The organism is Novosphingobium indicum, assembly GCF_014645195.1.
Classification (GTDB): domain Bacteria; phylum Pseudomonadota; class Alphaproteobacteria; order Sphingomonadales; family Sphingomonadaceae; genus Novosphingobium; species Novosphingobium indicum.
In genome coordinates, this window is sequence record NZ_BMLK01000012.1 from 1 (window position 1) to 115343 (window position 115343).

Here is a 115343-nt window from a genome sequence, read left to right on the forward strand (position 1 = left end):
TATTACGCATCGTGTGCGATTACATCTAGCATCGTCTTGGTGCGTTTGCTACATAATGCCGGGAATGACCAAACAAGTGTTTGCTGCCCTCGGCGGTTTGACGCTTACTTCTACGCCTGGCCCTTCTTACCATTTCACAAACTCCCCGCACCCAGATAGGCTTCGCATGCGAACCGCGCCCCTGATCCGCCCCGGGCGGACAGCTGCGGTTCCCCTTAGAAGAACCCAAATCGGTTAGGAGCAATCAATGTCGAGCGAAGGTCTCCACGCACCCCGCGAACGTCTGAGCGACAAGACGCTCACCATGCATCATGCGATCGTGTCCCTCATGGAAGAGCTGGAAGCCACCGACTGGTACCGCCAGCGCGCTGACGATTGCGAGGACGAGGGTCTCAAGGCGATCCTGCTGCACAACATGCGCGAAGAGATCGAGCATGCCTGCATGGTGCTGGAATGGCTGCGCCGCAACAGCGAGGACTTCGACCGCGAAATGCGCGAATACCTCTTCAAGGATGGGGACATCGCCGCCCACGAAGAAGAAGCCACCGGCAAATAACCAGCGCTACCAGATCGTGCGCTGAAGCCGCCCTCGGCGCAATGCGCACCACTTCCACTTAAACCGGCTGGCGTGCAACGAAGGTGCTCCAGCCGGTTTATCGTTTCATGCGGCCTTTCCTGGATCGTCTCGCCATAAGTCTGCTGCTTGTCGCCTGCGCGTTTTTCGCCGGCCGGGCATGGCTGCGCGATCACCCCGAACACAACCCGTGGGCACCGTTGCGCCTGAGCGATCCGCCGGGCTGGGCGACCGACCGCAAGTTCTCCGCCCTGCGCGACGACACGGCCGAATGCCGTGCCTTTCTCGAACGCAGCGGGATCGCGTTCGAGCCCCTGGAGCCGGTCGGGTCGGGTGCCTGCAGGCGCGAGGACCGCCAGTTTCTCGCTGGCCCGCAGAAAGCCGAGGTAACGCTGGGACCGCGCAATCCCGAGGCGACCTGCTCGGTCGACGCAGGCTTGGTGTGGTGGCTGCGCCACGGCGTGCAGCCCGCCGCGATGGCCACACTCGGTTCCGAAGTCGTGCGGATCGAGCATCTCGGGACGGTGAATTGCCGCCGCATCGGTGGCGGCGACAAGGGAAACTGGAGCGAACATGCGACCGGCAACGCGATAGACATCAGCGCCTTCGTGCTTGCCGACGGCAGGCGGATAACTGTGCAAAAGGACTGGGATGGGACGGATGAGGCATCCCGGTTTCTCCACGACGTCCGTGACGGCGCCTGCCGGAGCTTTGCCACGGTGCTGTCACCGGACTACAACGCAGCCCACGCGGACCACCTTCATCTCGATCAGGCCATTCGAGGATCGGGCTGGAATGCCTGCCGCTAATCCTTTGGTTGCCATCGCTGCCGCGCCGTTCTCGGGCGAAGCGGGTTTCCTACCGAGGCAAGCTATGCTCCAATGGCCCGGCATGATCCGGCGTTCACCCCTCCTCGCACCCTTCCCTGCCCTCTTTGAAAAACCACGGGCCACCCGGCCGGCTGGTTTTGTTCTGGACCGTGTAAACCGTGTCAACTCTGTCACCTTGCACCACATGACATCGGAGGCTTCGGCGTGAACGGACGGCCTGCGATGCTCGTGACCGGCGGCGCCAAGCGAATCGGTGCGGCCATCGCCCGCGCCTTTGCAGAAGCGGGCTGGCACGTCGTGATCCACTACGGCCGGTCGCGCGAGCAGGCCGAGGCCTTGGCCGCCGAACTGCCGTCTGCCGAAGTGTTCAGCTGCGACCTCGACGACTGGAACGCCGGGCCGGCCATGGTCGCGGAACTGGCAGAACGGCTCGAAGACTGGCGTGTGCTGGTCAATTGCGCGGGCGTGTTCGACCTCGATACGGCGCAGGACCTGCAACCGTCGGTGTTTGAGACCGCCATGCGGGTCAACGCCGCCACGCCCGCCCGGATCGGCCAGGCCTTTCTTGCGCAGGCACGCAGCACGACAGGACGGCGCCTGATCCACGTGACCGACCAGAAGCTGGAAAACCCCAACCCCGACTTCTTTTCCTACACGATGAGCAAGCACGCGCTTTCGAGCACGATCCCGATGCTCTCCATGGCGCGTACCGATCCACGCGACCGCATCTACGGCCTCGCCCCCGGCGCGATCCTCGCCAGCCATGACCAGACCGAGGAGGAAACCGAAGTCTCGCACCGCATGAACCTGCTACAGCGCAAGACCACGCCGCAAGACATCGCCGGAACAGCGCTGTTTCTTGCCAGCGGCTGGCTCGCCAGCGGCAAAACCGTTTTCGTCGATTCCGGGCAGCATCTGCTGTCGCAAGAGCGCGACGTGCTGTTCCTCGCGCGCCAATGAGGGAAGTCTGTCCATCGGCCACTGGCCATTGCCGGAGATAACGTTAGACTTCGCCGCCTGTCCCCCCATAGCAAGTCCGCAAGGCATTCATTATCATGGCAATTCTCGATCGGTTTCTCGAACGCGGAGTCAAACAGGGCGTGCTGGAAGTCGCGCGCCCCGATGGTGGCGTAAAGCGCTTCGGCACCCCCACGGAGGGCTTCCCCGAAGTCCGCATCCGCTTTGCCAGTGCCAAGGCCGAACGTGGTATTCTCGCCGACCCCCGGCTCGGTGCCGCAGAGGCCTTCATGGACGGAAACATGATCGTCGAACAGGGCGACATCATGGAGCTCGTCCAGCTGCTGCGCGCAAACAAGCGCTGGGACAAGGGCGGTGAAGTGCGGGAAACCTCGGCGCTGAAGTCCGTCCGTGCGAAGCTGATTACCCTCTACGACGGGATCAACAAGTCCTCGAAGGCCAAGGCCAACGTCGCGCATCACTACGACATCGGCAACGACCTCTACCGCCTGTTCCTCGATGCCGATCACATGCAGTACAGCTGCGCCTACTGGCCGCGCGAAGGCATGAGCCTGGAGGAGGCGCAGGAAGCAAAGCTGGCCCACATCGCCGCCAAGCTGGCGCTGGAACCGGGCCAGAAGGTGCTCGACATCGGTTGTGGTTGGGGCGGCATGGCGATCTTCCTCGCCAAGCACGCCGATGTGGCGGTGAAGGGCATCACCCTCAGCGAAGAGCAGCTCGCGCTCGCCCGGGAACGCGCCGTGGCAGCGGGCGTCGCGGGCCGGATCGAGTTCGAACTGGTCGACTACCGCGACCTTGCCGACCGCGGAGAGACCTTCGACCGGATAGTGTCTGTCGGCATGTTCGAGCATGTCGGGCAGGCCCAGTACGACCGCTATTTCCGCGACTGCGCCCGCATGCTGGCCGATGACGGGGTGATGCTGCTTCACACCATCGGCCGCATGGGCACGCCCGGCGCGACCGATGCCTTCACTCGCAAGTACATCTTCCCCGGCGGCTATATCCCCGCGCTCAGCGAGACCGTCGCCTCCAGCGAAAAGGTCCGCCTGATCGCCTCCGACGTCGAGAATCTGCGCTTGCACTATGCCCTCACCCTGCGCGAGTGGTACAAGCGCTGCGTCGCCGCCAGGGATGCCATTATCGACCTCTACGACGAGCGCTTCTACCGCATGTGGACCTTCTACCTCGCCGGGGCGACCGCCGCTTTCGAGAGCGGATCGATGTGCAACTACCAGATCCAGTACATCCGCAACCGCCGCACGCTGCCCCTCTCCCGTGACTACATGGCCGAGAACGAGAAGACGCTTATGTCTCCCTGCGTACAACCCGCCATTGCGCCTTAGGGCCAGCGCTGATAGGCGCGCGTCGCAAATATAGCGTCGATTTCAGCGGAGCCGCAGAGCCCATGTCCGGTACCAAGATGTCCGATATCAAGAAGGTCGTCCTCGCCTATTCGGGCGGCCTCGACACCAGCGTCATCCTAAAGTGGCTGCAGGTCACCTACAACTGCGAGGTGGTGACCTTCACGGCCGACCTCGGCCAAGGCGAGGAGCTCGAACCGGCGCGCGCCAAGGCGCAGCTCATGGGCGTGCCAGACAAGCACATCTACATCGACGACCTGCGCGAGGAATTCGTGCGCGATTTCGTGTTCCCGATGTTCCGCGCCAATGCTCGCTACGAGGGCGACTACCTGCTCGGCACCTCGATCGCGCGGCCGCTGATTTCCAAGCGCCTGATCGAGATCGCCCGCGAAACCGGTGCCGACGCGATTGCCCACGGCGCCACCGGCAAGGGCAACGACCAGGTCCGCTTCGAACTCAGCGCCTACGCGCTCGACCCGAACATCAAGGTCATCGCCCCCTGGCGCGAGTGGGACCTCAATTCCCGCACCGCCCTCATCGAGTGGGCCGAGCAGCACCAGATCCCGGTCCCCAGGGACAAGCGCGGCGAGAGCCCCTTCTCCACCGACGCCAACCTCCTGCACACCTCCTCGGAGGGCAAGGTTCTGGAGGATCCGTGGGAAGAGACCCCCGACTACGTCTACTCGCGCACCGTCAATCCCGAGGATGCGCCCGACCAGCCCGAATACATCACCATCGACTTCGCCAAGGGCGACGGCGTGGCCCTCAACGGCGAGGCGATGAGCCCGGCGACCCTGCTCACCGCGCTCAACGAGCTCGGCCGCAAGCACGGCATCGGTCGGCTGGACCTCGTCGAGAACCGCTTCGTCGGCATGAAGTCGCGCGGCATGTACGAGACGCCGGGCGGCACCATCTACGCCGCCGCCCACCGCGGCATCGAGCAGATCACGCTCGACCGGGGCGCCGCCCACCTCAAGGACGAGCTCATGCCCAAGTATGCCGAGCTCATCTACAACGGCTTCTGGTTCGCGCCGGAGCGCGAGATGCTGCAGGCGGCGATCGACCACTCGCAGGGCTGCGTCAACGGCACCGTCCGGCTCAAGCTCTACAAGGGCAGCGCCTCGGTCGTCGGCCGCAAGAGCCCCGATTCGCTCTACTCCGAACGCCACGTCACCTTCGAGGACGACGCCGGCGCCTACGACCAGAAGGACGCTCAGGGCTTCATCAAGCTCAATGCCCTGCGCCTGCGCCTGCTCGCCCAGCGCGGCCAGTAAGGTCTGCGGTAGCGTTCATCGCAAATAGTTCCCGCTTTCAGGCGGCCCGTTGCCAAAGCGCGACGGGCCGCTTTCGCATGGGTAAACATCGCAAGCATTACCCCCTAGATGGCAAACCCTCGGCAACGACGAAGCGGGGCAGGTTTTGATTATCAAGCGCAGCGGATTTCTGGCACCCATGGCTCTGGCCATTGCGACTCTTCCGCTGTCCGGGCCGATTCACGCCGATGTCGAGACCGTCGACGTGACCATCAACGACAACGATGCCCTCTCCACCGCGCCCGTCGCCAAGGCCCCGGCCTACGTGGCGATCGGCCAGGGCATGGCCAGCTACTACGGCAACGAGTTCGCCGGCCGCCCCACCGCCAGCGGCGAGACGTTCGATCCGGGCCTGATGACCGCGGCACACCGCACGCTGCCCTTCGGCACCCAGGTCGAAGTGACCAACCAGCGTAACGGCGAGTCGGTCATCGTCACCATCAACGACCGCGGCCCGTTTCACGGCAACCGCGTGATCGACCTGTCCGAAGCCGCCGCGCGCCAGATCGGTCTGGTGCGCCGGGGCCGCGGCATGGTCGAACTCGCCGTACTGACGCCCGACACCTGATCTTCCAGACCGGATCTCTGACCGTAACGAGCTGTCTTTTCTGAGGAAAAAGGCCGGCCGACGCGGTTGTGGGAGGGGGTGGGGGGAGGAACCGCGCCGGCCTTCACACCCCAAAAGCCCGAACACGCCATTGCGTTCCCGGCGCGCTCCACGTTTCGTTCAGCCGTGCCCTGCGCTCGACGAGTCGACAGGTTGACACGATTTACACGGTCCAGAGGGAAATACGGCGCCGGCCCCTCGTCCTTGCGAGCGGTGAAACCGCGCGGCAATCCAGAGCCGCGCAAACCGCCCTGGATTGCTTCACCTTCGGCTCGCAATGACGAGGCTGGGGACGAGTTCGGCGCATAGAGCGACTTGTACTCCATCGGGGGCATGTCGGCGCCGTCGTCGTCCCCCTCCCGCAGGCGGGAGGGGGTGTCGGGAGGCAAGTGACTCCCGGCACGGGTGGGCAGTCCGGACGCGGCCGTGGCGTTTTCCCCGTCGGTGGCTGCGCGAGAGACCTTCTCTGAACCGCACGCAGCGTGCTCAAGCCCACCCCCGGCCCCTCCCGCCTGCGGGAGGGGAGTATCAGCGCTCCCCTTCACCGTCCCGCCAGCATCCCCCAGCAACCCGTCCACACGCCCGAAGGCATGGCCCTGCCACCCGTCCCACCGCGCGCCGCTTTCGGCGTAGAAGTCCGCATAGTCCGGCGCGGGGGGATAGGCCGGGTCGGGCACACCCTCGGGCCGGTCCGGATCGTCGACGCCGAACCCGTGCTCCGCTTCGAAAGCCGCCTCTGCCTTTTCGGCAGCATCGATCCACGCCTCGTTCGCCGCGACGAAGGCCGGCTCGGCCCGCTCGCGCACGAACTCGGCACGGTCGGGCGGCAGCGGCAGGGGATCGGCCTTGCGGTCCTCCTCCGCGTGGCGCTCCTCCACCGGGCGCGGCGGCAGGCCCTCCTCGCCGCCGAGATGCGCCGCCGCATCCTCGCCCGCGATCACCGCGAGCGCCTCGTCGAAACGGCCCGCCAGCGCCTGCACCGCGCTCTCGTCGTCCCCGGCCAGCCGGTCGAGCCGTCCGAGGTGCGCCAGCAGCAGCCGCGTGTCGTAGCGCTGGCGCTTGCCGACCAGCTCGCCGCGGAACCAGACCGCCTCCTCCACCCCGTCGAGCGCGCGCGTCGCCAGCACTTCCTCGGCATGGCCGCGCGCGAGCACCAGCGCCGCCTGCCACCCCCGCGCAAAGGCCGCATCGCGCCGCCGCAGCACATAGGCCGACTGCCGGCTCATCCCGACCCGCGCGCAGGCTGCGCGCACATCGCCCTTTTCGGAGAGGTGATGGAGAAACCGCACCTTGCGCCCCGCATCCCAGGCATGGTGCGAGACGAAAGCCCCGTCCTCGACCACCGCCGCCTCCGCCGACGGCTTGCGGCAGATCCCGCCCGTCGCCGGACAGACCCACGCGCTGACCACCCCCGTATCCGAGGGCAAGGGCCGGGGCGGCTCATCGTCCGGATCGTGCGGCGCCCACCCCGCAAAGCCCGCCTCGTCCGACGGCAACCCGATATCGCGCTCCAGAGGAATCCACCCCCGCCCGAACCGCACAGGCGGACCATCCAATTCCTCCCCGAGCTCGTCTCGGGGAGGGGGACCATGCGAAGCATGGTGGAGGGGGAAATCCTCCCCCGCCGGGGGAGGGGGACCATCGGAACGATGGTGAAGGGGCACACGCGGCAAGTCCCGCCCTCCCCCTTCAAACTCAAGGGCAGCGGACGGACGCGGATCGGCAGGCTGGGACATGGTTCACCCCCAAGGCTGGAGCAACAGGACCGGCGCCCTCACGCGCGCCGGGGTGAACCGGGATATTTAAGGCAGATGGGGGTGTGTAGGAAAATGGTTTGAAGGGAAGAAGGACGGTGCAGTCGAGAGTTGAACGTATGGTTAAGGCAATTTCTTCTATCTTATCAACAAACCTCCGCTGAACTATTGCCGCCTTCCTTGAGAACGATTATTTGCATAGTCGGTGGGCGGAGTGACTTCTGTCACTAGCCTCGTCAGAGGTTGTCCTTGCAGTTGAGTTCGTCTGAGCTATGCTGTCTTCATTGAGGAACCAGTGTTACATTGTATGCGCCCACCACCCCATGACTGAAGCGAAACAATCCAATAGAATTTACCTCACATACAAGGCTCGAATTAAGGCTGAAGACAGGTATCGCGTTTATTCGAGATTGGCGAATGTAATTATCATCTGGTACTCATTTTTGATGATTGTCGCTTCACTCGCGGTCTCATCCAAAGCAATCATGATTTCATATTATGAGATAATTTTCGCCTCAGGTTCGATCGCAATATTTGCGTCCTCCACGTTCTTAGCGACAGGAGTTCTCGAAAAGAGGGCCGCCGAATACCGCGCTTGTTATCTTGAAATGCAGAGCATTTGGAACTCGCAGGTCCAAGATGGCGAGAAGATGAAGCGCTATAGCGAAGCCCTTCATCGATACCCAAATCATGGCTCACAAGACGACTCCGAGGTCATCTTTAGTACGTGGCGTCGCGGTGGAGAGCTTTTTGACTCTAGCGGCAAGGTGCCGTTTTCTTTCCTAACGCTCGCCTCTGTGGTTGTTAGAAGACTGTTATTTTGGTCGGTCGCAGCCCTGTTTTTTTTCGGACCGATCCTGTTCGCTCCATATTACGTCACCGTTGTGTCTTAGCGTGGCGACCGTCCTAACCTTTCACGACCTACTTGATTTTCCGCTCCGACTTACGCCCGAGCAGCACTTCACCTCGGACCATCTCCGACGCCTTTACGCCACCAAGATAGCCAGATCGCGCGCTACCGGTAGGGATGGGATCCGAGTAGCAGCTTTTGAACAAAATCTTGCCGACAATTTAGCGACGATTAATCGCAAAGTACTTAATGGCACTTATAATTTCACTACATTTAAGGAACGGCTACTCCTGAAGGGCGCAGGAAAGCCTCCGCGTCAGATTTGCATTCCCACTGTCCGCGACCGCCTGACTCTACGGGCGGTGTGCCAAATTCTGCATCAAAACATTCCCCAATCAGCCGGCTTTTCTCCACACGGAGTCATCGACCGAGTCGCGACGCAACTCCGCTCTAGCCCGCCTGACCGTTCGTTTATCCGGATTGATGTAAAAGAATTTTTTCCTAGCATTAGACACGCATTGCTTGAAACTGAACTCAGAACTTTTGGCTTGGATGACTTGACATTGTCCCTCTGCATGAAAGCTGTTCGGACGAAAATTGGCAATGAAGAGACCCCACCAGATAAAGGAATCGCGCAAGGATTGAGTATCTCGGGCGCACTCGCCTGTATCTATCTGCTCCGCTTTGATGATCGTCAGACAAATCGGTTCCAAAGCTACTTTCGATACGTCGACGACATATTGATGATCGCACCCACCGACGCTGCCGAAAGCACATTAGAAAGTGTGAGGCGAGCGCTGGGACGTCTCGGCCTAAAAATTCACGCGCTAGGCACATCTGGAAAGACGGAGATACATGATGTTGCACAGGGGGTAGATTATCTGGGATATCATATCAGTCGCGAACAAATATCGGTCAGGGAAACCTCGTTTCGCCGAATGTTCAATAATATCCTGAAGGTCGTCACCGACTACCGATATCGTAGGGATTTAGAGAGAACCATTTTTCGCCTGAACCTGAAAATCAGCGGATGCTTGGCAGATGGCAAAAGGCGAGGTTGGATGATGTTTTTTTCGCGCACCGAAAATCTTCAGCAACTTTCGCACCTAGACGCTTTCGTGCAGCAGCAGCTTCAGCGCGTGGGATTTCCTAACGACCATAGACCGAGGATAAAGCGGTTTATCAAAAGCTATCATGAGATCTGCTACAATCTCAATGAAACTGCGTACGTTCCAAAATTTGATCAATACGATTTAGAAGAGAAAACTCAGGTAGTTGCAATTCTGCTTGGTAGAACACTTGAAGAGATCCAAACTTTCAGCGCAGAGTCCATCGAAGCTCATTTCAACCGTCTTATAGGCCAAGAAGTACACGAGTTAGAGAACGACGTCGGCAGCCCTTCCTAGTGCACTTACCCCAACCCTCTTCGAGCGTGGTCAGGAATAGTGCGAGACATTGCCTCTGATGGGCCGGAGCCCGGCGCTGGACATCGGGGTCGAAAGCATGAACCGCGAGCATCGCGAGATCCCGGCGACGCGGGCGACCTGAGCACTCCCACCAAACATTCGTCATTGCGAGCGGAGCGAAGCAATCCAGGGCGGTTGACGCTCGCTCTGGATGGCCGCGGCCCTGCGGGCCTCGCAATGACGATGGAGGTGAGGCGTCTTTCACTCCCGCTTCGTCGCCCCCGCGCAAGCGGGGGTCCCGCTTGTGGCGTTTGGCACCGGGCAAGGAAGCGGGATACCCGCCTTCGCGGGGATGACGGGTGGGAGCGGGAAAGCCGCGTGGGAAAAGGTCCGGCGTTACGGTGGCGGATTACCCGGCCTCCAATTCCTCGCCCCAATCCTGCCCGGCGTGAACCAGCCGCAATATCTCCACCACCGCGTCCATCACGCGGTAGGCGATCACCGTCCGCTGCCGGTACACCGTGGTGCGCAGGCCCGGCACCAGATCGTCTCGCGGCGTGCCGCGATCCGGGTATGTGGCAAGCTCGTGTCCATGCGCCTCGATCCCGCTGGTATAGGCGAAAGCCACCTCCGCACCGGCGCGCTCGGCAATCCAGTCGTAGAGTGCGAGAAGATCGTCCCGCGCGCGGGGGTGCCAGACGACCGTGTAGCGCTTCACCCGGCGGTGCGGGCTTCGTGCCGGGCACGCAGCTCGGCGAACACGTCTTCCTGCGGCAGCGGCGGCGCGGGATCGGCCAGCGCCTCCTCGACGCGGGCCTTGAGCACGGCATCGAGCGCCGCCTCCTCCCGCTCCAGCGCGCGCAATCCGGCTCGCACCACTTCGCTGACCGACGCGTAACGCCCCGAAGCCACCCGCTCCTGCGCCATTTCGGTGAGCGGGCCGAGCGTGACGGTGACGGGCTTGGCGGTACGTGTGGTCATGGCGGAAGTGTATGACATTGTCATAGTTTCAGCAACGGCAGCGGGTCGAGTCCAGTGAAATGGCGTTCATCGCGCGCGGCTTGCACGAATTGATGCCTCCGCCTTCGTCATTGCGAGCGGAGCGAAGCAATCCAGGGCGCTTGACGCTCGCTCTGGATGGCCGCGGCCCTGCGGGCCTCGCCATGACGATCAAGGTGAGGCGTCTTTCCCCCGCTTCGTCGCCCCCGCGCAGGCGGGGGTCCCGCTTGTGGCGTTGGGCGCCGGGCAAGGAAGCGGGATCCCCGCCTGCGCGGGGATGACGGGTGAGGGGTGGCTGAAATGAGGGATGGGGAAACGGTGCGGCAGAGCCGAAGACGCGCCCTCTCCGTTCGTGTCGCGCCCCTCGACATGGTCGGGGTGCACTTCGGCCGAAAGGGCGAAGTCGGGACACGGGTGGCGCTGGCGTGTCTCGACTTCGCTCGACACGAACGGAGTGTGGGGGCGAACGGGACATGGGGGCGCGAACGGGGCCGGAGACGTATTGCCGGGGAGCCCACCCCGCTGCGACTAGCGCCAGAGGCGCAAGTCTCGCGGCCCTCCCGCTTGCGGGAGGGCGGACCTTGCGCGGTCTTTCGGCGGGGCGCTGGCACTCCCCTCCCGCAAGCGGGAGGGGTTGGGGGTGGGCTTCCTGGCACGACGTTCGCGTTGTGGCGGCTGTGCCCCTCCACCGCCCTTCGGGCGGTCCCCCTCCCCGAGACAAGCTCGGGGAGGAATTATCAGGCCCCCAGCAGCGGTTTCAGATAGTGCCCGGTGAAGCTGCGCGGGTTCTGCACCACCTGCTCGGGCGTGCCTTCCGCGACGATCTCGCCGCCGCGCACGCCGCCTTCGGGGCCGAGGTCGATGATCCAGTCGGCCACCTTGATCACGTCGAGGTTGTGTTCGATCACCACCACCGAATTGCCCTGGTCGACCAGCCGCTGCAGCACTTCGAGCAGTTTGCGCACGTCCTCGAAGTGGAGGCCGGTGGTCGGCTCGTCGAGGATGTAGAGCGTCTGCCCGGTCGAGCGGCGGGCGAGTTCCTTGGCGAGTTTCACGCGCTGCGCCTCGCCGCCTGACAGCGTCGTCGCCTGCTGGCCGACCTTGACGTAACCGAGGCCCACTTCGTTCAGCATGTGCATCTTGTCGCGGATCGGCGGCACCGCCTTGAAGAACTCTTCCGCGTCCTCGATCGTCATGTCGAGCACGTCGGCGATCGAGTGGCCCTTGAACTTCACTTCCAGCGTCTCGCGGTTGTAGCGCTTGCCGTGGCATTCCTCGCACGTCACGTAGACGTCGGGCAGGAAGTGCATCTCGATCTTGATCAGGCCGTCGCCCTGGCACGCCTCGCACCGGCCGCCCTTGACGTTGAAGCTGAAGCGCCCGGGCTTGTAGCCGCGCGCTTCGGATTCCGGCAGCCCGGCGAACCAGTCGCGGATCTGGGTGAAGGCGCCGGTGTAGGTGGCCGGGTTGGAGCGCGGGGTGCGGCCGATCGGGGACTGGTCGATCTCGATCACCTTGTCGCACATTTCAAGCCCGGTCACGCGGTCGTGCGGCCCGGCGATCACCCGCGCCCCGTTGAGCGTGCGCGCGGCGGCGGCGTGGAGCGTGTCGAGCGTGAGGCTGGACTTGCCCGAGCCGGAAACCCCGGTGACGCAGCAGAAGGTGCCGAGCGGGAACTTCGCGGTGACGCCGGTCAGGTTGTTGGCGCGCGCGTTCTCCACGGTGACGAAGTGGCCGTTGCCCTTGCGGCGCGTGGCGGGCACCTCGATCCTGCGCGCGCCGGTGAGGTACTGCGCGGTGAGGCTGGTCTTGCTCTTGAGCACCTGCTTCAGCGTGCCTTCGGCCACCACCTCGCCCCCATGGACGCCCGCGCCGGGGCCGAGGTCCACCACGTGGTCGGCGGCGCGGATCGCGTCCTCGTCATGCTCGACGACGATCACCGTGTTGCCGAGGTCGCGCAGGCGTTTGAGCGTCTCCAGCAGCCGGTCGTTGTCGCGCTGGTGGAGGCCGATCGAGGGCTCGTCGAGCACGTAGAGCACGCCCGAGAGCCCCGAGCCGATCTGGCTGGCGAGCCGGATGCGCTGGCTCTCCCCGCCCGAAAGCGTGCCCGAAGTACGGTCGAGGTTGAGGTAGTCGAGCCCGACGTTGTTGAGGAAGCCGAGCCGCTCGTTGATCTCCTTGAGGATGGCCTTCGCGATCTGCTGCTGCTGGCTGGTGAGCTTGCCCTCCAGCGCGCCGAACCACTGGAACGCATCGGCCACCGACAGCCGCGCGGCATCGGCGATGTCGCTCTCGGCGATCTTCACGCTGAGCGCCTCGGGCTTGAGGCGCTTGCCCTCGCACGTCTCGCAGGGCTGCGCGGTCTGGAACTTGGACAGCTCCTCGCGCATCCAGGCGCTGTCGGTCTGGATCATGCGGCGGTTGAGATTGCCGATCACGCCCTCGAACGGCTTGGTGACGGTATATTCCTTGCGCCCGTCCTTGAACGTCAGCGGCACCGGCGCGCCCGCGGTGCCATAGAGCACGACGATGCGCACTTCCTTGGGCAGGTCCTGCCAGGGCGTGGTCAGGTCGAACCCGAAGTGCTTGGCGAGGCTGGAGAGCACCTGCATGTAATAGGGGCTGGGCGGGTTGGACTTGGCCCACGGCGCCACCGCGCCCTGCTTGAGCGTCAGCCCCTCGTTCGGGACCACCAGCTGCGGATCGAACAGCAGCTTCTCGCCCAGCCCGTCGCAGGCCGGGCACGCCCCCTGCGGCGCGTTGAACGAGAACAGGCGCGGCTCGATCTCCTCGATGGTGAAGCCGGAGACCGGGCAGGCGAACTTTTCGCTGAACACGATGCGGTTGGGGGGGAGGCCGGCACCCTTGAGGTTCTTGCCCTGCGCGCGGCCTTCGACAGGCTCAGGCTGAGCGGGGTTTGTTTCAGAACCACCCTCCGCTCGCCCTGAGCTTGTCGAAGGGCCGGCAAGCTCCGCCACCGTCTTGTCCGCAAGGTCCACATAAGCCAGCCCTTCGGCCAGCTTCAGCGCCTGCTCGAAGCTGTCGGCGAGGCGCGTCTGGATGCCGTCCTTCACCGCGATGCGGTCGACCACCACTTCGATGTCGTGCTTGTACTTCTTGTCGAGCGCCGGGGCGTCCTCGATCTGGTACATCTCGCCGTCGATGCGCACGCGGGTGTAGCCCGCCTTCTGCCACTCGGCGAGTTCCTTGCGGTATTCCCCCTTGCGCCCGCGTACCACCGGGGCGAGCAGGTAGAGCCGCGTCCCCTCGGGCAGCGCCATTACCCGGTCGACCATATTGGACACCGTCTGCGCCTCGATCGGCAGGCCCGTGGCGGGCGAATAGGGAATGCCCACGCGCGCCCACAGCAGGCGCATGTAGTCCCAGATCTCGGTGACGGTGGCAACCGTCGAGCGCGGGTTGCGGCTGGTGGTCTTCTGCTCGATCGAGATCGCGGGAGAAAGCCCGTCAATATGCTCGACATCGGGCTTCTGCATCATCTCGAGGAACTGGCGCGCATAGGCGGAGAGGCTCTCCACATAGCGGCGCTGCCCCTCGGCATAGATCGTGTCGAACGCCAGGCTCGACTTGCCCGAACCCGACAGGCCGGTGATCACGATCAGCTTCTCGCGCGGGAGCGCGATGTCGAAGCCCTTGAGGTTGTGCTCGCGCGCGCCGCGCACGGTGATGTGGGTGAGACTCATGGGGAGCGTATGTTCCAGATTTGTTCGCGCCAATCAAGCGGGCGCCGGGAGGTTACCCTCTAGATATGCGCCAGCGCCCTCAAGACAATGCCCGAGCAGCCCGAAGGTGCCCTGCTTCCATTCCTACCGCGACTTTAACGCTTCGTCGCAAGGCCTTTGCAAAGGTTTCGCGAATACGTTTCAGGTCGCGCCGAAGGGACAAAGGGACCGGGAAAACATGAGGGTATCGCATTTCACGCCCGCGCTTTGCGCGCTGGCTTTTGCTGTAACAATGGGGTCAGCACCCGCACGTGCAGACGATCCCAGGGATCCGTCGATGCGCTCGGCGGAGGCCCGCGCGCGCGACAAGGCCATCATCAAGCGGCTCAACGAAGACCAGCTCGCCCACGTCCGCGAACGCGATGCGGAATATGCCCGTGGCTGGGAAGCCCATCGCGCCGCCAGGGCCGACAACCGCCACGAAGCCGACCAGCAGGCCTACAACGATGCCCGCAGCGACTACGAAGCCGCCATGGCCGACTGGCACCGCGACGTCGCCGCCTGCCGCGCGGGCTATTACGAGCGGTGCGCGCGCTAACCAATCCACGCTTGCCGCCACGACCCGCAATGGCCTACTCTACAGACGGTAATTCTGTGGAGGTGCCGTCATGCTCCGGATACGCCGACCTTTCCTCGCTACCGCGCTTTGCGGCGCCGTTCTGGCCTGTGCCGGGCTGCCGGCAATTGTACCTGCTTCGGCTCGTACGCAGGCCCAGCCGATCGATGCCGGACCTGAACCGGGCGATCCGGTTGCGCGGCGCAAGGAACTCAATCTGGAGCAGGCCCGGCTTGCTCAGGAACAGCTTGCCGCCAATGAAGCCAGTCAGGCCGCGCATGACCAGGCAGTGCAGTCAGCGCAGATGCAGGCGCAACGCGACAAGGCCGCTTACGAGACCGCGATGGAGAAGCATCGCGAGGTGGTCGCCAAATACCGCGCCGACTATGCCGCGTGGGAGCAAGTTGTCGCCGCCTGCAAGCGGGGCGACCGCACTCTTTGCCCTCCGCGGTAGCGCTGCCGAGCGCCGGACTCAGTCCAGCAGCGCCGCCCAGGTCCTGGCGCCGACGATGCCGTCGGCGACCAGTCCCTTGCTTTGCTGAAAGGCGATGACCGCCGCCTTCGTTGCAGGGCCGAAATCGCCGTCCGCGGTGATCTCCAGGCATTCCTGCAGGTACTTCACGTCCTCGCCCTCATCGCCATAGCGCAAGGGCGGGCGGGCACGGGCGGGTTCGGGCTCCTGGTTGTCGCTTTGCGCGAGCAACACGGCCCAGGTCTGCTGGCCGACGATGCCGTCGCCATAGAGGCCGTTCTCCTGCTGGAAGGCGACGACGGCAGCCTTGGTCGCCGGACCGAAATCGCCGTCGGTGACGATGCCGAGCAGTTCCTGCAGATGCATAACCGCCTGCCCCCGGTCGCCGATCCGCAGCAGCGGGGTGGGATTGTCGGTCCGCGAACCGCCGCCCGAATAGAGCGCATAGGCTTCCGCCATTTTCGTGTGGTATTTGAAGCGGCGGAAACTGGGCCCGTTGTAGCCGCGCGCGAAGCCTTCCCAGTCCAGCCGCACCAGTTCGTCCGCCAGACCGTTCCTCTTGATGAAGGCGCAGAAGGCCTTCAACTGCGCCGGCTCGCCCGAGACCATTGCGGCCACGAAGCTTTCGACATCGCCAAAGCCCACGACTTCGTGGTTGAAGCCCATGATCTGGAACTTGCCCCAGCTCGCGGACTTGAGCGCGCCTTCCCGGTCGAGGGCGATGGCGCGTGTCAGCCGGTCGTATTCGCGCGTGCCGCCGATATAGCCGCCGCCCGATGCCCAAGAGATATCCGAATGCTGCGCGCTGAAGCGCCCGCCCGTCTGCCGGTGGAAGATATGCCGTTCGAACAGGATTTTCGGGCGCCCGTCTGAGAAGAAACCGTCGCCCGCGCTTTCGACGAAGGCCACAGCTTTGACGGCGGCGACGCTGCATCCCAGCTCACGCGCGGCATCTTCGAAATCGGTCTGGGATAAGGGTGTAGGATCGCCGGTGAATTCATTCGGCATAGGGGCCTCCTCTCGCCTGTGGTCAGACAATGTGCGGCCCGTATGTGATTGCAGCGCAGTTTAGGTCATCGCCGGGTGCCGTCAACGCCAACCTTGTCCCTGACGCCTTGCTTCCGGCGGCTCGGCGCCTAGGATACGGGCATGACACGCAAATTATCTTTTCGGTTCGCACCCGCTTTCATCGCCCCAGCCCTGCTCGCGGTCGCGGCAGCCCCCGTTTCGGCAAAGGTTTCGGTAGATCCCGACCGTATCGTCGAGGACGTGAAGACGCTCGCGTCGGATACCTTCGAAGGCCGCGCGCCGGGTACTACGGGCGAGGAACGCACCATCGGCTACCTGATTGCCCGCATGCAGGACACCGGGCTCGAACCGGCAGGCCCGGACGGGCAATGGGTGCAGACCGTGCCGCTGCTTCACACCGCGCTGCAGCCCGCCAGGACGATGGCCTTTGCCACGCCCAAGGGCGCCATGCCGGTCGAGCAGACCAAGGACATCTATGTTTCGACCGTGCGCCCGGACGACGAGGCGGTAATCAGCAAGGCGCCGGTAGTCTTCGTCGGCTACGGCGTCGATGCGCCCGAGCGCGGATGGGACGATTTCAAGGGCGCGGACCTGAAGGGCAAGGTCGTCGTCTTTCTCGTCAACGATCCCGATTTCGCCGCGGCCAAGGGCGAAGCGCCCTATGGCAAGTTCGGCGGGCGGACGATGACCTATTACGGCCGCTGGACCTACAAGTTCGAGGAAGCCGCCCGGCAGGGCGCGGTCGGCGCGCTGATCGTCCATGAAACCGAAGCCGCAGGCTATGGCTGGAACGTCGTGAAGAGCCCGGGCGGCGAGAACTACGACATCGTCCGCAAGCCCGACGAGCTGACGACGCTCAAGCTGCAGGGCTGGATTTCGGGCGATGCGGCCAAGACGCTCTTCGCCGATGCCGGGCTGGATCTGTCCAGACTACGCAAGGAGGCGCGCAAGGCGAGCTTCAGGCCGGTGCCGCTCGAGGGCGTGACGTTCGATGCCGATGTGCCGGTGAAGCACGAGGAAATCGCCAGCCACAACGTGCTCGGCCGCATTCCCGGCACCTCGCACCCCGATGAAGTGGTGATGTTCGGCGCGCACTGGGATGCCTACGGCAAGGGCGAGCCCGACGCGCAGGGCCGCATCTACCGCGCCAGCGCGAACGACGACGCGCTGGGCATTGCCGGCATCCTCGATATCGCACGGGTCATGAAGGCCGGTCCGCCGCCGCAGCGCAGCGTCGTATTCGCGGCATGGACCGCCGAGGAGCGCGGGCTGCTGGGCTCGGAATACTATGCCTCCAACCCGGTCTATCCGCTCGACAAGACCGTCGCCAACCTCGCCATCGACATCCTGCAGACCGCGGGCGCGGCCAACGACGTGGTGCTCGTCGGCAAGGGGCAGGACACGCTGGAGGACGACATGGCGCGCGTCGCAGCGACGCAGGGGCGCACCGTAACGCCCGAGAGCCTGCCCGAGCGCGGGCTGTTCTACCGCGCCGACCACTTCTCCTTCGCCAAGCGCGGGGTGCCGGTGATGCTGCTGATGGGCATCGCGGGTGCGGCCGACCTGAAAGAGGGCGGAACGAAGGCCGGACAGGCGTGGATTGATGCCTATACCGGCAACTGTTACCACCAGGCCTGCGATGCCTGGTCGGAAGACTGGGACATGGCAGGCGCGGTGCAGGACATCGACCTGATCGGCACCATCGGCGACGAACTGGCGAACTCACGCCGCTGGCCCGAATGGAAGGCCGGCTCCGAGTTCAAGGCGATCCGCGACAAGAGCGCGGACGTGCGGGACTAACCACCTATGTCTGCGGTCGCTTCACCCAGTGTCTCGCCGTTCGTGTCGAGCGAAGTCGAGACACTTCAATACCGCGCACCCGTGTCTCGACTTCGCTCGACACGAACGGGATTGGGGAGGCTGACGACCATCGCGGTGCTCGCCCTCGCCCTCTCCGCTTGCGGGGGCGGCACGAGGTACCGGCCGGTCAGCGATATTCCGGTGCGGATCGGCCCGCCCTACACCGTGCGCGGGGTGACTTATACGCCGGCGGCCGATCCGCACTACGACATGCTGGGCTACGCGACGTGGTACGGCAACGAGTCCGGCAACCAGGTCGCCAATGGCGAGAAGTTCCGGCCCGACTGGATCACCGCCGCGCACCGCACGCTGCCGCTGCCTTCCTATGTCGAGGTGACCGCGCTCGATACCGGGGAGCGCATTCTGGTGCGGGTCAACGACCGCGGGCCCTTTGCCAGCAGTTCGCGGATCATCGATCTGTCCAAGGGCGCGGCCGAGCTGCTCGGCGTGCGGGCGAAGGGCAAGGCGGCGGTGCGGGTGCGCGTGGTCCAGCCTTCGGAGCAAGATCGCAAGCGGCTGCGCAAGGGCGATGCCGCGAAAAAGCTGTCGCCGGTCAAGGGCCGGACGCTGGCCAACCTTCAGGCGCAATTCGCGCGCGGCGTGGGCCCGCGCTGACAGCGCGGCCCGACAATGTCGTGAATACGACATTGCCTGCGGAGAGGTTTTCAGAAGTTGCTGAGATGCCCTTCCCGCTTCGCCTGCGCCCGCGCCGATGCCATGATGCTCTTGGACTTACCGGGCGGAGAAACCCGCGAAATCAGGCGGTTGACGGCAGTGCTGCCACACGTCGGGCAGACCGGCGTGTCGTCGGACCGCATCAGCAGTTCGAAATCGGCAACGCAGTCCGGGCAATGGAATTCATAGAACGGCATCGGGCCTCCCTGTCGCAAGCGGACGGACAGGGAGGACGATGCGAGAAGCGTGCCAGTATGCGGCGCGGTGCTCAGGCGGCCTGCTCTTCGTAGAGCGCGGCTTCCTTGGCGATCAGGATATCGGCGAGGAACCAGTAGGCTTCGCCCCAGGCCGCAAGCACTTCGTCGGTGGCGGCATCGCCGAGCACGTCGCGGATGGCAGGCAGCAGGGCATTGGCGACATAGGGGTAGTGCTCCGCTTTCACCCCGGTCTCGACGTGCCGTTCGACCATGCGGCGCACCGGTGCGTCGAGGTTCTGCAGCTTGTCGACGTTCTGGGCATAGGCGAGGATCGCGGCGGCCAGACGGCGCGGCTGTTCGCCCGATTCCTGCGCGGCCTGATCGAACAGCGCCTTGATGTCCTCGTCCACGAAAAGGCGCTCGTACATGCGCGTGGTGATGGCGACGCCATGCTCCTGCAAGGCGGGCGCGGTCGCCTTGACGATGGCAACGGTCTGTTCGGAAAGCGGTGCGGCCATTCGGTAGTCCTCCCATTAAAGATGCGATTCGAATGCATCTATACACACACCCTTAAACATGTAAACTGAATGCATCATAAAGCCGGTCCAATGCGGACCACACAGGAGACCTGCCTTGCGCCTCACCGCGCACACCGATTACGCGCTGCGCATCCTGCTGCACGCCGCCCTGCTCGCGCAGAAGAACCCGCAAGGCCTGCTGTCGATCGCGGAGGTGGCGCAGGCCCACGCGATCTCGCGCAATCACGCGATGAAAGTGGTCAACCTGCTAGCCAATGCCGGGCTGCTGGAGACCGTGCGCGGGCGCGGCGGCGGGTTTCGGCTGGGCCAGCCGGCAGACAGTATCCGGCTGGGCGACGTCGTGCGGCTGACCGAGCCTTGCCTTGCTCCCGCAGATTGCGCCAACTGCCTGCTGCGCAGCACTTGCGGCCTGACCGCCATTCTCGGCGACGCGATGGATGCCTTTCTGGCCCGGCTAGATGCGAGAACGCTGGCCGATGCCGCCGCGACCTCCCGCCTGCCGATGCTCCCGGCCTGACCGGGAACTTTGCACCGTCTTTCGCGTTTTCCTCCCGTGAGAGGAGGAATCCCATGAATATCGGAGCAGAAATCCCCTTCCGCCGCAGCCGTGCCGGACGCCACTCGACCGGTTCGCTGATCTTCGATCGCGAGCGCAAGGAATATGTGCGCGAACACGCGGACTCGGCGCAGGAGGACATGCGCATCTGGGATCACGGACATTTCCGCAAGCCTTGACGCTGCATCTCCAGCAAGACGGCCGTTGGCGCTGCGTAATTTGTTTGCGCGGCGGCTGGCGGCCGCTTTTCGTTTTTAACGCAGACCGGCGGCCCCGGGAAACCCTCTGGCAAAGCGCGTTCCATCCCTTGCAATGAGCGAACTTCTCGGTTTCAAACAGCGCCAATGATCACCCCGGCAGCCTTTCATGTCGCAAGCACGAATGCCCCGTTCGCGCCCCCAGGCTGCCGCAGCCCTGGAGAACATAATGATGAAAACCCGGCTCCTGGCCGCAGCCGCCCCTCTGGTCGTCGCGGCAACCCTGGCGAGTGGATGCGCAAGCGTGGCTGCTGAAGCGGAAACGCCTGCCAGCACGGCGGCAACCCCGGCCTATTCGGGCCCCTTCGCGCAGGAAAGCACCCTGCCCTTCCACGCACCCGACTTCTCGACGATCAAGGACAGCGACTACCAGCCCGCGCTTGAAGCCGGAATTGCCGCCAAGCAGGCCGAGATCGAAGCCATTGCCGAGAACGCCGAGCCGCCGACGTTCGAGAATACCGTGGTTGCCATGGAACGCGCCGGCAGCCTGCTTTCCCGCGTCGAGAACGTGTTCAGCCAGCTTGTGAGCGCCAACACCAACGACACGCTCGATGCGGTCGATACGGCGATGGCGCCCAAGCTCGAAGCGCTCAAGGACCGGATCTACCTGAACGACAAGCTGTTCCAGCGCGTGAAGGCCGTCCACGACAGCGCCGAAGGCAAGGCGCTGACCGGCGAGGACGCGATGCTCCTCAAGACGACCTATGCCAAGTTCGTCCACCGCGGCGCCGAGCTGAACCCGGCCCAGAAGACCCAGCTCAAGGACATGAACCAGAGCATCGCCGCACTGGAAACCGAGTTCTCGCAGAAGCTGACCGCCGGCACCGATGCCGCCGCCGTCGTCTTTGACAGCAAGGACCAGCTCGCGGGTCTTTCCGATGCGGACATCACCGCTGCCGCCAAGCGCGCCGCCGACCGTGGCATGGCGGGCAAGTATGTGCTGGCGCTGAGCAACACCACGCAGCAGCCCGCGCTCTCGCAGCTTTCCAACCGCGACAGCCGCAAGAAGCTGTTCGAAGCGAGCGTGAACCGCACCTCGCACGGCGGCGAGTTCGACACGACCGCGATCGTCAACGAGCTTTCGACGCTGCGCGCCAACAAGGCCAAGCTCCTCGGCCTGCCCGACTTCGCCACGTTCCAGATGTACGACCGCATGGTCACCTCGCCCAAGCAGGCGCAGGAGTTCATGAACGGCTTCGTCCCGGCGCTCGGCTCCACCCAGTCGCGCGAAGCCGGTATCCTGGCCGAAGCGGCCAAGGCCGACGGCATCGACAAGCTGGAGCCCTGGGACTGGGGCTACTATGCCGAGAAGGTGCGCAAGGCGAAGTACGATCTGGATGACGCCCAGATCAAGCCATACTTCAACGTTTGGAACACGCTGGAAAACGGCGTTTTCTACGCCGCAACCCAGACTTACGGCATCACTTTCAAGCGCCGCACCGACATCCCCGTCTACCACCCGACGCAGCGCGTCTACGAGGTGTTCGACAAGGACGGCAGCGAACTGGCGCTGTTCTACTTCGACCCCTATGCCCGCCCCAACAAGCAGGGCGGTGCCTGGATGGGCAACTTCGTCGAACAGTCGAACCTGACGGGCGACAAGCCAGTGATCCACAACACGCTCAACGTCGCCCCGCCGGTCGACGGCCAGGAGCCGCTCGCCACCTGGGACGACGTGACGACGATGTTCCACGAGTTCGGCCACGCGCTGCACGGCATCTTTGCCAGCCAGAAGTACCCCTCGCTTTCGGGCACGGAGACGGCGCGCGACTTCGTGGAGTTCCCCAGCCAGTTCAACGAGAACTTCGCGACGGTTCCCCCGGTGCTCCAGCACTTCGCCAAGAATGCTGAAGGCGAGACCATCCCCGACGCGCTGATGAAGAAGATCGAGGCTGCGGCGAAGTGGAACCAGGGCCTGTCCTTCGGCGAGACGCTGCAGGCCGCCATGCTCGACATGGACTGGCACACGCTCGATCCCGAGCAGGCCAGCCAGGCGCCGATGGCCTTTGAAGCCAAGGTGCTGGACGGCATGAAGGCCAACGGCCTCGAAACCGGGCTGATCCCGCCGCGCTATCGCACGCCCTACTTCCGGCACATCTGGAGCAACGGCTATCAGGCCGGCTACTACTCCTACATCTGGACCGAAATGCTGGCGCACGACGGCTGGGCCTGGGTGGAAGCAAACGGCGGCATGACCCGCGCCAACGGCGACCACATTCGCTCGACCTTCCTCGGCCAGGGCCACAGCAAGGATTACTCGGTGATGTACCATAACTTCACCGGCCACGATCCCGAACTGGAGCCGATGCTCGAAGCGCGCGGCCTGGCCGGCGGCAAGTAAGGCCAAAGTATCCCCTCCTGCCCGCATCAAGGGCAGGAGGGGAACTCCTCAGGGGCGTTTGCGTGCGGCTACATTGGCACAGTTCAGCGCAATAGCTGCCGTTCCGGATGCGCCGACTTTGCTGCCGTTTTGCTTAGTGGCAGCACACGCCCCTTTTCGGACATTATGAGGGACGTAAAAGCCCGTCACATGCTTCATACTCTTACCTTCGAAATCGAGCGCAATAATGGAGGTGGGGCGATTTTGATGCCCTGTATCGATAGGCTGCGGCTCGCCGATCTTGTCGCCGATTTCGAACGTGAGAATGGACACAACGACCCTGCTGGCGGATACGGAGGAATCGTGCCTTGGCACTTCAATTTAGGTCCGCTGCCCTCCTACTTTCTGGGAAAAGAAGGCCCCATTGAGGGCGAGGAAAAAGGTGAAATCTACGCCTTGTTCTGCGAGTGTGGGGACGCGGGCTGCTGGCCACTCATCGCTCACGTGCAGGCAGACAATGAAGTGGTCATCTGGGATCGCTTCGCCCAACCACATCGCCCGAAGCGGGACTACACAGGCTTTGGCCCATTCATGTTTGCTCGATCCCAATACGACGCAACAGTGGCGGCTGCGGCCCTCGCCGAAGGGATCAGCTAGGTCTGCTTCCCACCCAAATCAGCCCCTTCAGTTCCGCTCAGCCTGAGCCTGTCGAAGGCCCCAAGGCTTGGCGCTGCGGCTGCCATGCTTCGCCAAGCTCAGCATGAGCGGAGTGTATGTGGATATGTCAGCTCGCCACCCCTAATTGCCGTCCGCACCCGGAAGGCGAATGGCCGCTTCCTCCGACTTTCCCGCCGCTGCGCCCCCGCTAGCAGCCTTCCACGGGCGGCCATTCATTCATATATCAATGCGCACTTGAGCTAACCCACCGACAGGGCCCGTGCGCCCGGCTCTCCCAGCCAGCGCGCGGGGCAGCCCCACACGCGGGCGATCACGTCTTCGGACAGCGCCTGTACGGGCGGACCATCGGCGGCAAGACGGCCGCGATCGAGCACCACCACCCGGTCGGCATGGTTCATCGCCATCGACAGGTCGTGCAGCACCAGCACGACACCCCTGCCTGCAGCGGCCTGCTCGCGAAAGCGGTGCACCAGCGCGGCGGCATGGCCGAGGTCGAGATTGGCCAGCGGCTCGTCCGCCAGCAGCCATCCGGGCCGCGTCGCCAGCACCCGCGCCATCAGCGCCCGCGCGCGCTCGCCGCCGGAGAGCTGCGAGACCGGGCGGTGGCGGAAGTCTTCCAGATCCATCGCGGCAATGGCCGCGTCGATGGCGGCCTGCGCCTCCGTGGCGGGCGCGCCGCGCCAGGGCAAGCGGCCCAGCGAGATCAGCACTTCGACAGACACGTCCCAGGCGACTTCGGGCGATTGCGGCAGGTAGCCCAAAGCGCGGGCGCGCTCCTGAGGACGCAGGCGCCCCAACCATTCCCCATCGAGCGCCACGTGCCCCGTATCCGCCTTCAGCAATCCCGCAAGACACGAGAGCAGCGTGGATTTCCCTGCGCCGTTGGGGCCGCAGATCGCGGTGATCTCGCCCAGGTTCAGTGCGAGCGTCAGTTCTTCCAGCCGTCCCTTTACGCCGAGATCGCAGGCCTGCAGGCTCATGCCAGCCCCCTGCGCATCTTGAGCAGCAAGTGCAGGAAGAACGGCGCGCCGAGAAGGCTGAGCGCGATGCCGAGCCGCAGTTCACCGCCCGCGAGCGGCAGGATGCGGCAAAGGCAGTCGGCGACCAGCAGCAGCAGCGCCCCGGCCAGCGCACTCGGGATAATCAGGGAGCTTGGCCGCCGGTCGGTCAGCGGGCGCACGAGATGCGGCACGACCAGCCCGACGAAACCGATGATCCCCGCGACTGCGACACCCGCGCCGACAGTGAGGCCGATCCCGGCGATCATCAGCGCCTGCAGGCGGCGCGGGTCGACGCCGAGCGAACGCGCCGCCGCCTCGCCCAGCGTCAGCGCATCGAGACTGCGCCCGGCCAGCACCAGCACGCCGATGCCCGCGAGCGTGAACGGCGTGGCGATCCAGACCTCGCGCCATGAACGGTCCGCCAGCGTGCCCATCAGCCAGGTGACGATCTCGCTCATGGCAAAGGGCGTGGGCGAAAGGCTGATGGCAAGGCTCATCAGCGCACCCGCAAGGCTCGAGATCATCAGGCCGGCAAGCGTGAACAGCGCCACCCCGCCTTCGCGCCCGGCGATCAGCGCCAGCAGCGCCATCGCGCCGCCTGCCCCGACCAGCGCGAAGACAGGCAGCAGGTAGGCGGAAGCGGCATAGCCGGTCCAGAAGCTGAGCACCGCACCCAGCGCCGCGCCCGGCGCAATGCCGAACAGGCCCGGATCGGCGAGCGGATTGCGCAGGAACCCCTGCATGGCCGCCCCGGCGGCGCCCAGCCCGGCACCGAGCACCAGCGCCAGCACCGCGCGCGGCAGGCGAAGCTGCATGAGGATCACCGAGGCATTGCGCGTTTCGGGTACCAGCGGATCGATCCAGACCCTGCCCGCCAGCAGCGAGAGCGGCACGGCCACGGCGATGGCCAGCAGCAGGATCAGGATGAGACGCTGGTTCACCGCTGCTGCCCCGTGGCGCCGACACCCTGCGACAGGCTCAGGGTGAGCGGGGGAGGTTCGGTCGCGGATTCCGCTCGGGCAGATCTTGTCGAAGCACGCTTGGCCAGCCCGCGCTGGACCCCGCTCAGCCTTTCGAGCGCGCGCGGAATGGTCGGACCGCCGCACCATAGCAGCGAACTGTCGAGCGGCCTGCGCACGGTGCCGTCCAGCGCCGAGAGCGCGGGATGGCGCAACATGCGGTCTTCCTGCGACTGCGGATTGCCCACCGCGAAGATCACCCGGGGCGGCTGGGCCAGCACGCGCTCGAGCGGCAGGAAGTCCGCCTGCGACAGCCCGCGCGCCGCCGCGCCATTGGCAAAGCCCGCGTGCTTGAGAAGATCGGCGATCAGCGTGCCGTCGCCGGCTACGATCCCGCCCGATTCCCACACCAGCGCAGGCACCGGCGCATGACCGGCAGGCGCAGCGCTCTGCGCCATGGCGCTTTCGATACGACCGATCATCGCCATGCCCGCCTGCGGATTGCCCGCGAGATCCGCCAGTGCGCGCACTTGCGCTTCGGAGGTTGCGATATCGGCCGGCATCGTCATGGTCACCACCCGGATACCCAGGTCGTCGAGCGCCTGGCGCGTGGCGGGGGCGAGGAAGCTGCCCGCCACCACCACGTCCGGGTCCAGCGCGGCCACTTCCTCCACCGATCCCGAAGTGGCCGGGAAGCGCCGGGCGAGATCGACGTCCATCGAGGCGGAAGCGCGGTCGTGGCTGTAGTGCGAGACCGCCAGCAGCTGGCCGGGGGCCGCCACTTCAGCCAGCACCGCGTCGCTGCACGGATTGAGCGAGACGATCGTCGGCCGCTTCACCTCGCGCGCCGGGGTGTCCGCTTCCACGGCACACCCCGCCAACGCCATCCCCGCGAGCACAAGGAGCCCGATCCACAGCACAGTGCCGAGATCCGGCCCCTTCCGCTTGCGCGGGGACGGCGAAGGACGGCGCAAGGTCACATCTTCACCCGCACCCCGGCATAGGCCGAGCGGCCGGGGGTGCCATAGGTCCGCACCACTTCGTAGTGCTCGTCGAACAGGTTCTCGACCCGGCCATAGACCTCGATGTTATCGGTCACGGCAAAGGCACTGCGCAGGCCGACGACGAGGTGACCATCGACATACTGGCTGTTGGCCATGTCGTCATAGCGCCCGCCGCCCACGCGCAGGTCCGCGCCGAGCCGCAGACCGAGATCCCAGGCCTTGTCGAGACTGGCGTAGAAGTTCGACTTGGGCCGCCGCGCCAGCCGTGCGCCGGTGGTCTCGTCCGTCGCGTCGAGATAGGTGTAGGACAGGTTCACGTCGAAGCCGTTCCAGTTCGCCACCTGCATGCCCAGTTCCACGCCCTGCGCGCGGGCGCGCCCGACGTTGTAGTAGTTCCAGTTAGCAAAGTCGTAGTCGATGAGGTTCTTCGTCTTGCGGTCGAAGTAGGTCAGCGTGAAGCGGCCGGTGCCTTCGGCGAAGGGCTGCTCGATGCCGACATCCCACCCCTTGGAGGTTTCCGGATCGAGTGCGCGGAAACCGGCATTGGTGTAGAGCTGATAGAGCGACGGTGCCTTGAAGCCCTCGCCATAGCTGGCGCGCAGCACCGGGGCATCGACGCCCGATCCGATCACCCAGGCGCCGTTGGCCGCGAAAGTGGTCTTGTCGCCGAAGTCCGAATTGTCGTCATAGCGCAGGCCGCCGTTGAGGGTCAGCCCCGCCAGCGGGTGCAGCGTGAGGTTGCCGTAGACGCTGTCGATCGAGGTCGAATCCTGCGATCCGTAGTTGTCATCGAACGTCTGCTTCTCGGTCTCCGCACCGACCAGCACGGAAATCAGCTCGACCGGCGCGAACGAGGCCTGCCCTTCGAAGCGCTCGACCTTGCCGTTGGTCTCATAGGGCCCCCAAACCGCATCGTCGGAGATACGGCGAGTGTCTGTCAGGCCATAGCCGAGGCGCGCGGAAAGGCGCCCGTCGAGGCCATTATAGCGCACATTGGCATAGCCCAGCGTATCACGCTTGAGACCGACATTGAGCGCATCGGCACCGAAACCGTCGTAATCGTAGTTAGCCTTGGTCCAGTAGCCGCCGGCATCGACCGAAAGGCCCGGCGTCAGTTCCACTTCGGCGCGGGCATTGGCGCTCCTGCTTTCGAAACCGTCCTTCTCGGTGCCGCCACGGCGCTCGTTGAAGGCCGAGTAGCCGTCGCCCTTCAGCCAGTTGCCGCCAAACGTCAGGCCGACGGGGCCAAGCATCCCGGCGGCCGATGCGCCGACCTGCTTGCGGTCGCGCCAGCCGTATTCGGCCTGCGCCTGCCCGTGCCACTGCTCGGTGGGGCGCTTGGTGATGAAGTTGATGACGCCGCCGATGGCGCGGCTGCCCCAGATCACGCCGGCCGAACCGCGCACCACTTCCACCCGGTCGAACTGACCTATGGTGAGCGCGCCGAAATCGAAACCGCCGCCGACATCGCCCGGATCGTTGATGCGCACGCCGTCGATCAGCACGAGGCTCTGCGCGTTGTCCGCACCCCGGATGAAGACGCTGGAAGGCTGGCCGAAGCCGCCCGAGTTGGTCACCGATACTCCGGGCACACGCGAAAGCACGTCGGTGGCGGTGGTCGCCTGCGTGCGTTCGATCTCGTCGCGGGTGATGATGCTGATCGACTGGCCGATCCGGGTGACGGGCGTCGGCTCGCGCGTTGCAGTCACGACGATAGGGTCTTTGTCCGCCGCCATGGCGGGCGTACCGACCACAAGCGCGGCACCAAGCAGATACAGGTATTTCATAAGCAGACTCCGAACCTTGAACGAAATGCCGTTCATGGCGGAGGACGCGCGTCTTCGACGCGTGTCTCGCTGCATTCCGGTACACCCCGCCCGGCGCGGAACGACCGTCTCGGGCAGGTCTCCTGGCTCCCGGATCGATGCCCGCGCTCGCCTTCCCAGCCCATTCGCGGCCAGTGGCATGTGGAGTGCGGACTCCCCGGTCACAGTTGCGGGGGCAGCGCCGGAATTTAGCCGACTTCCCTCTTCGGCCCGGCCCCTCTTGCGAAGCGCCGGACAACCCATGACGTGGCCGCGCCGATAATGCGCCGTTGCGGGTTTGGCAAGTAACGCCCCCCGCATGGCTAAAGCGAATTCTTAAGTGATTAAGCCTATCCGGCCACCCTGTCCCACACAGGGACGGCGCGGAATGCCGGGATGCAGCGGCTTTCGAGTCGGGTTAGCTAAATGCCTGCGTCCATGCGCCTCGACGCTGCGAAAGGAAGCGAGTGCCCTCTGCCATCCTCACATCTGACCCGGTCTGGGCCGATTGGAGCGAAGAGCGCCCGTGCGATTTCACTGCCCGTTTCGAACGCAAGGCCCTGCGCATGGACCACGCGCCGCGCCAGGCCCGGGCCAAGAAGCGCTGGACGCTGGGCGCCACCGCGCTTGCAGCTGTCGCCCTCCCCGCTTTCGCCGCACCGCAAGGCTGGGATCGTTTCCAGATCGCCGATGCCGTGGCCACCGAAACGCCGGTGGAACCGATGCCCTTCGAAAAGGCCGGCGCGAGCTTCCCCGGTTCGGCCTTCTATTACCTGGAAATCGAAAAGCCGGTTCTGCAAGTAGGCGAAGGCATCCACTCCGATGCCGAAGACAAGCCCTCCGGCCCGACGCTCGGCGACGGCCCTGTCGCCAAGCCGATGCAAATCGACAATTCCGGCGTCGACCGCACCCGCGCGCAGCAGTGTCTGACCGCCGCCATCTACTATGAAGCCGCCAGCGAGTCCGAAGCCGGCCAGCGCGCGGTCGCCCAGGTCGTGCTCAACCGCGTGGCGCACCCCGCCTATCCGAACACGGTTTGCGGCGTCGTCTACGAAGGGTCCGAGCGGTCCACCGGCTGCCAGTTCTCGTTCACCTGCGACGGCTCGCTCGCCCGCAGGCCCTCGCAGCTGTTCTGGGACCGCGCCAAGACCGTGGCCCGGCAGGCGCTGACAGGCGCCGTCTATGCCCCCGTCGGCCTCGCGACTCACTATCATACGGTTCAGGTCCGCCCCTACTGGGCGCCGAGCCTGCACTATCTCGGCACGATCGGCGAACACCGTTTCTACAGCTTCAACGGCCCGGCCGGTAAGCCCGCCGCGTTCCGCTTCGCCTATGTCGGCGGCGAGCCCGCCGCCCGCCCGCACGCCCGCAGCCTGATCAGCGAACCGGACCCCTCGCTCGATCCGGTGACCGTGCAACGCGCTTTCGATTCGGTCGAGCAGCTCAAGGCCCAGCCCGAGGGCACGATTGCCGCTGCCGCTTCGATCGGAACGCCCGCCTACACCAGCGCCCTGCGCGAGCGTGGCGGCGATGCGATGTATCAGGGCAGGAACCTGCCCCCTGCCCATGGCATCAAGCCCGAGTTCGCCAACTCGGGACGCTGGATTGCGCAGCCGGGCAGCTGAATCGGCTGCGCGAATTTCAAACGATTACAGCGCCCCGGCCACGTAGAACCCCGCATTGAAGTGATGAACGATCAGGCAACCAAAGCCGATCATCAATGCTTAGCGCCTTGCCGGCTACCTACAGGTCACGATGCAGCGACATACGATTGGAGCCCCCCGACCATGACAATCCGTTTTGCGGCTGCCTGGGGTGGCGCAACACCCGCGATCACCCGGGCGCTATGCCCTTCCGCCCCCCTGGGTGCGGCCAACGACAACCGGCGCACGATGGCCCTGCACGATGCGGCCTGCGCGCGGACCCGTATTCGTGCCACCCCGCAGCACGATCCCCATCTGCTGTCCGAAGCCCTGCGCCATTTCGGCCGCTTCGGCCTCGGCGCTGCGGCGCAAGCCCGAAGCGAGGCAGAACAGGCCGATAGGCGCGGCGATAGGGAAGCACGCGAGCACTGGCTAGCGATCTGCCGCCATCTCGACCGCCGCATGGCCACTGCCTGCGCCCGCGCCTTCTCGCGCGAAGGGTAACGGGCTACCCCACACCCGAGACGTGGCTTGCTCCGGCCTTTGCCGGGGCAGCCGCGCCATGCGTGCGACGAATCGCGTGCCACAGCCTTGTGCGCATAGCGAATTCATTGGAAAAAGCAGTCCACCACGAGGCCTGGCACCAGCCGGACAAGGCTTCTACTGGCCAGAAAAGGCCTATCTCGCACGCTTTACTTGCAATTGCGAACTATTATCATTTAAATACGTCGTACTAGCGGGTAAATGCGGCGTTTGGCGGTTGCAATGTCGGTTTGAGGGGCGTAGGGCCCGCTCTGCAACATCGGCGCCTGCCTTTGCGGGATGGAGCAGGCCGCCTTGAAGTCCGGCAATCCCGCCCTGGGAAGGACACGCACGCATCATGGCTCGTAAGAAGATTGCCCTTATCGGCGCAGGCAACATCGGCGGTACGCTCGCGCACCTCGCCGCGCAGAAGGAACTGGGCGACGTCGTTCTGTTCGACATCGCCGAAGGCATTCCCCAGGGCAAGGCACTCGACCTGTCGCAGTGCGGCCCGGTCGAAGGCTTCGACGCCTTCATCACCGGCACCAACGATTACAAGGACATCGCAGGCGCCGACGTCGTGATCGTCACCGCCGGCGTGCCCCGCAAGCCGGGCATGAGCCGCGACGACCTGCTCGGCATCAACCTGAAGGTGATGAAGTCGGTCGGCGAAGGCATCCGCGACAACTGCCCCGACGCTTTCGTGATCTGCATCACCAACCCGCTCGATGCGATGGTCTGGGCGCTGCGCGAATTCTCGGGCCTGCCCCACAACAAGGTCGTCGGCATGGCCGGCGTGCTCGACTCGGCCCGCTTCTCGACCTTCCTCGCCTGGGAATTCGGCGTTTCGGTCCGCGACGTAACCTCGTTCGTTCTCGGCGGCCACGGCGACACCATGGTGCCGATCGTCGAGTACTCGACCGTCAAGGGCATCCCCGTTCCCGACCTCATCAAGATGGGCCGTTCGACGCAGGAGCGCATCGACGCCATCGTCAAGCGCACCGCAAGCGGTGGCGGCGAAATCGTCGGCCTGCTCAAGACCGGTTCGGCCTTCTACGCTCCGGCCGCCTCGGCGATCAGCATGGCTGAAAGCTACCTCGGCGACCAGAAGCGCATCCTGCCCTGCGCCGCGCACCTCACCGGCCAGTACGGCGTCGACGGCCTCTACGTCGGCGTGCCCGTCATGATCGGCGCCGAGGGCGTCGAGCAGGTCATCGAAATCGACCTCGACGAGAAGGCCAAGGCCGGCCTTCAGGTCTCGATCGATGCGGTCAAGGAACTGCTGGTTGCCTGCAAGGGCATCGACAGCTCGCTGGCCTGAGGCCAATCTGATCCCGCGATGCCGGCCTCCTCGTAAGGCCAGTGTCGCGGGAAGCGAATAGTTGCTTGGTGCCTCCCCAGCCTTCACCGGCTGTTTCCAAGATCAGGAACAGGAAAATCCCATGTCCATTCTCGTCGACAAGAATACCAAGGTCATCACGCAGGGCATGACCGGTTCGACCGGCATGTTCCACACGCAGGCCGCACTCGATTACGGCACGCAGATGGTTGCCGGCGTCACCCCCGGAAAGGGCGGAACCGAGTGCATCGGCCTGCCCGTGTACGACACCGTCACCGAAGCCAAGGCCAAGACCGGCGCGACCGCTTCGTGCATCTACGTTCCGCCGCCGTTCGCCGCGGACTCGATCCTCGAGGCGATCGATGCCGAGATGGAACTGATCGTCTGCATCACCGAAGGCATTCCGGTGCTCGACATGGTTCGCGTCAAGCGCGCCCTCACCGGCTCGAAGTCGCGCCTCATCGGCCCGAACTGCCCCGGCGTGCTCACCCCCGGTGAGTGCAAGATCGGCATCATGCCCGGCAACATCTTCTCGAAGGGTTCGGTCGGCGTCGTCTCGCGCTCGGGCACCCTCACCTACGAAGCCGTGTTCCAGACCACCAACGCGGGCCTGGGCCAGACCACGGCCGTCGGCATCGGCGGCGACCCGGTCAACGGCACGAACTTCATCGACGTGCTCGAGCTGTTCCTCGCCGACGACGAGACCAAGTCGATCATCATGATCGGCGAAATCGGCGGCTCGGCCGAAGAGGAAGCCGCGCAGTTCCTCAAGGACGAAGCCAAGCGTGGCCGCAAGAAGCCGATGGTCGGCTTCATCGCGGGCCGTACGGCTCCTCCGGGACGCCGCATGGGTCACGCCGGCGCTATCGTCCAGGGCGGCTCCGGCGGCGCCGAAGACAAGATCGCGGCGATGGAAGAGGCCGGCATCCGTGTCAGCCCCTCGCCCTCGCTGCTGGGCGAAACCCTTGTGGACGTCCTCAAGGAAACCGTCTGATTTCCTCCGGCGGGGCGCGGACCTAGGGGAAATGCCCCATCCGCGCCCCACCGGACAATAACCATAAGGTGCAACGACACCACTTCCCCTGCGGGCTTGCGGTCCTTCCTCCCTGGGAACCCGAAGTCCGAAACTAGATTGCTCAAATGCGGCGGACGCATGGCTCCGACGCGCGAAAGGTAATTCCTATGGGCAACGAGAATATGGATTTCACGCCGGACGTGGGCCTCGACGAAGTACAGGCCGGACCCAGCTGGCAGCGTAGCAACTGGCCCCGCGTCGGCGCCGAGTTCGAGGACGACTGGACCCAGGGCCTCGATCCCACCGCGCTCAAGACGGAAATCGCCAAGGCAGCCGCGAAGGGCGGCGGCAAAGTCGATCAGTCCCGCATCGACGAAGCGGCCGCCGATGCCATCCGCGCGATGATGCTGATCCGCACCTACCGTGTGCGCGGTCACCTCGCTGCCGATCTCGACCCGCTCGGCCTTTCGCAGCGCAAGCTTCCCGCCGACCTCACGCCCGAATACCACGGCTTTACCGGTGCCGCGCAGGACCGCCCCGTCTATGTCGGCGGTAACCTCGGCCTCGAATGGACGACCGTGCGCGAGCTGGTGCAGATCCTGCACGCGAACTACTGCGGCAAGGTCGGCCTCGAGTACATGCATCTCGCCGATGTCGAGGAGCGCCGCTTCCTGCAGGATCGCATGGAAGGCGCCGACAAGGAGATCGAGTTCACCCCCGAAGGCAAGAAGGCGATCCTTCAGGCCGTCGTGCGCGGCGAACAGTACGAGAAGTTCCTCGGCAAGAAGTACGTCGGCACCAAGCGTTTCGGCCTTGATGGCGGGGAATCGATGATCCCCGCACTCGAAGCCGTGATCAAGTACGGCGGCCAGCTCGGCGTGCGCGAGATCGTTTACGGCATGGCCCACCGCGGCCGCCTCAACGTGCTCGCCAACGTGATGGGCAAGCCCTACAAGGTGATCTTCCACGAGTTCTCGGGCGGCACCGCCAACCCCGAGGACGTGGGCGGTTCGGGCGACGTGAAGTACCACCTCGGCACCTCCACCGACCGCGAGTTCAACGGCATCAAGGTTCACATGAGCCTGATGCCCAACCCCAGCCACCTCGAAACCGTGAACCCGGTGGTGCTCGGCAAGGTCCGCGCCTACCAGACGATCCACGACGATATCGGCGACGACATCGGCCCCGGCGCCAAGCACAAGCAGGTGCTGCCGGTGCTGATCCACGGTGACGCCGCTTTCGCCGGACAGGGCGTGGTCTGGGAGTGCTTCGGCCTTTCGGGCGTGGCCGGGTACAATACCGGCGGCTGCCTGCACTTCGTCATCAACAACCAGATCGGCTTCACCACCTCGCCGGCCTTCGCGCGCAACTCGCCCTATCCGACCGACGTTGCCAAGGGCGTTCAGGCGCCGATCCTGCATATCAACGGCGACGACCCGGCAGCCGTGACTTTCGCCTGCAAGCTGGCGATCGACTATCGCCAGACCTTCGGCCGCGACATCGTCATCGACATGTGGTGCTATCGCCGCTTCGGCCACAACGAAGGCGACGAACCCAGCTTCACGCAGCCGCTGATGTACGCGCAGATCAAGAAGCATCCGCCGGTCAGCAAGATCTACGCCGAACGCCTCAAGGCCGAAGGCGTGATCGACGACACGTTCCTGCCGGAGACGGAAAAGGCCTTCAACGACTACCTCGAAATGGAATTCGAGGCTGCGAAGACCTACAAGTCCAACCATGCCGACTGGTTCGGCGGGCAGTGGAGCGGCTTCAACAAGCCGGCCGATCCCGAGAGCGCGCGCCGCAACGTGCACACCGGCATCGAGGCCAAGCTGTTCGACAGCCTCGGCCGCACGCTGACCACGGTCCCCGACGACCTGACCGTCCACAAGACGCTCAGCCGCGTGCTCGATGCCAAGCGCGAGATGTTCTCGTCGGGCGAAGGCTTCGACTGGGCGACCGCCGAAGCGCTCGCCTTCGGCAGCCTCGTTTCCGAGGGCTACGGCGTGCGCCTGTCCGGCCAGGACTGCGAACGCGGTACTTTCTCGCAGCGGCACGCCGTCTGGGTCGACCAAAAGGACGAGCGCAAGTACACGCCGATCGATACCCTGCCCCACGGCACTTTCGAAGTCCTGAACTCGACGCTGTCCGAATACGGCGTGCTCGGCTTCGAATACGGCTACGCCAGTGCCGATCCTAAGACGCTGGTTCTGTGGGAAGCGCAATTCGGCGACTTCGCCAACGGCGCGCAGATCATCATCGATCAGTACATCGCCGCGTCCGAAGCCAAGTGGCTGCGCGCCAACGGCCTCGTGCTGCTGCTGCCGCACGGCTACGAAGGACAGGGCCCCGAGCACTCCTCGGCCCGTCTGGAGCGGTTCCTGCAGCTCTGCGCGCAGGACAACATCCAGGTCTGCAACATCACCACGCCGTCGAACTACTTCCACGTGCTTCGCCGGCAGATGCACCGCCCGTTCCGCAAGCCGCTCGTCATCATGACGCCGAAGTCGCTGCTGCGCCATCCGATGGCGAAGTCCAAGACCGACGACTTCGTGGGCGAAGGCCACTTCTTCCGCATTCTCTCGGACCCCAAGGCGCCGGAGGACAAGGATACCAAGAAGGTCATCCTGTGCTCGGGCAAGGTCGCCTACGACCTGTTCGAGGCGCGCGACCAGAACGAGATCGACGATACCCAGATCATCCGCCTCGAGCAGCTCTACCCGTTCCCGGGCGAACCGCTGGCCCTGCGCCTTTCGCGCATGAAGAACCTCGAGGAAATCGTCTGGTGCCAGGAAGAGCCGCGCAACAACGGTGCCTGGTTCTTCGTCGAATCGCAGATCGAGGAAGCCGCCAAGGAAGCCGGAGTGAAAGCCCCGCGTCCGCGCTATGCCGGCCGTCAGGGCTCGGCATCGCCGGCTACCGGCCTCGCCAAGCGGCACGTTTCCGAACAGGCCGCGCTCGTGGCCGACGCGCTGCACCTTTCCGTTCGTTCCGAACTCCGTCGCAAGCAGAAGGCTTGAGATAAATCATGTCCACCGAAGTCAAGGTCCCCACGCTCGGCGAATCCGTCTCCGAGGCCACCATCGGCCAGTGGCTCAAGCAGCCCGGCGAAGCCGTCGCTGCCGACGAACCCATCGCCAGCCTCGAGACCGACAAGGTCGCCATCGACGTCATGGCCCCCCATGACGGCGTGATGGGCGAGCAGATCGCCGCCGAAGGCGACACCGTCACCGTCGGCGCGCTGATCGCCACGATCGAGGAAGGTTCGGGCTCCGCCCCGGCGCCCAAGAAGGAAGCCGCGGCGAAGTCCGATGCTCCGGCTCCGGCTCCGGCCCCCGCGCCTGCCCCGGCCGCGAGCAGCGACGATGCGCCCGGTGGCGCCGCCGTTCTCTCGCCCGCGGTGCGCCGCGCCGTGCTCGAATACGGAATCGATCCCTCGACCATCAAGGGCACCGGCAAGGATGGTCGCATCACCAAGGACGACGTGATCGCGGCGGCCAAGAACAAGTCGGCCTCGCCGGCTCCGGCAGCAAGCGCCGTAGCTGCCGCCCCGGCGGCGGGCCGCAACGAGGAACGCGTCAAGATGACGCGCCTGCGCCAGACGATCGCCAAGCGCCTCAAGTCCGCGCAGGACAACGCCGCGCTGCTCACCACCTTCAACGACGTCGACATGTCCGCCGTCATCGAAGCGCGTGAGAAGTACAAGGATGTCTTCGCCAAGAAGCACGGCATCAAGCTCGGCTTCATGTCCTTCTTCGCCAAGGCCTCGGTGCTGGCGCTCAAGGACATCCCGGCGGTCAACGCGCAGATCGACGGCGAGGAAATCGTCTATCACGACTACATCGACATCTCGATCGCGGTTTCGGCCCCTAACGGCCTCGTCGTTCCCGTCGTGCGCGACTGCGACAAGCTGGGCTTCGCCGGCATCGAGAAGGCCATTGCCGACTTCGGCAAGAAGGCCAAGGAAGGCACACTGACCATGGAAGACATGAAGGGCGGCACCTTCACGATTTCCAACGGCGGCGTCTTCGGCGGCCTGATGTCGACCCCGATCATCAACCCGCCGCAGAGCGCCGTGCTCGGCCTGCACCGCATCGAGGACCGCCCGGTCGTGCGCAACGGCGAGATCGTGATCAAGCCGATGATGTACATCGCGCTCAGCTACGACCACCGCCTGATCGACGGCCGCGAAGCCGTGACCGCGCTCAAGACCATCAAGGAAGCGATCGAGGATCCCACGCGCCTGCTGATCGACCTTTGATTTACGTTCCGCTCTGCCCACCCTTCGACAAGCTCAGGGTGAGCGGGGTGGGATTTGTTGCTTGAATACCCAAATCCGCTCGTGCTGAGCTTGTCGAAGCACGTTGGAACGGAGGCCTAGAATGGCTGATTACGATTACGACGTCCTTGTCATCGGTGCCGGCCCCGGCGGCTATGTCGCGGCGATCCGCGCCGCGCAGCTTGGTCTCAAGACCGCCTGCGCCGAAGGGCGCGCGACGCTCGGCGGCACCTGCCTCAACGTGGGCTGCATCCCCTCGAAGGCGCTGCTCCACGCTTCGGAGTACTTCGACGCGGCCGCCAATGGCGCGATGGCGAGCATGGGCATCAAGGTGAAGCCCGAGCTCGACCTCGACACCATGCAGGGCCAGCGCAAGGACGCGGTGAAGGGCCTGACCGGCGGCATCGAGTTCCTGTTCAAGAAGAACAAGGTCGACTGGCTCAAGGGCTATGCCCAGTTCCAGGATGCCCATACCGTCGAGGTCGACGGCAAGACTTACTCGGCCAAGAACATCGTGATCGCCACCGGCTCCTCGGTCACCCCCCTGCCCGGCGTAGAGATCGACAATGCCAAGGGCGTGGTGGTGGATTCCACCGGCGCGCTGGAGCTGTCCTCGGTTCCCAAGAAGATGGTCGTCATCGGCGGCGGCGTGATCGGTCTGGAACTCGGCTCGGTCTGGCGCCGTCTGGGTGCTGAAGTCACCGTCGTCGAATTCCTTGACCAGCTCCTGCCCGGCATGGACATGGATGTGCGCAAGGAAGCGGCCAAGATCTTCAAGAAGCAGGGCATGACGCTCAAGCTCGGCACCAAGGTCACCGGCGTCGAGGTCAAGGGCAAGAAGGCCAAGGTCTCGGTCGAGCCTGCCAAGGGCGGCGACGCGGAAACCATCGATGCCGATGTCGTACTCGTCGCGATCGGCCGCCGTCCCGATGTCGATGGTCTCGGCCTCGACAAGATCGGGCTTGAGCTGAACCAGCGCGGGCAGATCGAAACCGACCACGATTTCGCCACCAAGGTGGACGGCGTCTGGGCCATCGGCGACGTCATCCCCGGCCCGATGCTCGCGCACAAGGCCGAGGACGAAGGCCTCGCCGTCGCCGAGAACATCGCCGGCATGACCGGCATCGTGAACCACGACGTGATCCCGGGCGTGGTCTATACCCAGCCCGAGTTCGCCGGCGTGGGCCTCACCGAGGAAGCCGCCAAGGAACGCGGCGCGGTGAAAGTCGGCAAGTTCCCGATGCTCGCCAACTCGCGCGCCAAGACCAACCACGAGCCCGACGGCTTCGTGAAGGTGATCGCCGATGCCGAAACCGACCGCGTGCTCGGCGTATGGTGCATCGCCTCGGTCGCCGGCACGATGATCGCCCAGGCAGCCCAGGCCATGGAATTCGGCGCCACCAGCGAAGACATCGCCTACACCTGCCACGCCCACCCGACGCACTCCGAGGCGATCAAGGAAGCGGCGATGGCGGTAACGGGCAAGCCGATCCACATCTGAGGCTCCTGATGCTTCGACAAGCTCAGCATGAGCGGGGTTTGGGGATGAGCGGGCGGTCCTGTGCAAACACGACCTCCGCTCATCCTGAGCCTGCCGAAGCATGACCCTGCGCCCCTTCCACCTCGCCTTCCCGGTCCATGATCTGGACGCCGCGCGCGCGTTCTGGGGCGGGCTGATGGGGTGCGCGGAAGGGCGCAGCAGCGCGCAGTGGGTCGACTTCGACTTCTACGGCCACCAGATCGTCGCGCATCTGGTGCCGGGAATGAGTGGCGCCGATGCGGCGGTCAATCCGGTCGACGGCCACGGCGTTCCCGTGCCGCATTTCGGGATCGTGCTGGACATGGCCGACTGGCAAGCGCTGGCGGAACGGCTCAAGGCCGCGGGCGTAGCCTTCGGGATAGCACCCTATATCCGCTTCAAGGGACAGCCGGGCGAACAGGCAACGATGTTCTTCCGCGATCCTTCGGGCAACGCCATCGAGATGAAGGCCTTTGCGGACCTTGGTCAGCTGTTCGCGCAGGATTAACGAGGCGGCGGCCCAAAAGCCTCCGCTCGTCCTGAGCCTGTCGAAGGACGCTGGCGCAGCGCTGGAACCTACCCTTCGACAAGCTCAGGGTGAGCGGAGTTTGATACCGGCCTGCACTTGCTTGCGGCAGCCTTACCCGCTCACTTCACCACGTCGGCCTCGTGCCAGACGACGGCCTGCGCCGCCTTCATGCAGTTGTTCTCGACATCCCAGCTGATGGTGGGCGAGCCATAGAGCCGCCAGCCCTGCTCCAGCGCCTCGGACACACGATCGCAGAAGGCGCGGTCGTCCTTGCCGGTCAACAGGCGGTAGATGGGGCGGTCTTCGGGGGTCTGGTACATGGCGAAGTCTTATACCCATTGTTTCATCATTGCGAGACGCAGGCAAAGCATTCCAAAAAAGGGGGCGTATACCGCTGCTGGGTGCCACGCGACTTTGGTCGCTCGCAATAACGAACAGGGTGACGAAGATTTAACCTCCTTCGTCATTGCGAGAAGCGCAGCGACGAAGCAATCCAGAGCGATGCGGCGCGACTTTCAACCGGCTGTCTACATTATGGCGAGTGCAAGAAACGGGACGTTGTATGTCGGCGTCACGTCTTGGTTGCCCGAGCGGGCATGGGAGCATCGCGAAGGCGTGGTGGCCGGGTTCACCAAGCGCTACGAGTGCAAACGACTGGTATGGTTCGAACTGCACGCGACGATGGAACATGCCATTACGCGCGAGAAGCAGATCAAGGGCGGATCCCGCAAGAAGAAGCTTGCGTTGATCGAGACCGCCAACCCGCAATGGCACGATCTGTTCGAGGAATTGTGCCAGCCGTAGTGCCCACTTTCGCTATTATGAAAGGTACGCGAACGCCCCAAAGGTGGTTTGCGCCCACTCTGGATTGCTTCGTCGTCTTTGCCTCCTCGCAATGACGAACAGTGGCAGTGTCACGCTTTTTCGCTCTGCAACCGCTTCAGCACACCGAGCGCCCGGTCCGCATCGCCCTGCGGCACGAAGACATGATCGTGGTGATAGGCCGCGACCATGTTGCACGCGATGCCTGCCCGGTCGAGCGCCCTTGATACTGCAGCGGTAAGGCCGGCGCCCTCGAGCGCCGAGTGGACTTCGAGCACGATGCGCGACATCGGCAACGACACGTCGTACCCCGCCTCGTGCGCGGCATCGAAGGGCAGGATCTGGCTGAGCCCCTCGTCCTCGCGAAAGCTGGCCAGCGCCTCGGCATGGGGCGTACCGCCGGTACAGAAGACGTAGGGCTGCAGATCGAGCCGGGGATTCATCCCCGCGATCATCGCCGCACCGTCTCTGACCGGCTCGCCCATGCTAGAGGATGTACTTTGACAGGTCGGCGTTGCTGGCCAGGCCTTCCAGCTTGTCGCGCACATAGGCCTCGTCCACGGTGACGGTTTCGCCGACGCGGTCCTCGGCCTCGAAGCTCAATTCCTCGAGCAGCTTTTCCATCACCGTCTGCAGGCGGCGGGCGCCGATGTTCTCTACGCTGTCGTTCACCTGTGCGGCGATCCTGGCCACTTCGGCGATGGCGTCGGGCGTCACCTCAACGGTCACCTTTTCGGTGCCGAGCAGCGCCTTGTACTGCGACACGAGGTTGGCGCGCGTCTCGGAGAGGATGCGCACGAAGTCTTCCTCGGTCAGCGCGGTCAGTTCGACGCGGATCGGCAGGCGGCCCTGCAGTTCGGGCAACATGTCGGAAGGCTTGGACACATGGAAAGCGCCGCTGGCGATGAAGAGCACGTGATCGGTCTTCATCGGGCCGTACTTCGTGGCCACCGTCGTTCCCTCGATCAGCGGCAGCAGGTCACGCTGCACGCCCTCGCGCGAAACCGAGCCGCCGCGCACATCGGAGACGGCAATCTTGTCGATCTCGTCGAGGAAGACGATGCCGTTGGTCTCGGCCTGCTGCAGGGCGACGCGGGCGACATCGTCCTGATCGAGGCGCTTTTCCGATTCCTCGTCGACCAGTTTGTCCCAGGCATCGGGGACCTTCATCTTGCGGCGGCCCATTTTCTGGCCGCCGAAGGCCTTGCCCATGATGTCGGACAGGTTGATCATGCCGACCGAGCCGCCCATGCCGGGGATCTCCATCGGAGCGGAGGGACTGTCCTCCACCTCGATCTCGACCTCGGTATCGTTCATCGCGTTCTCGACGATGCGCTGCTGGAAAGCGGCCCGGGTCGCCTCGGAGGCGCCCTCCCCGACAAGCGCGTTGAGCAGCCGTTCCATCGCCGCCTTCGAGGCCGCTTCGCGCACGCTTTCGCGGCGGCGGTCCTTCTCCAGCCGGATCGCTTCCTCGACGAGATCGCGGGCGATCTGTTCGACGTCGCGGCCGACATAGCCGACTTCGGTGAACTTGGTGGCTTCCACCTTCACGAAGGGCGCATCGGCGAGCCTGGCGAGGCGGCGGCTGATCTCGGTCTTGCCGCAGCCCGTGGGGCCGATCATCAGGATGTTCTTGGGCGTCACCTCGTCACGCAGGTCGTCGGGCAGGCGCTGACGGCGCCAGCGGTTGCGCAGCGCGACGGCTACCGCCTTCTTTGCCTCCGACTGGCCGACGATGTGCTCGTCGAGCGCGCGGACAATGGCTTTGGGGGTCAGGTTGTCGATCATTTCAATTCCAAACATCCGTTCGTGTCGAACGGCCTCATTCCTGGGCTCAAACCGTTTCCACGGTCACGCGGTCGTTGGTGAAGACGCAGATATCGGCTGCGACCTGCATGGCCTTGCGCGCCATGTTCTCGGCATCGGCTTCGTAGGCGTCGAGAGCGCGGGCGGCGGCCAGCGCGTAGTTCCCGCCCGATCCGATCGCGGCGATACCGCCCTCGGGCTCCAGCACGTCGCCGTTGCCGGTGAGCACCAGCAGCGTTTCGGCATCGGCCACGATCATCAGTGCTTCCAGATTGCGCAGGTATTTATCGGTGCGCCAGTCCTTGGCGAGTTCCACCGCCGCGCGCATGAGCTGGCCGCGATACTGCTCCAGCTTGCGTTCCAGCCGCTCGAAAAGGGTGAAAGCGTCGGCGGTGGCGCCAGCAAAACCGGCGATAACCTTTTCGCCTTCGCCGATGCGGCGCACCTTGCGCGCATTGGGCTTCATCACCGTATTGCCCATGGAGACCTGGCCGTCACCGGCGATGACGGTCTTGCCGCCCTTCCTCACGCCGATAATGGTCGTTCCGTGCCACTCGATCAGGCCGTGGCTCGCCCCGCTATTTGTCATACCGGGGCATATATGCCGCCCCCGCCGAGGTTCAAGCGACGGGCGCTTCGCACGGGCGGATCGTCAGCTTCCGTTCGGCCCCGGACCGCTGGGGGCTGCCGTGCCGCCCATGCCGCCAGCACCGACCGCGCCGATGTTGCCGAACAGGTCTTCCAGCAGCGAACGGTGGCGACCCAGCGTATCGGTCTTGTCGCCTTCGGGGCTGATCCGCGCGACCTGCTCCATCCCGCGCTTGTCGACCGCGACGACGTTGCCCGCGGGATCGAAACGCACGCGCAGGATCGTTTCCTCAGACGTGCGCGGACGGCCGAACGGCGGCGTCTTCACGATCTGCGAAACGTAGTAGTAGTCCTCATTACCGAACTGGCTGACGAAAGTGGGACGGCCAAGGCTCCTCTCCACAGACAGGCGATTATCGACGCCCGGCTGAATCGAATCGAGCAGGGTCTGGTCGACGAGATAGCCGCGGTGATCGCGGATCGACGCACAGCCTCCCACCAGCGCAACCAGCGCCAGCGCCATGCCTGCCGTCCTGATCTTGGGACCAACCTCACGCATTTTCATACTCCAAACCCGGCAGATACCGTTGCTGTGCCCATCACAGGCATTGCCAGCAGCCATCCGCCCCATATATCGCCTCTGGCCTTAAGGCCCCGAAAGCGCCCGCGCAATGGGCGTCGGCTTGGGGACGCTTGAATTGCCACGATTGAATTGCCGCTGAACGAAAGGCCGAACGCCCGTGTCCCTGATCTCCCGCATCCTCGGCAAGCGCGCCGACTCCCGCGAAATGGTTCGCCCGCTCTGGCACCGCGTGGTCGAGATCGCGCGCGAGAAACAGTGGTATGCGCAATATGGCGTGGCCGACTCCGTGCCCGGCCGATTCGATGCCGTGACCATGGTGCTGGCGCTGGTGATGCTGCGCATGGAGCGCGACAAGGAAACCGACGATACACTGATCGGCCCGTCGGTGCGGCTGACCGAGCTGTTCGTGGACGACATGGACGGGCAACTGCGCCAGTCGGGCGTGGGCGACCTCGTCGTCGGCAAGCGCATGGGCAAGCTGATGAGCGTGCTGGGTGGCCGCATCGGCGCCTTTCGCGACGCGCTGGGCAAGGACGACGCGGTTCTGGTCGAAACGCTGGAGCGAAACGTCACGCTGAACGAGGGCGCCGACAAGCAACGCCTCGCCAGCGAGGTGCGCGCGCTCCACGCCCAGATCGACGCGCTTTCGAAGGAAGAGCTTCTCGCGGCGAGGATCGAGCGGTGAACACGCCTGAAAATACCGCCCCCGAAAACAGGGAAAGCGAGTTCTCCCGCCCCTTCGACGTGCGGCAGGTGGAAGGCAAGGCGCCGCATCTGGAAGCGACCGAGGCCGAGCGCGAAGCGCTTAGCCGGCGGTTCGATCTCGTGCGCATAGACAGCCTTTCCGCCGAACTGGAACTCCACCGCGAGGACCGCATAGTGGAGGCCCGCGGCCGGCTCAGGGCCGAAATCGTCCAGTCATGCGCCGTCTCGGCGGAGGACCTGCCCGTCTCCGTGGATGAAGAGCTGTTCTTCCGCTTCGTCCCCCAGCGCACCGATCTCGTGCCCGACGAGGAACTGGAGATCGACGCCGACGACTGCGACGAGATCGAATATACCGGCACGCACGTCGATCTGGGCGAAGCCGTGGCGCAGAGCCTTGCCCTCGCCATCGACCCGTTCCTCACCGGCCCCGAAGCCGAAGCGGCGCGCAGGGCCGCCGGTATCGGCAGCCCCGAGGATCAGGGCCCGTTCGCCGCGCTCAAGGGACTGAACCTCGGCAAGGCGTAGCAGGCATGGGAAGAAGCCTGACAGGCGCGACCTGCCTGATGGCCGCCATCGCAGGCTGTTCGCCGCAAGTCACCCTGCCGTCCTAACCGCAGCCACTGCCCTATATCGCCATCCTGCAACCGCCTCCGCCGGGGCAGAAGCAGATCCTGCTGCTGGCACGAATCGAAGGCCGGTTTGCCATTGATGACGACTGCGTGCGCATCAGGGCCGGGAAGGCGCTGATGACACCTGTCTTCTACGATGAACGATCATGGACCGAGATGCCGATGGGGTCTTCGTAGAAGACGCCGAGACCGGCATGCACTTTCACAATGGCGACCATTTCGTGGGCGGAGGCGGTGAATTGCCTTCTCACCACATTAAGACAATGAGTCTCGCCGCCGGCTCGATCCCTCAAGCCTGCCAGGGCGAACTGCGAACGCTCAATCCGGGCCTGAAACGCCGCTGAGCCGCCGGAACCGGGCAAGCGACCTGCCAGGCAAGGACTGGCCGGAACTGGCCCCGGGAGACAATACGCCCGCCATTGTCGAACAGGCGGAAGCCGAGGGCCAGGCTGGCCCCAACCGCGAGACCGCCGTTCGATCAGAACGGGATATCGTCGTCCAGATCATCGCCGAAGCTGCCGCCGCTGCTGCCGCCCGATGAACCACCGGTGCGTCCCCAGTCGCTGCCGCCCGACGAACCGCCGCCGCTGCCCCAGTCGCTGCCGCCCCCCGTACGGCCACCACCGCTCATGCCGCCGCCCGAGGCTCCGCCCTCGTTCCAGCCGCCACCACCGCCGCCGCCGCCACGCTGGCCGCCACCGGCACTGTCGAGCATGGTGAGCACGCCGCCCATGCCGCCGACGGAGATCTCGGTGGTGTAGCGGTCGTTACCGTTCTGGTCCTGCCATTTACGCGTGCGCAGCTGGCCTTCGATGTAGACCTTCGAGCCCTTGCGCAGGAAGCGCTCGGCGACGCCGACCAGACCATCCGACTGGAGCACGACGCTGTGCCACTCGGTGCGCTCCTTGCGTTCGCCGGTCTGGCGGTCCTTCCACGTTTCCGACGTGGCGATGCGCAGGTTGCAGATGCGCCCGCCGTTCTGGAACGACTTGACCTCGGGATCGGCCCCCAGGTTGCCGACGAGAATGACCTTGTTGACGCTGCCTGCCATGATGGAATCGCTTTCCTTTGAATTTCGAAGGACGGGGTAGCGAATGGGACCAGCCGGCGCGAGTCCGCCGGAGGCCGTTTTTCACAATGCTAATGGGTTCACGCGGAAGCGCGGAGGCGCGAAACGATTCTCCGCGTCTTCGCGGCTCCGCGTGAACCGCTACAGACCCGCCGCGGTCGCCACCCAGAACGTCGCACCCGCTGCGAGGTAGGCGAGGGTGAACAGGTACGTCAGCATGAACACCGGCCACTTCCAGCCGTTGGTCTCGCGGCGGGTCACGGCGATGGTCGACATGCACTGCGGCGCGAAGACGAACCACGCGAGGAACGCCAGCGCCATCGGCAGGGTCCACGAATTCTTCAGCCGATTGCCGAGATCCACGGCCTGCCGCTCTTCGTCTTCCTCATCGACGGCATAAGTCGTGGCGAGCGAACTCACCGCCACTTCGCGCGCGGCCATCGCCGGGATCAGCGAGAGCGCCATGTCGCGATTGAAGCCGATGGGCTCCACCACCACGGCAAGACCATTGGCAAGATGGCCTGCGATGGATGCATCGACCTGGCTTTCGCCCGGCGCGGCCTTGGGGAAATTGAGCATGACCCACAGCACCACCGTCACCGTGAAGATGATCGTGCCGGCGCGGCGCAGGAAGATCCAGCCGCGCTGCCACAGGCCGATGGCCATGTCCTTGAGACGGGGCAGCTGGTATTTCGGCAGCTCCATGATGAAGCCAGAGGCCTCACCCTGCGTGATCGAGCGGCGCAGCACCAGCGCGACGAGGAACGCGCCGATGATGCCGGAGATGTAGAGCGCGAAGAGCACTAGGCCCTGCAGGCCGATGCCCCAGCCCACCGTGCGTTCGGGAATGAAGGCGCCGATGATGACGGCATAGACCGGCAGGCGCGCCGAGCAGGTCATCAGCGGGGCGATCAGGATCGTCGTCAGCCGGTCCTTGGGATCGGAAATCGAGCGGGTCGCCATGATGCCGGGAATGGCGCAGGCGAAGCTGGAAAGCAGCGGAATGAAGCTGCGCCCGGACAGGCCGACATAGGACATCAGCCGGTCCATGAGGAACGCCGCGCGGGCCATGTAGCCCGAGGCTTCCATCGCGAGGATGAAGGCGAAGAGGATCACGATCTGCGGCAGGAAGACCAGTACCGAGCCCACGCCGGCAATGATGCCGTCGGTCAGCAGGTCGCGCAGCAGCCCGGCGGGGAGGACCGACGTTACATAGTCGGACAGCGCCGACATCGCGCCTTCCAGCCCGTCGATCAGCGGATTGGCCCAGGCAAAAACGGCCTGAAACACCACAAACAGCAGCGCCAGCAGGATCACGGGGCCGATCCAGGGATTGAGCAGCAGACGGTCGAGCCGGGCATGCAGCCGGTGCCGCTTCGATTCGGAGAGGATCGCCGCTTCGGCCATGGCGTGCGCGGCAACGCGGCGCTCGGTCGGGCCGAGATCGGTGAGCCCTGGCCCCGCATGACGGCTTTCGGCGGCGGCGATGGCCTCACCCAAGTCGGCAAGACCTCGGCGGCGAACGGCGACGGTCGGGATGACAGGCACGCCGAGTTCCTGCTGGAGCACCAGCGGATCGAGTACCAGCCCGTCGCGCTCGGCCAGATCGACCATGTTGAGCGCGATCACCGTCGGCTTGCCGAGGCTCAGCAACTCCTGCGCGAAAACGAGGTGCTGTTCGAGGTTCGAGGCATCGAGGACGATGACGAGCACATCCGGCTCGGCCTCGCCCGGAAACTGGCCGCGCACGACCTTGGAGGTCACTTCCTCGTCCGGGCTGGTCGGATCGAGGCCGTAGGCGCCGGGAAGGTCGGTCATTTCCACCGGCTCGCCGGTGGGCAGCACGAATCGGCCGAACTTGCGTTCCACCGTCACGCCCGGATAGTTCGCGATCTTCTGGCGCGCGCCGGTCAGCGCATTGAACAGCGCGCTCTTGCCTGCGTTGGGATTGCCGACGAGTGCGATCTTGCGGGATCGGCTCACGCGCTCACCTCTGACAGCAGCTCGACCGACATCGCCGCGGCATGCGCGCGGCGCAGCGCCACGATCATGCGGCCCACGGCAATCGCCAGCGGATCCTTGCCGCCGAACACGCCGCGATGCGCGAGCGAGACTTTCGCGCCTTCCTCCAGCCCCAGCGCGCGAAGACGGCGTGCCTCTTCGGGAACGAGAACCGACCAGTCGACCGCAACGATGCGTGCGGTCTTGCCGAGAGGAAGCAGATCGAGAGTCATGCGGGTTGCGCTGCCAGATAACGAAATCAATTGCAACTGGTTCGCAATAACTTCGTGATGCTGTCTTTGTTTCGGATCAAATCCGAGCGCATTCGCCGAAAATTTTTCGGCAGTGCGATACCTCTACCTACCGCGCCGGATAGCGAATCCGCCCGAGCAGGCGCGTCATGCTGAAACGCTCCTCCGGCTTGCGGATGAACTGCGCCTTGGTCTTTTCGAAGCGGATGATCCCCTCGATACGGCGGTCGAGGAAAGCGCGGGTCTCGGCCTTGTTCTCGCTCTTATCGCGAGCGAAGACATTGAGCGTGGCGGCATAGATGCCGGCCAGGATCGCGCGCTTGGTATAGTGGTTGTAGTCGGTCGCGGTGTCTCCCGCGAGCCGCCACATGGCATCGGCACTGCGCCAGCCCAGCTTTGCCGAAGCGGCAAGGTTCTGCGGCAAAGCCATGATCGCCAGCGCCCGCGACAGCGCTTCCTCGCGGCCGGCGACGGCATCGAGCCGCGCCATGACCAGCCGGCGAATGCGCTCGCGGATCGACAGCGTCTTGAGGGTTTCGGCAGGCTCTGCCTGCGCCATCTGGGCATCGTCATGGTGAACCCAGGCGGTGATCATCGCCATCGGCCCGTCACGGAACGCGAAGGCGGCGAGTTCACGATCGACACCAGTCATGTCGGCGGCCTGAAGGACGGCTTCCTTGCTCCAGCCGTCGAACACGGCGGCATCGGCAATGGCCGGGGCGAGTTGCAGGCGCAGGGCCTCAAGCGTTGCGGGATCTTCCATCGTCTGCCTCAGAATACGGGGCCATAGACCGGCTTGGCGCCTTTCGAGGCGTCCGGCTTGGCGTATTTCTCGATCGTCGAGAGCAGGTTCTTGCTTTCCGCCCCTTCGAGCTTGGCATAGTCGCGCGCGCTGCGGCCGGAATTGTCCGCGCGGTCGGGATTGGCACCGGCTTCCAGCAGGTACTTCATCATCTGCGTATCGTGCCGGTGCACCGCCGAGATCAGCGGCGTCTCGCCGGCATCGTTCGAAACGTCGGTATGCGCGCCATGCTCGACGAGGAATTCCACGCCTTCGCGCCAGCCGAGGCCGACCGCGAGCTGCAGCGGGGTGACACCATGATCGTCAGCCTGGTTCGGATTGGCCCCCTTGCCGATGAGATAGCTCAGCCAGGTGGGATCGCGGCGCTTGGTCACGATGTGCAGCGCGGTTTCACCGCTGGTGATATCGCGCGCGTTGACGATCGAGGGCGAATCCATCACCGCCTGCTCGACCTTGGCGCCTTCCTTCTTCTTCACCGCCTCGAGGAACTTGTAGCCGTCCGAGAAATCGGCGAGTGCGGGCGTCGAAACCAGAACACTTGCGGCAAGGGCAGGAACCGCGGCTTTCAGGACTGCCCGCGACAGAGCCATCCCGTATCCGATCTTGAACTTCGACACTTTGAAATTCCTCCGAACTTGTCTTCGTTTGCCGGGCGCTCCCGCCTTCTGCGCCTTGCATGGAAGCGTTTAGCAGAGCATGAACCGCCACGCCATGACATACCTGAATGATCGGATCGCATCGCGCAGTCGCAGCCTCCTGCGCTGGATCGCGCCTCTCGCCCTGGGCCTCTCGCTCGCGGCCTGCCAGCAGCAGGGAGCGGCCACCGAGGAACCGCCGCTGGCCGGCGCTGCGATCGGCGGGGCGTTCACGCTGGTGAACAAGGACGGCAAGAAAGTTACCTGGGCGCAGTTCAAGGGTCAGTGGCGCATCGTCTATTTCGGTTATACCTTCTGCCCCGATGCCTGCCCGCTCGATGTGCAGGCGATGATGCGCGGCTTCAACCAGTTCTCCGAAGCCCATCCGGAACTGGCCAGGAAAGTGCAGCCGATCTTCATTTCCATCGACCCGGCGCGTGACACGCCCGAGGTTGTCGGCCAGTGGACCGCCGCCTTCGGCCCCCGCCTGATCGGCCTGACCGGGACGCCCGAACAGGTGAAGAAGGCCGCCGATGCCTTCGCCGTCTATTACAAGCGCGGCGATGACACGGCAGGCGGCTACCTGATGGACCACAGCCGCATCTCCTACCTCATGGATCCCGACGGCAAGCCGATCGCCATGCTCCCGACCGACAAGGGCCCCGACGCCGTCGCGGCCGAAATCGCAAAATGGGTGAAGTGAGCGGCGACAAGCCCTTCTGGGAACGCTCGCTGGCCTCGCTCACCCGCGAGGAATGGGAAGCGCTGTGCGACGGCTGCGGGCAGTGTTGCCTGCACAAGGTCGAGGATGCCGATACCGGCGAGATCTACCACACCAACGTCGCCTGCAAGCTGCTCGACCTCAAGACCGCGCGCTGCTCGGACTATCCGGGCCGGCGCAAGTTCGTGCCCGACTGCCTGCAGCTGACACCGGACAAGGCCGGCTCGCTGGACTGGCTGCCGCCAAGCTGCGCCTACCGCCTGCGTGCCGATGGCGATCCGCTGCCCGAATGGCACTACCTCGTATGCGGAGACCGCGAGGCGGTACACCGGGCTGGCATGTCGGTGGCGGGCAAGGTCATCAGCGAAACCATGGCCGGGCCGCTCGAGCATCACATCGTCTGGCCCTATGGCGACGAAGAAGACGAAGAGGATGACGACGGCTCCAATCCGTGGGATATTCTCGAGGATCCCGAGGAGGACTGACTCGCGTGCTCGATTGGTTGCGGCGCGATCCGCGTGAGGAACCGGCAATAGACGTGGCCGGGCGCACGCTGCCGGTGGTGATCCGGCGGCTCGAACGGGCGCGCCGGCTGACCATGCGCCTCGCGCCCGACGGCAGCGAAGTGCGCATCTCGATCCCGCGCTGGACCCGCACCGCCGAGGCGCTGGCTTTCGCGCAGTCGCGCCGCGAATGGCTGGCCAGACAGATTGCCGCCCTGCCCGTCACCGCGCCGCTGGCCCATGGCGCCACGCTGTCCTTTCGCGGCGAGAGCCTCATCCTGCACCATGCGCCCGACGCGCCGCGCCGTCCGGTTGTTGCGGACGGGCTCCTCCGCGTCGGCGGCCCCGAGACTTCGCTCACGCCGCGCCTCATGCGCTGGCTGCGCGCCGAAGCGACCGAAGCAATGGCTGCGGACCTGAACGAGTATTGCGCCCGCGCCGGCCAGACCACACCGCGCCTGGCCCTTTCCAATGCGCAGCGCCGCTGGGGTTCCTGTGCCCCCGACGGCGCGATCCGCATCAACTGGCGCCTGATCATGGCGCCCGACATGGTCCGCCGCTCGGTGGTGGCGCATGAAGTGGCGCATCTGGTGCATTTCGACCATTCGCCCGCCTTCCACCACTGCCTGAAGGAGCTGTTCGAAGGCTCGATCCACGAGGCAAACCGCTGGCTCAAGGGTCATGGCCGGTCACTCTACGTTCCCTTCGGCTAGGTTCCGGACTGCCACTGGCGCTGCGCGAAGATAGCGCCTACATAGCGGCCATGGCTCTCCTGAAGCGCTCCGGATACTGGCAAGACGTAAACCCCACGGGCATGATCGCCGACTTCCGCCTCGTGTGGAAGCAGGCGGGGAGTAACCGCTGGCGCATTGCCGCGCTGTCTGGCGCGTGCACTTTTGCGGTGTTCTACCTGATGTCGACCCAGCACGGCGAAGCGCCGCATCCGCCGCCCAAGGTGACCTACATCTCCACCCTGCCCGCGCACCGCACCGACGAGCAGATCATGGCCGAGAACCTTGCCAACCAGAAGCGCAAGGAAGTCTGGGAAGCCGAGCAGGCCAAGCGCGACGCGGAAGCGCGCGACATCTATCGGACCATCGGACGGGCATCGGGAATGGACGTGGACAAGATCGAACGCGAAGCGGCAGCCGAACGCGCTGCCGAGGAAAAGGCCGCCGACGAACGCGCCCGCAAGCTGATCGAAGAAGGCCGTGAAGCGGCTGCGCGCCAGAAAGCCGAACAGCAGCAAAGCCAGCAGCAGCAGTGACCGACGATGCGCGCTGGCTAGCGGCGACCGCCGCGCTCGCCGCGCGTGCCCGGCCGCTGAGTCGCCCCAACCCCGCCGTCGGCGCCATTCTGGTCAAGGAAGGCCGCGTGATCGCGCGCGGGTGGACCCAGCCCGGCGGACGCCCGCACGCCGAGGCCGTGGCACTGGAAGCAGCGGGTGATGCCGCGCACGGCGCTACGCTCTACGTCACGCTGGAACCCTGCGCCCATCGCTCCGGGCGCGGCCCCGCCTGCGCCGACCTCGTCGGCGCCTCGGGCGTGGCACGGGTCGTCATCGGCTGCATGGACCCCGATCCGCGCACGGCCGGTGCGGGACTGGCCCGCATCCGCGATGCCGGAATAGCCGCCGAACATCTGCCCTCCCCGGCCTGCGAAGCGAGCCTGTCGGGCTATCTCATGGTCCGGCGCCATGCCCACCCCGAAGTCACGCTCAAGCTGGCGCTGTCGCTCGATGGCTGCATTGCGCTCACCAATGGCGAGAGCCAGTGGATCACCGGCCCCGAAGCCCGCGCGCATACCCATGCGATGCGCGCGAAAGCCGATGCGATCCTCGTCGGCGGCGGCACGCTGCGGGCCGACAATCCCCGCCTCGACGTGCGCCTGCCCGGCCTTGCCGAGCGTAGCCCGCAGCGCTGGGTCCTCACGCATGGCAAGGCCCCGGAAGGCTGGAGCGCCCTGCCCTCGCCCGACGCGATCACCGGCATGGACGGCGTGCAGTACCTCTTCGTCGAAGGCGGCGCGCAGGCGGCCACGGCCTTTCTCGCTGCGGGTCTCGTCGATCGCCTGCTGATCTATCGCGCGCCGATCCTCGTCGGTGGCCGCCCTGCGCTGGGGGACTTCGGCCTTGCGGCGCTTGCCGGTGCGCATGGAAAATGGCGCATGAGCGAACGGCGGCAGCTTGGCAGCGACACGCTTGAAGTCTACGAGGCCTCTCCATGTTCACCGGAATAGTCACCGCCGTCGGCACCATCCGCGAAACCCGCAAGGGCGGGGACCTGCGCCTCGTGGTTGCCTGCCCCTTCGACCCCGCCGGCATCGCCATGGGCGCCTCGATCGCCTGCTCGGGCGTCTGCCTCACCGTCGTCGACAGGGGCGGCGAAGCGGGCAACGCGTGGTTCGCCGTCGATCTCTCGGGAGAATCGGTGGCCCGCACTGTCGCGGGACGCTGGGAAGTAGGCAATCGGCTCAACCTCGAACCCGCGCTCAAGCTGGGTGACGAACTGGGCGGCCACATCGTCACCGGCCACGTCGACGGTGTCGGCAAGGTCGTGAGCGTGACCCCCGACGGCGATTCCAAACGCTTCGTGATCGCCGCGCCCAAGGACCTGGCGCCCTACCTCGCCCCCAAGGGATCGATCACCGTCGATGGCGTATCGCTGACCGTGAACGAGGTTGCCGACCAGCCGGACGGCACCTGCCACTTCACGCTCAACATCATCCCGCACACCGCCGAGGTCACCACTATCGGCGCCCTGCAGGCCGGTGACGGCGTGAATCTGGAGATCGACGTGCTGGCGCGGTATCTGCAGCGGATGCAATCGCTGCGGGGATAAGGCCTGCGCCCTTCGACAAGCTCAGGACGAGCGGGGTCGGATCAAAACTCGGTAAGAAGAAGCGCTGTCATGGCCAACAACACCCACTCATCCTGAGCCTGTCGAAGGATGGTGAGTTCAGCACGCGCCCCAACTCTTCGCAAACCCCTCGCGCGTGATTTCGTAAACCACGTGCCGCACCATCACCCCGCCGCCGCGTTCGAAAGTGCGGGTGCGTTCGGTCAGAACACCGCCGATGTTTTCCATCGCCCTGCGGGAGATCACATTGTCTTCGCCCACCTGGAAGATGGCGCGCTCGTAGTGCTCCAGCGCGTGGGCAAGCATCAGCCGCTTGAATTCGGCGTTGTAGCCCTTGCCCCAATAGCTGTGCGCGAGGAACGACCAGCCGATCTCGATTTCGCCCGGGCCTTCCAGCTCGGGCTCGTCGAACTGGCTGGAACCGATGATCTCGCCAGTGACGTTATCGATGATTGCGAGCGCGCCACCGCGCGTCATGGCATCGGCGAAGAACTGGCGGAAGACGGGCTCCTGCCAGCGGTCGAACGAGGGGTGCCCCGCCCAGATCTGCGGATCCGAGGCGACGGCGTAGAGCGCGTTCCAGTCTTCGGGAAGCAGAGGGCGCAGCGTCAGCCGATCCCCTTCCAGAACCGGCTGACGATCGATCATCAGCCGGTCACGGCCGCAACGGCGGCAATGAACTTGTCGATGTTGCCCATCGTCAGGCCGGCGACGTTGATGCGGCCCGAACCGGCGAAATAGATGCCGTGTTCCGAACGCATCGCCTGAACCTGCTCGGGCGTGAACGGAATGATCGAGAACAGGCCGTTCTGGATGCCGATAGCCGTGAGATCGACGCCGCCGGTCTTGCCGGCCTCGGCCAGCTTGGCCCGGACCTGGCGCATGCGCTCGCGCATCTGGTCGAGCTCGTCGAGCCACTGCGCGGTCAGCGCCTCGTCTTCCAGAATCAGACGAACGGCAGCGCCGCCGTGGTCCGGCGGCTGCGACCAGTTGGCGCGGGCCAGCGCGTGTGCGTTCGACATGACCTTGGTGAGATCGGCGGGATCGGCGACCATGGCGTAGAGTGCGCCGACGCGGTCACGGTAGAGGCCGAAGTTCTTGTCGCACGAATAGCAGACCAGCGCTTCGGGCACGGCCACCATCACGCGGCGCACGCCATAGGCGTCTTCTTCCATGCCGCGGCCGAGGCCCTGATAGGCAAGGTCGATCACCGGCAGGACCTTGCGCTCGGCCAAGAGGCCGGCGATCTCGTCCCATTCTGCCTTTGAATAGTCGATGCCCGTGGGGTTGTGGCAGCAGCCGTGCAGCAGGACGGCGTCGCTGGCATCGGCATTGGCCAGAGCGGCGCGCAACGCATCCATGTCGGTGGTGCCGTCCGCCTTGGCGTGATTGAACTCGAGGACTTCGAGGCCGAGGTCGGCGCAGATCTGGTTGTGGTTCGGCCAGCTCGGCTTGCCGACGATCAGGCGCTTGTAGCCGGCGCGCTTCACCATCGCGAGCGCAAGGCGCAGCGAGCCGGTGCCGCCGGGCGTCTGCATGCCTTCGATGCGGCCGCCCATGGTCGGGCTGTCCTTGCCGAAGACATAGGGCATCAGCGCTTCGACGAAGCCCATGTCGCCCTCGGGGCCGAGGTAGGCTTTCGAATCCTGCGTTTCGACGAGCTTCTTCTCGGCGGCCTTGATCGCGCCGAAGACCGGGGTTTCCCCCTGCCCGGTGCGATAGACGCCCACGCCGAGGTCGATCTTGTCGGCGCGCGGGTCTGCATTGTGGAGCTTGATGAGCGCGAGAAGCGCGTCGGCGGGCTGTTGTTCTAGGTCGATAAGCATGGCGGCGCGGGCTTACTCCGGCGCGCGCAAGCGTGCAACAGGGGACTGCGCGCGCCCGTGATTATGCGCAGTCGCCCCTGTCATTCGCCCGGGCGGCCTCAGAACGGCAGCCAGCGCTGCTTGTGCGAGAACTTCATGTACCCGATGTTCGCACCCAGCCGCAGGCCGGCACCGGCGCGCACCGGAATCAGCACGACATCGCCCCGGCGCAGATAGCTGACGGTAAAGCCGCCGATGAGATAGGCCTGCCCCTCACCCGCACCGAAGCGGTGGTACAGGTCCCCGGTATCGTAGAGGTTGTAGACCAGCACGAAGGCATTGCCCGCGTTGGCACCGGCATCAAAGCCGATCGACGGGCCGGTCCAGTACACCGGCTGCGTGCCTTCGATCTTGTGGTGCAGCGTGCCCGAGCCATAGCGCACGCCCAGAGCAAAGGCGCCGCCAGCTTCACGGCCGACGATATAGCCATTGGGTTCGCCCTGCTTGGCCAGCAGGTCCTTGATGACATCGGCCAGCCCCTTGGCGCCCTTGCCGAACACACCCTCGGCCGCGCCGATCAGGTCGTCCTCGCGGTAGGTTGCGGTGCTGTCCTGCGCCTGCGGCGTTCCCGAGGCGGTGGGCGCCGGGGCTCCGATGTTATCGGCATCCCAGCCGGACACGCCGCTGCCCGATTCCATCGGCGTGCCGTTTCCCGTGGCAGGCGCGGCCGGTTCGGTGGAAGGCAGCTCACCGCTGGGCGTCGGGGTATAGGTTGGCGCCGGGCTCGGCGTGGTTGTGCCGCCCGGATTGAGATCCGCGTCGATCGCGGCATCGGGATCGACAGTCGTGACTTGCGCCATCGCCGGGGCCAGCGGCGCCAGTACGGCCAGCGAGGCCGCGGTCAGCGCAACGAGCGACCGGCGAATGCGACCGCGCACCGTACCCGGTTCGTGATTGGCGGCTGACATAGTGGATTCCCCTCGCACAACTGTTTCGTAACACCTAAAGACGGCGCCGCCCCGCACCCCGCGCGGGACAGGCGGCGACAGCCCAAAAGAATCCACCGCACCTTAGCCCGCAATGAATGGGCGGCAGGGCGAGTCGGTTTTGCGGTGGACCGAATCCGCAAACCCCCGTTTTCCGCGCCTTGCCGGCAAATCGGCAGAAACGTCACTTCGCCCCCTTGCCGCCCCCCCGGGGCATCGCTATAGGGGCCCGCCTGAGCCGGCACCGGAGACGTGGGTGAGTGGCTGAAACCAGTTCCCTGCTAAGGAACCGTACTCTATCAGGGTACCGAGGGTTCGAATCCCTCCGTCTCCGCCACCGCCCCCTTGAAAGGGGTTCTCAGACTTCCGGCATTGCAGACGGTCCGTCCACGCAATCTGCCGGGTCTGTATGAGAGCGCAACGGTCGCGCCCCGTCGCTTCGGCACATCAAGGGCAGTCTAAGCGACAACCGGCACCTAGCGCGAGAGCCGGCCCATTCATGCGCGCCGCCGTGAATGGCGACAACTTTGATTTGCGAGATCCATGCCCTTTTCCAAACTTCCGCCGCTTCTTGGCGATGCCTTGTCCGAACGCGGTTACGCCGCTCCCACACCCGTCCAGGCTGCCGTGCTCGAAGCCGACGCCCATGGCCGCGACCTGATCGTTTCCGCCCAGACCGGGTCGGGCAAGACCGTGGCCTTCGGCCTCGCGATGTCCGCCGACCTGCTGGATGGCGACGGGCACCTGCCAGCCTCGCCCACGCCGCTGGCGCTGATTGTCGCACCGACGCGCGAACTGGCGCTGCAGGTAAGCCGCGAACTCACCTGGCTCTATGACAAGTACGGCGCGCGCATGGCGACCTGCGTCGGCGGCATGGACGCCAGCAAGGAGCGCCGTGCACTGAGCCGCGGCGCGCATATCGTGGTGGGCACACCCGGACGCCTGCGCGACCATCTGGAACGCGGCGCGCTGGACCTTTCCGCGCTGCGCACCATCGTCCTCGATGAAGCCGACGAAATGCTCGACATGGGCTTTCGCGAGGATCTCGAGGAAATCCTCGACGCCACGCCGTCGGGACGGCGCACCCTGCTGTTTTCGGCGACGATGCCCAAGCCGATCGCCACGCTCGCTCGCCGCTATCAGCGCGATGCCCTGCGTATCTCGACCGTCGGTGAAGACCGCGGACACGGCGACATCAGCTATCAGGCGATGGCCGTCGCACCGGCCGACACCGAAAATGCGGTGGTCAACCTGCTCCGCCTGCACGAGGCCGAGACGGCGATGCTGTTCTGCGCGACGCGCGACAATGTCCGCCGTCTGCACGCCAGCCTCGTCGAGCGCGGGTTCGCTGCCGTCGCGCTTTCGGGCGAGCACAGCCAGAACGAGCGCAACCAGGCGCTTCAGGCGCTTCGCGACCGCCGTGCGCGGGTCTGCGTGGCGACCGACGTCGCCGCGCGCGGCATCGACCTGCCCACCCTCAGCCTCGTCGTCCATGTCGAGATCCCCCGCGATGCGGAAACGCTGCAGCACCGCTCGGGCCGCACCGGTCGCGCCGGCAAGAAGGGTACGGCGGTCCTGATCGTCCCCTACCCCCGCCGCCGCCGCGTCGAATCCATGCTGCGCGGTGCCAAGATCCCGGCGGAATGGATCGCTGCGCCTTCGGCCGAGGACATCCGCAAGGCCGACAGCGAAAGGCTGCTGACCGCCCTGCTGGCACCGGTGGAGTTTTCCGACGAAGACCGCACTCTGGCCGAACGCCTGCTGGCCGAACGCAGCCCCGAGGACATTGCCGCCGCGCTGGTCAACGTCCACCGCTCGCGCCTGCCGCAACCCGAGGAACTGCTGGGCAACGATGCCCCGCGCGAGAACCGTGGGCCGCGCCCAGGCTTCGAGGACAGCGTCTGGTTCAAGGTCAATATCGGGCGCAACCAGAATGCCGATCCGCGCTGGATCCTGCCGCTGCTGTGCCGCAGGGGCCATGTCGGCCGCGGCGAGATCGGTGCCATCCGCATCGACACGCGCGAAACCCATTTCGAGGTTCCGGGTGCCATCGCGGATCGCTTTCTGGACGCTGTTCAGCGGACGGCAGGCGGCGATGACGAAGTCGAAATCGAGCGGTCGAACGGCGCGCCGCCGCCGAACACATCACGCCCCCGTCACAGGGATGGCGGCCGCTCCAATGCGCCGCGCAAGCCTTTCAAGGGTGCGGGCAAGGGTCCCGGCAAGGGGCCTGGCACGGGTGGGCCCAGCAAGCCGTTCCACAGGAAGGGACCGCCCCGGAAAAAGCCGGGACGCGAGGGCTGAAGGGGCCCGCGGCCTTCAGCGCATCGCGCTGAGGTCGCGTTCTACCCGGCTCAATCCCTCGGCCGATGCGGTGGCAATGTCGAGGGGTCTGCCGCCCAGCGATGCGCTGTCGATGTTGAGATAGGCGATGGCAGCATCCTTGCCGCCGAATGCGTCGAGGGCGAGCTTGGTGACCCGTCCCTGTCGCATCGCAGCATCGGGTGCCAGCTTGGGCTGGTTCGAGCGACGGAAATAGGTCTTGCGCGGCGCCGTTGCAGTGGCGGTATCGTCTTCGGATGACATGCAGTGCTCCTAGTCCCGGGGGAATGATGGCCGGGTGGCAGTCTTGCGGATAAGATGGCTTACCTGAAGTTGCCCCATGGACGATGCCATGGCGGCATCGAACAGTGACTGCCCCTTGCTCGGAACGAACTTGTCCAGAAAAGCACGCGCCGCAGTGGGGCCCCCCAAAGCGGTAAAGGCCAGACGCCAGATTTCATCGCGCCGCCGCCATTGCTCCGCATCGCGTGGAGATCTCGTCCACGTCTGCCAGCGAAGTTCCGGGACGCCGCGCCTGCCGCGAAGCAGGGGCATCCCGTTTGCCGGTATATGCCTCACAACCATGCCGGGTAGCAAGAAACGCCCATCTCGTGGCGCAACCGTGCAATGCGTCGTTCGTAATATCGCACCAGATCGAAATGCGAGCGACGTTCGTCGCCGCCATCGAAAGTTCCATGACGGATAATCGCCAGTTGATGCTGAAAAAGTAGTTGATTGAGATCCATTCCGTCTCTCCATTTTGCGGGAGCACGGTGAGTCTCTCTGTTACCGATACGCGAGAAAAGCCGGCAATATTCTCTCGATACACGATTTTTCTGCAAATTGCCAGAATATTGCAAAATCGAGATGACGCGATTTTCAAAGCGTCTGAAATCTTGAATTTTTTCGGATTGCCCCTACATATCGGGTCGCTACGTCGTCTGCGACGGGAAATCGACGGCCACGTTCAGTGGCCTTCCCCTTTTCAGCTTTCCGGCTCTTGTGCTTGCTTTCCCGCCAGCACGGCCGGTTATGCTCACGCATTTATGGATATAGATTTTGGCCAAGGAAGAACTGCTGACAATGGAAGGTCATATCGAGGAAATCCTCCCCGATGGCCGCTTTGCCGTAATGCTCGACAACGAGCACAAGATCATTGCCTATACCGCTGGCAAGATGCGCAAGTTTCGCATCCGCTCGGTGGTAGGCGACCGCGTCCACGTTGAAATGACACCATACGACCTTTCCAAAGGCCGGATCGTCTTTCGCGAGCGCACCCCCGGACAGCCGGGCGGCCCACCGCGCCGACGCGGCAACTTCAAACGATAAGACTACGCGGCAAACTGCCGTGAATTACAGGAAATTATGCACTTACTTACCAAGGGCACCTCGAAGCGCCCCAAGAACATTATTCAGACCTATCCCCATACCGCCGGAACAATGGCTCCGGCACTCCAGCGCCCCGCGGGGCTGCTGACACGGGAGCACCTGCGGCGCATCGTCGCCGCCATGGTCGACTGACCAGCCAGGATCCGGGGCCGCAAGGCCCCGGAATGCTGTCAGGGCTTGCGTGCGAACCAGATAACGTGCCGGAAGCTCTTGCTGTTCGGCCGTGCCCGGACATTCACCGCAGAAACCTCGAACCCCGTTTCTTCCAGCCGTACGGTAAATTCCGGATCGGGCCACGCCGACCAGATCGCCAGAATGCCGCCCGGCCGCAACGCGCGCATGGCGTTTTTCAGGCCTTCCCTCGAGTAAAGCCTGTCATTTTCCCACCGGGTCAGACCCTCGGGACCATTATCGACATCAAGCAGAATGGCGTCGTAGCCTTCGCGGGCCGCGCCGATCAGCATCGCCACGTCATCATCGACGAGCATGACTCGCGGATCGTCGAGGCAGCCGCTGGTAACCTTGCGCATCGGGCCCAGCGCCCACTGGACGATTTCCGGCACGATCTCCGCCACGAACACCCCGGCATCGCTACCCAGCGCCTTGAGTGCAGCCCGCAGCGTGAAGCCCATGCCATAGCCGCCAATCAGCATCTGTACCGCTTCGCGATCGCCAAGCCGCTCGCATGTCATCGTGGCAAGGGCTTCCTCCGAAGCGTTCGCCAGCGTGCTCATGAGTTCGGTTTCTTCCAGCAGGATCGTGAAATCGTCCCCGTGCTGCACCAGCCGCATTTCCACGCCTCCGGGCACGTAGGCCACGCCCAGCAATACTTCTTCGTCGATCATGAATACTCCCGGCGCTCTGCGCCCGTGGGAGCTTTGCGCAAGGCAAAGCACTGGGCGCAGCGCCCGGACATGCGGAAACAGAGGTTCAATGGAAAATTGAGCCGCAAGTTCGTCCGCCCCTTGTAAGCGGGAGCACAATGCGTCTCTCAGGCGGGCCCTGCCTACGGAATGATGCGCCCGATCAGCAAGCGATGCGCAACTTATGCGCTGCGATCAAGAGCCTTTTTGGCGTCGCGAAAGAACCTTGTGGATGGGAACGGCGAGAGCCACAGCCCGCCCACCGGAATGAATGCTGTTCGTGAGGCGTACCATATGCTACAGGGTCAGCGCTGACGTCGAATTTTGCGACGGTTCTCGACAATCTTGGCTCTGGCGGCGAATTCGCGGCGCCTTTACCGCTTGCGACGATTTCCTTTCAATTGACGATTTGACGCACGACCGGCGTCCGCAATTTTGCGGGCCGGAAACCCGTTTCTTGAAAGGAAACAAATATGCCCATCGGCACCGTAAAATTCTTCAATACCGACAAAGGCTATGGCTTCATCTCGCCCGAGGATGGCGGCCAGGACAGCTTCGTGCACATTTCCGCAGTGCAGAATGCCGGAATGGCGACCCTCGAGCGCGACCAGCGCGTCTCCTACGAGGTTGAAGTCGGTCGTAACGGCAAGGCCTCGGCGGTAAACCTGCAGGCTGCCTGACCTGACAAGGCCGGGACGCGAACTTCCGCGTTCCGGCCACACTCTGATTTTGGAATTACATCTATGGCCTTTACGCGCGACTTTTGCGAGGCCCGTGCCCGCGAAGCAGGCGAAGCAGCCTCCAACGCCCCACTTACAAACGTCCGCGACCGCGAACTGAGGTCCGAGGCAGCATGGCGCGCGATGGCCGACCAGCTGCTGCAAGTCGAAAACAAGCGGCGCGAACGCGAAAATGAACGTTCGGAAGCAAGCGACTAGCCAAGAGCCCCTGCACGGGCTGGATGTCCTGAACCGCGATCAATCACGAAACTTCTCATTCCAGATCGTGTAGGCAAAGCTGGCGGACCATGTGATCAGCATGAATCCGGCCAATGCCTGCAGCATGATCAGGAGCCGGATCGCCCCCGCCGTGTCCACCTGTGTGTAGCCCAGCGTGGCGAAATTGATCCCGGCAAAGAACAGGGCATCGCCGAAAGCGCCGTCGAAGTTGCGCAAGGCGCCCACACCCGGGAAGGTATGCGCTCCCATGATCGCGACAGCGCACAGCACGATCTCGCTGATGTGCAGAACCAGCAGTCCGATAAACGCGGACAGCACCGCCAGATAGCTGCGGCGCGCGGGATGCAGCCTCTTCACGAGCAGGATTCCGGCAAGATGCCAGGCGCCCAGCAGGGAAACGAATAGCGTTCCGCCGAGCAACATTGCCCATTCGACACCGGTCATGCCGGAGCGACCATCTGTTTGTCTTTCATGTGCATTGCCTGGGCAAACGCTGTTCGAGGTTAGCAGTTCCAACCCTGCGGGTCCGCAAGGCAAGCTGCTGCTGAATTCGGTCGCCAACTGTCATAAAGCCCTCTATGCATGCGTAATATTCCGCAGCAGGCGCAAACGTGGGGGCAGCGCAATCCATGAGAAGGCTGGCCAACCACGACGTGGCCCGACGATTTCGCCGCGGGCCGGTGCGCCTTGGTGTCCAGGTCCTGTTCGGGCTGGCACTGGCACTGGTGATGATCGCCCTGCGCAGTACGGTCGATCTCGTATCCCCGACCTCAGGGCCCTTTGCCCTGGTCTATCCCACGGTCATGCTCGCCACACTCTATGGCCGGTGGCCTGCGGGCGTGGTTGCCTATAGCGTCAGTTTCATCTGGGCGTGGTATTTCGTGCTGCCGGCGCCGCATTCTTTCGAATTCGTGGTCGCGACCGATCCCTCGCGCGTGGTGATCAACGGCGCCGCCGCTCTGGTGGTCCTCTTTTTCGCGGAGATGTTTCGCCGGGCCGTCCAGACCGCGATTTTCGAGCGCGACAGCGAGATCGACCGGCGCATCCTGCTCCAGCAGGAACTCGAGCATCGCACGAAGAACAACTTCGCGCTCGTGGCCAGCCTGCTGGAACACCAGAAGCAGCGCGAAGTGCACCAGTCGGTCGATCAGGCAATTGACCAGGCGATTACCCGCATTCACTCCTTCGCGCGGGCCTACGCCAATCTGGCCGAAAGCCAGGGGGAAGGTTCCGCCGTCGCGATGCAGCCCTATCTTGAAGATGTCGTCGAGAAAGTCGCCATCGGCATGTTCAGCGACAACGTCACGGTCTCGCTGGAGGCCACGCCGCATGTTCTCCCCCGGCAAGTGGCAGTCGCCATTGGCCTGTTCACCAACGAAGCGCTCACGAACTGTGCGAAATACGCCTTTCCCGATGGCCGCGACGGCCGGGTGGCGGTCCGCTTCGATGCCGGTGAAGACGGCTGGGCGCTCGAGATCCATGATGATGGCATGGGCCAGCTTGCCGCCGGTCAAAGCGGATCGTCGGGCATCGGCACCCGGCTTCTCAACGCCTTCGCCAATCAGGCAGAAGCGCGCTACGAGATGGAGACGGGCGACGCCGGCGTGCGGGTGCGGCTCAGCAACCGCTAGGCCCTTTACCCCACCTTTGGGTCAGGGGAGGCCGATTTGCGCGTCGTCCGAACGCATGGACACGGCCTTAGCCGCGGCAGGGCGTATCGACACTGTATCCTGAAGATCACTGCACTGCCTGCATGTAGACACCGGCAGCGGTTCGCCCCTACCGGTGTGTGCCAGTTCCGCATCGACATCGATCATGCGGGCGGAAACGCGCGGCCTCTCCATCCGCTCGCCAATCTGGCGTGCAGACCTTGCATTGCTGGGGGTTAGTGCCGCCGCAGCGGGCACCGATTGATAATTCGCATTGCGCAGGCGCGCGTCCTCCACAGGCACTTCGGCATAGGGTTCGGGCTGCGGAGGCGGCTCGGGCTCGTAAGTATCGTAACGGGCGAAACGCCGGTTGCGCATCAGGCCATGGTCCCACAGCTCTTCCACCTCGACCCGGCCATGCGGCGTACTCAGGGGATAGTGGTCGCGTGCGCCCGATGGCGCTTGCTGATTATCGTAGTAGGCGATCTCGTGCTGCGGAATCGCCGCGAAGACGTCGTCGCTGCGGTCAACGGGATGTGTGTTGACGGCCTGGCTGGCAATCGCGCCCATGGCAGGGCCGACCATCAGGGCGCCTGCAAAAAGGGTCACGCGTTTCACGTTGCAAGCTCCGATACAAACTCGGGATACCTACTTGCAATGCACAACCGGCCTTGGCGTTCCCCGTGGCAGGTTCAGCCGGGCGCCAGGAAAGGCGACCTGTCCTCAGTCGGCAGACTGTTCCGCAACGTGTTCCATGACCGCGTCGACACCGTCCGGCCGCGCCATGGCGGCACCGATCAGCAGCAATGCGGGCCCATCGCCCAGGGCCGTACGCGCGGCGAGCGGAAGCAGGTCGAGCCGGGTATGGAACTGCCGCTCGGCAGGGAGGCTGGCATTCTCCACCAGCGCGACCGGCGTCTCGGCGGGCAGGCCGGCTGTGATCAGCTTTGCCGACACTTGCGGCGCCGCCGCCTTGCCCATGTAGACTGCCAGCGTAGCTTCCGGATCGGCAAGGCGCGCCCAGTCCAGCTCCAGTTCCTCACCAGCGCGGGCATGGGCAGTAACGAACGTGAGCTTTCGAGCCAGTCCGCGCAGGGTGAGCGATGCCCCGAGGCTGGCCGCAGCGGCGCTGGCCGCAGTCACGCCGGGGCAGATACGCACAGCGATCCCGGCGGCGCGGCAGGCTTCCAGTTCCTCGGTCGCACGCCCGAAAATCGCCGGATCGCCGCCCTTGAGCCGCACGACTTTCTCGCCCTGCAGCGCGGCCTCGACGATGAGGGTGTCGATCGTTCCCTGATCCTTCGAGTGGCGGCCCGAGCGCTTGCCGACATGGACCAGCCGCGCCGAGCGGGCCGCCATCTCGAGAATGTCCGCCCCAACCAGAGCATCGTAGAAGACGACCGAAGCCTCACCGATCAGGCGCTCCGCCTTGCGGGTAAGCAGTTCGGCGTCGCCGGGACCGGCGCCCACGAGCCAAACCGATCCGCCCGGAAAGTCGTTCTTGCGAAAATCGGTCATTGGGCAGCTTCCTGTTCACGAGAGGAAAACACTTTGATGAGCTTGGCGATGGCCGGGCGGCACGATCCGCAATTGGTGCCCGCCCTGGTGCAGCCGCCGACGTCGGCGACGGAGGCCGCGCCGTCATCGAGGGCAAGCACAATGTCCTTTTCGCCCACACCGTGGCACACGCAGACGATCGGTCCGCGATCGGGCAGCGGCGTGCTGGGGCGACCGGCGAGAAGCTCCGCAGCGCTCGCGGCATCGAGGCCGAGCTGGTCCGCAACCCAGGCCCGCGCAGGCAATTCGCCCGAACGGGTGAGATAGGCTGCCGCGATCAGCGAGCCGTCATCGCCGCGCACGGCAATCCGCCGCATCCCGCGAACCGGGTCGGCAACTTCCATCTGCTCGCCAGCGGGGAGCAGCGCCGCCATATCGATCGCGCCATCACCCGCGAGTTCATAAAGCCAGCCCGCCTTCACGCGCGCCCGCGTCCAGTAGACCAGGCCCTGCGGCGCAATCACATCGCGGCGAACAAGGAAGGCGCGCCACGCGGGCTTTACCGGCACAACGCGCGCGGCGCCGTTCTTGTAGCCGGGCTGGCCGGAAACCGGATCGACCGCCCGCGACGGCAAGCGGTTGGACCGCCCTTCCCCCGCCATGGCATCGGCCCAGTGCATCGGCACGCAGACTTCGCCGCACCGCTGCCCATCGGAAACGCGAACACGGTAGACACTTGCCCCGCTCGCGGTTTCCACGCGGCCAAGCCCGCCATCGACAAGGCCAGCTGCGCGAGCATCGGCGGGATGGACTTCCAAAAGTGGCTCGGGCCGGTGCTGCGACAGGGCCGGTGACAGGCCGGTGCGCGTCATGGTGTGCCACTGGTCACGATAGCGAGCGGTGTTGAGCCGCAGCGGGAACTCGGCGTTGGTGGCGGGCGCCGGGGGTGTCACGCGCACCAGCCGCGCCTTGCCCGAGGGGGTCGGGTACCCGCCTGCAAGCGGCCGTTCGCCGCCCCACTTGAACGGCTCCAGCGCCTCGTATTCCGCCGCCGTGATGTCGGCATGCGCCGTCAGGTTCAGCACCTTGCCCCGCGCCTTTGCGAGAGACGTCATGCTGGCATATTCACGATAGACGGAGGCCGCATCGGGCCATGCGAAAGATTCGCCCCAGCCCATGCGCGCGGCCACGTCCGCAACGATCTTCCAGTCCGCGCGCGCTTCTCCGGGCGGCGGGAACAGCGCGCGCTGGCGGCTGATGCAGCGTTCGGAATTGGTGACCGTCCCGTCCTTTTCGCCCCAGCCGAGCGCCGGGAGGCGGATATGGGCGAAACGACCGGTATCGGTATCGGCGATGATGTCCGAGACGACCACGGTTGGGCAACGCGAGAGCGCCTCGCGCACGAAGCCGGTGTCCGGCAGCGAAACCGCCGGATTGGTCGCCATCACCCATAGAAACTTGATCCGGCCTTCGTGGACGGCGCGGAACATCTCGACGGCCTTGAGGCCGGGGCCGCTGCAGACGTTCGGCGCCTTCCAGAATTCCGCCACGTCCGCGCGCTCGTCCTCGGCAAAGCCGAGGTGGCATGCGAGCATGTTGGCCAGTCCTCCCACCTCGCGACCGCCCATGGCATTGGGCTGACCGGTAATGCTGAACGGCCCCGCGCCGATCCGGTTGATCCGGCCCGTCGCGAGATGGAAGTTGGTGATCGCATTGCCCTTGTCGGTGCCGCAAACCGACTGGTTCGCGCCCTGACTGAACAGGGTCAGCATACGCGGATGAGCGGCCACGAGATCGCAGAGCTTTCTGAAAACGGCATCCGGGATGCCGGATTCCGGGGAGAGGTCTTCCCAGAATCCGGCATCCGCCTCCACGTGGGCGGCGAGGTATTCCTCGTCCACCAATGAGCGCCGCTTCATATCTGCCAGCAGCGCGTTGAACAGGGCTACATCGCCGTCGGGCGCGACCGCCACGTGCAGGTCGGCCTGTTCGGCGGTCTCGGTGCGGCGCGGGTCGACGACGACGATCTTGGTGCCGCGCCGCTCGCGGGTCTTTTCCAGACGCTGCCAGATGACCGGATGGCACCACGCGGTGTTGGACCCGACAAGCAGCACCAGATCGGTGGCGTCCAGATCCTCGTAGGAACAGGGTACCACATCCTCGCCGAAGGCGCGGTTGTAGGCGGCAACGGCGCTTGCCATGCACAGCCGCGAATTGGTGTCGACATTGCCGGTGCCGACGTAGCCTTTCGCCAGCTTGTTCGCGGCGTAGTAGTCTTCGGTCAGGAGCTGGCCGGAAAGGTACAGGGCAACGCTGTCCGGCCCGTGCTCGGCAATGCAGGCGCGCATGCGATCCGCGACCCGACCGAGCGCTTCGTCCCACGAGGCCTCGCGCTCTGCGATCATCGGCGCGAGCAGCCGGCCTTCCAGCCCCACCGTCTCGCCCAGATGCGTTCCCTTGGAGCACAGCCTGCCGTGATTGGCCGGATGCATGCGGTCCCCGGTAATGACGACCCCCCGATCGTCATTACCGGAAACCTCGGCGGCAATGCCGCAGCCGACGCCGCAATAGGCGCAGGTGGTGCGGGTCGCCCCCATGGCGGTCAGGCTGCCTTGTCTTGCGTGGCTTGCTGCACGGCAGCCTCATCGCCTCCGCCGATCACGGCCGAGCGCAGGAGATAGATGCGCCCGGCATCGACCTTGAGAGGGATGGTCGGTACGCAGCCCTCGTCCTCGCCGAGCGCCTTTCCGGAGCGCAGCGAGATGTTCCAGTTGTGCAGCGGACAGGTCACTACATCGCCATGGACGATGCCCTGGCTGAGCGGGCCCTGCTTGTGCGGGCACTTGTTGCGGATCGCGAAGAACTCGTTCCGCATAGTGTGGAATACCGCGATTTCCTCTCCGCCGACGACCGGCAGGGTCCGGGCGGTGCCCGGTTCGATCTGGGTGACCGGGCCGATATCCAGCCAGTTGCCGATCATCACGCGTTCTCCATCTTGGCGCCGGGGTAGGGACGCACCTCGGCAAGGTGCTGGTGCAGTTTCTCATGCTCGCCCGCGGCGCGCTTGGCCCAGGGATCATCCTGCATGAACTGCTGCGAATAGCGGAAGCGCGCGGCGTAGTGCTCGATGGCGCCTTCCTCGGCGAGGCGGTCCTTGACGTAGTCGAGGCCGACGCGCTCGACCCAGGGCGCAGTGCGCTCGAGGTACCAGGCTTCCTCGCGGTAGAGCTGGATGAAGGCGGCACAGACATCGAGCGCTTCCTGCTCGGTCTCCACCTTGCACAGCAGGTCGGTAGCGCGGACCTTGATGCCGCCGTTGCCGGCGATGTGCAGTTCGTAGCCCGAATCCACGCAGACGACGCCGAAGTCCTTGATCGTCGCTTCGGCGCAGTTACGCGGACATCCGCTGACGGCGATCTTGAACTTGTGCGGCATCCAGGAGCCCCAGGTCATGTGCTCGATCTGGACGCCGAGCCCGGTCGAATCCTGCGTGCCGAAGCGGCACCATTCGGAGCCGACGCAAGTCTTCACGGTGCGCAAGCTCTTGCCGTAGGCGTGGCCCGAGACCATCCCTGCGGCATTGAGATCGGCCCAGACGGCGGGCAGGTCTTCCTTCTTGATCCCGAAGATGTCGAGCCGCTGGCCGCCGGTCACCTTGACCATCGGCGCGTTGTACTTCTCCACCACGTCGGCGATGGCGCGCAGTTCCTTCGGGTTGGTCAGGCCGCCCCACATGCGCGGGACGACCGAATAAGTGCCGTCCTTCTGAATGTTGGCGTGCATGCGCTCGTTGACGAAGCGGCTCTTCTGGTCGTCGACATATTCGCCGGGCCAGGCGCAGAGCAGGTAGTAGTTGAGCGCGGGGCGGCACGAAGCGCAGCCGTCGGGTGTGGTCCAGTGCAGTTCCTGCATGACCTGCGGGATCTCGCGCAGGCCCTTTTCGACGATGTGCTTGCGCACGTCGCCGTGGGTGAAGCTGGTGCACTTGCACATCGTCTTCGGGCCGCTCTCGACCTCGCCGCCCAGCGTCAGCGACAGCAGGCTCTCGACGAGATTGGTGCACGAACCGCACGAAGCAGACGCCTTGCAGGTGGAACGCACCGCGTCGAGCGAGTGCGCACCGTCATTGATGCACGAGACGACCTGCCCCTTGGATACGCCGTTGCAGCCGCAGATTTCTGCGTCGTCCGAAAGGGCAGCAACGGCGGCATTAGGGTCCGCGAGGGCGCCCCCCGAGGCGAAAGCCTGGCCGAAGATCAGGGCTTCACGGATGTCCGAGACATCCTCGCCCTTCTTCATCAGGTCGAAGTACCAGGAACCGTCGGCAGTATCGCCGTAGAGGACGGCGCCCAGCACCTTGTTCTCCTTGACGATCACGCGCTTGTAAACACCGCGCGAAGCATCGCGCATGACGATATCTTCGCAGCCCTCACCGCCCGAGAAGTCGCCTGCCGAGAACAGATCGATGCCGGAAACCTTGAGCTTGGTTGAAGTGACCGAGCCGAGATAGCCGGTCGGGTTTTCGGTCACATGATCGGCAAGCGCCCGGCACATGTCCCACAGCGGCGCGACGAGACCGTAGCACAGGCCGCGATGCTGGACGCATTCGCCGACCGCCAGAACCGAAGGATCGGAAGTGACCATGTGGTCGTCGACCATGATGCCGCGCTCGACTTCCAGCCCGGCCTCGCGGGCCAAAGCGGTGGCGGGGCGAATGCCCACGGCCATGACGACGATGTCGGCGGGGATCTCGGTGCCGTCTTCCAGGCGGACCGCGGAGACCTTGCCGTCCTTGCCGACGATTTCCTTCGTGTTGGCACCGGTCAGGATGGTCTGGCCGCGGCGTTCCAGTTCGGTCTTGAGCAGCCATCCGGCGGCTTCGTCGAGCTGGCGCTCCATCAGCGTGGGCATCAGGTGGATGACCGTCACCTGCATCCCGCGCAGGTTGAGGCCGTGCGCCGCCTCAAGGCCCAGCAGGCCGCCGCCGATGACAACCGCGCTGCCGCCCTTGCCCGCCGCGGCCACCATCTTGTCGACATCGTCGAGATCGCGGAATGTCACCACCCCGTCGAGATCCTTGCCCGGTACCGGAATGATGAAGGGATCGGAGCCTGTGGCGATCAGCAACTTGTCGTAGGGTTCGATCCGACCCGAAGCGGCCACGACGCGCTTGTGCTCGCGGTCGATGCTGTCGACCTTGTCGCCCGACACCAGCGTGATGCGCTTGTCGTCGTACCATTCCTGGGTATTGATCACGATCTCGTCGAAGGTCTTCTCCCCGGCGAGAACCGGCGAGAGCATGATGCGGTTATAGTTCACGCGCGGCTCGGCACCGAAAATGGTGACATCGAACCGGCCCGGATCGCGTGCCAGAATTTCCTCGACCGCACGGCAACCGGCCATGCCGTTGCCGATCACCACGAGCCGCTCCCGGCTGCTGCCGGAGGGCGACCCCTTCTCGAAGTTCATCGGTGCATTCACGTCACGTCTCCGTTCGTAACGCGCACACAAAAAAACCGCCTCGTGCCTGTCCCGGTCGGGAGAGGTACGGGCGGCTTCGGTGCCACGCGTCTGTAAGTCTGATACGAGGCGCTGATTTCGTCCATCAGTGGACGGCGCTTTCTCGCTGACGCAGTGTTTAACCGATTCGCGCCATCGGGGGCAAGCGGGTTTTTGCACTGCAGCAGGAAAAGTCCTGGGCAGGCGATCACCTCCCCTCTCCGACCAGGACCGGAAAAGGAAGGTGACGCAACAGGTTACCAGCTCTTGTAAGGCAAAAACTTCCCGCTCATCACCACTTGCACACGGTCGCCTTTTTCGTGCGCAACGCGGTTCACTTCCATGTCGAAATCGATGGCGCTCATGATGCCGTCGCCGAATTTTTCCTGCACCAGCTCCTTGAACGCCTCTCCGAAGACGCCGGTGATCTCGTACCAGCGGTAGATGCACGGGTCGGTCGGCACGGTACGGGGGAAGTCCTTGGTCGGGTATTCGCTGAGGACAATCGCCGCCTCTGCCGGAAGACCGAGGAAATCGACGACCTTGCCCGCCACATCGGGCAGCAGGCTGTTCATGCCGAGGCACGCCGAAGTCACGAAGACTTCGCTCAGCCCGGCGGCTTCGGCGATGGCCGCCCAGGTAATCTTGCTTTCGCGCATCTTGGCGCGGATCATCGTCGTCACGTCTGCCTTGGTCATCATCGTGCAGTCTCCTCGGTCTGGATTTTCGAAGGTTGAGGGCGATCCGCCTGCCCTTCCCGCGTCAGCAGCGATGCCGCGAGAGCGAGCGCCAGCAGCGCGCTGATCGCCTGCCAGAGCCGCTCGGGCCGGCGTGCCAGCCACGGGCGTTGCTCAGGCGCGAAAAGCGCGGTGTTGGGGTGGGTCAGGTCGTAGATGAATTCGGACAGTTCGCCGTAGCGCTTCGCCGGATCGACCGCGACGGCGCGGGCAATGGCAGCGTCCACCCAGGCCGGAACGTCCGGATTGCGCTCGCTCGCCGGCACATAGACGAGCCGCCCCTGCGCCGCGCGTGTGGTGGCATTCGACAGGCGCGGACCGTAAGGCAGTTCGCGGGTCACCATGTAATAGGCCATGGCGCCGAGCGACCACAAATCGGACCAGCGCGTGGCGGGCTGGCCGAGCCATATCTCGGGCGCGGTGAACTGCAGGGTGCCGGCAAACATCGCATCGCTGACGGGGCCGGCGATTTCATCGAGCCCCGCCACTTGCGCCGATCCGAAGTCGATGATCGTGGCCGTCCCTTCGCCATCGATGATGACATTGGCGGGCCGCAGATCGCGGTGGACGATCTCGCGCCGGTGCAGCGCCTGCAGGCCCGATGCGATCTGCTTCACGATCGAGCGCACCGCCACCAGATCGGTCTCGTGCTGCTGGTGCGTCCACTGTTCCAGCGTCGCGCCTTCGACGTAGGCGGTGACGGCGTAGGCATGGCGGCGCGAGGCACGCGCCGGCGGCGCCTTGAGAACATGCGGATGACTGATACGCCGGGCCACCCATTCCTCCAGCATCAGCCGCCGCAGTTCGGCTTTGTCGCTGCCGTGCTCGGTGGAAGGGACCTTGATAGCGACGCGCTCGCCGGTGGCCCGATCGCGAGCGAGATAGACGTGACTGCGATGCCCGGCGTGCAGTTCGCGGATAATGGTGAAGCCCTCGAAGTCCCGCCCGGCCGTCAGCTGCGGCGCAGGCGGAAGCGCGGCTTCCTCTCCGGCAATGTCATCGAGCCCGCCTTGCGGCAGGCTGTCGATACGCACCAGTTGAACAGTGAGGTTATCCTCGCTACCCGCCGCGAGTGCCGCGTCGCACAGTGCGCGTGCTACGGTATCGAGATTATCTCCGGCACACGCCTCGATAATTACCCGGTCGTCGAGAACCTCATGCACGCCATCGGTGGAGAGCACGAAGACATCGCCCACCGCTACCGGCAAGCGTCTGTGATCTATCTCGACATGCCGGTCAGAGCCCATGGCCCGCGCCAGAAAGCTGACGCCGCCGCCAAGGTTCAGCCGGTGCGGTTCGGTCAGAGGTTCGAGGCCGCCGCCCGAGACACGGGCGATCCGCGAGTCCCCGATGTGAAAGAGCCAGGCGCTGCGGCCCTTTAGGACCAGAGCGGAAAGAGTGCAGACCATCCCCCGCTCGCGCGCCTCGTCCGACAGGTTGCGCGCGCCGCCCAGATTCTGGGCGTGCATCCAGGAATTGGTCGCTGCAATCACCCGCTGGCCACTGGTCGATACCGACCAGGCCTCGGATGTCGCGTAGTAGTCAGTGAGGAAGGATTTGACGGCGGTTTCAGCGCCCGTCGCCCCGAGCGGGCTGGTGCTGATGCCATCAGCAATGGCGACCGCAATGCCCTTGGTCGCCAGCATGTCGGCCTCCGGCACGAGGGCACCATGGAAGTCCTGATTGGCTTCCTTGGCGCCGGCCGTCGAGAACTGGCCGATTGTGACGGATAGCGGGGTCTGCATCGCCGGATAGAGTGACCGGGAGAGCAACTGGGATGCCCTCCCGGTCACGCAGCCAAGGGGATAGGATCAGGCTGCGATCTTGACGACGCGCTTCGGCGACGTGCGCACGTGCGTGGTGTAGAGCATGAGACCGGTGAAGGTCAGACCGCCCACGAGGTTACCGAGGACAACCGGCAGCTCGTTCCACAGCAGGTAGTCGCCGATGGTGAAGTTGCCGCCGAGCATCAGGCCGACCGGGAACAGGAACATGTTCACGATCGAGTGTTCGAAGACCATGTAGAAGAAGAGCATGATCGGCATCCACATGGCGACGACCTTTCCGGTCACCGAAGTCGAGATCTGCGCACCGACAACACCGGTGGAGACCATCCAGTTGCACAACATGGCGCGCACGAAGATCGTGAGCCAGCCCGCCGCGCCAAAGGCCGCGTAGCCAACGGTGCGCTTTTCACCCATTGTCGCGAACTTCTGGCCGACCACGTTGACCTCGTCCGCAAAGCCGTAGGTCCAATAGATCGCCATGAGCACGGCGGTGGTCAGCGCGCCGGCGAAGTTGCCGGTGAACACCAGCCCCCAGTTGCGCAGCACGCCGCCCCAGGTGCAGCCCGGACGCTTGTCCCACACGGCCAGCGGGCAAAGCACGAAGACGCCGGTCAGAAGGTCGTATCCCAGCAGGTAGAGCATGCAGAAGCCCACCGGAAACAGGATCGCGCCGGCAAGCGGCTGGCCGGTCTGCACGTTGATGGTCACTGCAAAGGCTGCGGCAAGGGCCAGCGTGGCGCCCGCCATGTAGGCGCGGACCAGCGTGTCCTTGGTCGACATCATGATCTTGGACTCACCGGCATCGATGAGCTTGGGTACGAATTCAGATGGTGCGAGATATGCCATGTTCGATTACTCCCTGTCTTGCCCCGGAATCAGTAGGAAAAGGAAACCTGCAGCCAGAGCTTCTCGGTGTCGGTGCCGAAGTTCTTGGCGGTGTAGTTCGCGTACTTGAGAAGGAACGGGTAACCGCCGAGCTTGAAGGTCATGATGGCGTCCCATTCGTGGCCGTAGTCGATGCTGCCGAAGTCGCTCTTGAACTCGTGGTAGATCACGGTCGCGCCCACGCCCTTGAACGGACCGGCATCGCCGATCTTCGCCGAGGCGGCACCGAAGTAATCACGCAGGCCGGTGGCCGGCGTGGTCAGGAACAGGTCGGCCCAGCCGTTGAAGGCGTGCGCGGTGGCCAGCGGCGTCTGGAACGCGGCCACGCCATCGTCACTGCCCAGTTCCTCGTAACCCGCCTTGAGACCGAATCCGGCGACGCTGACACCGAGTTCGGCATCGATGTATTCGGCGGAATAATCGACCGGGTTGAGCTCGAAATCCTGCTGGGTGGCATAGCGCAGCTTGAAATCCAGCGTCACGGCATCGCCCAGCGGCAACTTGCCGGTCGCCATTGCGCCGAACGTCTTGCTCGAAAAGGCGATGCGGGTGTCATAGTCGAGCAGATAGGCGAAACCGACGATCTTGACCGGCTTGGCATCGACCGTGGCGTTCACGAGGATAAGGTCGCCGTCGAAATGCTCGTTGGGGCTATCAATGCCGAAGATGGTGCGCTGCGAGATCGAGTAGGTCGCATCGAGCGAGAGCGGACCGAACTTCGCCTCCCCGCGCACGGCGTCGAAGGTCTGCTCGTTCTGGCGCCAGCCGACATTCCCGACAAAGCGGGCATCGTCGAGGATGATGCGCTGGCGGCCCAGCGTAACCTTGAGCCCCTTGCCCTTGTAGGAGGCCTGCAGGCGATTCAGTTCGACGTTCTGCGGATCGGCCACGACCGAATAGGGCTCGGCACCGAGGTAGCCGTTGTTGCCCGGAATGGTGTCGTTGTAGTTGTCGACGATAGCCAGCGTGCTTTCGGCTTCGGCGAGGAACGACAGGTTGTGAATGGTCGCTTCAGCGCCGGCTCGCATACGGAAAGTCAGCGCATCGGCATCGAGGCCCAGATCGTCCTGATCGACATGTTCCCAGCGCAGGGTGCCGTCGATGATCGGGTCGATGGTGAGATTGTCACTGACGACGACGGGATCGCCGGTCTTGGCCGCGGCAGGCGCGGCGATAGCAAACGAGGCGGTGGTGGCAGCAAGTGCGGCAAGCGAAAGTACAGTCTTCATAGCGTAGCCCTCCGATGGGCGCCCTTCCCCCGGGCACCCGTTCCAAACTGGATCGAAGGCAGACGCCATTGCCCGCCGGTGTTAATCCTCTCCCGGGCTGCTTCCGGCCCCTTGACTTGCGCTTCGCACGGCGGGCGCCCTTGCCCGTCCGCCGCCCCCTCATGAGCGAGCGCTGGTATTGTCCTCAGGCCGCCTTCGCAGCGGGCCCGTGGTCGTATTCGGCCAGGAAGTGCAGCACTTCCTGCCGGTATTGATAGAACTTCGGATCATCGAGCAGCGCCTTGCGGTCACGCGGGCGCGGAAGATCGACCTTGAGAACCTTTCCGATGGTGGCGTTGGGACCGTTGGTCATCATCACCACCCGGTCAGCCAGCAGGATCGCCTCGTCGACATCGTGGGTGACCATGATCGCGGTCACCTTGGTGCGGTTCCACGTTTCCACCAGCACGTCCTGCAGATCCCAGCGCGTGAGGCTGTCGAGCATGCCGAAAGGCTCGTCGAGCAGCAGCAGGCGCGGGCTGAGGGCAAAGGCGCGGGCGATGCCGACGCGCTGGCGCATGCCGTTCGACATTTCCGCCGCCATCTTGTCCTTGGCATCGCCGAGCCCGACGCGGTCGAGGTAGTAGTCGACGATGTCGCGGCGCTCGGTCTTGCTCGCGTGCGGATAGACCCGCTCGACGCCCAGCGAAACGTTCTGGCGCGCGGTAAGCCATGGCATCAGGCTCGGCGCCTGGAACACCACCGCCTTGTCCGGCCCGGCGACATCGATCTCGCGATTATCGAGGACGATGCCCCCCGCGCTGATCTCGTTGAGGCCGGCTGCCATCGTCAGAACCGTGGACTTGCCGCAACCCGAGTGGCCGATCAGCGAGATGAACTCGCCCTTGTCCATTAGCAGGTTGAAGTCCTCGACTACGGTCAGCGGGCCCTTGGGTGTCGGGTAGACCTTGTTGAGCTTGTAGAATTCAAGGTAGCGCCGCTCGACCGCGGACTTGCCCGCCTCCAGATAGGCGCTGGGAAGTTCGGCTTCCTTTCTGGCCGCAAGAAGGTCCAGCGGCGTTACTTCGGGAAGCGCCACGCTGCTTTCGCCGACGCTGGAACCCGCTTCGTTGAGCGCGCCAAGATAGCCGACAATCTGCTTGCGCAAGTGCTGGTAATGCACATCGTCGTTGACGGCTTCCCGGTCGCGCGGGCGCGGCACGTCAACGGTGTAGATCTGCCCGATCCTGGCGGCAGGCGCGGGCGTGAGCACCGCCACGCGGTCGGCCAGCAGCAGCGCCTCATCGACATCGTTGGTCACGAGGATGATGGTGCGCTTCTCCTCCTTGCGGATGCGTTCGATCTCATCCTGCAGCTTGGCGCGGGTCAGTGCATCGAGGGCGGAAAGCGGTTCGTCGAGCAGCAGGATTTCCGGCTCCATGGCCAGAGCCCGCGCCACTGCCACACGCTGGCGCATACCGCCCGAAAGCTGCGCCGGCTTGCGGTCCATCGCATGGCCCAGACCGACCAGTTCCACTTTCTGCTTCACCAGCGCGGCCCGCTCTTCCTTGCTGCGGTCCTGATGGACGGCATCAACGGCGAGCGCGACATTCTTCTCCACCGTCAGCCAGGGAAACAGCGAGTAGGACTGGAAGACCAGACCGCGATCCTTGTCCGGCCCCTTGATCTGCTTGCCGCGCAGCAGGATCTCGCCTGCATCGGGCTCGATCAGCCCGGCGATCGAAGAGATCAGCGTGGTCTTGCCCGCCCCCGAGAAGCCGAGGATGGCAATGAACTCGCCTTCCTCGACATCGAGGTCGATGCCGTCGAGCACCTGCGTCTCTCCCCCGGCCTGACCGGTGTAGGACTTGGAGACACCCTTGAGCGAGAGGATCGTGGTCATGGTCTTATTCCCTTGCCGAGAGGCGATCAGGCGATGCGGTTGCGGCTGGCGAACTTCTCGACGCCCATCATGATCCGGTCGAGCAGGAAGCCGATCAGGCCGATCACGATCACCGCGAACATGATGCGGGCGAGCGACTGGCTGGAGCCGTTCTGGAATTCATCCCACACGAACTTGCCGAGGCCGGGGTTCTGCGCGAGCATTTCCGCAGCGATCAGCACCATCCAGCCCACGCCCAGCGAGAGGCGCATGCCGGTGAAGATGTAGGGCAGCGACGAAGGCAGCACGAGCTTGGTGAGCTTGGCGAACCAGCCCAGCTTGAGCACGCGGCCGACATTGAGCAGGTCCTTGTCGATCGAGGCCGTGCCCACTGCGGTGTTGATCAGCGTCGGCCACAGCGAGCAGAGCATCACCACCAGCGCGGAGATCACGAAGGCCTTGGGCAGGATCGGATCGACGCTGGAGATCATGGCCGAGATCACCATGGTCACGATCGGCAGCCAGGCGAGCGGGCTGACCGGCTTCATGATCTGCACCAGCGGATTGATCGCGGCGTTGAACATCGGCGAAAGACCGGCAGCCAGCCCGATGGGCACCGCGAAGACAGTGGCCAGAACGAAGCCGAGCGCCACGGTTTCAAGCGAGGTGATCACCTGGTCGAGGAAGGTCGGCGGCCCGGCATAGTCGAAGGCCATGGCCTGCGTGCCGGCAGCAATGCGGGCTTCCTGCGCGGCATAGAATTCCGCCTTGGCCTCGTTCGAAGCCTGCCATTCACCGAACAGCGAGGCGCCCTGTTCGGCGACCTCGACAGGCCCCGGCAAAGCGCCGAGCGAGGTATCGACCTGCGGGGCCAAGGCCGCCCAAAGCGCCAGGAAGGCAACAATCCCGAGGACCGGGGCAATCAGCCCCTTGCCGAATTTCGCAACCGCTTCCTGCAGCTTGCTGGAATAGGCTGCCGGTGCGGGCTGCGAGGACCGGCTCTTGGCTGCCGGCTTTTCGCTCGCTTTCACGGTCACTGTATTCTCCGTTTCGGTCTTAGCCAGGTCGGCAAATGCAGTTGCCATGGAAATTCTCCTCGGGATTAGGCTGCAATCAGTTTCCGGTCACGCCGGAAGCCGTCACGCGCTGGCCTTTCTTGAGGCCGATCTTGAGTTTGGCGAGATAGCCGTTGGGCTGCTTGCCATCGTAGGTGATGCCATCGATGAAGCCGCTCTGTTCGCCCCGGAAACCGTCGGTTTCGGGGATGGCCGCCGCAGGGATCTTGCCGTCTTCGGCAAGGCTCTTGGCCGCGGTCAGGTAGAGGTCGGGGCGATAGACGGCCTTGGCTTCGTCGAAATACCACTGATCGTCGTGGCCTTCGGGGATCTGCCCCCAGCGGCGCATCTGCGTCATGTACCAGATGGCGTCTGAGTAGAATGGATAGCCCGCGAACTTGTCGAAGAAGATGTTGAAGCCCGGCGCCTCGCGGGTATCGCCCGGTTCGAACGTGAACTTGCCGGTCATCGAAGCGGCGATCACGTCGTAGTCGGCGCCCACGTAGTTCGGCTGCGAGAGTATCTTCACCGCTTCGGGGCGGTTCTTGCCGCCATCGGCATCGAGCCACTGCTGGGCCCGGATGATGGCGCGCAGCATCGCCTTGGTCGTCGCCGGATACTTCTCGGCGAAGTCCTTGCGCAGGCCGAAGACCTTCTCCGGGTTGTCGTGCCAGATTTCGTCGTCGGTGATGATCGGCACGCCGATCTTCTTCTGCACCGCGGCCTGGTTCCACGGCTCACCCACGCAGTAGCCCTCGATGGTACCGGCTTCGAGCGTCGCGGGCATCTGCGGCGGCGGCGTGACCGAGAGCTGCACATCGGCATCGACCGTGCCGCCCACGTCGCCGGGCGTGTAGAAACCGGGGTTCAGACCGCCGGCGGCAAGCCAGTAGCGCAGTTCGTAGTTGTGGGTGGAGACCGGGAAGACCATGCCCATGTTAAAGGGCTTGCCCTGCTGCTTGAAGCTGGCCACGACCGGCTTCAGCACCGAGGCCGAAATCGGGTGCTTGGGCTTGCCGCCTTCCATCGGCAGGTCCGGCTTCACCATGCTCCAGACCTTGTTGGAAACGGTGATCGCGTTGCCATTGAGATCGAGGCTGAGCGGGGCGATGAGGTCGGCCTTGGTGCCGTAGCCGATGGTCGCGGCGATCGGCTGTCCGGCGAGCATGTGCGCGCCGTCGAGCTGTCCGCCGATGACGCCGTCGAGCAGAACCTTCCAGTTCGCCTGCGGCTCCAGAGTGACGTTCAGGCCCTCTTCGGCGAAAAATCCCTTTTCCTTGGCGATGGCGAGCGGGGCCATGTCGGTGAGCTTGATGAAGCCCAGCTTGAGAACGGGCTTTTCGACCGCTCCGGCGGCTGCCGCAGCCGCCGCATCACCCGAAGGCGCATCGCTCTTGCTCCCGCAACCTGCCAGCGCAACGCTCGCCAGCAGCGCCACAACCGCTGCCCTGCGCGTAAAACCAAAACCCCGATTCATGCTCATCGAAACCAACCCCAAGTCCCCTGCGACAAACACGAAAAAACCGCCTCGACGCACGTCCCTCAGGGACTACATCGGGCGGCTGCGTTGCCACTGATTGCTGAAAGCACAGACCGGTTCTGATCCGCTCCCATCCTTGGGAGGCACCGTCCTGTGTTGCTCTTTATTTAAGCGATTCGCTGGTTTGGCGTAAAGCCCTTTTTTGCAGCGCAGCAGCGAAAAGATTTCAGGGCAGGCCTGAAAGATACCCTTCGATGTCATTCGGATCGAACACCACGCCATCGAAGAAAGTATTTTTTTCCAACATGATGGACCCCTGCTGCGTACCCACCACAGTCGATGATTCGAGGCTGCCCTCGACCTTGGAACTGGCGCCCGGAAGCGGCGCTCCGGTCCCCAAAAGTGCACTGCGGTACACATCGGGGCGGAACACGCCGGCCGCCTTGCGGCACTCCTCGACGTCGAACGGCGTCCCGTCCCAGCGCACCATCTGGGTGTAGAGCCACTCGGCCTGGCTGACCCACGGAAAGTTCGCCGCCTCCCGGTGCTGGAACATGAAATCGGGGTAGTGAACCAGCGGCCCCTCACGGGCGATGAGAAGCTGGTCGGAGATCGCCTTGCGGATCAGATCGGCCGAGCCGTCGAGGTACTCCGGACGGGCCAGGATATCGGCATTGCTATCCCAGTTCTCGGGATCGACGAAGTGTTCGCCGGCCCGGCACAGGGCCCGGATAAGCCGTTCGACAACCTCGCGTTTCTCCTCAAGAACGTTCTGGCGCATGGCCAGCACCTTCTCCACACCGCGGCGCCATATCTGGGCGGTGGACAGGACGATTTCCCCCACGCCGCGCGACACCGCCACGCTGTTCCAGGGTTCGCCCACGCAGATGCCATCGACCTCGCCCTGCTTGAGCGCATCGGCGCAGAACGGCGGCGGCACGGTGGAGATATCAACGTCGTGATCGGGCCGGATGCCGCATGCGGCCAGCCAGTACCGCAGCATGTAGTTGTGGCTCGAATAGCGATGAACGACACCGAACGTCAGCGGCTTGCCGGCCTTGAGCCGGTCAGCCGCAATCGTCTTGAGCGCCGCGCCCACTTCGACAGGAGATCCGATACCGCCTTCGCCTCTGACCTGACGCGCAAGCTCCGGGCGCAAAGTGATCGCGTTGCCATTGAGGCCCAGCACGAAAGGCGCCGAAAGCGGCTGCGCCGGCCGGCCTCGCCCCAGCGTTGCGGCAATCGCCAGCGGCGCGATCATGTGCGCGGCATCGCTGTGCCCGTAGAGCAGCCGGTCGAGTACCGTTGCCCAGCTCATGTCCTTGACCAGCCTCAGCGAGACGCCCGCTTCCTCGGCAAAGCCATGCTCATGCGCGAGGATCGGCAGGCAAGCGTCAACCAGAGGCAGGAACCCGATTGTCAGCTCGGTATTCACGTCGATCGATCCCCCAGACTTTCCGGTGCCATCAGCCGTTCCCCATCAGCTTGTGGGCGGTCACGATGGCCTCGGCAATATCGGCGATGCGCTTGCCCTGATTCATCGCCGCCTTGCGCAGTTCGGCATAGGCCTTGGGCTCGGGCACCCCCTTGCTATCCATAAGAATACGCTTTGCCTTGTCGATGGTCTCGCGCTCGGCGAGCTTGCCCTTTGCGTCGGCAAGGTCCTGCTGGAGGCGCGAGAAGGCATTGAAACGCCGCACCGCAAGATCGAGGATCGGCCGGATCCGGCCCGGTGCCAGACCGTCGACGACATAGGACGAGACCCCGGCCTCCACCGAAGCGGCGATCGATTCATCATCCGATTCGTCGACGAACATCGCGATGGGCCGCTGCAGCGCCCGGCTGACTGCAAAATACTCTTCCAGCACGTCGCGCGAGGGGTTCCCCAGGTCCATTAGCACGATATCGGGCGCGATTTCCCCGATGCGTGCCAGCAGTCCGCGCCGCTCTGTCACCACGAACAGTTCGCAATCATCGAACGTGGCCAGCCCCTCCTGAATAATGGAGGCGCGCGCGGCACTTTCGTCGATGATGGCAATGCGCATGGCGAGCTTTGTGCAGCGCAACAGCGCCCGTGGCAAGAGCCCTCGATGAATGGCCATCCCGCCACAATGCACCCGAAACGGAGCGAGTTCGCATAAACGCTACAAGCCCTTGCCACTAAACTGCTGCCCAGAGCCGCGGAGCCGGGAACCCGCCGACCGCGGGCAATGTCCCTCCTGTTCGGGAGCCACGCCTTGCACCGCACAAAAGCCCCCGGCCATTCTTTTCAGACATCTGGCGCGATACCGGGCTCCTGCCCGCATGCTTGATCCGGCTCCTGCCGAGCCTCCCGGCGTGATCCTCGTTTTGGGCGGCGGCATTGCCGGGCTTGCTGCCGCGGACAGGCTCTCCCGCGCAGGCTGGCGCGTCCGGGTGATCGAGCGCGCGCCCCGCCCAGGTGGGATGCATCAGGCCTACACCATCGGTGGCTACACCTTCGACGCCGGATCGATCTTCTACGAGGAAAACGCCGCCCTCTTCGATCTGGCGCCCGGATTGCGCGACATGTGCCCTTCCGTATCACGCCGGCAACGGCGCATCGCGCCCGACGGGAGCGTCCGCCACTATCCCTTCGAATCGCGCGAATTGCGCGGCCAATCCGCTTTGGCTCTGGTCCGTATGCTGATCGACCTGCTCTGGTCGAGACTCGCCGTGCCCCGCGACGGGACTCTGGACGCCATCGCACGCAAGCGGCTTGGTCGGCGCCTTTTCGAGCAGACTGGCCTTGCCGCCTACATCACGCGGTTTCACCATGTGTCACCTCGCGAGATCGACGAAACCTTCTTCTTCCACCGCATGGCTTTTGTCGCCCGCGCGTCGCGGCTGCGGAATCTCATCCCTTTCCTGCTGCGGACAAGGACGCGGCCGCGACCATCGCTGCGTGTCCGCCCGCACGAAGGGTTCGCACCGCTTTTCAACAGCATCGTGAAGCGCCTGGCAGCGCAGGGCGTGGCCTTCCGTTTCGGCGAAGAGCTGCTGTCGCTACAGCGCGAAAGCCGGTTGTTTCTGGTGCGCACCACTTCCGGAATCTGCCGCGTCGAGGCCGTGGTCAGCACCATTCCGCTCGACAGTCTGCACCGCGCGCTGTTCGGCACATCGAGCGGCCTCGTGTCGCTGGACATGACCACGCTTTTCCTCTCCGCCGCCAGTCTCGACAGCGGGTTGGGCAACGTTCTCTACAATTTCCACGGTTCGGGTGAGTGGAAGCGCGCGACGATCTATTCCCGCATTTACGCCACCCCACAAACAGACCGCGAATTTCTGGCTGTCGAAACGACAATCCCGCCTGGAGGACACCACGATCCGCAGCGCGCCTTCGAGGCCTTTCGCGCGCATATGGACAGCCTTGGCCTTGCCAGTGACCTCAGGCTGGAAGGGAATGTTCGGGTCGAGAACTGCTACCCCCTCTACCGGCACGGCTCGAGCGGGACGATTGCCCGCGTCATCGAGCGGATTTCACGGACCGGCATCGTCCTCGCGGGCCGGCAAGGCCGCTTCGAATATCTGCCCACATCCAGCGGCGTGATCCGGCGTGTAGTCGAAGAACTGGACGCTGCTGCGCTGCCCGCCTTCCAATCAAGTCCAGCGACATGAGGCGCCGATGACCGAACTGCTCACTGCCGACCGGCAATGGAAGGCTCAAGACGTTCAGCCTCCCTCACTCTCGACCGGTCACAGCCCTGCCCGGGTTCGCATCTTCAATGTGAAGTACAGCCCGAACCTCGGCGACGGGTTGCTCGGCGAATGCCTTGAACGGGCCCTGATCGATTGCGGTGCATCGCCGGACACGTGGTCGGTCGATCTGGCGGGACGGACCTCTTACGCTGCGGGCACGCAGGCCCGATCGATGCAGCTGCGCGTTCTAGGGGCCATTCCGGCTCCCCTGCGGCGCCTGGCGGTGCGCGCGCCGCTCGCCATTCAATCGCGCCGCAAGTGGCAACCGCACTACGGCAAGGCGCTGGACGAAGCCGACTGCATGGTGATCGGCGGCGGCAACCTGATCACCGATCTCGACCTCAATTTCCCGACCAAGCTTGCGCTCGCCGTCGAGGAAGCCGCCCGCCGCAATTTCCCCGCATTTCTCTATGCCTGCGGCGTGTCGGGAAACTGGAGCCCGAAAGGCCAGACCCTGCTGCGATCGGCACTCGATAAGAAGGTCATTCGCCGCGTTTTCGTGCGGGATGAACGCTCGTGGCAGCTCTGGAATCGCCTCGCCGGGATCGCCCATGGCCTCGAAGCCACTGTCGTTCGCGACCCCGGCCTCCTCGCGTCCGAACGCTATGACCTGCCGGTTCAGCTCGGGAATGCAGACAGGCCGACAATCGGCATCAATGTAACCAGCCATCTGGCTCTGCGATATCACGCCGATGATCCCCCTTCCGCCAAGGCGCTGAACGACTGGTATCTGGACCTATCGCGGGCCCTGATCGCCAAGGGTTGCCGCATCGCGGTCTTCACCAACGGCACGCCCGAAGACCGAGCCTATGCCGCACGATTGCGACCGGCCTTCGCTGCGATGGGCGATTGCGGGACCGTCAGCTTCCCGGAGGCTTGCACCCCCGGGGAGCTGACGCGCGTGATTGCCGGGCTCGATGGACTGGCCGCGTTCCGCATGCATGCCGTGATCGCCGCCTATTCCTGCGGTGTGCCCTTTCTTGCTCTGACCTGGGACCCCAAGCTCGACAGCTTCGTGCGGTCGGTGGACCGCGACGCATGGCTGTGCCAGCCGGTTCAGACTGCGGGCGCTGTTGCCGCAGACCGGCTGATAGCAGCCACACAGCAAGGCATCCCGGAGGCCGAACGCAAGCTGGCGATCGCGCAGGCCCGGCGCGACGTCGCCATGCTCCATGCGGAAATCGCCAACGCCGTGGCCCGACCATGAAGCGACGCGCTCTGCCCTTGCTTCTGTGTCTTGCCGCAACCGCCGGTTCCGCCTCGCCTCCAGCCTCGCCTCCGGCCTTGCGACCCGGTGCAATTCGCCTCGGCGGAGCATCCAACTTCTCGCAAGGATGGAGTGAGGACACCCGGCAGGCCACCCTCAAACTGAAAGTGCCCCGCCTGCGCGACAGCATTCGCTGGGCCGAGGTCGAGCGCACGCCGGGACGCTTCACCTTCGACAAGCCCACGACGACATGGCCGGACCGCTTTGCCGGCACAGGTGTTGCGATCACGCTGACTCTCAACTGGGGCAACCCGCTCTACGATGACGGCAAGACCCCGCATTCGCCGCAGGCGCTGGCCGCATTCGGTCGCTTTGCCGCTGCCACGGTCGCACGGTTTCCGCAGATCGACACGCTGGAGATCGGCAACGAGGTCAACGGCCAGAACTTCGTGAACGGCCCCGTCCGCGACGCCGGTTTGCCGGACCGTGGGCGCTATCACCTCGCCATGGTGCAAGCAGCGGCTGAGGCAGTCAACAAGGTACGGCCCGACGTGCAGGTTATCGGCGGCTCCACCCATTCGCTGCCCGCCGGTTTTCTCTGGCCCCTGCTGGAGCGCCCCGGAGCCTCGGCCATCGAAGGGCTGGCGCTCCATCCCTACACCACGCCGATCGACCAACTTCCCGCGCAAATCGGCTTCCTGCGAGGCCACGGCCGCGTCCGCCGCTTGCCTCTCTACATCACCGAATTCGGCAGCGAGGACCCGCGCCGCGCTGCGGACGATCTCGTTCGTGGCTACACCATGCTCGCCGCCCTCGGCATCACCGAGATGGACTGGTACCCGCTCAACGAGCGCGGCGACGGCATGGTCCCGCTGATCCGCCGCGACGGAATGCTGACAGCGGCAGGTGAGGCATTTCGCTTCGTGCAGACGCGGTTGCGCGGGCGGGCAGTGCGTAATGTCAGCCCCGATCCGTTCACATTCGCTTACACCTTCGGAGAGGACATCGTGGTTGTCTGGGGCGCGGCGCGGCCTCTCGCGGTCGATCCCGCAACAGTCCGGGTCTTCGATGCTCGCGGCGGGCGAGTCTCGCTCGGCCAGCTCGAATTGGCCGGGGACCGCGCCCTGATCCTGACCGGCACCGGTGTAACGGCGTCCGCCACATCCTATCGGCTGGGATGCTCCCCCCTGCTGGCCGACAGCTTCTACCAGTTCGCCTACCCGGACGCCGGGACAGCACGCGCGAAGCAGGACGGTTTCGAACGCTTCCTTCGCATCGATGGACGCGAAATGCCCTTATCCGTGATGCCCGGCCAGCAGCACCGGGCGGTGCCCTGGACACCCTATCTTGGACACGCAGATCTGCGGGATTTGCGCCTGACAGCCGAAACAATGCTCCCCGCCGTCAAGGGCGGCGACGGCGCAATTGTTCACCGCTTTCGTGCCGATCGCGACAGCGCTTTACGGCTGGTCGCCACTTTCGCGGTCTCAAACAAGTCTACCGACGGCATATCCGTAAGCCTTGCCCGGAATGGCCGCACGCTCCTGACGCGTTCAGACACGGCGCCCATCCGCATCGACCACAAGATCGCGCTACGAAAAGGCCAATCGGTCGCGGTCGCCCTCTCTCCTCGCAAGAGTACGCGCGGCGACACGACCCGCTACCGCATCCAGGTGTTCGACGCCGACAAGTGCAAGCCTCACCGCTGATCGATTCGCGCTCGCCGCTCGCAGTGATCGGCGTTGCGGGTGAGAAATCGTCGACCAAAGACCCGGCAATTCGCACCGAACTGCGGACCTTGTTGCAGATTTTCCACGCGCCGCGCCGACCCGGAGATCCGCATTTATCCTTAGGCGACTGACCGGAGAAGCCTGTCGCTGCCGCATTTCGAACGGCACGGCCGGAGAGCGCCTCGGTCCATGGTTAACACTTTCGGACGTGCGCCATTGCAATCGTTACCAATTGCACCGCACCGCCTTTAAGCCGAATGCTAGGTATATGTATTCGCCCTTATAAAATATGAATAATATCCAAATACTGAAGCGTACTTCTTGGTTTACAGGCCTTAACCACGTTAATTCGTAAGCGGTTAAACGAACACCCGATAGCCGAAATCCGGACGCGGAAATCCGCGCCTGAATGCAAAACAAGATCAAAAATCGCTAGAGCTACGGGATCGCTTCATGACCAAGACGTATACGCCCCTGCCGACTGGCGGGGTGATTGCACCTGCATATTTCTACAATGATACTTATGAAAAGAAGCAATGGTATCTCGATGGGTCGCCACTTTCTGACTTGAGTATTGATGTTTACTCTGGCTGGAAAGACTACGACGGGACGGGCGTGAAGATCGGCGTCATCGATTCCCAGATCGACTTCCGGCACAGCGACCTGAGCAAGGCCTATGACACGTCGCTGGACTATAATTTCGCGCTCGGAACCGGCCAGATCAGCATCACCGACAGCACCGTGCCGTATTATCACGGCACTGCGGTCGCCGGCATCATCGCTGCGGAAGCGAACAACGCCAATGGCACGGCAGGCATTGCCTCGGGCGCGACGCTGGTCGGGCTGGGTATCGACTATGAATCGGGCGATGTCGTCGGGCAGATCGTCTCGGCCCTGAAGGCATCGGCCAGCCTCGACGTCGTCAACAACAGCTGGAGTTTCGTCTCCAATTTCGACGACGACTTCAACCGCCATCCCGAATACGGAGAAGCTCTCGAATACGTCGCAGAGCATGGGCGCGGTGGTCTCGGCACTTCGGTCGTGTTCGCCGCCGGCAATTCCGGCTCGGGCGGCTCGTCGAACTATCACAACTTCCAGAACTCGCCCTTCACCATCGCTGTCGGCGCAGTCGATCCGGACGGCTCGCCCTCCTCGTTCACGAGCCTGGGGGCCAATGTCCTGATCTCCGCCGCCGGGCGCGATGTCTTCACGACGACGATCAAGGATCGCTATGCCGACTACAACGGCACATCGTTTGCCGCACCGGCCGTGACTGCGGCCGTCGGCCTCATGCTCGAAGCCAATCCCGACCTGGGATACCGCGACGTCCAGCAGATCCTCGCCTACTCGGCGCGGCGCGATGGCCTGTCCGACGATGCCAACTTCGGCGACGGCTGGCGCACCAACGGCGCGACAAACTTCAACGGCGGCGGCCTGCACTTCAGCGATGCGTTCGGATATGGCTTCCTCAATGTCCACGACGCGGTTCGCCTCGCCGAGACCTGGACCAAGCAGCAGACCTACGCAAATCTCGCCAGTGTCAGCCAGTCGGTGGACATCGACCAGACGCTTGTGGCCGGCTCGAAGGACCATGCCTCTGCAACGATCGAGGTGGGCCAGAACATCGCCATCGAACATGTCCAGGTCGCGCTCGACCTGCGCTGGGCGGACACCGGCGACCTCGACGTCTATCTGACGTCACCCGACGGCACCACCGTGCGCCTGGTTTACGACCTGCCCTACGGAGATCGCGCCGGAGGCCTGCGCAACTTCGTGTTCGATTCCGTCGCGTCGCTCGGTGAGCAATCGGCCGGCACCTGGACCATCGACGTCTACAACCGCAATCCGCAGGCCACCGAAAAGGACGGCACGGCCATGTCCGGCCTGTTCCAGGACGCCACGATCACGATCACCGGCAGCAAGCAGGCCATGGCCGACGACACCTACGCCTATACCGACGAATTCGGCATGCTCTACAGCGGCAGCGACCTCGCCGCGCGCAGCACCCTGAAGGATACCGACGGCGGGATCGACACGATCAATGCCGCAGCCGTCACCGCGGGCTCGTTCATCGACCTGTCTGGTGGCATGAAAAGCAAGATCGCCGGGATCACGCTTGCTGTCATGGCCAACACCATCGAGAACGCGTTTTCCGGCGACGGCAAGGATACCCTGATCGGCAGCAAGGCCGACAACGTGCTACGCGCCGGACGCGGAGACGACACGATCTACTTCTCGTTCGGCAACGATGTGCTGGACGGCGGGCAAGGCAACGACCGCCTGATCGTGGATGCCAGCTTTGGCAGCATCACCGGTCGCGTCGACAGCGACGGCGCGATCACGATCTCGCTGCACGCCGAGGGCGTTTCCACCATCGCCGGCATCGAGACCTTCGTGTTCTCCGACGCCACCTATAGTTATGGCGACCTGCTGCAGATGTTCGAACATGGCGGCATTTCCATACCCCCGGTTGAGAACCGTCCCGAGCCTGACCCAGATCCCGAGGTGCCCGATAACGGCGATACGGAGCAAGGCAACGGGGAGGACCAAACGACTTCGCCGCAGATACCGGGCTCGTTCGACGAAACGACACGCCACTATGACAACAGCTTTTCCGGCGGCAACGCAGGGGAGAAGATGAAGGGAGGCGCAACGGCCGACCGGATCGACGGGAAGGGCGGCGACGACAAGTTGCTCGGCTATGCCGGAGACGACGCGCTCTACGGCGGCACCGGCGATGACCGCCTCTCGGGCGGCACCGGGCATGATTTCCTCGATGGCGGTTCCGGTGCCGACAGACTGTTCGGCGATGCCGGCAACGACAAGCTCCTCGGTCTCGACGGAGATGACCTGATCAAGGCCGGTGCAGGCGATGACTGGATAGAGGGCGGCGCAGGCCGCGACCGACTGTTCGGTGGGGATGGCGCCGACACGTTCGTCTTCGACATTGCCGATCTGGATGCGACCGATGTGATCTACGACTTCGACGCGGACGAAGGCGACCGCATCCTGATCCGGGGCCTTTCAGGCAACAGCACGGCCACCTTCGAATTCGAACGGCACGGCAGCAGCACGTCGCTCGAAATGCACCTTGACGGCGAGACCTTCGAGATCGCGCGCATCAAGGGCGACGGCATCGAGCACCTGGACACCGCGATGAGCATGAGCACTATCGAACTCGGCATCCTGATCGCCTGACGCGCTGCCACGATCGGCCGCAAGGCAGTCTGATGGGTGGCCGTTTCTGCGGCAGGGGCTCCGGCAATCCGGAGCCCCTTTTTCGTGCAAATTCTTCACCGAACAGCCCCGGAGCGGGACGAACAGGGCGAAGGCTGAGATAAAGTGCATCCGATATGAAGGCATCGGTCCGATCCGCACAGATCAAAAATTCCACAATGACATTAAATGTCATTCAGACCTTCAAGACAACACTTAAATATAAATACCTACCTTACATCCGTTACAGACATTCCTTTAGTTAACATCAAACAGCATAGGTATTACTAACGTTGCCAAGCATTACCGCCACTCCGTATCAGTAACGCACCTCAAGAGAGGCTCGATTCGCCGATAAGAACAACAGGGTTGCCGGCAACACGTGATCGAGAGCGCCATTCGTGGCGTGAATGGACACAGGGCAGCAAACTGAAAGGAAGTTCTGATGGCAGTGATTGGTCCAAATTCCGACGGCGAAATCGTCGGGGGCACGGCAGATGCGGATGTGATCGATGCAGGCGGTGGCACCGACGTTGTTCGCGCCGAAGGTGGGGACGACGTGGTCTACGGGGGTGCCAACCGCGACCGCCTATATGGCGGAGACGGCGACGACTACATCGACGGTGAGGGATCGAACGACAAGATCGATGGCGGCGCCGGTAACGATACCCTCCTCGGCGGCGGGCAGAACGATCGCATCTATGGCGGCGACGGCGACGACACGATCATCGGCGGCGATGACGACGACGTTCTCTACGGCGACAACGCCGGCGACGGCAATGACGCCGAAGGCGGCGCCGACACCTTCGTATTCGATGCCGATGACGGCACGGACAAGGTGTTCGACTTCGAGCACGGCATCGACAAGGTCATGCTGACTGACGGCGGTTCCTATACGCTCGCATTCAACGGTTCGGGCGACACGATCCTGACTTACGGCGCGACGACCGTCACCTTCTTCGACGAAATTCTCGACGCCAGCGATATCCTGGTGGCCTGACACCAAGTGGACGTACCCCCGTACGACCGCAAAGAACGGGGCGTGGACTGTCTGCCGCGCCCCGTTTTTCCTTGGCAGGCGATCTTCGGAACGGATCACCTCCGTTTCCGAGCTTCCTCCTTTTCCGGCCGCAGGCAACCAACGGTATCGTGCCTGCCAGCTACCCGCTTAGGTCAGGGAGGAATGCATTGAACGTCCACGCCGAGCATCATCCCGCTTCCAAGCCATATGCGCCGATGCAGTCCTCCGCAGGGCCCAATCTCTTCATTATCGGTGCCTCGAAATCGGGATCGAGCGCTCTGCATGCCTATCTCGCCGAACATCCCGACATCTGCATGAGTTCGGAGAAGGAACCGTGCTTCTTCGTCGATCAGGCCCATCTGCAATCCGCATGGCCGATCATGGCGCGGCGTCCGTGTTCGCACGACAAGGATGCGTACCTCGCGCTTTGGGATGACGGTGGGCAAGCTCGCTATCGCGGCGAAAGCAGCGTCTACTATTCGCAGGCCCCGCATCGCGGCGATGTCGCTGCCAGCATCGCCGCTGCCTGTCCGCAGGCACGGATCCTCTACACCGTTCGCGAGCCGGTGACCCGCGCCATCGGTCACTACTGGCAGCGCTACAAGGAATTCCAGGAGCCGCTGGACATCGAAGCCGCCGTGCGCACCAATCCGCTCTATCGCGACACCTCTGATTATGCGTTGCAACTGCAGGTCTACCGCAAGCATTTCGATCCATCGCAAATCCACGTGATCATTGCCGAGGACTTGCGCTCGAAGCGGCTGGAAACCCTGTCACAATGCTTCGACTGGCTAGGTCTTCCACCTCTCGCCTTCACGGCCTCGCAACTGGCGGACAAGCACCGCTCTCCGCCCACGAGCCGTCGTCAGCGCTTTCCCTTCGTCAGCACTATTCGCAATTCAGGCACCTGGGCCATGGCCCGCCGATACTTGCCTGAGATAGCCGTCCAGCGATTGCGCGCTTCCGCCACTATGTCGTTCGACAAGAAGCAGGTCGATGACAGCGCAGCCCGTGCCTATCTGGTCGAATATCTGGCGCCGCGCCGGGCCGAGTTCGAAGCCATGATCGGGCGCCGGATTACGGCCTGGGATGCGGCCTAGGCAGCGTCTTCACACATGACGGCGATACCCATCGTTCTGTTCTGGACGCTTGCACTCCATGGTCTGTTCAGCCGCAAGCCGATGCTGGTCTACCTCTTCTTCGCCACAATGCCGGTCGGTGCCTTCGCTGTCATCCCGACGTCCCTGACCGGAGGGCTGACGTTCACGCCGACACCCGTGATTGCGCTGCTGCTGATCGCCCGCACTTTCTCCGACCGTGATGGCCCCGCAGCCTTTCTCGCCCTTGCCTTGTTGCCGCACCGGCTGATGCTGCTCACGCTCTTCTGGGCCGCTGCAGCAGTGACGACGCTGTTCATGCCCCGCCTTTTCGCAGGTAAAGTCATGGTTGTGCCAATACGCGGCATCGTAAGCGCTGCTGCCCCCTTGCAGCCGAGTGCGCAGAATGTCTCGCAATTTGCCTATCTCTCTATCGCGATCCTCTCCGTCTTCGCCTTTGCAAGAATCCTTCGGTCGGCGGACATCCGGCAGCACGCACTCAAGGCCATGTGCCTGGGCGGCGGTATTGCCGTCCTGACCGGCCTGCTGGACTTCGCCAGCCAGTTTCTGCCAATCACGCCGGCGCTGGAGCCATTTCGCACGGCCAGCTACGCGTTGCTCACCGACATCGAAGTGCTCGGAGGCAAACGGGTCGTCGGCCTGATGCCCGAAGCCTCGTCCTACGGTGGCCAGTGCCTCGCCTTCCTGAGCGCCCTCTACTTCTACCGCCGCGCTATCGCCGATGGCCGGGTGCGCGAGATCTACGTTCCCGTCGTGCTCTGCCTGCTCGTGGTCTGCGCATGGCTGTCGACATCCACCGGCACCTACGTTGGCGTGGCCGTGTTCTTTCTGGTCGCAGCGCTGGAATGGTTCCTGCGGATCAACGCCGACGAACGCAGCGGTGCCGTACACCGTCGCACGCTGGGTGCCGAAACCACCGCAGCGGTCAGCTTGTTCATCCTGATCGGTATTCTGGCGATCGTACAGCCGCATATATTCGACCCTGTGCAGTCGATGGTCCAGCGGATGATCCTGGAAAAGCAGGAATCCACTTCGTTCACCGAACGCGGCATGTGGCGGACAGTCGCAACCGCTGCCCTTTCCGCAACCCATGGGCTCGGCGTGGGACTGGGCGGCACGCGGTCCTCCAGCAGCGTCATCGCCATATTCGCCTGCACCGGGATCATCGGCGGTTTGCTGTTCTACGGTTTCGTGCTGCAATGCCTGCTGCGCCAAGTCGCCGACCGAGAGCCAGAGCAGCGTATCCTGCTCTCGGCGTTCCGGTTCTCCTTCCTCCCCACCTTCGCCATTTCGCTGATGGTCGGCGACGCGATTTTCGGCGGTTTGACGGCTTTCGGGCTAGGCTTGGCCACGGCTCTTTCGGGACAGACAAATCCGCGATCAGTCCGGTGGTACGATTACCAGTCTTCCGAAAGTTCCCGCTCGAACGACTGCCTGCGCCGTTCCATGAGCCAGATGAACGCGTAGAGTAGGAGCCAGATCGGCCAGAGCAGTGCGTCGCGCCTGTCTCTCTGGCGCCGGCCCGGCAATGGCACCGGGCCCTGAATTCCAGCGAACCACTTTGCAGTCACGGACCAGCCGATCGCGTACAGCACTGCGGCGCTCAGCACCGTCTCAAGCATCGCGATGCCCTCCTACATTTCCAGGATCTTGCGAGGGTCCACACGGCCGCGCAGACAGTCAGCCACGGCCAGCACATTGCCTAGCAGGCGCCCCCGGCGGTCGACAAGCGGCTCGGGCTTCACGCTTCGCAGCGCATTGGCGAAGAGGTTCTTCGACATCAGGCGATTGCCAAAGTCGGCCCGCATGGTCCCCTTGCGCTTGAGATAGATAATGTTCGCAACCTGCGAATATCCCAGCCGCTTCCCCGAAGTCCGACCACCGCTGACGCCCAGATGCACGCCGGTTACGCTCGATGCCGCGATCATCCGCCCGCGCCGGCCAAGACGATTGGTGAAATCGACATCTTCCTGCCAACCGTAGAGCGGCAGGTTCTCGTCGAAACGCAGCCCGTCGGCGGCGGAGACGCGGATCGCCATGTTGCAGCCGTAAAGCTCATGGCGCTCGGTGATCGCGGGCGGAAAGGTGTGCTCTCTACCCGCAATGATCGCCTGCGCTTCCTCGATCGAATATCCGCCCCTCAAAACGCCGTCGGCCAGCAGATCGCCGGTAATTCCCACGAGTTTCGGGTTCACTCTGAAAAGCGCCTCGACAATGGCCAGATAATCAGGTGCCGGAATGAAATCATCGTCGAAGAAGACGATCACATCCGCGCGGTCTTGCAGAGCATCAAGAGCCCGGTTGCGCTGGCGGCATAACCCTTTTTCACCAAAGAGGACTTCCGGCGCCCCTCGCGCCTGATCCACGCCTGCAACATCCTGCGGTGTAACACTCGATACGACAATGCCATCGGCAGGCCGCGATTGATCAGCCAGAAAATCGATCGTGCGACACACCAGTTCCGCCCGGCCTATGGTCGCAATGACAACGAATATCCGCACGCTACGCCTCCCTGGGCACCAGCACACTACGCCGGATCTGCCTGAGCCCCTTCTTGAGCCAGAGCTGCAAGGGCCGCTCGACGGCCATGGCAAATAGTCCGGCGAGCACTGTGCAGGCAGCCGCTGTCAGCAGCACGGCGAGCACGGGCGACAGGCCTGTCCGGTAGGCCAGCCCCAACAAATACCCGCCGGTAATCTGATTGATCAGATAGAGCGGATAGGTCAGCAATCCGGCGACAGTCGCGAACCGCACAAACCGGGCGCCGGACCCCACCCGCATCAAGACGCAGGCGCTCATAAGCAGCGTCAGGATGCCCCAAGCCGCTGCGGCAAACGCGGGGTCCTGACCGAATGCGGAAACACCCAGGCTCGAGCGCGCGGCATAGTAGGTCGAGATCAGTCCCACCCCGAAATTGATCACGAACATGAGACTGTTCGCACCGACGCTGCGGCCCATGAATATCTGGTAGAGCGACGCGCCGGTAACGAAGTAGCAGTTCGTGGAAATCAGCGTGACCCGCAGCTTGTAGGAAGAGGCCGCGCCTGCAAGCCAATGGCCTGTCTTCCCGAGAGCTCCGGCTTCTCCGGCCAGTACAATGCACCAGAACACAAGGTTGAAGGCTGTCACCGCACCGGCAATCGCCGTTACCCGGCCTATCTTTCCCGCCTTGATGATGCCGAATACCACCGCATAGAACAGAGCCTCCGTCACCAGCGTCCAGACCGCGCCATCGACCCACGGCCCGACCGGAAACAGGACCATGGAGCGCAGAAAGCGCGGGGTGAGCTCGGCGACCGACAAGACCCCGCTCGCGAGCATCACCAGGCCCGAAAGCACCGTGAAGAACCACAGGGCCGGCACGATGCGGGTAAAACGCCCGATCAGAAAATCGGAGGCGGACTTGTCCTGCGCCGACATCAGGATGACGAATCCGGAGATCACGAAAAAGATCTGCACGCCGATCCAGCCCAAGCTGGCCCACACCACGGCGTCCGCAAACACCACTGGCGTGCCCACCACCGCCCGGATGCCTCGGCTGCCCTCTTCGGCCCAGGACATGAAGACCAGATGGTAGAACATCACGGCCTGCGCCGCCGCCAGTCGCATCACGTCCAGCGAAGCGATCTCGCGGGTACGAGCGGTCATCGGGCTTCCTCCCCGGAAGTACAAGCAACAGGCTGCGCGTGCGCCTCGGCGATGACCTGGCGATATTGGAATAGGATCTCGTCGGCCCACTCCTGCTCGCTGTTGCACAACTCGCGATAGCGAGCGTGTCCGGCCTGCGACATGGCTGCCACCCAGCCGTCATCCGCATGCATCGCCGTCATGCACGATGCAAAGGCAGGTACATGGGCGGTATTGATCGCCTTTCCAAAACCAGCACGCTGAATTTCATCGGCCATCAGCGAGCGCTCGCTGAGGATGACCGGGACGCCCGAACCGATCGCTTCCAGCGCGACCAGACCAAAGGGTTCCGCCCAGCGGCTCGGCATCACGGCGATCCGCGCCTGCGAAAGCGCCCGCGCCACGCCCATCCGGTCCTGACGGCCAAGAAACACGGCGCGCGGGTTCAACTGGCGGACACGCTCGACTTCGCTGCCCTCGCCCACGAAGGTAATTGGCACGCCTGCCCTGTCCGCCGCCCTGGCTGCGAGATCCGCTCCCTTTTCGGCCGAAATGCGGCCGATGAAGACAATGCCCCGGTTCGCTTCCGCACGCACCCGCTCGGCGCAGGGGGGCGACACCGGATTGCGCACGGCAACCAGATTCTCAGCAGGCCATTGTGCGGCGACGAAATGCCTTCGCTGCTCCGGATGGATCAGCAGCACGCGTGCGGCACCGCCGGGGCCACCCATAAGCCACCGCCGCAACCCTTCACGGCCCGAACGCCAGAGCTTGTGCGCATGCGAGGCCTTGTCGCACTGGGTGCGCAGACAGGCTTTCGAAAGCGGCGTCAGGCAGCATTCGCGTTCGGTGCGGTAATTGAAGAAAGCACCGTTCGGGCAGCCATTGAAATAGTCGTGCCCATGCAGGATCAACCGGTCGCGCACGTCCTGCAGCGCCCCGAAAACCGCCGGTGTCAGCACTTTCGACCAGCCATGCAGATGATAGACAGTGCGAGGGGTATCGTTGCGCCGGATCCACTCCCTCACCCGGACAAAAGCCGCATGGTTGAAAAACCCGGCGCTAAACGCCCCGATCTTCGACCTCTCCAACAATGCCTTGCCGTGCAGAGGCACGAATTCGACGTCGTCACGATGGAAATTCGCTCCGGCATCGCCTGCGAAGAACGTCACCGGCAAACCCCGTTCACGCAGACGCGCGATCAGGACCTGCACAAGGTAGGAAGCACCGCCGAGTGCCTCGCTGAAGTCATGCAGCAGCACCACGCGCTCGGGGCGGCTGGAATGCGGAAAAGGTTCGTGCCGCATCGCGCGCCTCAAAAGTAGCGCTGGTCTATGCGGACCGTATCGCCCGGCAGAACCGTCGCCCCGCTCGTCAGCTTGTAGGCGCTCTCCTCGGCGTCATCGACATGGCGAATGTAGACGACTTTCTCGTTCGCCCGGTATGTGAAGCCGCCCGCCTTGGCGACGAGCGCATGCACCGTCATCCGGTCGCTGTAGCCGTATTCGCCTGGCTTCTGCACTTCGCCCAGAATGTAGATCGGCCGGTAGCTCACGACGTCGAGATTGATCCGTGCGTCACGCACGTATTCCTTCCGCAGCGTCGCTGCCAGTTCGGTGCGCAATTGCGCCAGCGTCTTGCCGGCCGCCTGCACATCGCCAACCATAGGCAAGCCGATCGTACCCTGATCGCTGATCACATATTCACCGGAGATCGTGTCTTCGCGAAAGACATCGAGTTTCAACCGGTCTCCGCGAGACAGCCGGTATTCCACGATGCTGGCGCTCGGAAGCGTCATGCTGGCGGTCGAGGCACACCCCATCAGGAGAGCGCAGCCGACAAGGCCAATAGTGCGAAACAGCATGGAAGACCTTCCTTTGAACAGTGGTTTCATGGTGTCATGCGACCTTTCGGGAGGCGTGGCCTGAATGGAATTCCAGCGCCTCGCGTATTCCGGCAGCGAAAGCCTGGGGCGAGAACCGGGCGGCATTCGATACTGCCACCTCAGGATCGAAGCTCGGCAGCCACGCATCGAAGCGGTGCAGGCATTCGCAAAGCGCGTCCGCTGTCTGCTGGTGAAAGAAGAGGCCGGTCCGGCCATCGACGATGGAATCGAGCACCCCGCCGCGCCCGAAGGCAATCACAGGGCGGCCGCTGGCATTGGCCTCCACCGGCACGATCCCGAAGTCTTCTTCCGGCGTGAAGACGAGTGCCCGGCAGGTGGCATAGGCGCGCTTGAGTTCGTCGAAAGAGAGGCGTTTGCGGACTTCGACATTCGGGCCAGCGCGGGTCTGGACATAGTCGAACATCTCTCCGTCACCGACCATCAGCGCGGGAACGCCGAGCCGGTTGAACGCCTCCAGCGCCACGTCCGCCCGCTTGTAGGGGGTCATCTGGCTGATCCAGAGGTAACGATCGGTCACATCGCCCGCAGGCTTGAAGGCATCGACCGCGACGGGCGGATGCACGACCCGCGCCTCACGGCCCCAGACCTTGCGGATGCGCTGCGCGATGAAATGGCTGTTGGCCACGATCCCGTCGACGCGACTGGCCGAATTGACATCCCACTGGCGCAAGCGATGGAAAAGCGCCGGCATCAGGGCGCGGCTGACTGTCCCGGCAGTGGCCTTGTAGTCGTGATAGTGGTCCCACAGGTACCGCATGGGTGAGTGGCAGTAGCAAAGGTGCAGCGCGTCGGGACGCGTGATGATCCCCTTGGCCGGCCCGGACTCACTGCTGATGACGAGGTCGTATTCGCGCAGATCGAGTTCCTCGAGCGCCATGGGCATAAGCGGCAGATATTTCTGATAATGCCGCCGCGCACCGGGCAATCGACCGATGAAGGTTTCGCGTACATTCGCGGCCCGGATCTTCTCCGAGACCTTGTCCGGGTCGTAGACATGGGTGAACACGTCCGCTCCCGGAAACATGTCCAGCAGCTGTTCCAGCACGCGCTCGCCGCCGCGCATGGCAATCAGCCAATAGTGCACGAGGGCCACGCGCGGCGCAGCGGCAGGGGACACTCCGATCACGTGTAGTACCCCTGATACTTCTCGTAGAAGCTTGCAGCGTCGTGTCCGCCGAACCGTACCTGCTTCTTCATGTCGACACGATTGAGGACGATGCCCATGGCCTTGATCGTGCGGATCGGCAGCTGCCGCACCGCCGCTTTCACGACGCGGTCCGTGGTCTTGCGCCAATGCACGACCAGCACGACGTCATCTGCGAGCGAGACGATCTCGCGCGCCTCCGCGATCGGCAGAATCGGCGGGCAATCGAGGAGGATGACGTCGAAGTCCTCACGCAATCGCGCAATGACCCGATGCAGCCGCCCTCGCTCGGTCAAGCGCTGCCCCTTAGCGAAAGGCCGGGTAATCGGAATGATCCGCAGCGTCGAATCTGCTTCCTGATATTGCGGGATTTCGGCGCCTTCGGACAGCAAGGCATCCTGCAGCCCGGGCTCACCGTTGTGCAGATCAAGCTGCCGACTCAGGTGCGCGCGGATCACGTCGCAGTCGATCACCAGAACCCGTTCATTGGCCATCGCGAGCGCACGGCCCATGCACGCGGCGATCGTCGTCTTGCCTTCACCGGGTACGGCCGATGTAATGGCTATAACCTTGCCAGCCTGTGCAGAGGAATGGCGGATGGAGACAATCACGTTGCGCAGGGCTTCGGAAAAGCCGCCGTCCGGATGGTCGCGGACGGTATCGAGCGGAGACGCCCCATGCGGCTCCACGGTCCGGTAGGCCGGCACGAAACCCAGCCCGGGAATTCCAAGCCGGCTTTCGACGTCGTCGAGCGTCGTCAGCCCGCGATAGGAAAGCTCGGACATGATCGCCACAACGGCGCCGAGCAAAAGGCCTACCGCGAGACCCAGCGCGAGATTCAGAACCATATCCGGCGACTTGGGCAAAACCGGCACATTGCCTGCGGAGATCAGGCGTGCGGTCGGCTGCTCGGTGCCACTACCCGCCACCACTTCGTTGTAGCGCTCAAGATACGACTGATAGAGCGTCTGCGCTGCATCGGCCCGCTTTTCCAGATCGGCGAGCGAGACCAGCGCGCTGTTATCGGTGCTCAGCTGCGCCCGCGTTCCCGATCGGCTGGCGAGCAACGAAGACAGCCGCTGCGCCGAAGCCTGCGCATTCGATTCCAGCGCCCGGATCGAGCGGCCGACTTCTCCGGCAATCTGCCGGTCCAGATCGGCAATCTGCCGACGCACCGTGATCAGGTCCGGATTGTTATCAAAGTAGCGTTGGGAAAGGTCCCGCTCCCGGACAACCAGTTGCGCACGCTGGGCGCGCAGGGCGGAAACGACAGGCGAACCTGCCGCCTCCCCTACTCTGTCGGCACCGCCCGTGCGCATCTGTGCCCGTGCACTGGATAGCGCCGCGGCATCCCTCGCCGCCTCGGCCCGGGCTGAGGCGATCTGCTGGTTGTAGGCCGAAATCTCCTGCTCGGTCAGGCTCGTGGCGGCAGAACTGAGCAGGCCCGTGCGCACACGATAGGCCTGAACCGCTGCGAAGGCCTCGTTCGCGGTCTGGCGCAACTCATCGACACGCGCCCGCAGCACTTCAGCCGCCGTCGAATTCGTCCGCGCCCGTTCCCGCGCATCGTCCGTCGTGAACAGGCGCGCATAGGTATTGGCGATCAAGGCCGCCCGTTCGGGATCGGAATCGTCAAAAGCAATGCGCAAGCTGAACGAGTTTCCGACGCGGGCAACATTCAGATTGTCGGTCAGATAGATGATTGCCTTGTCACGAAGCGTCGGCTCACCGTCGCTTGGCCGGGCTCCGTTGCGTCTTCTTTCAATGCCAAGCGAAGACAGGATATTGTCCAGAGCCGATCGCGGAGCCATCACGTCAGCCTTGAAGGCCGCGTCCTTCAACAAACCGGTGCGCTCCAGCACCTGGGCAGCCATCTTGCGGGAGCGGATCAGTTCGATCTGCGTTTCCACATCCTCGGCACGCGTCGGGCCTTCTTGCGCCTCCTCGGCCCTGTCCGGAACCAGTTCGGTAGACTTGGTGATCATCACGACGTCGGCGCTCGACCGGTAGATCCGCGGCAGGGCCGTGGTCCAAATCGCTGTCAGGCCGAGACAGATGGCCAGGGTCAGGAGCAGGGCTTCCCGCCGGCGGCGCAACATGGCCAGCAGGAAACGGACGGAGATGTGTTCCTCGGTATGCCCATAGGAGGCACCGCCTTTGACCATGACCTGCGGAAGGCCCGTTTCGGTCTGATAAAGCGCAGGAAGGTTCACTCGAATTCCTTCCTCAAGGCGTGATCGTCACGCCGAGTCCGGCGCTGAACGAGGTGAAGGGATTGACGAGAGGAGCGCCGCTTACATCCTGACGCAGAACGCCGAGATAGGCCCCGATCGAGAGCGATCGGTTCACCCGGTACTGCGCGCGCAGGCGGAACGACTTGCGCCACGTGCGGGTATCGACGTCACCGAAGTCGCCACGCTCCAGCCCGGCATCGAGCGCCAGCCGCAAGTTGCGAAGCGGATCGTAGTAGGCACTCAGCGTAATAGTATCGGTAAGAATGCCGCCGACTGTGCGGGCACCACTGTTGCGAAAATCGCGGCGAGCCTGCGCTCGAAGGGTCAGCAGCGGTGTGACGTACCATTGCAGGTCGGCGCGGAAGGTGACGCCGCTGAAATCGCGATAGGCGGGCTGATCGTAATCGCGGGACCGATAGCCGATGCTGGCCTCGCCCGAGATGACCGGCGACAACTCTCCGCGCAGGCCGGCCACGACCGTGTAATCGCGCGAGTCCCGCTGCAGGGCCGCCGGGGCCGATGTGGAGGCAACGTCATCGTAAGAAGCGGCTGCGAACCCGGACAAGAGGCCGGAAAACTCGTATTCCAGCCTGAGTTCGCCACCGACGGTACGCGTGTCGCGAAAGGACTGGTCGGCACTGCCGCCGCCAGCCCGATCGACCGCGTTGTAATCGAGCTGTTCGTACTGCAGCCGGGGAACAACACGGAATGCTCCAAAGGCAAAACCCGCTCCCACATCGGCCGACAACCGCCGGAAACTGACCGGTTCGGCGGCATCGGGCACCGAACCGACGCTGCTGCGCGGCTCGATCAATTGGGCGTACTGCGCGGAGAGCCGGATGGCCTGACGAGGCCCCAGGTCGAAACGCCCCCCGGCCTCGAGAGTATATTGTTCGCTGTTTTCGGTCGTATAGCGCGAATAGCGGCGCAAAGCGCCCATGGCCGAGAAACGAAGTTCGTGACGGCTGGCGTTCGTGCGCAGCTTGAGGGCGGGATTTACTGTCGCCGATGCTGCCGCCTGTGCGTCGGGCCGGTTGAACAGATTGGTCTGAAAGCCACCGACCATCGAAACGCTCGGCTCTGCCAGAAGAGCACCGACCACTACAGGCCGAGGGCTGTAGTCCGGCTCCAGACGGCCGCCCGCCACGTCGTTCCGGTCAAGATCGGGTTCGATCACGATGACGCTGCCCACTCCAACTGACTGTGCGCATGCAAAGGTCGGCATCACGGCAGCACCGGAAGACAACGCAAGTTTGACCAGCCCGCGCTTCATCCCGCCTGCCCACCCCGCAAACTGCCCGACCTACGACCGTTTCAGCCGCAGAACAGATTCCCTACCCATCCAGAAATTGTATTTCAGGATCACACCCGAATACGCTTCCAGATCACGCAGCTATTGTTATCCTGCCTATTCTTTCAGCGCGCGTTTCAATTGATCCGAAAGCGGTCTAACAATGTATTGAAGTATTGTTCGCTGCTGCGTCTGAATAAAGACCTCCACAGGCATACCGACGGAAAGCCGTGCTTCCTCGAGCTTGCGAAATTCATCATCCGGAATGGATACAGTGACCGAGTAGAATGCCGCATTGGTCGCGCGGTCGGTCGAACGATCGGCGGCCACGCGCGTGACCTTGCCTTCCAGCTCGGGCGTGGTGCGCATATTGAGAGCGGTGAAGCGCAAATGCGCAGGCTGGTCAACGGTCACACTGTCGATATCGGTCACCCGCACCTGAGCCCTGACGACGAGGCGGTCCGCATCGGGAACGATCTCCATCAGCGGTTCGCCGGCAGGCACCACGCTGCCCACGGTCCGAACCTGCAGCTTGTCGACGATACCGTCCTGCGGTGCGCGGATCGCAGTGCGATCGTTCTGGTCGCTGGCCGCAACCTCTGCCTTGCGCAGGTCCGAGATCGCAGCCTGCACTTGTGCAAGCTCCAGCGCCGCCTCGCTCCGCGCGACGCTGCCGACACCGGCGATCTGGACCTGCAGTTCGCCAATCCGCGCCTGCGCCTGCGCCGTTCCCGACTGCGCAGCGGCATGTTGCGCTTCGACGCCCACCGCCGCTCGCTCCAACGCGTTGAGGCGATCGAGCGTCGTCAGGCGATTTTCGTAGAGCTGACGGGTCTGTGCCAGTTCCTCGCGCACAAGTTCACCCTGCCGCGCGTAGGCCTGCGCCTGGCTCGCATATGTCGCGATCTGGGCCCGCGCCTGCGCGACCTGGGCGCGAAGTTGCCGAACCCGGTCCGCACGCGCCTGCCGGACCAGCGCAAAGCTGCGCCGTTCGTCTTCGAGCAGCGCCCGAATTTCGGGCTCAGCGGCGCGCCGTATCAATTCTTCGGGAAAAGTAACACCTGCCGCTCCGCTCTGTACGGCCCGCAGACGCGCCGCCTTGGCCAGCAACTGGTCAAGCCCGAGACCGGTATATTCGGCGACGGCCCCGGACACCGTGTCGTCCAGCCGGATGAGCACTTGCCCCTTCTCGACGTGATCACCGTCCTGAACGAAAATATCCGCGACCACGCCGCCGAAAGGGTGGGAAATCTCCTTCACGTGCGTTTCGACGGTCACTTCGCCTGGTGCGATCACCGCGCCGGCCATCGGCAGGAGCGCGATCAATCCCCCGATCCCGAACACAAGCACGGCGACGGCGGCGAGCCCGAAGCGGACCAGCCGCGAGAGCCCCTGCTCAGCCTGACGCGAAAAGTCGCCGTCGATCGGCTTCAAGGCACCGGGGGATGCGCCTTCGATCAGGTAGGCGGCCTGGCTCATCCTTCCACCTGCGCCGGTTCGCCCGTAGAACCACCTTCTATTTCAACGGTCTCACCCGCACCCGGCCGGGTCAGCGGCGGGGGGGCTTTCCTGCGCGCTTCGAACTCCTCGCGCGTCTCGAAGCGCTGGCGGCGGCCGTTGCCCATCACCATGATATGGCTCACATGTGCCACCACGTTCGGCCGGTGGGCGATCACCAGCACGATCCCACCCCGATCGCGCACGCCCTTTATCGCCTTGGCGAGCGCCGCCTCGCCGTCATAATCGAGATTGCTGTTGGGCTCGTCGAGGACCACGAGGAAGGGATTGCCGTATAGCGCACGCGCCAGAGCAATGCGCTGCTGCTGGCCGGCGGAGAGCCCTCCACCTTGCGGCCCGATCGCATGATCGTATCCGTTTTCGAGGCGCACGATCAGGTCATGACAGTCCGCCGCCCTGGCCGCTTCGAGAACGGCCTGCCGATCCGCATCAGCTTGAAATCGGGCAATATTCTGCGCAATCGTCCCCTCGAACAATTCGATCGACTGCGGCACGTAGCCCACGATCCGCGCGATCTGATCCGATGGCCACTGATCGAGGGTCGCGCCGTCGAGCCGCACGGAGCCCCGCAGCATCGGCCATATCCCGCACACGGCGCGCGCCAGAGTGGTCTTTCCCGAACCGCTCGGCCCGACCACCGCCAGCGCATCGCCGGCGGCAAGGTCGAAGCTGACCTCGGCCAGCGTCACCGTGCGCACGCCCGGCGGCGCGGCGGTTACGCGCGAAACGGTAAGCCGCGCCTTGGGATAGTCCAGTCCCATGGGTTCGATCCGGTTGGGAATGGCGTGCAGCAGATCGCTTACCCGCCCCAGCGCCTGCCGGCTGGACACCATACCCTTCCAGTTGGCGATCACCTGCTCGACCGGCGCCAGAGCGCGCGAAGACAGGATCGAGCTGGCAATGATGATGCCCCCGGTCGCGCTGCCCCGGATCACCAGATAGGCCCCCAGGGCGAGCGTTGCCGACTGCAGCAGCATGCGGAAGGCCTTGGTCAGACCAGACATGGTGCTGGAGAGCGACGAAAAGCGGTCGTTCGCCTTGAGGTACTCCGCCTCCACCGCGTGCCATTCGTCCCGCCGCGCGCCGGACATGCCCAGCGCCTTGAGCGTCTCGGCATTGCGCAAGGTCGCTTCGGCAAGCGTGGCCCGCCGCGCGCCGCTGCGCATCGTCTCGGTCGCGAGCGGGGCCGTCATCCGGTTGTTGAGCAGCATCAGCGTGACCAGCACCGCCACGCCCAGCAGCGCGAGCAGTCCCAGTGACCAGTGGAACACGCTGAGGATCAGAAGATAGACGACGATCCAGGGCAGATCGAGCAAGGCAAGCGGCCCCGGCCCGGACAGGTATCCGCGCGCCGTATCGATATCGCGCACGATCTGCGTGCCGTTGGGCATCGCGCCGCGGCTGAGTTCATAGCGGGAAATGACATCGAGCACCCGGTCGCTGATGGTGCGCATGAACAGCGACCCGACATGGACCATGATCCGCCCGCGCACGACATCCAGGACCGCCTGGAAGGCATAGGCAAGCGCCACCATGACCAGGAGGCTGACCAGCGACGGCACGCTGCGGCTGGGCAGCACATCGTCGTACACCAGCAGCATGAAGAACGAGCCGGAGAGCAGCAGGACGTTGTAGACGCTGCTGATCGCGACGACCGGCACAAGCACCCGCCGAAGCGGCGCCATGGCGGTCTTCAATTCGGTGGACAAGCGGAAGCCGAAGGTCACGAGTACCGCCTCACCGCGCCGTTCCGAAAGCGCCGCGACACCCAAACATCGTCCCAATCGGATCGACCGCTGCCCCTGTCGCGAGCAGCCCAAGCGCGCGCTGCCATAATTGAATCCTGTCCGGAGCCATCTCGCGATGCACTAGATCAGTCGCGCCCCTAAACAGCCAGAACCGTTAGATCAGTTTTGGGGCTTCCCGGAGCAGTTCTGTTCAAATCCAACCTAATTATAAGGGCGGATACTTGCAGGTTTATACTTATAAGGCCGCAATACTGGCTGCCCCGCTGGTCCTCACCAGTGCGCCGTGCCGGGCGGATACGTTGGAGGAGGCGATAACGTCCGCCTACGCGAACAATCCTGCACTGGCGGGCCGCCGTGATCTCGTCAGCGCTGCCGACGAAGGCGTGGTTCAGGCTGAGGCGGCCTATGGACCGACGCTGAGCGCCAGTGCAAGCCATACCTACACAGCGGCGCGCACCCGAGGCACGCTATTGCCTTCCCGCAATGACGGGTTCGCGACCTCGGCCGAGTTCCGGCTGTCACAGCCGCTGTTCACCTCCGGCCGGCTGGCTGCGCAGGTGGATGCGGCAAGGGCGGTAAAACGGGTCGAACGCGCCCAACTGGAAGCCAGCAGCCAGCAACTGATCCTCGACGTGGTCAATGCCTACGTGTCGCTGCAAAGGGACATCGAACTTTACGGGGTCGCGCTGGAAATCCGCCAGCTGCTGCAGCAGCAACGCGATGTGACGGCAGCACGCTTTCGCCTGCGCGACGCGACCCAGCCCGATGTCGATCAGACCAACAATCGGCTGGAACTGGCAGCCGGTCGCGTGATTGCCGCCCGCGCCACGGTCGAGGCGAGCGCCGCTCGCTACCGCAATCTTGTCGGCGTTTACCCGACCAAACTCGACCCGCTCCCGGCCGTGCCGGCCGTGCCCGACCTGGAGCGGCTCTATGCCGCAGCGGAGCGGCACAATCCCACGCTTGCAGCTGCGCAATTCACCGAAATGCGCTCCAGCGCGCTGGTTGGCGCAGCGCGGGCCGAGATGATGCCGCAGGTGAGCGCCTTCGCCTCCGCCGCGCGCAGTCCGCTCACACCTTATCAGAACACCTTTCGCGAGGAGGCGGTGGTAGCGGGAGTCAGCGTGACCATGCCGCTTTACACGGGCGGCCAGCAATCCTCAGCCTTGCGCGAAGCCATTGACCGCAATCAGGCGGACCAGCAATTCGTGGAACAGGCGCGGCGAGACATGCGCGAAACCCTGGCTTCGAACTGGAGCCTTTTTCAGGCAGCGAGCGCCGCGCTCCCCCGTTACGAAGCCGCGGTTCAAGCCGCCGAGCGGGCCGTGGAGGGCGTCAAAACGCAGGAAACCTCGGGCATTCGCACGCTGCGCGACGTTCTCGATGTCACCAACGACCTGCTCAACGCCCGCACCGCCGCCGTGCAGGCTCGCGCCGAGCGATACCTGCGCCGGGTAGCCGTTCTGCGCGATGCCGGCCTGCTGACAATCGGGATGTTTGCGCAAGTACCGGCCTACGATCCGGACAGCCGGCGCGCAGGAATTGCCGGTCTGGCGGGCCTTCCCTTGCGGCCGATCCTCGAACCGGTGGACCGACTGCTCCTCTACGAACGTGTGCCGCTCGCACCGGTACAACGCGAAGACCAGGAAACGTTCACGTGGCCGGGACAGACAGAAGTGATACCCGCAGAGAGAACCCCATCAGATCGCGATTGAAGTCGTGATCGTGGAGGAATGCTCGAAAACGGAGACACTTTTCAAGTTCGCCGATCTTCATTGGGCAACGGCAGCTTCAATGTGTTGTTACGGAAAGCAGCCCACCGACCCGATCCGGACCAATATGCCCGGAACGCATGTCGTCGCTGGACCATTTCATGGCATAGCTAAGGGCAAACGGCGTATTCCCGTTTCACTCGATGGTAGCGCGGCTGCGCCTAATAAGAGAACCCACCTTGCAGGACAGAAATTCGAGAGGTCGCATGGACAGCCGCCAGAAAAGGCAAACAACCACATCCCAGCATCATCTTGGCGACAGGATATCCCGCGCTGGCTGGATCACTGCACTGGCGGCAGGGGTCTGCCTGTGGGCGGTGATACTGGCCTTCGTCCTGTAATCCCCGTCAGTACGCCCCTCGCGCAAAGACAACCGCAGGCACGGTTTTGCATAGCAGCCACGTATCGAGCGCCAGGCTCTTGCGCGCGATATAATCGACATCCATCGCCACGCGGCTGGCATAGGATACGTCACTACGGCCGCTTGTCTGCCACAGCCCCGTAAGACCGGGGCGGACATGGCAATAGTGCACGAAGTGCCGGCCATAGTGATCGACTTCCGCTTCCACGATGGGTCGCGGCCCGACAATGCTCATGTCCCCCAGCAGGACGTTGATGAGCTGGGGAAACTCGTCGAGGCTGAGCTTGCGCATGAAGGCGCCGACGCGCGTCACGCGCGGATCATTACGCAACTTGCGCGTCCGCTCCCATTCGCACCGGGCCTCCGGATCGGCCTTTAGGTGGTGCTGCAGGATGGCGTCCCCATCCAGCTTCATCGACCGGAACTTGTAGCAATTGAAGTGACGCCCACGGTACCCGACGCGGCGATGAACGAAGAAGATCGGCCCGGGATCGCTCACAAAGACCACGATCGTCAGCACGACCAGAAAAGGGAGAATGACGACGAGGATCGCCAGGGCGACGACGATATCGAATATGCGCCAGGCACAGACCTCACGCCGCGACAAGGACCGGGGCATGCCCCGGTCGCCCTCGACACACGCGACTCCGCTTGCCATGTCATCGGCCACGACTGACGATGCGGTAGCTTTCGAAGTAGCCATAGACGCCACTTGCTCCTCCCTGAAGCTGGACTTCGGACTTGAAAGTCCTTGCGATACGCCAAGGCTAACACTGGCTATTTCGCGCCCGCAACGAGAGTTAAATTCAATTCGGTTACTCAAATTTTGTGACAAACACCGTATTTCCTACGGAATTATGTAAAAATTCATAAGTAATATTATTCAATTTTCTATCAATATAGGAACACAATACCGCGACTATGGATGAACTTTTCGCAGTGCGGTAGATTCACGCCCCGTAAAAAGGCGATAAAGCCGCAAGTAGAGTTCCTCGCATTCCTCGGCACGACTACCGGCAAGATCGAGCAGAGCGTCCGCCGGCAATTCGTGCCGCAGACGTTCGATCCGGGTGAATTGTCCGCTCTTTAGCGGATCGCCCCCTCCTCCCCGACGCGAGGCTGCAAGGCTGGCGTATCGGTTGACGAGAGGAGGCTGGAGCTCCAGCCCAGCCGATATTGCAGCCAGGGCCCGCTCGGGGTCGCGAACGAGCGCTTCGTGCGTCAGGCCGATGCGCCGTTCGGCCGGAAACCGATGCCAGAGCGCCTCAAGCGCCGTCAGCCGCTCGATATAGTAGTCGGCGGCTTCGTCCTGTGTGCGGTACTCGTTCTTGCCCAGCCGGCAAAACAACCGGACGATCGAGAGGATGGCATCCCCCGGTCGGCGGACGAGAAAGATCGCGCGTGCCGTGAAGAATTCGGGCGGCACGGCGCTGTCGTATCGGGAGTGGAGTATCTTGTCGAAGAGATGGCTCGCCTGCAGCTCCCACCCTCCGCGCCGCATCTGGTTGAGCGCAAGCTGCCCCAGGTCCGCACGGCCCTCGTAGCGGACATGGGCCTCGCCATAGCCGCTGATGTCGGGACGCGAACACAGGATATTCGAGAGCGCCGTCGACCCGCATCGCATGTGGGCGAGGATGAATAACCCGTTCTCGAACCGGTATTGCGGCACGGCGCGGCTGACCAGCCAGCCTGCCGTCCGCTTCCCGGTGTCTCGCAAAGCATGCATCATGCCCGGCAGGTTACGTGATGCGAGGCCCGGCACCTCGGGCAACTAGCTCCATCTCGGCGCGAACACATCGCCGCGGATTCGCCGGAACTGATAGGAAGGTACGGCCAGGAACGGCTGTCTTATGAAAGCCCCTGGCGTTCGCCCCCGTAACCTGAGGCGCGCATATGAATTCAGCCGTCGCGGCGCTGAAACGCAGCAATTTCGGAAAAGCCGGCCGCCAGGGGGCCAAGGCCCTGTTCGCGTTCACCGCCCGCTCGCTGCAACAGGCATCGACCCTGCTTGTCACCCTCCTCGCCGCGCGGTTTCTGCCCCCGGCACAATACGGCATCTACAGCCTCGGCATCGTCTTCATCGTGCTCGTTCAGACGATGACCTACACCGGGTTCTACCAGTTCATCCTGACCACCAAGGACGACGACAAGGCGGTCCTTTCAACCTGCTTCTGGATGATCGTGGGGCTCGTCTCGCTCGCCTCGCTCGGCCTCGCCTTGGCGGCATTTCCTCTGGAATGGATCTTTCAGGCCAAGCCGCTCGGCACGGTATTGCTGCTGCTCGCGCTGATCCAGCCGCTCGCCAGTATCGGCGCATGGTCCTCGGCGGCTCTGCTCCGGCGGGGCGAGATCATGCGCAACTTCACGGTCATGTTCGCGCAAAACCTCGTCGCGCTTGTCGGCGGCGTGTTGCTGCTGTGGTTCTGGCATTCGATCTACGCGCTCGTCGCGTTCCGTTACCTGCGCGTCATGACCGGCGCCGTACTCTACGCCGCTCTCGGACGCGACCGGCCGCAGCTGCTGTTCCGGAAAGACCTCGCGCGCAAGGCAACGGCCTTTTCCGTAGGACTCTACGGGTCGCGGCTGCTGAACTTTCTGGCACGCTATGCCGCGGACCTGCTGCTCGGCCTGCTCCATTCCCCCGCAGCGGTGGGGCTGTACCGCTTCGGCAGTCGCGTCGCGACGGGCGCCACCGATGTCATCAACCAGCCTATGCTCAGCTTTGCCGCCACCCAGTTCGGCGCGGCCGCCCGACAGGACAAGGACCTTGCGAAGCCGCTCGCCCGCTTTGCTGGAACAATCACACTGCTGAGCGGCATGGTCGGTGCGGTCATCATCGTCTTTGCCCGCGACGTGATCGCGATCTTCTTCCAGACCTCGTACATGGCGGCGCTGGTCGTTACCTACGCGATGGCCTTGCGCGGTGCTGCCAGCGCCGGGCAGATGCTGGTGGAGCCGGCCTTTGCAGCCATGGGCCGGACAGGTTGGGTCATGCTGTTCGATATGGTTGCGACGGCCGTATCCGTCGCCGCTATCTTCATCGCCTCTCCGTTCGGATTGGAAGCCTTGGCCTGGACGCAGGCAACAGTCGTGCTGGGCACGAGTGCCTGGGCCTTCTGGCTCCTGAACCGACGCGGCCATTTGCACACGCAGCCGGCCATACGGGCCTTCGCCGGGGCCATTGCCCTGTCGGTCGGCTACGGCTTGATCTTGCTAGCCTGCCAATACGAGCTGGCTACCCTGTCATGGGCGCCATTGCCGACTCTCGGCACAGGACTTTCGGTAGCGGTCTTGGTCGGAATAGCCGTTGTGGTGCTGGCGGCGCGGTTGCGCCTCTTCAGCTTTCAGGCCTTTTCGGGTTAGGCGGTCAAATCGATCCGGACCAGATGGCGGGCGCGGCAGATCTCGACGCGCAATTCCCCCTCGTCCGTCCCCTGTTCGGGGGCAGCATCGTAGATAAAGGTATGGCCGTTGGTATCTTCCCAATCCGCAATGGCCATAGGCTTCCCATCGCCCGTAAGCCACTGCACATTCGTGGGAAAGCGCGCAAAGGACTGCAAACGTCGATGACGCTTCGCGGAAAGTTCGGCGACGTAGTCCTCAAGCTCCAGGTCACGGCTCTCCCAGTCGACCCAGCCGATCGCATTGTCCTGGCAATAGGCGTTGTTGTTGCCCTGCTGGCTGCGCCCGAACTCGTCGCCCGCCGTCAGCATGATCGTGCCGGTAGAGGCGAACAGCGTGCCAAGCATCGCGCGCAGGTCAGCCTTTCGCGCGGCGATGACGCTCGGGTCGGCGCTGGGGCCTTCCACGCCGTTGTTCCAGCTGAAGTTCTCCCCATGCCCGTCGCGGTTATTCTCGCCATTGGCCTCGTTGTGGCGGTGTTCGTAGGAAACGACGTCCGCCAGCGTGAAACCATCGTGCGCAGCGAGAAAGTTGACCGAGCGGCAATCCGAGTGCGGCTGGTGCGGGCCGAAGACGTCGGACGATCCCGCAAGCCGCGTAGCCAGCAGGCCGATGCCTGCCTCCTTCTTCCAGAACCGGCGCACGTCGTCGCGAAAACGATCGTTCCATTCCAGCCAGCGTGCCGGAAAGTCGCCAAGGTGGTAGCCATCCGGCCCGATATCCCACGGTTCGGCAATGAGCACCCGATCCGCCAGCAGCGGGTCGCTCTCAATCTCGGCGAATATCGGAGCGGCAGGATCGAAGCCCGGCCCGCGCGCCATGACCGGAGCCAGATCGAAACGAAAACCGTCGACCCCGCACCGGGACACGAAGTGGCGCATGGTGTCGAGCGCGAGACGGCGGACGGCGGGATTGGCGAAGTCCAGCGTGTTGCCACAACCGGTGTCGTTGATCAGCGTCCCGTCGGGCGCATGGGCATAGGCGGCATTGTCGAGCCCGCGTAGCGACAGCACACCGCCATCGACATCGCTCTCACCCGAATGGTTGAACACGATATCGAGCAGAACCCCGATACCCTCTGCATGAAGCGCTGCCACGGTATCGCGCAATTCGGCGACGCCGCCGGGGCAAAGCCCCGGATCGAGTGCCATCATCGCGACCGGGTTATACCCCCAGGCGTTGACGAGACCGAGCGGCTTCAGATGCCTTTCATCGACCCACGCGACAATCGGCATCAGCTCGACGGCGCTGACGCTCAGCTTCTTGAGGTGAGCGATAACGGCGGGATGCGCCAGGGCCGCCACGGTGCCGCGCAGGTGCTCGGGCACATCGGGATGGCGGATGGTGAAGGCACGGACGTTGAGTTCATAGACCAGACTGCCCCGATCGAACCTCGGCGGTTCGGCAGGATGGGGCTGGTCCGGGCTCGGGACGATCGCGCGCGGTACGATATCGGCCGTGTCCTCACCGAAAATGGCAAGGCGCGGGTCCTGCTGGAAACGGCGATCCAGTTCCACGGCATAGGGATCGACCAGCAGCTTTGACGGATCGAACCAGTGCCGGTGATGGGGTGACCACTCACCTGCGGCGCGGTACCCATACCGCGTGCCGGCAAGATTGCCGGGCAACTCGAGGACCCAGTCCGGCCCCTCCCGCTGCATGACATGGCTGCTCTCGCCGCTCTCCGAAAAGAGACAGAGCCAGACCGCGTCCGCATGCGGCGAACGCACGGCAAAGCGCGTCGATTCCGCCCCCACGACAGCCCCCAAAGCCGTCATGCGGTCAGCGATCTGTAGAGGTCCGCATAGGCTGCCCCGCTGGCCTTCCAGGAGAAGTCGCACTTCATGCCGTTCTTCTGGATGCGCTCCCAGGCCTCGCGATCATGGTAGAGCGCCACGGTGCGGTTGAGCGCTGCGGCGAGGCTGTCGTAATTGACGCCATCGAATTGCACGCCGGTCGCGCAGCCGGCGGCAAGCGCGGCCGGGTTGGCGTCGATCACAGTGTCCGCGAGTCCTCCGGTCCGCGCAACGACAGGGACGCAGCCATAGGCAAGACCATAGAGCTGCGTGAGGCCGCAGGGCTCGAAACGCGAAGGGATCAGGATGGCATCACCGCCGCCCTGCATCCGGTGCGAGAGGGCTTCGTCGTAGCCGATCCTGACGCCGACCCGACCGGGATGTCGCGCCGCGCCGCGCGACAAGGCATGTTCGAGATGCGGATCGCCCGAACCCAGCAGTACCAGCCTGCCTCCGATCCCGACCAGATGATCGAGCACTTCGGGCAGGACATCCATGCCCTTCTGCCAGGTCAGGCGGGTGATAGCGACGAAGAGCGGCCCATCGCTTTCATCGAGACCGAATTCCGCTTCCAGTGCCCGCTTGTTGGCAATGCGTTTGTCCAGCGTGCGCCGCGTATAGGCCGCAGACAGCGCGGGATCGTCACCCGGGTTCCAGCTATCGGAATCAATGCCGTTGAGAATACCGTGGACGGAATTGCCCCGGGCGATGATCAGCCCTTCCAGCCCCATGCCGAACGTGTTCGAGCGGATCTCCCGCGCGTAGGTCGGGCTCACCGTCGTCACCGCATCGGCATTGGCCAGCCCCGCTTTCAGCAGGCTTACACCGCCATGGTACTCCACGCCATCGAGCGACCATGCCGCATCGGGCAGGCCGAGCCGGGGAAAGACCTCGGCATTGAACCACCCCTGAAACGCCATGTTGTGGATGGTGATGACCGAGGGGACCTTGCCTTCATCACCACCGAACGGGGCGAATTGCAGATAGGCAGGCGCCATGCCGCCTTGCCAGTCGTGCGCATGGACCAGATCGAAACGCTGCGCCTTGCCGCGCTTGACCATGACACCGCCGGCAATGTCCGCCGCAGCCCTGCCCAGCGCTGCGAAGCGTTGCCAGTTGTCACCCCAGTCGAGCCCGGCGGCGTCGGTGTAAGGCGCCCCTTCCCGGGCATAGAGCGCCGGGGCATCGAGCACCAGCAAGGGCTGGCCGCCTGCGAGCTTGCCCGCGAGCAACCGCGCTGACGTACCCAGCAAGGAATTCCAGGCAAAGATCGCCCGCGGCCGTTTCAGCGTCTGCATGACCGCCGGATAGCCCGGCAGCAGCGTCGTTACCTCCACACCGTGCGGGGCAAGTGCTGCAGGCAAGGCGCCAGCCACGTCGGCGAGGCCGCCGGTCTTGATCAGCGGTACCGCTTCTGAGGTTACGGAAAGGACTTTCAGAGCCAAAACCTAATTCCCGCGCTTCGTGATGAAGAGCCTTGGCCGAAAATCGCCGCGGATCAAAGATCCAACCGGTCGATCATCGGCTTGGTAATCAGGCATACCCCATTTTCGGTACGACGGAAGCGCTGCGCATCGAGTTCGGGATCCTCCCCGACGACGAGGCCTTCGGGAATGCGCACACCGGAATCGACGACCACTCGGCTGAGACGCGCCTCTCGGCCGATGTTGCAGTAAGGCAGGACCACCGCCTCATCCACACTCGACCAACTGCCCATCTTCACGCCGGTGAACAGCAAGGAACGGCGCGCCATGGCGCCCGAAACGATGCAGTCCTGGCTGATGAGCGAGGAAATCGCCTGCCCCCGCCGTCCATCCTGATCGTGGACGAACTTCGCCGGCGCCGCGACGATGGTGTCCGTCCAGATCGGCCAGTCCCTGTCGTACATGTTGAGCTTGGGCACCGTATCGGTGAGGTCGAGATTGGCTTCGAAATAGGCGTCCACGGTGCCCACATCGCGCCAGTATTCCTCGATCTCCTCGGCGGCACGGATGCACGAGGCGGTGAAGCGGTGAGCCTGCGCCTTACCGTGCTTGACGATATGCGGAATGATATCGCCGCCAAAGTCGCGCTTGGAGTCGGGATCTGCAGCGTCGCGGCGCAGTTCGTCGAACAGGAACTTCGTGTCGAAAACGTAGATGCCCATCGAGGCGAGCGCGTGATCGGGATCGCCGGGAATGCTCGGCGGATCGGCCGGTTTCTCCAGGAACGAGGTAATGACATCGTTCTCATCGACATGCATCACGCCGAACGCCGTCGCATCCATGCGCGGCACCACGAGGCATCCGACCGTTACGTTTGCACCCGAGTTGACGTGCTGCTGCAGCATCAACTCGTAGTCCATCTTGTAGATGTGATCGCCGGCCAGGATGACCATGTACTTGGGACTGTAGGACTCGATGATGTCGATGTTTTGATAGACTGCATCGGCCGTGCCTTCGTACCAGAGCATTTCGGAAATGCGCTGGCTGGCGGGCAGGATATCGAAGCTTTCGTTGCGCTCGGGCCGCATGAAATTCCACGCACGGTTCATGTGGCGGATCAGGCTATGCGCCTTGTACTGCGTGGCCACACCGATGCGGCGGATGCCCGAATTGATCGCGTTCGACAGGGCGAAATCGATGATCCGGCTCATCCCGCCGAAATAGACGGCAGGCTTGGCGCGATTGTCGGTCAGCTCCTTCAGGCGACTCCCCCGGCCTCCCGCCAGAACATAAGCCATGGCATCGCGAGCGAGCGGCTGTCCGGTCGACGTCCTCATTGCAGGTATTCTCTCCTATCCAGCTTCAACCGGCATATTCGAACATGACGGTCGCCAGCGGCGGCAGTGTAACCATGGCGTGCCCGTCGGCCGCCTTGATCTGTCCCAAATTGCCTTTGCCCGATCCGCCATAGTGGACGGAATCGCTGTTTATGACCTCGTTCCATTTGCCCGCGAGAGGCAGAGGCAAACGGTAATTGCTGCGCAGTGCCGGCGTCATGTTGGCAACGACGGCTATGGGTTTGCCCACCGGCCCCTTGCGCAACCAGGCGAAGACCGAATTCTCGGCATCGTCGACGACAAGCCATTCGAACCCATCGGCCTCGCAATCGCCACCGTGAAGCGACGGCTTGTTGCGGTAGAGGCGATTGAGATCGCGAACGAGATTGCGCACCCCGGCATGCGCAGGGGCATTGCAAAGATCCCAGTCGAGCGCGCGTTCCTCGCTCCATTCGCGGCGCTGGGCGAACTCCTGCCCCATGAACAGCAGCTTCTTGCCCGGATAGCCCCACATCATCGTATAGTAGGCGCGCAGGTTGGCGAATTGCTGCCAGTCGTCGCCGCTCATCTTGGAAAGCAGCGACCCCTTGCCGTGGACCACTTCGTCATGGCTCAACGGCAGCACGAAG

General features: G+C 64.2%; 106 protein-coding genes, 1 tRNA gene and 1 riboswitch (1 of these 108 running past the window's edge). Of the genes, 50 read left to right on the forward strand and 57 right to left on the reverse strand.

Features of this window, described 5'->3' with window-relative positions; all coding sequences use genetic code 11:
• Positions 1–247: 247 nt before the first annotated feature.
• The 6 genes from IEX64_RS13245 (at position 248) to IEX64_RS13270 (ending at position 5624) form a co-directional block, all read left to right on the forward strand.
• Positions 248–556 carry a ferritin family protein gene (locus IEX64_RS13245; RefSeq protein WP_188820155.1) on the forward strand — a complete coding sequence of 103 codons (309 nt, stop codon included), beginning with the start codon at positions 248–250 and terminating at the stop codon, positions 554–556.
• Between the two features lie 107 nt (positions 557–663).
• Complete coding sequence (locus IEX64_RS13250; protein ID WP_188820156.1) at positions 664–1383, forward strand: extensin-like domain-containing protein; 720 nt, start codon at positions 664–666, stop codon at positions 1381–1383.
• Between the two features lie 243 nt (positions 1384–1626).
• Complete coding sequence (locus IEX64_RS13255) at positions 1627–2364, forward strand: SDR family oxidoreductase (protein ID WP_188820336.1); 738 nt, start codon at positions 1627–1629, stop codon at positions 2362–2364.
• 95 nt (positions 2365–2459) lie between these two features.
• Positions 2460–3725 carry an SAM-dependent methyltransferase gene (locus IEX64_RS13260; RefSeq protein WP_188820157.1) on the forward strand — a complete coding sequence of 422 codons (1266 nt, stop codon included), beginning with the start codon at positions 2460–2462 and terminating at the stop codon, positions 3723–3725.
• 77 nt (positions 3726–3802) lie between these two features.
• On the forward strand, positions 3803–5017 hold the full coding sequence (locus tag IEX64_RS13265; protein WP_188820338.1) for an argininosuccinate synthase: 1215 nt from the start codon (positions 3803–3805) through the stop codon (positions 5015–5017).
• Positions 5018–5195: 178 nt separating this feature from the next.
• The gene (locus IEX64_RS13270; protein ID WP_188820158.1) at positions 5196–5624 is read left to right on the forward strand and encodes a septal ring lytic transglycosylase RlpA family protein; all 429 of its coding nucleotides are present in this window, start codon (positions 5196–5198) and stop codon (positions 5622–5624) included.
• On the opposite strand, the gene IEX64_RS13275 is transcribed toward IEX64_RS13270, so the two are convergent.
• A complete protein-coding gene (locus IEX64_RS13275; RefSeq protein WP_188820159.1) occupies positions 5516–7072 on the reverse strand; it encodes a hypothetical protein in 1557 nt (518 codons plus the stop codon). The genes IEX64_RS13270 and IEX64_RS13275 overlap by 109 nt on opposite strands.
• Before the next feature lie 668 nt (positions 7073–7740).
• Between IEX64_RS13275 and IEX64_RS13280 the strand changes: the two genes are divergently transcribed.
• The gene (locus IEX64_RS13280) at positions 7741–8310 is read left to right on the forward strand and encodes an SLATT domain-containing protein (protein WP_188820160.1); all 570 of its coding nucleotides are present in this window, start codon (positions 7741–7743) and stop codon (positions 8308–8310) included.
• A gap of 1 nt (position 8311) precedes the next feature.
• Entirely contained in the window at positions 8312–9673 is a 1362-nt protein-coding gene (locus tag IEX64_RS13285) for a reverse transcriptase domain-containing protein (RefSeq protein ID WP_188820161.1), read from the forward strand.
• A 409-nt stretch (positions 9674–10082) separates the two neighbouring features.
• Here the strand turns inward: IEX64_RS13285 and IEX64_RS13290 are convergent, their stop codons facing one another.
• The 3 genes from IEX64_RS13290 to uvrA form a co-directional block, all read right to left on the reverse strand.
• Positions 10083–10391, reverse strand: a complete 309-nt coding sequence (locus IEX64_RS13290; protein WP_188820162.1) for a type II toxin-antitoxin system RelE/ParE family toxin — start codon at positions 10389–10391, stop codon at positions 10083–10085.
• Positions 10388–10672: a type II toxin-antitoxin system ParD family antitoxin gene (locus IEX64_RS13295; RefSeq protein WP_229710288.1), complete on the reverse strand. Its 285-nt coding sequence runs from the start codon at positions 10670–10672 to the stop codon at positions 10388–10390. The genes IEX64_RS13290 and IEX64_RS13295 overlap by 4 nt, the downstream gene beginning before the upstream one ends.
• 737 nt (positions 10673–11409) lie before the next feature.
• Positions 11410–14376, reverse strand: coding sequence for an excinuclease ABC subunit UvrA (gene uvrA / locus IEX64_RS13300; protein WP_188820163.1), 2967 nt, complete (start codon positions 14374–14376; stop codon positions 11410–11412).
• Positions 14377–14692: 316 nt separating this feature from the next.
• Between uvrA and IEX64_RS13305 the strand changes: the two genes are divergently transcribed.
• Positions 14693–14953, forward strand: a complete 261-nt coding sequence (locus IEX64_RS13305; RefSeq protein ID WP_229710290.1) for a hypothetical protein — start codon at positions 14693–14695, stop codon at positions 14951–14953.
• A gap of 70 nt (positions 14954–15023) precedes the next feature.
• Positions 15024–15425 carry a hypothetical protein gene (locus IEX64_RS13310; RefSeq protein WP_188820164.1) on the forward strand — a complete coding sequence of 134 codons (402 nt, stop codon included), beginning with the start codon at positions 15024–15026 and terminating at the stop codon, positions 15423–15425.
• 18 nt (positions 15426–15443) lie between these two features.
• Here IEX64_RS13310 and IEX64_RS24445 read toward each other — a convergent pair whose 3' ends face one another.
• Complete coding sequence (locus tag IEX64_RS24445; RefSeq protein WP_229710296.1) at positions 15444–16451, reverse strand: N-acetylmuramidase domain-containing protein; 1008 nt, start codon at positions 16449–16451, stop codon at positions 15444–15446.
• Positions 16452–16592: 141 nt separating this feature from the next.
• Here IEX64_RS24445 and IEX64_RS13330 point away from each other — a divergent pair, with 141 nt between their 5' ends.
• The gene (locus IEX64_RS13330; RefSeq protein WP_188820165.1) at positions 16593–18272 is read left to right on the forward strand and encodes a M28 family metallopeptidase; all 1680 of its coding nucleotides are present in this window, start codon (positions 16593–16595) and stop codon (positions 18270–18272) included.
• Between the two features lie 111 nt (positions 18273–18383).
• Positions 18384–18947 carry a septal ring lytic transglycosylase RlpA family protein gene (locus IEX64_RS13335; RefSeq protein WP_373290155.1) on the forward strand — a complete coding sequence of 188 codons (564 nt, stop codon included), beginning with the start codon at positions 18384–18386 and terminating at the stop codon, positions 18945–18947.
• A gap of 50 nt (positions 18948–18997) precedes the next feature.
• Here IEX64_RS13335 and IEX64_RS13340 read toward each other — a convergent pair whose 3' ends face one another.
• On the reverse strand, positions 18998–19204 hold the full coding sequence (locus IEX64_RS13340) for an FmdB family zinc ribbon protein (RefSeq protein ID WP_188820167.1): 207 nt from the start codon (positions 19202–19204) through the stop codon (positions 18998–19000).
• Positions 19205–19275: 71 nt separating this feature from the next.
• Entirely contained in the window at positions 19276–19722 is a 447-nt protein-coding gene (locus IEX64_RS13345; protein ID WP_188820168.1) for a globin domain-containing protein, read from the reverse strand.
• A gap of 115 nt (positions 19723–19837) precedes the next feature.
• Between IEX64_RS13345 and IEX64_RS13350 the strand changes: the two genes are divergently transcribed.
• The 4 genes from IEX64_RS13350 to IEX64_RS13365 all read left to right on the forward strand — a co-directional run bounded on the left by IEX64_RS13350 (position 19838) and on the right by IEX64_RS13365 (position 23533).
• Positions 19838–20260 carry an Rrf2 family transcriptional regulator gene (locus tag IEX64_RS13350; RefSeq protein ID WP_188820169.1) on the forward strand — a complete coding sequence of 141 codons (423 nt, stop codon included), beginning with the start codon at positions 19838–19840 and terminating at the stop codon, positions 20258–20260.
• Positions 20261–20313: 53 nt separating this feature from the next.
• Positions 20314–20478 (forward strand): hypothetical protein, encoded by a 165-nt coding sequence (locus tag IEX64_RS13355; protein ID WP_188820170.1) that lies wholly within the window; start codon positions 20314–20316, stop codon positions 20476–20478.
• Between the two features lie 247 nt (positions 20479–20725).
• Positions 20726–22897, forward strand: a complete 2172-nt coding sequence (locus IEX64_RS13360) for a M3 family metallopeptidase (RefSeq protein WP_188820171.1) — start codon at positions 20726–20728, stop codon at positions 22895–22897.
• 189 nt (positions 22898–23086) lie between these two features.
• Positions 23087–23533 (forward strand): hypothetical protein, encoded by a 447-nt coding sequence (locus IEX64_RS13365; RefSeq protein ID WP_188820172.1) that lies wholly within the window; start codon positions 23087–23089, stop codon positions 23531–23533.
• 260 nt (positions 23534–23793) lie between these two features.
• Here IEX64_RS13365 and IEX64_RS13370 read toward each other — a convergent pair whose 3' ends face one another.
• The 4 genes from IEX64_RS13370 to IEX64_RS13385 are packed head-to-tail and all read right to left on the reverse strand — an operon-like array spanning position 23794 to position 28305.
• Positions 23794–24534 (reverse strand): ABC transporter ATP-binding protein, encoded by a 741-nt coding sequence (locus IEX64_RS13370; protein ID WP_188820173.1) that lies wholly within the window; start codon positions 24532–24534, stop codon positions 23794–23796.
• Positions 24531–25496, reverse strand: coding sequence for a FecCD family ABC transporter permease (locus IEX64_RS13375; protein ID WP_188820174.1), 966 nt, complete (start codon positions 25494–25496; stop codon positions 24531–24533). The genes IEX64_RS13370 and IEX64_RS13375 overlap by 4 nt, the downstream gene beginning before the upstream one ends.
• Positions 25493–26494: an ABC transporter substrate-binding protein gene (locus IEX64_RS13380; protein WP_373290151.1), complete on the reverse strand. Its 1002-nt coding sequence runs from the start codon at positions 26492–26494 to the stop codon at positions 25493–25495. The genes IEX64_RS13375 and IEX64_RS13380 overlap by 4 nt, the downstream gene beginning before the upstream one ends.
• On the reverse strand, positions 26491–28305 hold the full coding sequence (locus tag IEX64_RS13385; RefSeq protein WP_188820175.1) for a TonB-dependent receptor plug domain-containing protein: 1815 nt from the start codon (positions 28303–28305) through the stop codon (positions 26491–26493). The genes IEX64_RS13380 and IEX64_RS13385 overlap by 4 nt, the downstream gene beginning before the upstream one ends.
• 95 nt (positions 28306–28400) lie before the next feature.
• Positions 28401–28602: riboswitch (cobalamin riboswitch) on the reverse strand.
• 188 nt (positions 28603–28790) lie between these two features.
• Here IEX64_RS13385 and IEX64_RS13390 point away from each other — a divergent pair.
• The 8 genes from IEX64_RS13390 to IEX64_RS13425 all read left to right on the forward strand — a co-directional run bounded on the left by IEX64_RS13390 (position 28791) and on the right by IEX64_RS13425 (position 39148).
• Entirely contained in the window at positions 28791–29948 is a 1158-nt protein-coding gene (locus IEX64_RS13390) for a cell wall hydrolase (protein ID WP_229710304.1), read from the forward strand.
• A gap of 162 nt (positions 29949–30110) precedes the next feature.
• Positions 30111–30470, forward strand: a complete 360-nt coding sequence (locus tag IEX64_RS13395; protein WP_188820176.1) for a hypothetical protein — start codon at positions 30111–30113, stop codon at positions 30468–30470.
• A 376-nt stretch (positions 30471–30846) separates the two neighbouring features.
• The gene (mdh, locus tag IEX64_RS13400) at positions 30847–31809 is read left to right on the forward strand and encodes a malate dehydrogenase (RefSeq protein ID WP_188820177.1); all 963 of its coding nucleotides are present in this window, start codon (positions 30847–30849) and stop codon (positions 31807–31809) included.
• Between the two features lie 121 nt (positions 31810–31930).
• Positions 31931–32821, forward strand: a complete 891-nt coding sequence (gene sucD, locus IEX64_RS13405; protein ID WP_188820178.1) for a succinate--CoA ligase subunit alpha — start codon at positions 31931–31933, stop codon at positions 32819–32821.
• Positions 32822–33009: 188 nt separating this feature from the next.
• Positions 33010–35862, forward strand: coding sequence for a 2-oxoglutarate dehydrogenase E1 component (locus IEX64_RS13410; protein ID WP_188820179.1), 2853 nt, complete (start codon positions 33010–33012; stop codon positions 35860–35862).
• Between the two features lie 8 nt (positions 35863–35870).
• Positions 35871–37103 carry a 2-oxoglutarate dehydrogenase complex dihydrolipoyllysine-residue succinyltransferase gene (gene odhB, locus IEX64_RS13415; RefSeq protein ID WP_188820180.1) on the forward strand — a complete coding sequence of 411 codons (1233 nt, stop codon included), beginning with the start codon at positions 35871–35873 and terminating at the stop codon, positions 37101–37103.
• 121 nt (positions 37104–37224) lie between these two features.
• Complete coding sequence (gene lpdA, locus IEX64_RS13420; RefSeq protein ID WP_188820181.1) at positions 37225–38622, forward strand: dihydrolipoyl dehydrogenase; 1398 nt, start codon at positions 37225–37227, stop codon at positions 38620–38622.
• A 100-nt stretch (positions 38623–38722) separates the two neighbouring features.
• A complete protein-coding gene (locus tag IEX64_RS13425) occupies positions 38723–39148 on the forward strand; it encodes a VOC family protein (protein WP_188820182.1) in 426 nt (141 codons plus the stop codon).
• Between the two features lie 140 nt (positions 39149–39288).
• Here IEX64_RS13425 and IEX64_RS13430 read toward each other — a convergent pair whose 3' ends face one another.
• Positions 39289–39489 (reverse strand): DUF1737 domain-containing protein, encoded by a 201-nt coding sequence (locus IEX64_RS13430; RefSeq protein ID WP_188820183.1) that lies wholly within the window; start codon positions 39487–39489, stop codon positions 39289–39291.
• Between the two features lie 181 nt (positions 39490–39670).
• On the opposite strand from IEX64_RS13430, the gene IEX64_RS13435 reads away from it, so the two are divergent.
• On the forward strand, positions 39671–39973 hold the full coding sequence (locus IEX64_RS13435) for a GIY-YIG nuclease family protein (protein ID WP_188820349.1): 303 nt from the start codon (positions 39671–39673) through the stop codon (positions 39971–39973).
• A gap of 110 nt (positions 39974–40083) precedes the next feature.
• Here the strand turns inward: IEX64_RS13435 and IEX64_RS13440 are convergent, their stop codons facing one another.
• The 4 genes from IEX64_RS13440 to IEX64_RS13455 form a co-directional block, all read right to left on the reverse strand.
• Positions 40084–40446, reverse strand: a complete 363-nt coding sequence (locus IEX64_RS13440) for an ACT domain-containing protein (protein WP_229710312.1) — start codon at positions 40444–40446, stop codon at positions 40084–40086.
• 31 nt (positions 40447–40477) lie between these two features.
• Positions 40478–41779, reverse strand: coding sequence for an ATP-dependent protease ATPase subunit HslU (hslU, locus tag IEX64_RS13445; RefSeq protein ID WP_188820185.1), 1302 nt, complete (start codon positions 41777–41779; stop codon positions 40478–40480).
• A 46-nt stretch (positions 41780–41825) separates the two neighbouring features.
• Positions 41826–42386, reverse strand: coding sequence for an ATP-dependent protease subunit HslV (gene hslV, locus IEX64_RS13450; RefSeq protein ID WP_308422607.1), 561 nt, complete (start codon positions 42384–42386; stop codon positions 41826–41828).
• 63 nt (positions 42387–42449) lie between these two features.
• Positions 42450–42944, reverse strand: a complete 495-nt coding sequence (locus IEX64_RS13455; RefSeq protein WP_188820186.1) for an outer membrane protein assembly factor BamE — start codon at positions 42942–42944, stop codon at positions 42450–42452.
• Between the two features lie 181 nt (positions 42945–43125).
• Here IEX64_RS13455 and IEX64_RS13460 point away from each other — a divergent pair, with 181 nt between their 5' ends.
• The 3 genes from IEX64_RS13460 (at position 43126) to IEX64_RS13470 (ending at position 44646) form a co-directional block, all read left to right on the forward strand.
• Positions 43126–43653 carry a ubiquinol-cytochrome C chaperone family protein gene (locus IEX64_RS13460; RefSeq protein ID WP_188820187.1) on the forward strand — a complete coding sequence of 176 codons (528 nt, stop codon included), beginning with the start codon at positions 43126–43128 and terminating at the stop codon, positions 43651–43653.
• Positions 43650–44198: a YceD family protein gene (locus IEX64_RS13465; RefSeq protein WP_188820188.1), complete on the forward strand. Its 549-nt coding sequence runs from the start codon at positions 43650–43652 to the stop codon at positions 44196–44198. Before IEX64_RS13460 ends, IEX64_RS13465 begins: the two co-directional genes overlap by 4 nt.
• A 250-nt stretch (positions 44199–44448) precedes the next feature.
• The gene (locus tag IEX64_RS13470; protein ID WP_188820189.1) at positions 44449–44646 is read left to right on the forward strand and encodes a hypothetical protein; all 198 of its coding nucleotides are present in this window, start codon (positions 44449–44451) and stop codon (positions 44644–44646) included.
• A gap of 134 nt (positions 44647–44780) precedes the next feature.
• Here the strand turns inward: IEX64_RS13470 and ssb are convergent, their stop codons facing one another.
• The 5 genes from ssb to IEX64_RS13495 all read right to left on the reverse strand — a co-directional run bounded on the left by ssb (position 44781) and on the right by IEX64_RS13495 (position 49015).
• A complete protein-coding gene (gene ssb, locus IEX64_RS13475; RefSeq protein WP_308422608.1) occupies positions 44781–45353 on the reverse strand; it encodes a single-stranded DNA-binding protein in 573 nt (190 codons plus the stop codon).
• A 159-nt stretch (positions 45354–45512) separates the two neighbouring features.
• Positions 45513–47354 carry a ferrous iron transporter B gene (gene feoB, locus IEX64_RS13480; RefSeq protein ID WP_188820190.1) on the reverse strand — a complete coding sequence of 614 codons (1842 nt, stop codon included), beginning with the start codon at positions 47352–47354 and terminating at the stop codon, positions 45513–45515.
• Positions 47351–47605, reverse strand: coding sequence for a FeoA family protein (locus IEX64_RS13485; protein WP_188820191.1), 255 nt, complete (start codon positions 47603–47605; stop codon positions 47351–47353). Before IEX64_RS13485 ends, feoB begins: the two co-directional genes overlap by 4 nt.
• Before the next feature lie 127 nt (positions 47606–47732).
• Positions 47733–48386, reverse strand: coding sequence for a COQ9 family protein (locus tag IEX64_RS13490; protein ID WP_188820192.1), 654 nt, complete (start codon positions 48384–48386; stop codon positions 47733–47735).
• 8 nt (positions 48387–48394) lie between these two features.
• The gene (locus tag IEX64_RS13495) at positions 48395–49015 is read right to left on the reverse strand and encodes an ankyrin repeat domain-containing protein (RefSeq protein ID WP_188820355.1); all 621 of its coding nucleotides are present in this window, start codon (positions 49013–49015) and stop codon (positions 48395–48397) included.
• Positions 49016–49136: 121 nt separating this feature from the next.
• On the opposite strand from IEX64_RS13495, the gene IEX64_RS13500 reads away from it, so the two are divergent.
• The 6 genes from IEX64_RS13500 to IEX64_RS13525 are packed head-to-tail and all read left to right on the forward strand — an operon-like array spanning position 49137 to position 53124.
• Positions 49137–49763, forward strand: coding sequence for an SCO family protein (locus IEX64_RS13500; RefSeq protein ID WP_229710313.1), 627 nt, complete (start codon positions 49137–49139; stop codon positions 49761–49763).
• Positions 49751–50266 carry a YcgN family cysteine cluster protein gene (locus IEX64_RS13505; protein ID WP_188820194.1) on the forward strand — a complete coding sequence of 172 codons (516 nt, stop codon included), beginning with the start codon at positions 49751–49753 and terminating at the stop codon, positions 50264–50266. Before IEX64_RS13500 ends, IEX64_RS13505 begins: the two co-directional genes overlap by 13 nt.
• A 5-nt stretch (positions 50267–50271) precedes the next feature.
• Positions 50272–50997 (forward strand): M48 family metallopeptidase, encoded by a 726-nt coding sequence (locus IEX64_RS13510; RefSeq protein WP_188820195.1) that lies wholly within the window; start codon positions 50272–50274, stop codon positions 50995–50997.
• A 50-nt stretch (positions 50998–51047) separates the two neighbouring features.
• Entirely contained in the window at positions 51048–51551 is a 504-nt protein-coding gene (locus IEX64_RS13515; RefSeq protein ID WP_188820196.1) for a hypothetical protein, read from the forward strand.
• The gene (gene ribD, locus IEX64_RS13520; RefSeq protein ID WP_188820197.1) at positions 51548–52522 is read left to right on the forward strand and encodes a bifunctional diaminohydroxyphosphoribosylaminopyrimidine deaminase/5-amino-6-(5-phosphoribosylamino)uracil reductase RibD; all 975 of its coding nucleotides are present in this window, start codon (positions 51548–51550) and stop codon (positions 52520–52522) included. Before IEX64_RS13515 ends, ribD begins: the two co-directional genes overlap by 4 nt.
• Positions 52507–53124 (forward strand): riboflavin synthase, encoded by a 618-nt coding sequence (locus tag IEX64_RS13525; protein ID WP_188820198.1) that lies wholly within the window; start codon positions 52507–52509, stop codon positions 53122–53124. Before ribD ends, IEX64_RS13525 begins: the two co-directional genes overlap by 16 nt.
• A gap of 117 nt (positions 53125–53241) precedes the next feature.
• On the opposite strand, the gene IEX64_RS13530 is transcribed toward IEX64_RS13525, so the two are convergent.
• The 3 genes from IEX64_RS13530 to IEX64_RS13540 form a co-directional block, all read right to left on the reverse strand.
• Positions 53242–53787, reverse strand: coding sequence for a GNAT family N-acetyltransferase (locus IEX64_RS13530; RefSeq protein WP_188820357.1), 546 nt, complete (start codon positions 53785–53787; stop codon positions 53242–53244).
• 2 nt (positions 53788–53789) lie between these two features.
• Positions 53790–54968, reverse strand: coding sequence for an amino acid aminotransferase (locus IEX64_RS13535; protein ID WP_188820199.1), 1179 nt, complete (start codon positions 54966–54968; stop codon positions 53790–53792).
• A 98-nt stretch (positions 54969–55066) separates the two neighbouring features.
• On the reverse strand, positions 55067–55915 hold the full coding sequence (locus tag IEX64_RS13540) for a DUF1134 domain-containing protein (RefSeq protein ID WP_188820200.1): 849 nt from the start codon (positions 55913–55915) through the stop codon (positions 55067–55069).
• 264 nt (positions 55916–56179) lie between these two features.
• Between IEX64_RS13540 and IEX64_RS13545 the strand changes: the two genes are divergently transcribed.
• Positions 56180–56270: transfer RNA gene (locus IEX64_RS13545), tRNA-Ser, on the forward strand.
• Positions 56271–56476: 206 nt separating this feature from the next.
• Positions 56477–58237: a DEAD/DEAH box helicase gene (locus tag IEX64_RS13550; RefSeq protein WP_188820201.1), complete on the forward strand. Its 1761-nt coding sequence runs from the start codon at positions 56477–56479 to the stop codon at positions 58235–58237.
• Between the two features lie 15 nt (positions 58238–58252).
• Here IEX64_RS13550 and IEX64_RS13555 read toward each other — a convergent pair whose 3' ends face one another.
• The gene (locus IEX64_RS13555) at positions 58253–58519 is read right to left on the reverse strand and encodes an antitoxin Xre/MbcA/ParS toxin-binding domain-containing protein (RefSeq protein ID WP_188820202.1); all 267 of its coding nucleotides are present in this window, start codon (positions 58517–58519) and stop codon (positions 58253–58255) included.
• Positions 58520–58830: 311 nt separating this feature from the next.
• Positions 58831–59001 carry a hypothetical protein gene (locus IEX64_RS13560; RefSeq protein ID WP_188820203.1) on the reverse strand — a complete coding sequence of 57 codons (171 nt, stop codon included), beginning with the start codon at positions 58999–59001 and terminating at the stop codon, positions 58831–58833.
• A 313-nt stretch (positions 59002–59314) separates the two neighbouring features.
• Between IEX64_RS13560 and infA the strand changes: the two genes are divergently transcribed.
• Together infA and IEX64_RS13570 are read left to right on the forward strand one after the other, a co-directional pair.
• Entirely contained in the window at positions 59315–59584 is a 270-nt protein-coding gene (infA, locus tag IEX64_RS13565) for a translation initiation factor IF-1 (protein WP_188820204.1), read from the forward strand.
• 36 nt (positions 59585–59620) lie between these two features.
• A complete protein-coding gene (locus IEX64_RS13570) occupies positions 59621–59776 on the forward strand; it encodes a hypothetical protein (protein WP_188820205.1) in 156 nt (51 codons plus the stop codon).
• Between the two features lie 38 nt (positions 59777–59814).
• Here the strand turns inward: IEX64_RS13570 and IEX64_RS13575 are convergent, their stop codons facing one another.
• Positions 59815–60486: a spermidine synthase gene (locus IEX64_RS13575; RefSeq protein ID WP_490395109.1), complete on the reverse strand. Its 672-nt coding sequence runs from the start codon at positions 60484–60486 to the stop codon at positions 59815–59817.
• A 494-nt stretch (positions 60487–60980) separates the two neighbouring features.
• Between IEX64_RS13575 and IEX64_RS13580 the strand changes: the two genes are divergently transcribed.
• Complete coding sequence (locus IEX64_RS13580; RefSeq protein ID WP_188820207.1) at positions 60981–61187, forward strand: cold-shock protein; 207 nt, start codon at positions 60981–60983, stop codon at positions 61185–61187.
• A gap of 63 nt (positions 61188–61250) precedes the next feature.
• Positions 61251–61445, forward strand: coding sequence for a hypothetical protein (locus tag IEX64_RS13585; RefSeq protein ID WP_188820209.1), 195 nt, complete (start codon positions 61251–61253; stop codon positions 61443–61445).
• Positions 61446–61484: 39 nt separating this feature from the next.
• On the opposite strand, the gene IEX64_RS13590 is transcribed toward IEX64_RS13585, so the two are convergent.
• Positions 61485–61910: an ion channel gene (locus IEX64_RS13590; RefSeq protein ID WP_188820211.1), complete on the reverse strand. Its 426-nt coding sequence runs from the start codon at positions 61908–61910 to the stop codon at positions 61485–61487.
• 185 nt (positions 61911–62095) lie between these two features.
• On the opposite strand from IEX64_RS13590, the gene IEX64_RS13595 reads away from it, so the two are divergent.
• The gene (locus IEX64_RS13595; RefSeq protein WP_188820213.1) at positions 62096–63097 is read left to right on the forward strand and encodes a sensor histidine kinase; all 1002 of its coding nucleotides are present in this window, start codon (positions 62096–62098) and stop codon (positions 63095–63097) included.
• A 21-nt stretch (positions 63098–63118) separates the two neighbouring features.
• Here the strand turns inward: IEX64_RS13595 and IEX64_RS13600 are convergent, their stop codons facing one another.
• The 14 genes from IEX64_RS13600 to IEX64_RS13665 form a co-directional block, all read right to left on the reverse strand.
• Entirely contained in the window at positions 63119–63733 is a 615-nt protein-coding gene (locus tag IEX64_RS13600) for a hypothetical protein (protein WP_188820215.1), read from the reverse strand.
• 105 nt (positions 63734–63838) lie between these two features.
• Positions 63839–64633, reverse strand: coding sequence for a uroporphyrinogen-III C-methyltransferase (cobA, locus tag IEX64_RS13605; protein ID WP_188820217.1), 795 nt, complete (start codon positions 64631–64633; stop codon positions 63839–63841).
• On the reverse strand, positions 64630–67209 hold the full coding sequence (locus tag IEX64_RS13610; RefSeq protein WP_188820219.1) for a nitrate reductase: 2580 nt from the start codon (positions 67207–67209) through the stop codon (positions 64630–64632). The genes cobA and IEX64_RS13610 overlap by 4 nt, the downstream gene beginning before the upstream one ends.
• Positions 67210–67214: 5 nt before the next feature.
• Positions 67215–67592: a nitrite reductase small subunit NirD gene (nirD, locus tag IEX64_RS13615; protein ID WP_188820358.1), complete on the reverse strand. Its 378-nt coding sequence runs from the start codon at positions 67590–67592 to the stop codon at positions 67215–67217.
• Entirely contained in the window at positions 67592–70081 is a 2490-nt protein-coding gene (gene nirB / locus IEX64_RS13620; protein WP_188820360.1) for a nitrite reductase large subunit NirB, read from the reverse strand. Before nirB ends, nirD begins: the two co-directional genes overlap by 1 nt.
• Positions 70082–70368: 287 nt before the next feature.
• Positions 70369–70812, reverse strand: a complete 444-nt coding sequence (gene cynS / locus IEX64_RS13625; RefSeq protein ID WP_229710315.1) for a cyanase — start codon at positions 70810–70812, stop codon at positions 70369–70371.
• Positions 70809–72620, reverse strand: a complete 1812-nt coding sequence (locus IEX64_RS13630; protein ID WP_229710317.1) for a bifunctional protein-serine/threonine kinase/phosphatase — start codon at positions 72618–72620, stop codon at positions 70809–70811. The genes cynS and IEX64_RS13630 overlap by 4 nt, the downstream gene beginning before the upstream one ends.
• Positions 72621–72659: 39 nt before the next feature.
• Positions 72660–73481 carry a formate/nitrite transporter family protein gene (locus IEX64_RS13635; protein WP_188820221.1) on the reverse strand — a complete coding sequence of 274 codons (822 nt, stop codon included), beginning with the start codon at positions 73479–73481 and terminating at the stop codon, positions 72660–72662.
• A gap of 29 nt (positions 73482–73510) precedes the next feature.
• The gene (locus tag IEX64_RS13640) at positions 73511–74749 is read right to left on the reverse strand and encodes an alginate export family protein (protein ID WP_188820223.1); all 1239 of its coding nucleotides are present in this window, start codon (positions 74747–74749) and stop codon (positions 73511–73513) included.
• A gap of 184 nt (positions 74750–74933) precedes the next feature.
• Positions 74934–76631 (reverse strand): ABC transporter ATP-binding protein, encoded by a 1698-nt coding sequence (locus IEX64_RS13645; RefSeq protein WP_188820225.1) that lies wholly within the window; start codon positions 76629–76631, stop codon positions 74934–74936.
• Between the two features lie 26 nt (positions 76632–76657).
• A complete protein-coding gene (locus IEX64_RS13650) occupies positions 76658–77695 on the reverse strand; it encodes an ABC transporter permease (protein WP_188820227.1) in 1038 nt (345 codons plus the stop codon).
• 28 nt (positions 77696–77723) lie between these two features.
• Positions 77724–79148, reverse strand: a complete 1425-nt coding sequence (locus tag IEX64_RS13655; protein ID WP_229710320.1) for a CmpA/NrtA family ABC transporter substrate-binding protein — start codon at positions 79146–79148, stop codon at positions 77724–77726.
• 223 nt (positions 79149–79371) lie between these two features.
• A complete protein-coding gene (locus IEX64_RS13660) occupies positions 79372–80580 on the reverse strand; it encodes an ABC transporter substrate-binding protein (RefSeq protein WP_188820230.1) in 1209 nt (402 codons plus the stop codon).
• 31 nt (positions 80581–80611) lie between these two features.
• Positions 80612–81190, reverse strand: coding sequence for an ANTAR domain-containing response regulator (locus tag IEX64_RS13665; RefSeq protein WP_188820232.1), 579 nt, complete (start codon positions 81188–81190; stop codon positions 80612–80614).
• Between the two features lie 259 nt (positions 81191–81449).
• On the opposite strand from IEX64_RS13665, the gene IEX64_RS13670 reads away from it, so the two are divergent.
• The 7 genes from IEX64_RS13670 (at position 81450) to IEX64_RS13700 (ending at position 92621) form a co-directional block, all read left to right on the forward strand.
• Positions 81450–82781: an FAD-dependent oxidoreductase gene (locus IEX64_RS13670; protein WP_188820234.1), complete on the forward strand. Its 1332-nt coding sequence runs from the start codon at positions 81450–81452 to the stop codon at positions 82779–82781.
• A 7-nt stretch (positions 82782–82788) separates the two neighbouring features.
• The gene (locus IEX64_RS13675; RefSeq protein ID WP_188820236.1) at positions 82789–84069 is read left to right on the forward strand and encodes a polysaccharide pyruvyl transferase family protein; all 1281 of its coding nucleotides are present in this window, start codon (positions 82789–82791) and stop codon (positions 84067–84069) included.
• Positions 84066–85778 (forward strand): hypothetical protein, encoded by a 1713-nt coding sequence (locus tag IEX64_RS13680; protein ID WP_229710322.1) that lies wholly within the window; start codon positions 84066–84068, stop codon positions 85776–85778. The genes IEX64_RS13675 and IEX64_RS13680 overlap by 4 nt, the downstream gene beginning before the upstream one ends.
• 474 nt (positions 85779–86252) lie before the next feature.
• On the forward strand, positions 86253–88997 hold the full coding sequence (locus IEX64_RS13685; protein WP_188820238.1) for a S8 family serine peptidase: 2745 nt from the start codon (positions 86253–86255) through the stop codon (positions 88995–88997).
• 463 nt (positions 88998–89460) lie between these two features.
• The gene (locus IEX64_RS13690; RefSeq protein WP_188820240.1) at positions 89461–90015 is read left to right on the forward strand and encodes a calcium-binding protein; all 555 of its coding nucleotides are present in this window, start codon (positions 89461–89463) and stop codon (positions 90013–90015) included.
• A gap of 188 nt (positions 90016–90203) precedes the next feature.
• Positions 90204–91136, forward strand: a complete 933-nt coding sequence (locus tag IEX64_RS13695) for a sulfotransferase family protein (RefSeq protein ID WP_229710325.1) — start codon at positions 90204–90206, stop codon at positions 91134–91136.
• 15 nt (positions 91137–91151) lie between these two features.
• Positions 91152–92621 carry a hypothetical protein gene (locus tag IEX64_RS13700; RefSeq protein ID WP_188820242.1) on the forward strand — a complete coding sequence of 490 codons (1470 nt, stop codon included), beginning with the start codon at positions 91152–91154 and terminating at the stop codon, positions 92619–92621.
• Positions 92622–92788: 167 nt separating this feature from the next.
• Here the strand turns inward: IEX64_RS13700 and IEX64_RS13705 are convergent, their stop codons facing one another.
• From IEX64_RS13705 to IEX64_RS13745, 9 genes are all read right to left on the reverse strand, one after another.
• On the reverse strand, positions 92789–93655 hold the full coding sequence (locus IEX64_RS13705) for a glycosyltransferase family 2 protein (protein ID WP_188820243.1): 867 nt from the start codon (positions 93653–93655) through the stop codon (positions 92789–92791).
• A 1-nt stretch (position 93656) separates the two neighbouring features.
• Positions 93657–94802: an acyltransferase family protein gene (locus IEX64_RS13710; RefSeq protein WP_188820245.1), complete on the reverse strand. Its 1146-nt coding sequence runs from the start codon at positions 94800–94802 to the stop codon at positions 93657–93659.
• Positions 94799–96088, reverse strand: coding sequence for a glycosyltransferase family 4 protein (locus IEX64_RS13715; protein ID WP_188820248.1), 1290 nt, complete (start codon positions 96086–96088; stop codon positions 94799–94801). The genes IEX64_RS13710 and IEX64_RS13715 overlap by 4 nt, the downstream gene beginning before the upstream one ends.
• Before the next feature lie 8 nt (positions 96089–96096).
• Complete coding sequence (locus IEX64_RS13720) at positions 96097–96645, reverse strand: polysaccharide biosynthesis/export family protein (protein ID WP_229710328.1); 549 nt, start codon at positions 96643–96645, stop codon at positions 96097–96099.
• Between the two features lie 34 nt (positions 96646–96679).
• Positions 96680–97750, reverse strand: coding sequence for a glycosyltransferase (locus IEX64_RS13725; protein ID WP_188820375.1), 1071 nt, complete (start codon positions 97748–97750; stop codon positions 96680–96682).
• Between the two features lie 59 nt (positions 97751–97809).
• Positions 97810–100044, reverse strand: a complete 2235-nt coding sequence (locus IEX64_RS13730) for a GumC family protein (protein ID WP_229710331.1) — start codon at positions 100042–100044, stop codon at positions 97810–97812.
• Between the two features lie 13 nt (positions 100045–100057).
• Positions 100058–101242 (reverse strand): outer membrane beta-barrel protein, encoded by a 1185-nt coding sequence (locus tag IEX64_RS13735; protein WP_188820250.1) that lies wholly within the window; start codon positions 101240–101242, stop codon positions 100058–100060.
• A gap of 231 nt (positions 101243–101473) precedes the next feature.
• The gene (locus IEX64_RS13740) at positions 101474–102835 is read right to left on the reverse strand and encodes an HlyD family type I secretion periplasmic adaptor subunit (RefSeq protein WP_188820252.1); all 1362 of its coding nucleotides are present in this window, start codon (positions 102833–102835) and stop codon (positions 101474–101476) included.
• Entirely contained in the window at positions 102832–104601 is a 1770-nt protein-coding gene (locus IEX64_RS13745; protein WP_229710333.1) for a type I secretion system permease/ATPase, read from the reverse strand. Before IEX64_RS13745 ends, IEX64_RS13740 begins: the two co-directional genes overlap by 4 nt.
• A gap of 242 nt (positions 104602–104843) precedes the next feature.
• Here IEX64_RS13745 and IEX64_RS13750 point away from each other — a divergent pair, with 242 nt between their 5' ends.
• Complete coding sequence (locus IEX64_RS13750; RefSeq protein ID WP_188820254.1) at positions 104844–106337, forward strand: TolC family outer membrane protein; 1494 nt, start codon at positions 104844–104846, stop codon at positions 106335–106337.
• A 404-nt stretch (positions 106338–106741) separates the two neighbouring features.
• On the opposite strand, the gene IEX64_RS13755 is transcribed toward IEX64_RS13750, so the two are convergent.
• Together IEX64_RS13755 and IEX64_RS13760 are read right to left on the reverse strand one after the other, a co-directional pair.
• Entirely contained in the window at positions 106742–107458 is a 717-nt protein-coding gene (locus tag IEX64_RS13755) for a sugar transferase (protein WP_229710343.1), read from the reverse strand.
• Positions 107459–107674: 216 nt separating this feature from the next.
• The gene (locus tag IEX64_RS13760; protein WP_229710352.1) at positions 107675–108517 is read right to left on the reverse strand and encodes a sulfotransferase family protein; all 843 of its coding nucleotides are present in this window, start codon (positions 108515–108517) and stop codon (positions 107675–107677) included.
• A 131-nt stretch (positions 108518–108648) separates the two neighbouring features.
• Between IEX64_RS13760 and IEX64_RS13765 the strand changes: the two genes are divergently transcribed.
• The gene (locus IEX64_RS13765) at positions 108649–110118 is read left to right on the forward strand and encodes an oligosaccharide flippase family protein (protein WP_188820256.1); all 1470 of its coding nucleotides are present in this window, start codon (positions 108649–108651) and stop codon (positions 110116–110118) included.
• Here the strand turns inward: IEX64_RS13765 and glgX are convergent.
• The 4 genes in view from glgX to glgB are tightly spaced (at most 53 nt apart) and all read right to left on the reverse strand, a layout consistent with a single transcriptional unit that may run on beyond the window.
• Positions 110115–111935 carry a glycogen debranching protein GlgX gene (gene glgX, locus IEX64_RS13770; RefSeq protein ID WP_188820258.1) on the reverse strand — a complete coding sequence of 607 codons (1821 nt, stop codon included), beginning with the start codon at positions 111933–111935 and terminating at the stop codon, positions 110115–110117. The two genes, IEX64_RS13765 and glgX, sit on opposite strands and share 4 nt — an antisense overlap.
• Positions 111932–113398, reverse strand: coding sequence for a glycogen synthase GlgA (glgA, locus tag IEX64_RS13775; protein ID WP_188820260.1), 1467 nt, complete (start codon positions 113396–113398; stop codon positions 111932–111934). The genes glgX and glgA overlap by 4 nt, the downstream gene beginning before the upstream one ends.
• A 53-nt stretch (positions 113399–113451) precedes the next feature.
• Positions 113452–114714, reverse strand: coding sequence for a glucose-1-phosphate adenylyltransferase (gene glgC / locus IEX64_RS13780; RefSeq protein ID WP_188820262.1), 1263 nt, complete (start codon positions 114712–114714; stop codon positions 113452–113454).
• A gap of 25 nt (positions 114715–114739) precedes the next feature.
• Positions 114740–115343: the 3' portion of a 1,4-alpha-glucan branching protein GlgB gene (glgB, locus tag IEX64_RS13785; protein WP_188820264.1), read on the reverse strand. 1562 nt of this gene lie beyond the right edge of the window; 604 of the gene's 2166 nt are visible here — the last part of the coding sequence; its start codon lies beyond the right edge, outside the window; it ends in the stop codon at positions 114740–114742.

Excerpts from the sequence above, each read along its gene's own strand:
- IEX64_RS13245 (WP_188820155.1), top strand. The coding sequence starts at position 248 with ATGTCGAGCGAAGGTCTCCACGCACCCCGCGAACGTCTGAGCGACAAG.
- IEX64_RS13250 (WP_188820156.1), top strand. The coding sequence starts at position 664 with ATGCGGCCTTTCCTGGATCGTCTCGCCATAAGTCTGCTGCTTGTCGCC.
- IEX64_RS13255 (WP_188820336.1), top strand. The coding sequence starts at position 1,627 with ATGCTCGTGACCGGCGGCGCCAAGCGAATCGGTGCGGCCATCGCCCGC.
- IEX64_RS13260 (WP_188820157.1), top strand. The coding sequence starts at position 2,460 with ATGGCAATTCTCGATCGGTTTCTCGAACGCGGAGTCAAACAGGGCGTG.
- IEX64_RS13265 (WP_188820338.1), top strand. The coding sequence starts at position 3,803 with ATGTCCGATATCAAGAAGGTCGTCCTCGCCTATTCGGGCGGCCTCGAC.
- IEX64_RS13270 (WP_188820158.1), top strand. The coding sequence starts at position 5,196 with ATGGCTCTGGCCATTGCGACTCTTCCGCTGTCCGGGCCGATTCACGCC.
- IEX64_RS13280 (WP_188820160.1), top strand. The coding sequence starts at position 7,741 with ATGACTGAAGCGAAACAATCCAATAGAATTTACCTCACATACAAGGCT.
- IEX64_RS13295 (WP_229710288.1), bottom strand. The coding sequence starts at position 10,672 with ATGTCATACACTTCCGCCATGACCACACGTACCGCCAAGCCCGTCACC.
- uvrA (WP_188820163.1), bottom strand. The coding sequence starts at position 14,376 with ATGAGTCTCACCCACATCACCGTGCGCGGCGCGCGCGAGCACAACCTC.
- IEX64_RS13305 (WP_229710290.1), top strand. The coding sequence starts at position 14,693 with ATGCGCTCGGCGGAGGCCCGCGCGCGCGACAAGGCCATCATCAAGCGG.
- IEX64_RS13310 (WP_188820164.1), top strand. The coding sequence starts at position 15,024 with ATGCTCCGGATACGCCGACCTTTCCTCGCTACCGCGCTTTGCGGCGCC.
- IEX64_RS24445 (WP_229710296.1), bottom strand. The coding sequence starts at position 16,451 with ATGCCGAATGAATTCACCGGCGATCCTACACCCTTATCCCAGACCGAT.
- IEX64_RS13330 (WP_188820165.1), top strand. The coding sequence starts at position 16,593 with ATGACACGCAAATTATCTTTTCGGTTCGCACCCGCTTTCATCGCCCCA.
- IEX64_RS13340 (WP_188820167.1), bottom strand. The coding sequence starts at position 19,204 with ATGCCGTTCTATGAATTCCATTGCCCGGACTGCGTTGCCGATTTCGAA.
- IEX64_RS13345 (WP_188820168.1), bottom strand. The coding sequence starts at position 19,722 with ATGGCCGCACCGCTTTCCGAACAGACCGTTGCCATCGTCAAGGCGACC.
- IEX64_RS13355 (WP_188820170.1), top strand. The coding sequence starts at position 20,314 with ATGAATATCGGAGCAGAAATCCCCTTCCGCCGCAGCCGTGCCGGACGC.
- IEX64_RS13360 (WP_188820171.1), top strand. The coding sequence starts at position 20,726 with ATGATGAAAACCCGGCTCCTGGCCGCAGCCGCCCCTCTGGTCGTCGCG.
- IEX64_RS13365 (WP_188820172.1), top strand. The coding sequence starts at position 23,087 with ATGCTTCATACTCTTACCTTCGAAATCGAGCGCAATAATGGAGGTGGG.
- IEX64_RS13370 (WP_188820173.1), bottom strand. The coding sequence starts at position 24,534 with ATGAGCCTGCAGGCCTGCGATCTCGGCGTAAAGGGACGGCTGGAAGAA.
- IEX64_RS13385 (WP_188820175.1), bottom strand. The coding sequence starts at position 28,305 with ATGAAATACCTGTATCTGCTTGGTGCCGCGCTTGTGGTCGGTACGCCC.
- IEX64_RS13395 (WP_188820176.1), top strand. The coding sequence starts at position 30,111 with ATGACAATCCGTTTTGCGGCTGCCTGGGGTGGCGCAACACCCGCGATC.
- mdh (WP_188820177.1), top strand. The coding sequence starts at position 30,847 with ATGGCTCGTAAGAAGATTGCCCTTATCGGCGCAGGCAACATCGGCGGT.
- sucD (WP_188820178.1), top strand. The coding sequence starts at position 31,931 with ATGTCCATTCTCGTCGACAAGAATACCAAGGTCATCACGCAGGGCATG.
- IEX64_RS13410 (WP_188820179.1), top strand. The coding sequence starts at position 33,010 with ATGGGCAACGAGAATATGGATTTCACGCCGGACGTGGGCCTCGACGAA.
- odhB (WP_188820180.1), top strand. The coding sequence starts at position 35,871 with ATGTCCACCGAAGTCAAGGTCCCCACGCTCGGCGAATCCGTCTCCGAG.
- lpdA (WP_188820181.1), top strand. The coding sequence starts at position 37,225 with ATGGCTGATTACGATTACGACGTCCTTGTCATCGGTGCCGGCCCCGGC.
- IEX64_RS13425 (WP_188820182.1), top strand. The coding sequence starts at position 38,723 with ATGACCCTGCGCCCCTTCCACCTCGCCTTCCCGGTCCATGATCTGGAC.
- IEX64_RS13430 (WP_188820183.1), bottom strand. The coding sequence starts at position 39,489 with ATGTACCAGACCCCCGAAGACCGCCCCATCTACCGCCTGTTGACCGGC.
- IEX64_RS13435 (WP_188820349.1), top strand. The coding sequence starts at position 39,671 with ATGCGGCGCGACTTTCAACCGGCTGTCTACATTATGGCGAGTGCAAGA.
- IEX64_RS13440 (WP_229710312.1), bottom strand. The coding sequence starts at position 40,446 with ATGATCGCGGGGATGAATCCCCGGCTCGATCTGCAGCCCTACGTCTTC.
- hslU (WP_188820185.1), bottom strand. The coding sequence starts at position 41,779 with ATGATCGACAACCTGACCCCCAAAGCCATTGTCCGCGCGCTCGACGAG.
- hslV (WP_308422607.1), bottom strand. The coding sequence starts at position 42,386 with ATGACAAATAGCGGGGCGAGCCACGGCCTGATCGAGTGGCACGGAACG.
- IEX64_RS13455 (WP_188820186.1), bottom strand. The coding sequence starts at position 42,944 with ATGCGTGAGGTTGGTCCCAAGATCAGGACGGCAGGCATGGCGCTGGCG.
- IEX64_RS13470 (WP_188820189.1), top strand. The coding sequence starts at position 44,449 with ATGGACCGAGATGCCGATGGGGTCTTCGTAGAAGACGCCGAGACCGGC.
- ssb (WP_308422608.1), bottom strand. The coding sequence starts at position 45,353 with ATGGCAGGCAGCGTCAACAAGGTCATTCTCGTCGGCAACCTGGGGGCC.
- IEX64_RS13485 (WP_188820191.1), bottom strand. The coding sequence starts at position 47,605 with ATGACTCTCGATCTGCTTCCTCTCGGCAAGACCGCACGCATCGTTGCG.
- IEX64_RS13490 (WP_188820192.1), bottom strand. The coding sequence starts at position 48,386 with ATGGAAGATCCCGCAACGCTTGAGGCCCTGCGCCTGCAACTCGCCCCG.
- IEX64_RS13495 (WP_188820355.1), bottom strand. The coding sequence starts at position 49,015 with ATGGCTCTGTCGCGGGCAGTCCTGAAAGCCGCGGTTCCTGCCCTTGCC.
- IEX64_RS13500 (WP_229710313.1), top strand. The coding sequence starts at position 49,137 with ATGACATACCTGAATGATCGGATCGCATCGCGCAGTCGCAGCCTCCTG.
- IEX64_RS13505 (WP_188820194.1), top strand. The coding sequence starts at position 49,751 with ATGGGTGAAGTGAGCGGCGACAAGCCCTTCTGGGAACGCTCGCTGGCC.
- IEX64_RS13515 (WP_188820196.1), top strand. The coding sequence starts at position 51,048 with ATGGCTCTCCTGAAGCGCTCCGGATACTGGCAAGACGTAAACCCCACG.
- IEX64_RS13525 (WP_188820198.1), top strand. The coding sequence starts at position 52,507 with ATGTTCACCGGAATAGTCACCGCCGTCGGCACCATCCGCGAAACCCGC.
- IEX64_RS13535 (WP_188820199.1), bottom strand. The coding sequence starts at position 54,968 with ATGCTTATCGACCTAGAACAACAGCCCGCCGACGCGCTTCTCGCGCTC.
- IEX64_RS13540 (WP_188820200.1), bottom strand. The coding sequence starts at position 55,915 with ATGTCAGCCGCCAATCACGAACCGGGTACGGTGCGCGGTCGCATTCGC.
- IEX64_RS13550 (WP_188820201.1), top strand. The coding sequence starts at position 56,477 with ATGCCCTTTTCCAAACTTCCGCCGCTTCTTGGCGATGCCTTGTCCGAA.
- IEX64_RS13555 (WP_188820202.1), bottom strand. The coding sequence starts at position 58,519 with ATGTCATCCGAAGACGATACCGCCACTGCAACGGCGCCGCGCAAGACC.
- IEX64_RS13560 (WP_188820203.1), bottom strand. The coding sequence starts at position 59,001 with ATGGATCTCAATCAACTACTTTTTCAGCATCAACTGGCGATTATCCGT.
- IEX64_RS13570 (WP_188820205.1), top strand. The coding sequence starts at position 59,621 with ATGCACTTACTTACCAAGGGCACCTCGAAGCGCCCCAAGAACATTATT.
- IEX64_RS13580 (WP_188820207.1), top strand. The coding sequence starts at position 60,981 with ATGCCCATCGGCACCGTAAAATTCTTCAATACCGACAAAGGCTATGGC.
- IEX64_RS13585 (WP_188820209.1), top strand. The coding sequence starts at position 61,251 with ATGGCCTTTACGCGCGACTTTTGCGAGGCCCGTGCCCGCGAAGCAGGC.
- IEX64_RS13590 (WP_188820211.1), bottom strand. The coding sequence starts at position 61,910 with ATGACCGGTGTCGAATGGGCAATGTTGCTCGGCGGAACGCTATTCGTT.
- IEX64_RS13595 (WP_188820213.1), top strand. The coding sequence starts at position 62,096 with ATGAGAAGGCTGGCCAACCACGACGTGGCCCGACGATTTCGCCGCGGG.
- cobA (WP_188820217.1), bottom strand. The coding sequence starts at position 64,633 with ATGACCGATTTTCGCAAGAACGACTTTCCGGGCGGATCGGTTTGGCTC.
- IEX64_RS13610 (WP_188820219.1), bottom strand. The coding sequence starts at position 67,209 with ATGGGGGCGACCCGCACCACCTGCGCCTATTGCGGCGTCGGCTGCGGC.
- nirD (WP_188820358.1), bottom strand. The coding sequence starts at position 67,592 with ATGATCGGCAACTGGCTGGATATCGGCCCGGTCACCCAGATCGAACCG.
- nirB (WP_188820360.1), bottom strand. The coding sequence starts at position 70,081 with ATGAACTTCGAGAAGGGGTCGCCCTCCGGCAGCAGCCGGGAGCGGCTC.
- cynS (WP_229710315.1), bottom strand. The coding sequence starts at position 70,812 with ATGATGACCAAGGCAGACGTGACGACGATGATCCGCGCCAAGATGCGC.
- IEX64_RS13635 (WP_188820221.1), bottom strand. The coding sequence starts at position 73,481 with ATGGCATATCTCGCACCATCTGAATTCGTACCCAAGCTCATCGATGCC.
- IEX64_RS13640 (WP_188820223.1), bottom strand. The coding sequence starts at position 74,749 with ATGAAGACTGTACTTTCGCTTGCCGCACTTGCTGCCACCACCGCCTCG.
- IEX64_RS13645 (WP_188820225.1), bottom strand. The coding sequence starts at position 76,631 with ATGACCACGATCCTCTCGCTCAAGGGTGTCTCCAAGTCCTACACCGGT.
- IEX64_RS13650 (WP_188820227.1), bottom strand. The coding sequence starts at position 77,695 with ATGGCAACTGCATTTGCCGACCTGGCTAAGACCGAAACGGAGAATACA.
- IEX64_RS13655 (WP_229710320.1), bottom strand. The coding sequence starts at position 79,148 with ATGAGCATGAATCGGGGTTTTGGTTTTACGCGCAGGGCAGCGGTTGTG.
- IEX64_RS13665 (WP_188820232.1), bottom strand. The coding sequence starts at position 81,190 with ATGCGCATTGCCATCATCGACGAAAGTGCCGCGCGCGCCTCCATTATT.
- IEX64_RS13670 (WP_188820234.1), top strand. The coding sequence starts at position 81,450 with ATGCTTGATCCGGCTCCTGCCGAGCCTCCCGGCGTGATCCTCGTTTTG.
- IEX64_RS13675 (WP_188820236.1), top strand. The coding sequence starts at position 82,789 with ATGACCGAACTGCTCACTGCCGACCGGCAATGGAAGGCTCAAGACGTT.
- IEX64_RS13680 (WP_229710322.1), top strand. The coding sequence starts at position 84,066 with ATGAAGCGACGCGCTCTGCCCTTGCTTCTGTGTCTTGCCGCAACCGCC.
- IEX64_RS13685 (WP_188820238.1), top strand. The coding sequence starts at position 86,253 with ATGACCAAGACGTATACGCCCCTGCCGACTGGCGGGGTGATTGCACCT.
- IEX64_RS13690 (WP_188820240.1), top strand. The coding sequence starts at position 89,461 with ATGGCAGTGATTGGTCCAAATTCCGACGGCGAAATCGTCGGGGGCACG.
- IEX64_RS13700 (WP_188820242.1), top strand. The coding sequence starts at position 91,152 with ATGACGGCGATACCCATCGTTCTGTTCTGGACGCTTGCACTCCATGGT.
- IEX64_RS13710 (WP_188820245.1), bottom strand. The coding sequence starts at position 94,802 with ATGACCGCTCGTACCCGCGAGATCGCTTCGCTGGACGTGATGCGACTG.
- IEX64_RS13715 (WP_188820248.1), bottom strand. The coding sequence starts at position 96,088 with ATGCGGCACGAACCTTTTCCGCATTCCAGCCGCCCCGAGCGCGTGGTG.
- IEX64_RS13720 (WP_229710328.1), bottom strand. The coding sequence starts at position 96,645 with ATGCTGTTTCGCACTATTGGCCTTGTCGGCTGCGCTCTCCTGATGGGG.
- IEX64_RS13725 (WP_188820375.1), bottom strand. The coding sequence starts at position 97,750 with ATGCGCGGCGGCGAGCGCGTGCTGGAACAGCTGCTGGACATGTTTCCG.
- IEX64_RS13740 (WP_188820252.1), bottom strand. The coding sequence starts at position 102,835 with ATGAGCCAGGCCGCCTACCTGATCGAAGGCGCATCCCCCGGTGCCTTG.
- IEX64_RS13755 (WP_229710343.1), bottom strand. The coding sequence starts at position 107,458 with ATGGCTACTTCGAAAGCTACCGCATCGTCAGTCGTGGCCGATGACATG.
- IEX64_RS13765 (WP_188820256.1), top strand. The coding sequence starts at position 108,649 with ATGAATTCAGCCGTCGCGGCGCTGAAACGCAGCAATTTCGGAAAAGCC.
- glgX (WP_188820258.1), bottom strand. The coding sequence starts at position 111,935 with ATGACGGCTTTGGGGGCTGTCGTGGGGGCGGAATCGACGCGCTTTGCC.
- glgC (WP_188820262.1), bottom strand. The coding sequence starts at position 114,714 with ATGAGGACGTCGACCGGACAGCCGCTCGCTCGCGATGCCATGGCTTAT.